Genomic DNA, 86,637 nt, shown 5'->3' with positions numbered 1-86,637 from the left:
AGCTGCTTATTCTGTACTGCGCTTGAATGCACAGGCAGTCATTGAATAGGCCGCCGCCTTCTTTAAAAGCACTTATCATTTAGTTGATAGGTGCTTTTTGTTTTTATACCTTTATTATTTAAATGTACCAGGTATGCTTAAAATTTTCTTCGCACTTAATTTTACTATACAAAACAAATTATTGTACAAAAAAAGGGTTTTAGTTAAGTGCTTGGAAAACATAATGGATTATGAAAATTGACTATCACAAAGAAGAAAAATTAAACGCCATATCGCACGCCATTGGCATTATGCTCGGTATTTTAGGATTCTACCTCCTTCTTAAGTTTAATGCCAATAGAACAGAATACGCTACCATTTCAGTGATTATTTATAGCACTTCAATAATCCTATTATTCTCCGCTTCAACACTCTATCATTATATTTCTACCCAATCAGTAAAGATGAAACTCAGGGTTTTGGATCATATATGTATCTATTACTTAATAGCAGGGACCTATACGCCCGTGGCCCTGATTACCTTAGAAGAAGGGAATGGGTGGTTAATTTTTTATACCGTTTGGGGGATTGCATTGGGAGGTACTATTCTTAAACTTTTTTTTACAGGGAAATTTGAGATATTTTCCTTGCTTTTGTACCTTTTTATGGGTTGGTTAATAGTTTTTGATCTTCAAAACCTGCTTTCAAATACATCAAAAACCGGACTGTATTTATTAATGCTGGGTGGAGCTTTTTATACAATTGGTATTTTTTTCTATGCTTTCAAAAGGATTCCACATAACCACCTTATTTGGCATTTCTTGGTATTAGCCGGTGCCATAAGTCATTGGCTGTATATCGCCTTTGCAGTAATCTAAAGAAAATATGCTATCGCTGTTCCAAGTACTATGGCCGATAATTTTCTAATATTGAATGTATGGCCTTCAGTGCTTTCAAAAAGTATAACAGTCGAAATATGGAGAAATACGCCTATAACTAGTGCTGTAATTGGAGCGCTGTAATCTGAGATAAAATCGAACTTTGAGGCTGCATAACTTCCTAGCGGAGTCATTATAGAAAAAAATACCATAAACAATGACCCATAGAAAATATTAATTTTGGAACCTACCAGGAAGATACTTAGAATAACGGATATTGGTATTTTGTGAACCAAAATGCCATATATTATATCATTGTTCTGGTTTATAGGAATACCTTCTAAGAATGCATGAACACAAAGACTTATAAAAAGTAACCAGGGAAAATTACTTTCCAGGCTATTAAGATGTACATGACCGTGTTCCGCACCTTTTGAAAAGAACTCTAAAAAAATCTGAAGGAGAATCCCAAGCATAATAAATATCCCAATTATCTTAGGATCAGCTTGTTTGTAGACTTCCGGCAGAAGTTCAAAAAGTGTAAGTGCTAGTAAAAATGAACCGCTGAATGCCAGCAACAAGCGAAGGCCTTCTTTTTTTTTAGGCTTTGTAAGGACCACAAAACCAAAGCTTAAAAGAACAGCAATGATCAGTAAAATATAAGTCATGCTTAATTTAAATGGTATTAGGTATACTGAAAAACAATGTGGATAAAATTAATGTATTTTTGTGGCATTCTTTAAATATACTATGGGTAATAATTTTAAAATGGTAGCCAAGACCATGTTTGGTTTTGAGGAAATACTGGCCAGGGAATTGCGTAACCTTGGAGCCGTAAATGTTAATGAAGGGGTAAGGATGGTTTCTTTTGAAGGCGATACCGGTTTTATGTATAAAGCCAATTTATGCCTTCGTACCGCTATAAAGGTTTTAAAGCCTATCCATTCGTTCTATGTTAAAGATGAAACAGACCTTTATAAGAAGATATATGCGATGGATTGGTCCAAATACCTAAACACGGAAAGAACTTTTGCCATAGATGCGACGGTTAATTCGGAAAATTTTACACATTCACTATATGTGTCTCAAAAGACAAAGGATGCCATTGTAGATAAATTTCGTGATACTGTTGGTAAACGACCTAATGTGGATATTAAGTTTCCGGAATTACGTATAAATATCCACATCCAAATGAACCAGTGTAATGTTTCCCTTGACACTTCCGGTCGCTCATTGCATCAAAGAGGTTACAGAACAGCAACCAACATTGCTCCAATTAATGAAGTTTTGGCAGCCGGACTTCTACTTTTAAGTGGCTGGGATGGACAATGTCAATTTTTAGACCCAATGTGTGGCAGCGGGACATTCTTAACGGAAGCGGCGATGATTGCATGCAACATACCGGCAAATATAAATCGCAAGGAATTTGCATTTGAAAAATGGCAAGATTTTGACAGTGAACTTTATGAGAAAATAGTTGAAAGTAGTCTTAATAAGACAAGGGAGTTTCATTATAAAATTACTGGTTATGATAAAGCACCCTCTGCAGTACAAAAAGCAATTGATAATGTAGAGAATGCCAATCTCTCAGAATACATTTCTGTTGAGCGTAAAAATTTCTTTGAATCGGAAAAATTCACAGAAAACCATTTACATATTGTATTTAATCCACCTTATGGAGAACGACTAGATATTGAAATGGAAGAATTTTATGGGAATATTGGGGATACTTTGAAACAAAATTATCCGGGAACAGATGCGTGGTTCATTACCTCTAACCTTGAAGCTTTAAAGTTTGTCGGGCTTCGTCCTTCGCGAAAAATAAAAGTATTTAACAGTCAATTGGAATCTCGCCTGGTAAAGTATGTAATGTACAAGGGTAGTAAAAAAGCTAAATACAACAAACAGGTCGAGTAAATAAATCCTTAGTTTAAAGCTTTTGTGCTTAAGTATTTTGATTTAAAAGAATTCAGGAAAATTTGAACTATTCTTCCGGAGGGCTTTCCTTCTTCTTTTTATTTGTCTTTTTTCTATATAATGGGATGAAATAAGAAATAGTATAATTATAGCCTACCCCAAATTTACTATTATCATTTACCTTATTGAAACCGGGAATCCATAGGTTAGGGAAGAAATCAGCTTCTTTATTTGTAAATAGATAAGAGAGTCTAACGCTGCCGCTAAGGTAAAAATTTGCAAAGAGCTCAACTTTTATTCCTACAAGAAACTCTAGCCAGGTAGCGGTTAAACCACTGAATTCTTCAGACGAACCAGAACCAGGAGCAAAATTATTGGGATTCCAATATCTGTTGCTATCATAAATCGTATAATTATTTAATGTCTGGCTAAAGGAGCTACCCGCAAATCTAGCGCCGAAAATAATAGCATTAGTCATCCCGTACCAATTCTCATAGGTGTTAAAATCAACTCCAAGTTTTACATAACTTCCTGAGGTAGTATAGTTATACAACACGACTCTATCAATGTCATCTACATTTTCAAGAGATTCTGTACTCGTTTTTTTCTCATTGCCAAATTCTGCGGCCACGTAAAGTTTTTTGGTAATGCGATAGTCAGCTACGAATTCCAGGCCCGAATAATCACTATCAAATAATGCTCGTATAGGTTTGCTTAAATCAATACCAACCCTTAAGCCATATCGCTGACCAAAACTTGTGGAATCTCTGGCACCTAAATCCAGTGAATCATTTTGGGCTCTGGCTGTGAAGAAGCACAAAAGAAGTAAACAACTAGTGAAAAATCTTAACATGTATGCTGTCTTGCTTTTGTATTAAGGGTGAAACAATTTCAATGTTTTGAATCCAATTTTCACTATCAGTAGTAAGTTGTTCACCCAATTCGTCGTAATTGGCGATAAAACCACAGGCTCTGGATATAAAAACCTCTAATGTGTTATAATCAAAAGTGAGCGTGTCTTTATTTCCTGTTTCCACATCATCTTCATCGGCAGAATCAGAGATTAATACAAACCCTGTATTCACTTCATTTATTCTTAAAGGCAATGTAATGGAATCTAAAGATGTCCTATCAGCTATTGTATTTACGTTTGTGGTTTGGCCCAAACCAATTACTCTCAAACTAGGTACAGTTTTGAATTCACCCGGATTTTCATTATCATAAAATCCAATTATCAGCAAAGGTGTGTCGCCGTCTACACAGATATCATCTTTTTCACAAGCATTAAAGGAAATAATCACCAGTAAAATCAGAAAGAGAACCTTCTTTTTTCCCATACCCAGTTAGCAAATGTTTTAAGTATAAAAGATTATAATCAATGTATCTTTTTTTCCAAAAGTACAACATTTTCTACGTGATGTGTTTGTGGAAACATATCTACAGGTTGTATTTTTTTTATTTGATATGCTTCTTTCATAAGTTCCAGATCACGCGCCTGTGTTGCACTATTGCAACTAACATAAACAATTTTATCTGGCGCAATTTCAAGAATTTGCTTGACCACATCTTTGTGCATCCCATCTCGTGGCGGGTCTGTTATTATAAGGTCCGGTCTTCCGTTAAAGGCCACAAACTCATCATTCAATATATTCTTCATATCTCCTGAGAAAAAAGTTACATTGTTAATGTTATTCTCCTGAGCATTTGCCTTGGCAGCTAAAATAGCTTCTGGAATTGCCTCAATTCCTACGACTTTTTTAGCTTCCGCAGCAATGAATTGGGCTATGGTACCTATTCCGGTATAAAGGTCATAAACCAGTTCCGTTTTATTTAAACCTGCCAGGTCTCTGACTACTTTATAAAGTTCGTGGGCTTGTTGAGAATTGGTCTGATAAAAGGACTTTGCAGTGATCTTAAATTTAAGACCTTCCATTTGTTCGTAGATAAAATCTTTACCGTAATGGCAGTAAATTTCCTGATCATAAATTGTGTCATTACCCTTGCGGTTAATGACGTATAACAAAGAGTTAATTTGCGGAAAATTATTTTTCAGGTGATCTAGCAACCCGTTTCGTTTGTTCTCATCATCATCATAGAATTGGATTAGCACCATAATTTCTTTGGTAGACGAAGTTCTTATCATCAGTGTTCGCAAAAGCCCCTTTTGATTTCTTGGATTAAAAAAGCTAAGTTCTTTTTCCTGAGCATATTTCTTTATTTCCAGGCGTATGTCATTTGAAGGATCTGCTTGTAAATGACATTTTTTAATATCAAGTATCTTATCCCACATTCCCGGGATATGAAATCCAATTGCATTTTTATCTGTTATTTCATTTTTTGAATTGATTTCTTCCTGGGTTAGCCACCTGCTGTCAGAAAATGAAAATTCCATTTTATTCCGGTAAAAATACCTTTGATCGGATCCGATTATGGTTGAAATTTCCGGAATTTCCAGATGGCCTATTCGTCTTAAATTGTTTTCAACTTCTTTTTGTTTGTAGAACAATTGGTGCTGGTAATCCATATGTTGCCATTTGCACCCTCCACAAACCCCAAAATGTTCACATACAGGATCTGTGCGTTTATCAGACAAGGTGTGAAATTTAATCCCAACACCCTCAAAATAAGCCTTTCTTTTTTTTGTGGTCTGAACATCTATAACATCACCTGGTACAGCATTGGAGATGAATATAACTCTACCATCTGGTGCTTTACCAATGGTTTTTCCTTTGGCTCCTGCGTCTGTGACGGCTACATTCTCAAAAATTTCCCTGGTTCTGCTTTTCCTCATGCGGCAAAAATACCATTTACTGCGAATCTTTAATCTTATCTTTAAGAGGAATTGGATAAAAAAAAGTAAAAATTATTGAACCTTTTCCAAATTAATCTGTCTCTATTGTTAGAAAGGATATGGGAAACGCTAAAAAAATATTCGAAGGATTGTTGGTTTTACAATATCTATCAGGGAATAAGAAAGCAATTTCCTTATTAGTAAAGCGATATAATTCAAAAATGTGTACTCACGCCTATTGGCTCACTTATGATAAAGATTTAGCTAAAGATATTGTTCAGGACAGCTGGGGAATAATTATTAAAAAACTACCCTACTTAAAAAAACCTAACAGTTTTGGTAGTTGGGCATTGCAGATAGTTACTAGAAAATCTTTTGATCATTTAAAAAAAAATAGTAGAGTTAGGGAAAAATTAAAGGATTATTACAACGAGCCGAAAGTAGATAATGATTTAGACCACAAAGAATCTGATCTTATAAAAGTTTATGAGGCTATTAAAGGATTGCCTCAAGATCAACAAATTGTTCTACGGTTGTTTTATTTGGAAGAATATTCCCTTAAGGAAATCAGTGAGATTTTAGACAAATCTAAAGGGACGGTAAAATCAAGACTATTCCATGCCCGTGAAAAATTAAAAACAATTTTAAAAAACAGAATTCATGAATAAGAAGACAGAAAAAATTGACGAACTAATCAAAGAGACTTTATCTAAAGAAGAAGCTGCTTTCTACGATCAGTTGGAAGAACAAAATCTGATTGGGAAACTTGGGGAAGTTTATAGAGGAAAATTAGGATGGTTAGCTATCATTATGAATGTAGTGACCGTGCTGATGTTTATGGCATTCGTTTATTGTATAGTTCAGTTTTTTAATACAGATAACACTAATGAACTAATAAAATGGGCATCTGCCGGTTTTTTGAGTATGATAGCAATGGGAATGCTCAAGTTATTTGTTTGGATGCAAATGGATAAGAATGATATTCTCCGTGAATTCAAACGATTAGAACTACAAATAGCAACCCTTAGCAGGATTGAAAAATAAAAATGAGAAGCAAATAGCTTATTTCATTAATAGCGGCATAATTTGTATTTTAGCGCTTCCGCATAGGATGATTTCTCTCCCAAAGAAGGAATAGCTAAAGTTTTATTTAAATTGTCAGGAAAATGGCAGTATTAGAAAAGATATCTTCCCAAGATGCTATAGCATTGGAAGCTAAATACGGTGCGCAAAATTATCATCCCTTACCAGTAGTTCTGAACAGGGGTGAAGGAGTCTATGTATGGGATGTAGAAGGTAAGAAATATTATGATTTTCTATCAGCATACTCAGCTGTTAATCAAGGGCACTGCCACCCACATATTATTTCTGCCTTAAAAGAACAAGCCGAAAAATTAACTCTTACTTCCAGAGCGTTTCATAATGATATGCTTGGTAAATATGAAAAGTACATTACCGAATATTTTGGTTTTGACCGCGTATTACCTATGAATACGGGAGCTGAAGCGGTAGAAACTGCAATTAAACTGGCCAGAAAATGGGGGTATGAGAAAAAAGGGATTCATGCGAATCAGGCAAAAATAATTGTTTGTCAAAATAACTTTCATGGTCGCACTATTACCATTATTTCTGCCTCTAATGATCCAATAGCTACAGAGAATTTTGGTCCGTTTACTCCTGGGATTTTTTCAATCAGGTATAATGATATAAATGCGCTAGGGGAGGCTTTGGAGGACAATAAGGTTGCTGCATTTATGGTTGAACCTATTCAGGGAGAAGCAGGTGTTTATGTTCCGGACGACGACTACCTAAAAGAAGCGCATAATCTATGTAAGCAAAAGAATGTTTTATTCATTGCAGATGAAGTACAAACCGGCGTTGCAAGAACTGGCCGTTTGCTGGCCTCATGTGGTAATTGCTCCTGTGCTGATAAGATGTGTAGCGGAACCCCGCAAGTAAAACCCGATATTTTAATTTTAGGTAAAGCTCTATCTGGTGGCGTTTTCCCGGTTTCTGCTGTCCTTGCCAATAATGAAATAATGGATGTCATTCGACCCGGGAATCATGGTTCTACCTTTGGAGGAAACCCATTGGCCTGCGCAGTTGCCATTGCGGCTTTGGAAGTCGTCAAAAACGAGAATCTAGCTGAAAATGCTTATTATCTTGGGAAATTATTTCGGTCTGAAATGAGAAAGTTAATAGAAAAAAGCTCCCTTGTTAAGCTGGTAAGGGGTAAAGGACTTTTAAATGCGATTGTCATTAATGATACGGAAGACAGCTCAACAGCCTGGGAAATATGCCTTGCCTTAAAAGAAAATGGGTTACTGGCAAAACCGACTCACGGGAATATCATTCGTTTTGCACCACCATTGGTCATGACACAAGATCAACTCTTAGACTGTGTTTCTATTATTTCTAAAACAATATTGGATTTCGAGAAAAAAAGCAGCTAAAAAGTAGATTTAGTGCTGTTTTGGGTATAAAAAAACCCTGATTAACATATCAGGGTTTCTTTTTTGTTTTAAGTACTAAAATATTAGGACCTAACTTCTTTGATTCTTGCTTTTTTACCAGTAAGGCCTCTAAAGTAAAATATACGAGCTCTGCGTACTTTACCTTTTTTGTTAATTTCAATTTTTTGCAAAGCCGGCATGTTTACAGGAAATATTCTTTCTACACCTATTGTCCCTGACATTTTGCGGATTGTAAAAGTTTCTGTTGCACCAGAACCTCTTCTTTGTATTACCACACCTTTAAAAAACTGGGTACGTGTTTTTTCCCCTTCCTTTATTTCGTAATAAACGGTTATTGTATCACCAGGAGCGAATTGTGGAAATTCTTTTTTAGGGACAAATTCGTTTTCAACAAATGTTACTAAGGATTCCATTGATCTTTATTTTAATTAAGTCAAAACCAACATTCACGGACTTCGTCAGAGGTTGATTTCAAATCGAATGCAAAAATAGTCTTTAAATTATTACTTACAAGATTTTTTTCGCAAATTTTATGGGGAACCAAAAGTTTTACTCTTCCAATAAATCAGGTCTGCGCTTTAAAGTCCTTTCCATTGCTTGGTCTTCCCGCCATTTCTCAATTTCAGGAAAGTTACCGCTTAATAAAATATCAGGGACTTTTAGGCCTTTATATTCTCTGGGTCTAGTGTATACAGGTGGGGCCAATAAATTGTCCTGAAAGGTATCCGTCAGGGCAGAAGTTTCATCATTTAGCACCCCTGGAAGTAAACGAATAACAGAATCGCACAGCACAGCTGCCCCCAATTCACCTCCTGATAGTACATAGTCTCCAATAGATATTTCTCTCGTGATTAAAGTTTCTCTAACTCTTTGGTCAACTCCTTTATAATGACCACAGAGAATAATAATGTTTTTTAATAAGGACAGGCCATTTGAGGTTTTTTGATTTAAGGTCTCGCCATCAGGCGTCATATAAATAATTTCATCGTAATGTCGCTCTTTTTTAAGAGCACTTATACATTTATCAATAGGTTCAATCATTAAAACCATACCGGCCCCACCCCCAAATTGGTAATCATCTACTTGATTATAGCTTTTATCTGTATAATCCCTTAAGTTATGTAAGTGTATCTCTACCAGTTTCTTTTCTATTGCACGCTTCAATATAGAGGCCTCAAAAGGGCTTTTTAATATTTCTGGTAAGACAGTAATAATATCTATTCGCATAAGAGCTATTCTTGTTCTATTTTAATGGACCTATTTAGCTTCCCAAAAATAATAAAGAGAGGAAGTGTTTTTTTTCCAACCCAGGCGTTCATATAATTTTTGAGCAGGGTTGTTTATTGCAGTTCCCAGGGCCAATCCCTTATATTCTAACAATATGCAATAATCTTTGGCGCTGTTCAATAATACTTCGCCAATGCCTTTTTTTCGAAATTCATTATATACATACAAATCATTTAGAATAAATATGGGTTTAAGGCCTACTGTAGAAAAAGAAGAATACAATTGGGTAAAACCGGCTGGAGAACCGTCATAAAATGCGATAAAAATTATAGAATCTTTATTCTTTATTCTGGCTTCCAAAAATCTTTGGGCCTCCTGTTCATCTGAATTCTGGTTGTAGAATATTCTGTATTTATCCAAAAGAGGAATCAATGTTGGGATATGTTCTTCTTTTGCCCGAATAATATTAATCATGACCTATTATGCTAAAAAAAGCTCCCTTTAGGAGCTTTTTTTATTTTGATTTTTTGTATTTATTTATTTCGTCCTGGAGTTGCCTGCTTATCTTTTGCTCTCTTTCCAAAGCCCTGCGCCTGTGATCCTCGTATTCAGTTTCCAACTCGCTTAAATTGGACTTTGCTATCTGAGTTAGAATATTGCTTCTTCGAAACTTATAAACAAACATAAAGAATAACAGAAGTAAGCCAATAATTATGGTCCACAGAATGACATTATAAGTGCCCTTTGAAACCTGAGCACCCAATAAGGACATACTGTCTTTCTCATTGCTAACGGTTGTAAGGTTATCAGTGGTTTCTTTTAATTTACTATTTAGGGAGCTAATAGTGGCTTCGTGATTGCTTATCGTATTTTTTAATTCAATAGCCTTTTTATTTGAGGCATTAACAGAATCAAGAACATTTTTCTTAAGCTTATCGAGGTTGATAATACGCACCACCTCATATCTTTTTCCTTCTGCATTGTAGTTGCCAGATTTTTTGTATAAATATTGAAACTGACTTTCTATGGAACCACTATCTAAAGACAATTCTTCCTGCTGAGCACTCTGCTGTGCAAATTGTAGGTTACATGTCAGGAAGGCGATTACAATATAAAATTTGCTAAAACCTTTCATTAAAATAATTCTAAGTATTAATATATGATTTAGAGAAGTAACGAAAGTACTCTAATATTATTAATTAATAAAAAAAATTCGACGATCATAAATTATTCCTGAAAATTCTGACATCTGTCATAATTGTTGAAAAAATCCATTAATAATACGTGAATCGTCTCACTTTTGCTATATATTTTGCTAATCTGATTACCTGATGTGAATACCCAAACTCATTGTCGTACCAAACATAAAGCACAATATTTTTACCATCAGCGGATACTATAGTTGCGTTACTGTCATATATAGAAGGTGCAGCTGTCCCAACAATATCTGTTGAAACCAGTTCATTACTTAGTGAATATTTAATTTGCTCCACCAAATCACCCTCCAAAGCATACTTTTTTATTATGGTATTTAGGGCATCTGCTGATGTCCTACTTTTAATCTCCAGATTGAGTATAGCCAATGAACCATTCGGAACAGGTACTCTTATTGCATTTGATGTTAGTTTACCTTTCAGTGATGGCAGTGCTTTTTCCACTGCACTCCCTGCCCCTGTTTCCGTTATTACCATGTTTAGTGCAGCCGCTCTTCCCCTTCGGTATTTACCATGTAAATTGTCAACCAAATTTTGATCGTTTGTATAGGCATGAATGGTTTCCAAATGTCCTTTTTTTATCCCCAGTGAATCGTCAACAATCTTTAATATTGGTGTAATGGCGTTAGTTGTGCATGAGGCGGCGGAATAGATGTCAATAGTATCCGGATCAAAATCATATTGATTAACACCATGTACAATATTTGGTATTTCTTTACCGGGGGCAGTCAGAAGAACTTTGCTGACCCCAGATGCTTTCAAATGCCTTTCCAAAGATTTTTTATCTCTGAAGGCGCCCGTATTATCAATAATCAAGGCATTATTAATTCCATATTTGGTATAGTCTATTTTTTCAGGATTATCAGAACTAATAATATGCACCGTGGTCCCATTAATTACCAGGGCCTTCTTAGCAATATCATAATCTACGGTTCCTGTGAATTGACCATGAACGGAATCTGTTTTCAACAATGTAGCCCGTTTCTCCAGAATTTCTTCAGTTAATTCTCCTCTGGTAACTATGGCCCTAAGCCTTAGCTGATTGCCTTTGCCTGTCTTAGCCATGAGCTCTCTTGCTATTAGTCTTCCTATTCTTCCAAAACCGTAAAGCACCACATCCTTAGGCTTAATTTCTTTCGTATTATTGGCATCTTTTAATTTGTAAATAATAAATGTCTTAACTTCCTGATAAATGTTGTTATCTGAATGGTACTCGTATGTAAGCTTGCCTATATCTATCTTGGAAGGGGGTAAATTAATGTCATTAATTGCGCGCAATAATTCTACTGAATCAAAAATAGAAATAGGTTTTTGTACAAATTCACCTGCGTATTCGTGAAGATTTATTATATCACTGACATTTTTATCAATTACTTGATTCTTAAAAAGCACCACTTCGATGGCTTTATCGTACCATAGATCACTTATAATTTTGATGAATTCCGTTGTAGCTTTTCTTCTATCTGCCTGAAAAGCAAGCTCTTTTTCATAAGATTTGATTGGGCTCATCTATGTTACGTTGTTTTATTTAGACGCAAAATTATTGAATTCTAATGGGATCACATAAGGAAAAGATAAATAAAAAAGCACTCCAAACGGAGCGCTTTTTATAGGCTTAAAAATAACTTTTTATTGAAAAACAATTCGTTCTATCTCCCCATTTTTATCGACAAGTGTTATTACCGTTTTGTCATATCTAGAGATAGCGCCAAAGATGTTTTTTGCTTCATAAATATTATTTACCTTCTCATCATCAATTTCCAAAATCACCTTTCCATTTAGCCCATATCCCCTGTAGGTCTCTGGTACACCTGTAATCTTTACACCTACGCTCGTATTAAAGATTTTTTTGTCACTCTCTGTCAAGTTTTGAACTCGCAGTCCCATAACCGGAACAACCATGGATTGTCGTTCTTTTAATTCAACCGGTATTATAATATCTTCTCCATTTCGAGCAATTGTAACTTTAATTCTATCTCCAGGTCTCTTTGTGGATACATAGCCAGTTAGATCTGCAAATTTCCGCACTTTAATATTATCAACCATCTTTATTATATCTCCTGACCTTAAATTAGCGTCATCTGCACCTGAGTCCTCTTCTACACCATCAATATATACACCATCAATTTCATTTATGCCATTATTCACAGCATAGGGGGTACTAAGACGGGGAGAAGTTATACCGAGTATTCCTTTCTGAACGTTTCCATATTCCATAATGTCCTCAACTACCTTTTTCGCAATATTACTAGGCACTGCAAAGGAGTAACCAACATAGGAACCGGTTTGTGAAGTAATGGCAGTGTTTATACCTATTAGATCACCATTTGTATTTACCAATGCACCTCCGCTATTGCCCGGATTAACGGCAGCATCTGTTTGGATAAATGATTGATCTCTGCCTAAATCTCTGGCTTTGGCGCTAACTATTCCTGCCGTTACAGTCGATGTTAGATTAAACGGATTACCAACAGCTAACACCCATTGCCCAATTTTAGCTTCATCAGAATCACCAAAAGCAAGATAGGGGAGGATCTCATCCACATCAATTTTAAGTAGTGCAATATCGGTATTAGGATCCGAGCCGATAATTTCCGCCTCATAAGTTTTATTATTGTTTAACGTAATTCTAATCTCATTAGCCTTGGAAATCACATGATTATTAGTTACAATATACCCATCTGGGGAAATGATAACTCCGGAACCGGTGCCCACCTGTGGAATTTGACGACTTTCAGAGCCATAGAAAAAATCCAATAAGCTTCCCGGGCTGCTATTTAAAGTAAGGTTTTTAACATGTACAACCGCGTTAACGGTATTTTCCGCAGCAATGGTGAAATCAACTTCATTAATACCATTTCCTTTATACGATACTGCTTTGTTGCTAGTAGTTAATAATGGCATCTCTGAATTGTCTGTTATTACCGCATAATTTGTTTTTTCAAAAAACATCTTATAGGAAATAAGGGTGATTGCCCCGGCAAAAACAGCAACTATTAATAGGCTTCCAAATCTTTTCATAATTAAATGTACTTTTAAATTGTTAGTAAAATTAATTGATTTTTAATCTAATTATTTCCATTTAACGACTTTTTAACTCATTAAAATTCCCTAAATAAAGTCATATCTTTGTTACCTGAATTAGCTATGACAGTTACATTTTATAAATATCAGGGAACAGGCAACGATTTTATTATGATTGATAATCGGATTGGAGAATTTCCAATAGCTGATAACAATTTAATTGCATTTCTCTGTGCCAGACATTTAGGTATTGGTGCAGATGGATTAATCTTATTGGAAAATGATATTTCAACGGATTTTAAGATGATATATTATAATTCTGATGGAAATCTTGGTAGTATGTGCGGTAATGGCGGAAGATGCATTGTGGCTTTTGCCCAATTTCTTGGAATTATTGAGCAAAAAACAGAATTTAATGCCGTAGATGGGTTGCACCATGCCACAATTGACAACGGAATTATTAGCCTTCAGATGCAAAAGGTCACCGAAATTATGGCAAAACCTAATTGTCTTTTTTTAAATACCGGTTCTCCCCATCATGTTCAGATGGTTTCTAATTTAGATACTTATAAGGTAGTGGAGGAAGGGGCAAAACTGCGATATGGAATTTATGGAGAAGGTGGGAGCAATATAAATTTTGTTGAACAAGTTTCACACAACGATTTTTCTGTACGCACTTATGAAAGGGGTGTGGAAAACGAAACCTTGTCCTGTGGAACAGGGGTCACCGCAGTGGCGCTGGGAATGCATTATTGGGGAAAGACAAATAGTGAAGAGGTTAATATTTTTACTATAGGCGGAAATTTATCAGTTAAGTTTAACAAAGGCCCAGAAGGATATGAAAATATAAGGCTGGATGGTCCGGCTAAACAAGTATATAAAGGAATAATAGAGATTTGATTTTAAAGGGAAAACAAACCAAATTACGGGCACTGGAACAGTCAGATTTGGAATTTTTATACGAACTGGAAAATAATTCCAATATCTGGGAAATTAGCGGTACTATAACACCTTATTCCAGACAAGTACTCAAATTGTATCTGGATAATGCGCACAGAGATATTTATGAAGTAAAACAGTTACGCCTTGCCATCTGCAATGAACTGAACAAAGTAATTGGTTTTATCGATCTATTTGACTTTGACCCCAAAAACAGAAGAGCGGGAATTGGGATCGTAATTCTGGATAAGGCGGATAGAAATAATGGTCACGGTTCCGAAGCTTTGTCTTTGCTATGTAATTATGCTTTTACTGTGCTAAATTTGAACCAGGTATACGCCAATGTGGGCGAAGAGAATCAGGTTAGCATACAACTATTCAAAAAGATGGGGTTTGAACTCGCGGGAGTTAAAAAAGATTGGATCCTTTTTGGAGGAAAGTTTAAAAATGAATTACTTTTTCAAATGTTTGGAAAATAATGTATATCAAGAAAATTTTATTGCTCATAGTACTTCTTGGCTTGATTGCGGGAGGGGCCTTTTCATATTTAATATATAACGCTCTTTTTTCACCCAATACTGCCTTTAATAATAAGGAAGCTTATATTTATATTCCAACAGGCAGTTCATATGATGATTTTAAAAATCTGGTTGCACCGCTTTTATCTGATATGGAAACTTTTGAGGCGGTAGCAAAACGGAAAAAATATATTGACAATATAAAGCCCGGAAAATATCTTCTAGAGAAAGGAATGAACAACAATGAGATTGTTAATACTTTAAGAAGTAAGAATATTCCGGTCAATGTTTCCTTCAATAATCAGGAAACTTTGGGAAAATTGGCGGGAAGAGTTTCAAGTCAAATTGAGGCAGATAGTATTTCTTTATTAAAAGCTTTCACCGATCCTGAATTTCTGCAAGAAAATGGCTTTACGGGAGATACTGGCCTTTCACTTTTTATTCCCAACAGTTATGAATTTTTTTGGAATACGTCTGCAACAGGTTTTCGCGATAGAATGCTGAAGGAATATCTTCGTTTTTGGAATGACGATAGACTAAAGAATGCAGAAGTGTTAGATTTGACACAAATCCAAGTAATATCCCTGGCTTCAATTGTTCAAAAGGAAACAGCCAAGGTTAATGAGAGGCCAAGGGTTGCGGGATTATATCTTAACAGGCTGAAAAAGAATATGTTACTTCAGGCAGATCCCACTGTAATTTACGCCTTAAAACGAGAACTTGGAAACTTTGATACGGTTATCAAACGAGTGTTATATAAAGATTTGGAGCTTAATTCACCATATAATACTTATAAATATGCAGGAGTTCCTCCAGGACCTATTACCATGCCGGATATTTCAGCCATTGATGCCGTTCTTAATCCGGAAAAACATGACTACTATTATATGGTAGCGAACGTTGAAGACTTTGGCTACCATAAGTTTGCTACAAACCTAGCACAGCATAACCGGAATAAAGTGCAATACATCCGATGGATAAATGAGCAGAATATAAACCGGTAGACTGTTAATCCAGAATATTGAACCGCTCATCAAATAATGATCCCATTTAAGGTTTTCTAAAGAATATTCGTACAAATCTGCTATATCTTTGTATTTGTAATTTAAGCGTATCATCTTTTTTGGTAGTAAGTCTTAAGAAAACACATATATGAAAAAGTGGTCATGTATTATTTGTCCGCTTATCATGATTTTAGTTTTAGTTAATTTTGGGTTTACAACAAAGTCTGAAGTTAAGGTCCCGGAAAAACTAAAAGTTAAAGAACCTACTTTAGTTCTGTTTCCCAAAAACAGGACAATTTTTACCCCATCTTTTGTAACACCTCCCTTTTTGGGAAGTTGTTATATAGGGTTTAAAGAGGCACTCGCATATAAAGAGTCTCAGGGAGATTATTTTATAATAAATACACTCGGCTATCTGGGTAAGTATCAATTTGGAATAGGAACTCTTCAATTAATGGGTGTTTATAATGCCACCAAATTTCTAAATGACCCAAGTTTGCAGGAGAAAGTATTTTATACAAATATTTCCCGGAACAAATGGATATTACGTAAATACATCAAATATTTTGTTGGTAGAAAAGTTAAGGGTGTTGAAGTAACCGAATCCGGAATATTAGCAGCTGCGCATTTAGCAGGCCCGGGTAACGTAATGAAGTATTTATACTCCAATGGCAGGAAGGATGTCCATGATGCCTATGGGACCAGTCTTGCAGATTACTTAAAAAAGTTTTCAGGATACGATATTTCCGATGTTTCAGCAATTAGGAACCCTAAAGTATAATTGAATAAGACTACAGAGATATTAAAAGCCTTGATGTTAAAGTCAGGGCTTTTTTAGGCCTGAATTATAAAAATTGTGGGTCTTTTATGGAGTTCAATGGATTCGGATATCCAACTACCAGTTAATTTGGTTAATATAAATTCTGAGGGTAACGTAATATCAGTTGCTACACAAAGCAAGGTATCTTTTGAAAGTGTTTTGACAAACTCCTCAAGTAGATTATTATTCCTATATGGAGTTTCAATAAATAGTTGGCTTTGATTATTTTCCCTGGAAATTTTTTCAAATCTTTTAATAGCTTTTTTACGCTCTGCAGTTTCAATAGGCAGATAACCGTTAAAAGCAAAATTTTGACCGTTAAGACCGCTTGCCATAAGAGCTAATATTATAGATGAAGGTCCAACCAGCGGCACTACTGCTATTCCTTTCTGGTGTGCAATTCGGACCACTTCAGATCCAGGATCAGCAATTCCCGGGCATCCGGCTTCAGATAAAACACCCACATTCTGGCCTTCTAAACAGGGATTGAGGAAAGAGGGAATGATTTCTGTGTCAGTGAATTTATTGAGAAGAGAAATGTTTAAATTGGGTTGTGATTTTCTGGGATTGATTTTTTTAATGAACCTTCTTGCAGATTTTTCATTCTCTACAATATAATAATCAATTTCTTCTATTATTCTCTTAATAGAAATCGGCAATACTTCTAGTGGTTCAGTTTCACCCAGAGTAGTGGGGATCATATATAACTTACCCTGTGAAGTATTTTTATTTTTCATTTTATAAACTCCGTTTTGAATTTAATTTTTTAGCAATCATATTACAAGCTTGATTTATAAGTTTATAAACCTCTTCAAAACCATCAGCTCCGCCATAATATGGATCCGGGACTTCACTTACGGATGCATTTCCCTCCTCCAATAAAAGTTTTACCTTTTCAATTTCATTTTTATCATCAGTCAAAGCTATGATGTCATGGTAATTACTTAAGTCCATGGCATAAATAACGTCAAACTGAGCAAAATCGATGGTGCTGAATTTTCTGCATCTTTGACCAGAAATATCTATACCATATTTTTTGGCAACAGCCACTGACCTCATATCAGGATTATTTCCAATATGATATCCTGCAGTACCGGCAGAATCAACAAAAACAACCTGCGAGTCGGTTTTTGCCTTTAGTATGCCTTCGGCCAATGGCGACCTGCAGATATTGCCCAGGCATACCATAAGAACCTTTGTTTGCATAACTTGTTCAGGAAAATTTCTTTGTTAAATCTTCGATGTATTTTCTAAACTGCTTATCTGTTTCCGCCAGATTATCCACTGTTTTGCATGCGTGAAGTACAGTCGCATGATCTCTTTTGCCTATCTGTGAACCGATACTCGCCAACGAAGCTTTAGTAAACTTTTTGGCAAAAAACATGGCTAGTTGTCTAGCTTGAACTATATGTCGTTTCCTTGTTTTGGATTGTAAGGTGGCAACATCCATTTCAAAGTAATCAGAAACAACTTTTTGTATGTAGTCTATAGATACTTCCCTTTTTGTGTTTTTTACAAATTTTTCAACCACCTGTTGTGCCAATTCAAGGGTAACTTCTTTCTTATTGAAGGAAGATTGAGCAATAAGGGAAATTATGGCACCTTCCAATTCTCTAATATTTGTCTTAATATGTTTGGCAACATATTCAACTATATCATCAGGCATTTCAACACCATCCCTGTATAGTTTGTTCCTTAAAATGGATATACGAGTTTCATAATCAGGATTTTGAAGCTCCGCTGATAATCCCCATTTAAATCGGGAAAGTAAACGTTGTTCAATATCCTGCATGTCTACAGGCGCCTTGTCTGAAGTTAGAATAACCTGCTTTCCATTTTGGTGTAAATGATTGAAAATATGAAAGAAAACATCTTGAGTGCCCGATTTTCCAGATAAGAATTGTACATCATCAATTATGAGGACATCGATTAACTGATAAAAATGAATAAAATCATTTCTGGTATTTTTCTTAACTGATTCAATGTACTGCTGTGTGAATTTTTCAGCAGATATATAAAGTACAGTGCGTTCGGGATATTTATCTTTAATTTCAACGCCTATTGCATGAGCCAGATGCGTTTTACCTAGTCCTACACCTCCAAATATCAAAAGAGGATTAAAAGAAGTTCCACCAGGCTTATTGGCAACAGCCAAACCAGCAGACCTTGCCAGCCTGTTGGAATCACCTTCCAGGAAATTATCAAAATTGTAATTAGGATTAAGCTGAGATTCTATCTTTATATTTCGAATTCCGGGTATTACAAAAGGATTCTTTAATTCAGGATTTTTAGATTTTATGGGAACATCCATTTCCTGAGGATTAACACTGCCTCGGTTTGAACTTGGAATTTGCTCTGTAAATGGTTCTCTGTTTCCATAAGTATTCTCCATCTTAATGACATACACAAGCTTGGCATTTTCTCCAAGTTCTTTGGTGAGCGCAACCTTAAGTAACTTTACATAGTGTTCTTCCAGCCATTCATAAAAGAACTTACTGGGAACCTGAATACTTAATGCATTATCAGATAACTTTACTGGTTTGATAGGCTCAAACCATGTTTTGAATGCCTGCGGTTGGATATTATCTTGGATAAAAGCCAAGCAATTGTTCCATACAGAATTAGCAGTAACACTCATTTTAAGGAATATCTTATTTAGTTGGTTAGAAATTTATCTTAATTGGTCAAAGAAAATGCCTATTTTGGCATTCTTTAGTGCGAGACAAATATGTGAACAAATATTCTAATAAAAAAATCATTTTGGGTTGATTTTTTTCTTTTTTTTTTGCATGTTCAGACCCCGCTTTAGGTTACTTAATAAATATATACCTTTTAGCTGATAAATTATGCTTTTTTATCGATTTTCTTTTAGGGTTCGTTACGGAGAAACTGATCAAATGGGAGTGGTGTATCATGGTAATTATGCACAATACCTGGAGATGGGAAGGGTTGAATGGCTAAGGGCTTTGGGTATTTCTTACAAAAGCATGGAAGAAAACGGCATAATCTTACCCGTAATTTCCTTACATCTAAAATTTATAAAATCTGCTGTTTATGATGATCTTATAACGGTTGTGACAAAACTTAAAAAAACACCCTCTGTTAGAATAGAATTTGACTACGAAATTTACAATGAAGCAGCTGAACTTTTAGTGGAGGCAAACACCGTTTTGGCCTTTATAAATGTTAAGACTAACAGACCTGTTAAATGCCCTGATTATCTGATAAATAAACTGCAAAATAATGATAATGATTCAAAAAGCGATTTGACTTAGTCCGGATGCAAAATTCTGTTGAATTACTAGTCATCTAATTTTGATATGGAGACTCCGTGAATACCCTTAAAGATGTATTCTGTCTGTAACGCGTTACTTAGTTTTACAGATATTTCAATAGTACAGTCCGTTGACATGTCCTGCTTAACGATATCAATTGCATTTTGTTTAATTACCCGCATTACTCTGCTAAGTAGTGGATAGCTAAAACAAAGATTATAATTGACTTTAACCGCCTTTTCAATGATTGAAGAAGATTCCAGAGCGAATTGAGCTGCTGTCCGATAAGCAGATATAAGTCCACCAACACCTAATTTGGTGCCTCCAAAAATACGTGCTACGGCTATCAGAACATTAGTTAATCCGAAAGATTTAATTTGACCATATATTGGCATTCCGGCAGAGTTGTTTGGTTCCCCATCGTCATTTGCTCTATACCTTTGTTTTTCAACACCAATTCTCCATGCATAACAAACATGATTCGCCGTTGGATGCTTTTTACGAATACGTTCTATAATTGGCTTTATATCATTCTCATTGGTTATTGGAAATGTATATGCATAAAATTTACTCTTGCGGTCTTTATAAAGTATACCTTCTGATGCCTTGGAAACTGTTTTATATAAACCAACTTTATTTTCCATCAGAAGAATGCCACTAGAATGATACTTATAACTGCCAACAAGATACCACCCCAGTTTTTGGAGCTGATCTTTTCTTTGAATAATATAATACCAAGTAAGGTGGAAAACATTACAATGGCAACATTATTTAGTGTAAAAATCGAAGCACTATTGAGCGTTTCATTTTGAAGCGCTCTTAATAAAAAGAAAATAGAGAAGAAATTAGGAATCCCGAGTGCAATACCCCCCAAAACATTTTTGAAATTGAGTTTTAAGGGTTTTTTAAAAGATCTTAAAAGAATAAACAAGATTCCGGTGCATGCTGCAGCACCAAATACAGTTGCTGAAAATATTGGAAATTCACTTGTTTCAATATAATTTTCTTCCATGAATTTTATGCTCGCGTCAATAATACCGGAACCTAAAAACACCATCACAGGCAACAAAAGAGATCTTTTTTGAATAGCTCTGGGTGTATCTTTCACAGATGCAAAATATACCGCAGCCAGTGCCAATACAATACCCGTTGTTTTAAAGAAGCTGAGTTTTTCGTTATACAATATAAGTCCCAGTATCACAGGGATCACGAAGGACATTTTGGTGGCAACAGATGCTACCGATACTCCCAGACGCTGCGAAGTCTTTGCCATAAGATTAAAGACCAAGATGAACAATACACCTAAAAACAAGGTACCATAAAACCAATCATTTTTTGGAATTTCATACAACTGTATGGGCTTGTTGTAAAATAGAACTCCTACAAAACATGCGGTAAAATAATTTGTAATTATCGCATAAATAGTTTGGACCTTGTGTGTGTCAAATAATTTAAAAATTACAAATATCAGACTTGAAAAAAGGATACTTAATAAAAGGTCTAACATTTTAATATTTTAGTATTTAGGTCTAAAATATCCTCTTCACCAACCTTAAGGCACCAGCATGTAATCCCTAATTCTGCAGCTGCAGAGGTATGTTCCTTACTGTCGTCTACGAAGAACGTTTTTTCTGCCCTGAGATTATTTGAATTCAGCACATATTCAAAAATGGCAGGTTCGGGTTTTCTCAAATTAAGCTCATGAGATAAATAGAACTTTTCAAAGCAGTTTTTAAACCGTACAAACCTTTCTTCACCCATTCTCTTCTTTGCAATTTCTATGTGTAATTCATTTGTATTGCTTAATAGAAAAAGACGATATTCTTTCTCTTTAGCCAATTTTTCTATAAACTTTAATCGCTGTTCTGGGAAATCAAGAATTATAGAATTCCACGCGTGAATTAAATCCAATCTACTTGCTTTGGGAAACATATGATTAGTTTGATTAAGAAAATGTTTAGTGGTAATCAATCCTTTTTCATAATCTATAAACAACCCTTCCAGATCAGGTGTAAGATTTTTAAAGCCATATACCTGCATTTCCCTCGCAGTTGCTTGTTTGTCCAGGTTTATGAAGACATCTCCAAAATCAAAGATGATATTCTCAATCATGTAAGAGTGTCTTTATGATATTATTACCTATCATTTCACTATCAACCGGTTTACCTTCAATATGTGGTGCTTTTGTGCCTGCGCCAAAAATTATATCTCCGGTAATTATTCTAGCTTCATCCCATAGTCCGGCATTGATAAAAGTGGCTAAGGTAAAAGCACCTCCTTCAATTAGAACACTGGCTATATTTTTTTGATACAGTATCCTGCAGGTTTCTTCGGCCAGATTCTTCTCAAAATCAACGATTTCATATTGCAAACCTTCCTGAAACTTAGTTTCATCCTCAATCTGAGTTAGGATTATGGTTTGGGCAGAATTGTCATAAATATGAAGATCTATTGGTAGTTTTAGCATTTTGTCAATAATTATTCGAACAGGCGAGGTTCCTTTCCAACAACGAACATCTAATCTGGGATTATCTTCTAAAGCGGTATTTGTCCCAACTAATATTGCCTGTTGTTCACTCCGCCATTGATGCACGCGTTGTTTCGCATAGGAATTACTAATCCAATAAGGTTGTGGGTTAGATTTGCGCATGTTCGCTTTGGGGGCAATAAATCCATCTTTAGTCTCTGCCCATTTTAAAATAATATAGGGCCTGTGTTTTTCATGAAAAGTCAAAAAACGCTTGTGATGCTCCCTGCACTCATCTTCTAATACTCCTGGTAACACTTCACATCCGGCTTCCTTAAGCTTTTTGATACCACGGCCAGATACCTTTTTATTAGGATCCTGAATGCCTATAATCACTTTTTGCAAGTTATTTTTTATTATTAGATCTGCACAGGGTGGGGTTTTTCCAAAATGGGAGCAGGGCTCCAGGGTAACATAAAGTGTAGCTTCTTTTAAAAGTGATTTATCCGCAACAGAATTTATTGCATTCACTTCAGCGTGTGGTCCGCCATATTGACTGGTGAATCCTTCCCCGATTATTTTATCTTGATGCGTTATTAGACTTCCAACCATTGGATTTGGAGATGAAGAGCCCAGGGCTTTTTTGCCTAATTCAATGCAACGACGCATATATTTTTCATGTATCTTCACCTTGCAAAAGTAGGATTTTCCTGAAGAATAGTGATGCAATTGGAATTCAGAAAACAGCTGATTTTCAAAGTGTCATTTTTGGAAGTACATAGCATTTAAGAAATGTTGTTAAAAGAGATCAAGGACATATATCACAAGGAATTGGATTATAACTATTCCAAGGAGGAAGTGGACAGTATGTTTTATTTAATGATAGAACACTTTTTAGGTTTGGAGCAATTTATCCTGGCAATAGATCCGCGAATTGTTATCACTAAGGAGGAAGAACAGTATATGTTTGAAGGTTTATCAAAATTAAAGAATGAACATCCTATTCAATATGTTTTGGGGGAAACCACTTTTATGGACCTGAAAATTATGGTAAATGAGTCTGTTCTTATACCAAGACCGGAAACTGAAGAATTGGTAAACTGGGTGCTTGAAGATATTGAAAATTTGGATGATAATCTTAAGATTATTGATATTGGAACTGGAAGTGGATGCATTGCAATTTCTCTAGCCAAACTAAAATCAAATCTAAGGGCCACTGCAATGGATATTTCCAAATCTGCACTGGAAGTAGCTACAAAAAATGCGTTAAAGAATGATGTGGATATTGAATTTATTCAGGCCGATATTTTAAAGATTACCTCCTTAAAGGAAAACTATGACATTATAGTTTCTAATCCTCCTTATGTTAGGGAAATGGAGAAAGATAAAATGCATAATAATGTCCTTAAAAATGAGCCTTATTTGGCATTGTTTGTTCCAGACGGGGACCCCTTACTCTTCTATAGACCTATTGTTAAACTGGCAAAAAAGAGCTTAACTCCCAAAGGTGTTCTTTATATGGAAATAAATCAATATTTAGGTGAAGCAGTAAAAGAGCTTTTAGAAGAATTTGGTTATTCTGAAATTGAGCTTAGAAAAGATATCTTTGGAAATGACAGAATGATTAAAGCTAAGCAACCCGGATAAACTCAAAATGTGTTTAAATTGTCTTTTTTAATATTTTTAAAGTCCCGAGAACATATAGGAAATGAATAGTATTGTTGTCTTTTGTGGTAGTAGTGAAGGAAAAGACCCTCTTATATTGGATAAAGCTTATTCCCTTGGGAAGGTAATGGCAGAACGATCTATTGAACTCGTTTATGGGGCAGCCAGAATTGGTGTAATGGGTAAGTTGGCGCAGGGAGCACTGGACCATTCAGGAAACGTTGTTGGAATTATTCCGGATTTCCTTAAGCTTAAAGAAGTATTTCATACTGGTCTGACAAAATTGGTCGTAACAGAAAATATGCATGAACGTAAACTCAAAATGCATGAAATGTCTGAAGGAGTAATAATGCTGCCAGGAGGCTATGGTACTTTGGAGGAATTTTTTGAAATGATAACTTGGGCTCAATTGGGATTGCATCACAAACCTATAGGCATTCTAAATATTAACGGATTTTACAACAGTTTAATAGGGATGCTAAAAACGATGGTTGATCAGGGATTTGTCAAACAGGAAAACTATGATATGATACTTATAGACCATTCAATTAACGGTTTATTGGATAAGATGATGCATTATCGCCCTCAACATGTGCCTAAATGGATAAATAAAGATCAGGTTTAATGACTATCAAGGAAAAAATAGAAGCCTTACGCCGGGAATTGCGTGAACACAACCATAAGTATTATGTACTCGCCAGTCCAACTATATCAGATTATGAGTTTGACATGAAATTAAAGGAGTTACAGGCATTAGAGGAACAGAATCCTGAATTTATGGATGAAACTTCTCCTACCATGCGGGTAGGAGGCACGGTCACTAAGAATTTTGAGACGGTAGTTCATGAACACAGGATGTATTCACTGGACAACTCTTATTCCAGAGAAGAGTTATTGGATTGGGAAAAGCGGGTATTGCGCATTTTGGGAGGTTTCACGGTTAACTTTACTTGTGAACTTAAATATGATGGTGCCTCAATTAGCCTAACCTACGAAAATGGGGAACTTGTCAGAGGGGTTACAAGAGGTGATGGATTTCAGGGCGATGACGTAACTGCAAACATAAGAACCATTAAATCTGTTCCCCTTAGATTGAAGGGAGATTTTCCATCGAAATTTGATATTCGGGGTGAAATTGTACTGCCAATAGATGGTTTCGCTAAAATGAATGAAGAGCGAATCAATAATGGGGAGGATCCTTATATGAATCCTCGGAATACTGCAGCCGGAAGCCTAAAATTGCAAGACAGTTCGCTGGTCGCGGAAAGGCCTTTGGAATGCCTTCTTTACGGAATTACCGGAAGCAAACTAAATTTTTCATCCCAATTTGATATGCTTCTTAAAGCCCGTGAATGGGGTTTTAAAGTTCCTGCTGCCGCTAAGCTTTGTGAAACTACTGCAGAAGTAATGCAGTTTTTGGAGTATTGGGACATTGAGCGCCATAATCTTCCTTATGAAACCGATGGTGTTGTGGTAAAAGTTAACAGCCTTCAACAACAGGAAGAACTGGGTTATACAGCAAAGTCGCCCAGGTGGGCTCTTGCCTATAAATTTAAGGCAGAACAAGCGGTTACAATTCTTAATGAAATTAGCTATCAGGTTGGAAGAACCGGAGCCATAACACCAGTAGCAAATTTACAAGCGGTGCTCTTAGCAGGAACCACAGTTAAAAGAGCTTCATTACACAACGCTGATCAAATAGCCAAGCTTGATATCCGTGAAGGGGATACGGTACATGTTGAGAAAGGTGGTGAGATTATCCCTAAGATTGTGAGTGTCGATTTGTCAAAACGTCCAGCCAACTCTATACCCACACGGTATATTACAAACTGTCCTGAATGTGGCACAAAGTTGAGAAGAAAAGTAGGGGAGGCCCAGCATTTTTGCCCTAATGAAAGCGGTTGTCCGCCTCAGATAACCGGGAAAATTCAACATTTCATTTCCAGAAAAGCCCTGGATATTGAAGGTTTGGGAAGTGAAACAGTAGAATTGCTTTATAAAGAGGGCTTGATAAATAATTATGCTGATTTGTTTATACTTACAAAAGATCAGCTCATGCCTTTGGAGCGTATGGCAGAAAAGTCTGCCGAAAATTTGATTAATGGAGTAGCAGCATCTGTTAATATTCCTTTTGAACGGGTGTTATTTGGACTTGGCATACGATATGTTGGGGAAACTGTGGCAAAGAAATTAGCCAAGGCTTATAAGAATATAGATGCATTAATGGTAGCCACCGCGAATGAGCTGGAAATGGTGGATGAAATTGGAGAAAGAATTGCCGAAAGTGTTGTGAATTTCTTTGAAGAGGAAAAGAACAGGGACATTATAAACCAGCTTAAGGAGTATGGTCTTCAGTTTTCACTTACCGATAAGCAACTGGATGGGCAAACTGATAAACTTAAGGGTCAGACCTTTGTGGTCTCCGGCGTATTTGAAAAAGTAAGTCGAACGGAACTGAAAAAGAATATTGAAGACAATGGGGGTAAAGTTAGTTCTTCCATTTCCTCAAAGACTTCTTTTGTGGTGGCGGGCGCCAATATGGGCCCCAGTAAAAAAGAGAAGGCAGATAAATTAGGTATTCCAATTATTTCAGAAGACGAATTTTTAGCACTAATCAATTAAACCCCCTTTTTAATGGAAAAAAGAGGGTTTTATTATTTTGTTTTAACAAGTATTAATCTCCGCTAAGCTCTTTATCGTATACCCATATTTCGTCCCAGCTATTATCCAATACCTGGTCCATGTTACGGACAAAGTCGTCCCAGGATTCCTCTCCATGAACTTTAAAAAAGGTTTTCTTAAATGTAGGTGCTTCATCAAACTCTGCCCAATTCTTATAAAATCCTACAGAAGCAATATGCCGGCCAATTTTAGAACCTTGTCTAAATTCATTGTAATAAACACCCCATGCATTGTTACCGTCCATAGCTTTAACGGTTTTGCTAATAAGTTCTAACATTGCTTTAACGTTATGTGAATGTTCAGCATTAACTTCCCAATACCTGATGAATTGAATAGGGTAGAGTGAAGGATCATCCGTTAGCATATCTGTGTTTGACAGTTTAACATCGCCTTTCCAATATTCCCCATGTTCCATTTTCTTTACATAGGCCATGACGTTATCTCTCCAGTCTTCATCATGTCCGCCTTCAGATGGTCTGGAATCGAGGTGTGCATATTTTAATGGCCCCATCATCCATACAATTTTTCCAATATCCGGACCGGTGGAAATACTGTAAACTGTAGCTTTATATGCACCTTCATTATGGTATTTTAGGTTGTGCGCCCTCATATTTTCACCAAGAACTTTTAATTTAGTATTATCGGGAGTCAATACAATAGTTTCCCACATGGGGGCTTCTGCCTCTTGTGCAGTAACCATAACTATTGAACCCAAAAAGAGCGAAAAGATTAATAAATAAGCAAGTGATGTTTTTTTCATAATCATTGTGTTTAATTTTAAGTGATTTTTTTATCTGTACCAATAAAAGATTATTTGTTTTTTAATTCAAATCAAAAAGGACCAACTAAGTGAAAATATGTCCGAAATGATGATATTATTTATCAAGGCTTAAGATGAAAGAGTCATTCAACTACGAAGATTTTTTAAATTCCTTAAAAAATGAGCATCCACCGGAGCTTTGGCCGAAGGTGTTGCAGGCACTCTGGTATGACGCAAATGGGAATTGGAATGCGTCTCATGATCTTACACAGGATATACACTCAAATCTTGGTTTTTGGATGCATGCTTATCTCCATCGCAAAGAGGGCGATAAATTCAATGCCGATTATTGGTACGGAAGGGCGAACAGGCCTTATCCGAATAATACCTTACAGGAAGAATTCAGAATTTTAGTAGACTATGTTGTAAACAACTAAGTACTAAATAGTTCATGATGACATATAATCCGGATGATAATAGATTTCTATAATTTAAAGAATTGTAGTTGTTCATCTGCTACTTCAATACCAACCTTCATCCCATATGAGAGCCCGGAAATTCTTGGCAGAATTAATTCTAGTATTGATAGTTCCTGAATATGATCAACCTTGGTAATTGGGTCAGGCATATAAATTAATCCTTTGTTTTTTTTATCTCTGAAAAAGAAAATAACATCAAAAAAATAAAAATTTTCTGGTGGGATATAATCAGACCATGGTATAGCCACAAAAGAATATTTTGGTTTTTCTATTTTAAAGAGGTAGGGTGTAATATTTAAATTGATAGTACCTAAAAAGTAAGCGGAAAGATCCAATCCTCTTTCCTTAAAATATGGCAGTTGTTGATATAAAGTACCCTTTGGATATCTTTGAGTATCAGATTTACCCGAAGCTACCCCATGACCTTCGCATATAAAGCCGTTTACTTTCATGGTATTTTAAAAAAACTACGGTTTAATAAGAATCAGACAGAAATGGAAATCCCCTCTGACTTAATATTCTTTTCAGAATCAAAATAAAAATCGATTCTACCGAGATTTATTCCATAGCAACCAACCTGATTCACCAAAACTGATTTATCTAAACGATTTTGTCTAATAACAGGTTTATCTAAAAATGTATGTGTATGTCCGCCAATAATAAGATCAATATTATCTGTATTTGCAGCTAGTGTTAGATCACTTGGTTTTTCAGCATCCTGGTAGGAGTAACCTAAATGTGATAAACAAATAACCAGATCACATTCTTCTTCTTTTTTTAATAAAATACTAATATCCTGTGCAACTTCAATAGGATTATGATAAGCGGTCTCTTTAAAAAGGTCCTTGACAACAAGGCCAGCAAGTTTTATTCCCAATCCAAATACGCCAATCTTGATGCCATTGAGCAAAAATGTATTGTAGGGTTCTACAAAACCATTCATCACAGTATTGGTAAAATCATAATTTGCCGAGAGTAATTTAAACTTAGCAAATGGCATCTGGGCTAAAAGGCCTTCAATACCATTATCAAAGTCATGGTTACCTATTGTAGCAGCGTCATATTTAAGCATGCTCATCAATTTAAATTCCAATTCGCCTCCATAAAAATTAAAATAGGGTGTACCCTGAAAAATATCTCCGGCATCCAATAAAAGGGTATATGGATTTTCCTTTCTTATTTTTTGAATCAATGTAGCCCTTCTGGCAATGCCACCCATATTCGGAAATGAATTATGTGTTTTGGGAAAAGGATCTATATGACTGTGCACATCATTGGTATGCAGTATGGTAATGCATTCTGAATTCTGAAAATTACAACTATTCAAGCTAAGTCCACCCATACTTATGTAGGAGCCGCCGGCAAATGAATTTGTTACAAAGTCCCGTCTCTTCATTTCTATTCAATTTTAATAAAGCGGTCGTCCACTTTGGCAGTAAGGGTATCTACTTTTTTAAAATAATCAATCATTGCATTTCTAATCAAATAATTTAGATCAACAGTGTTGAGACTGTCTTTAAAAAATCCCATGTCGTCACCTCCATCTGCCAGGTAATTTGATGTAGCTACATAATAAGTTCTATTTTCATCAAAAGGCAGCCCCTGAATATTCACATCCTTAATGGTTTCATTATTATTCAAAACAATCTGAATTCCCGCTATAGGATGCGGATTATCTGCGTTTATTAGAAAAGAAACCAGATCTCTTACGGACTTGCCTTTAATAGCAACAATCACTATAGAATTATCAAATGGCATTACTTCATAAGCTGTTCTGGCACTTACCTTTCCTTCAGATATTATACTACGAATACCGCCATAATTTGAAATTACAAAATCTATTTCATGTCCAGTTCTCGATTTAAAAATGGGGTTAGCTTCGCTAAGGATTATATCAGCCATTAAGTTACCTTCTGACGTATTGTATTTACCGTCTTTTTTGGTGATTTTAATTGGCGCATATGCCAAGGCACTATCTAAAACCTCATTTACGCGCTTTCTATAGGGTGCTACGTAGATATCTATGGAATCTGTAACGTTTATAGAATCAGTAATTGGCAGCTGCTTACCAGATATTTTACTAAGCTTTTTCGGAGTTTCATTGCAGGCACAAATACAAGTAATTGTTACAAAAATAACAAAATGTTGTATTTTTAAATTCATTATCCTTTTTATCTTAGCATAATAGTTGCTTGGATATTAATTACATTTGCCTAAAGGTAAAGGTACATGTTTTTAAAGGCACTTAGAGATAAATTTAAATACAAATCAGGGTTAAAATATTTAAACGAACAATTTAAAAATCCGCCAGATGAGGTTGAACGTAAAAAGGGTATTACATCAATTGCCATTATTGTAGATCTCGATAAATTTGATAAAACGGAATTGTTCTATGAATTTTTAGAAGATTTTAAATTAAGGCCCAATGCGGTTAAAATAATTGGTTACAAAAATTATTACGATAAGAATTCACCTTATGCAACCCCTGTTTTTTCAGATAAAGACCTTGGTTGGCATGGGGACATTGAAAACAGTTATGTCCTGGAGTTTTTGAGTAGGGAATACGACATGTTGGTAAATTATTATAATCAAGAGAATTTAATGCTCCAGTTAATGACCATAAAGACCAGAGCAAGAATTAATGTTGGTTTTGCCGAGATAGACGAAAGACATAATGATTTAATTTTGGAGACATCGTTCACAGACTTTAATACTTTTAAGAAAGAGCTTAAAAAATATCTTAAAGTTCTGGGTGAAATCGATGCGTGATGTAAATAACTATGAAAAATTTATTAGGAACTGGGGTTGCATTGATTACTCCTTTTAACCTTGATTTATCTATTGATATTAACGCCTTAAAACGCGTCGTAAACTTTTGTATTGAAGGAAATATTGATTACCTCGTTGTATTAGGTACCACTGGAGAATCTGTGACACTTACCAGCTCTGAAAAGCAATTGGTAATTGATGTGGTTGTTGAAGAAAACGCCGGAAGGCTTCCTCTCGTTGTTGGAATAGGAGGAAACAATACACAACTTTTAACTGAGGAATTACTTCAAACCAATCTTAAGGATTTTGCGGCGGTGCTATCCGTATCTCCTTACTACAATAAACCTACTCAGGAAGGAATTTATCGCCATTATAAAACTTTAGCAGAAGCTTCCGAGAAGCCTCTCATTTTATACAATGTGCCTGGAAGAACCGGAAGTAATATTGAACCGGATACGGTTCTCAGACTTGCAAATGAGTGTTCTAATATTGTTGGCATAAAAGAGGCTTCAGGAGATATGACTCAGTTGAAAAGTTTGATAAATATATTACCCTCAGATTTTTTGGTGATTTCAGGGGATGATTTTACAGCATTACCCACCGTTATAGAAGGAGGGGTAGGGGTTATTTCTGTTTTAGGACAAGGTCTGCCAAATGAATTTTCCAAAATGATAAGCTTGGGATTGCAAGGCAAAGCAGAAGAAGCTTATGCCTTGCACAATGCCATGACAGAGGGAATGAAATTAACTTTCCGGGAGGGAAATCCCGCAGGGATAAAATCGGTTTTGGAAATTCAAGGAATTTGTGGGCCAACAGTGCGTTTACCATTGGTTGAAGCATCCTCAAGACTTAAAGGACATATTAATGAATTTATGAGGACTTTTGCAAAAATCAGAGCTTAAGTTAATGATCAAATTTTCTCTGGAAACCGTATTTGCCGTATTATCGTAGAAATGAAAAAGCCAAAATTGGGTTAAAAGTTCATTAAAATCGCTTTTTAATAGCCTTACAGGTACTATCTTAGTATTTAATTAATGTTTTTTATTCCGCCAATTATCCCTAATTTTGCAAAATGTTTTTTAGAACCAAATATCTTTTTTTCTTACTCATAACCATTATTGCCTTAAATTCATGTGGTGAATACCAGAAGGTATTAAAAGACACTGATACCAGGGCAAAGTATGAACTTGCAGAAAAACTGTATAATGAGGGGGATTTTAAAAAGGCCAATCGCTTATTAGAACAAATTGCTCCTGGATATGTAGGTAAACCACAGGGGGAGAGAGTAATGTTCTTTTTTGCCAACAGTTATTTTCAAATTAAGGATTACAATTTTGCCGGTTATCAGTTTGAACGTTTTTTGAAGTCCTATCCTAAAAGTGATAAGGCCTCTGAAGCTGCATTCATTGGAGCGAAAAGTTATTATATGCTTTCACCCAAGTATTCTGTAGACCAGACTGATACGGATAAGGCCTTAACCAAATTGCAGTTGTTTATTAATCTTTACCCTGAATCTGAATACTTTGCCGAGGCAAATATTATGGCAAAGGAATTAACAACTAAGAAAGAACAGAAAACTTTTGAAGTTGCAAAACAATATACAAAACTTGGAAAGTCATATATTTTAGACTATAGTGTTTCCGCTATAGCAGCCTTAGATAATTTTATTTCAGATAACCCCGGATCAATTTATCGGGAGGAAGCGCTTTATCTGAAAATTGAGGCAACTACGAATATAGCTTTAAACAGTACAGAGAATCGCAAAAAAGAACGTCTTGAGGATGCTAAAATGGCATATAATAATTTATTCAAATACTTCCCCGAAACCATATATGCGGAAGTTGCCAATGATTTGATTGAAAAAGTAGATGAGCAATTAAACAGTTATTCTGAACAAAAAAACCTTTCAAAATGAATATGAACGATTTGAAGAATTCCAAAGCCCCGGTATCAACCATTACAATCAACAGAAATGAGTTTGATCAAAATACAGATAATATTTATGAGGCTATATCAATAACTGCCAAAAGAGCTATTCAGATTAATTCTGAAATTAAAAAGGAACTTCTGGAAAAACTTGAAGAATTTGCCACATATAGCGATAGCCTTGAGGAGGTATTTGAAAATAAGGAGCAAATTGAAGTTTCAAAATTTTATGAAAAACTTCCCAAACCGCATGCTTTGGCAGTAATGGAATGGTTGGAAGATAAAATTTACCATAGGAATACAGAGAAAGACGAGCAGTAATATGTTAGGCGGCAAAAAAATCCTTTTAGGTATTACTGGGGGTATCGCCGCTTACAAAACCACTTTTCTGGTTAGATTATTTATAAAAGCAGGCGCTGAGGTTAAGGTTATCTTAACTGAAAGCGCTCTTTCATTTGTTACCCCTCTTACTCTAGCTGCCTTATCAAAGAATCCTGTACTTACCAGTTTTATCAAAGAAGAAGAAGAGAGCGTGGATTGGAACAATCACGTAGATCTTGGCCTATGGGCTGATTTAATGCTCATTGCTCCGGCTACAGCCAATACCCTGAGCAAAATGGCAAGTGGTACTTGTGATAATTTATTGCTAGCGATCTACTTATCTGCTAAATGCCCGGTATTCTTTGCCCCGGCAATGGATCTTGATATGTATGAACATCCAACGACAAAAGCGAGTCTTAAAAAATTACAGACTTTTGGCAATATTATGATTCCAGCTGGCAAAGGTGAATTAGCAAGTGGATTATTTGGCGAAGGACGCATGGCAGAACCGGAAGATATCCTGCGGTTAATTCAGGAATATCTTTCCAGTAACTTGCCGTTAAAAGGAAAAAAAATATTGATTACAGCCGGGCCCACATACGAAGCCATAGATCCTGTACGTTTCGTAGGCAACCATTCCTCTGGTCTTATGGGATTTGAATTGGCAAATGCAGCTGCTAATCTTGGGGGAGAAATTGTATTAGTATCAGGACCTTCAAACTTAACAGCCAAAAATCCGTCTATAGAAATAGTTAGGGTAGTTTCTGCTCAGGAAATGTTTAATGCCGTTCATAAGTATTATGATGATTGCAACATTGTTATAGCTGCTGCTGCGGTATCTGATTACAGGCCCAGTAAGGTATACAAACAAAAAATAAAAAAAGAATCTGAAACCCTTCAAATAGATTTTGTAAAAAATAAAGATATTCTTTTATCAATGGGAGATAAGAAGAAGAATCAATATTTAGTGGGATTTGCATTGGAGACTGAAAATGAGGTGGAGAATGCAAAAAAGAAATTAAGGAAAAAGAATTTAGATGCAATTGTTCTGAATTCACTTAATGACAAAGATGCAGGGTTCGGGAAAACAACTAACAAAATAACATTTATAGATAAGAATTTAGAGATAAAAACGTTTGAAGTTAAGAATAAGGCTGAAGTAGCTTTAGACATATTGAACGAAATCATCAGTAGGGGCCATGCGTAATTTTTTAATTCTCTTATTTAGCTTTCTTTTTGTTAACTGTATTAATGCCCAGGAACTTAATTGTACCATAACAGTTAATGCAGATCAGGTAAACCAGACAAATAGACAAATATTTGGGACTTTAGAACGTGCATTGAACGATTTTGTCAATAAAAGTCAATGGACAAATAGGATTTACAAGGATAATGAGAAAGTAAATGCCAGGATGTTTATTACGGTAACGGACTATGCCTCTGACAGATTTAGTGCAAATATTCAGATTCAGTCTTCTCGTCCCGTATTTAATACCTCTTATGAAAGCCCCATTTTTAATTATAAGGACAATCAGTTTAATTTTCAGTATATAGAGTTTGAACCTTTGGTTTATAACCCGAATGTATTTGATTCTAACTTGGTTGGAGTTATTTCCTATTATGTATATATAATCCTGGGACTCGATGCAGATACTTTTGCTTTGGAAGGAGGGACAGAATTTTACAAAGAGGCTCAACAAATTGTAACTCAGGCTCAGGGTAGTAGTTTTTCGGGCTGGAGGCAAACGGCTTCAGATAATAGAACACGATTTGAATTCGTTGATAACCTTCTGTCGAATACTTTTAGAGAATATAGAATTGCCATGTACAATTATCACCGAAAGGGGTTGGATATTTTAGGGGATAACAATAGTACCGGCAAGCAAGTGATAGCAGGTTCTATGAGGTTGTTTGAGACTTTAACACAAAGAAGGCCTAATGCATTCTTAATACAAACTTTCTTTGATGCCAAATCTGATGAAATACAAGACATATTTTCTGATGGGCCAAAAGTAGATATTGTTGCACTGAAAGAGACATTAAATAAAGTAGCTCCATTTTATTCCACAACCTGGGATGAAATAACATATTAATCACTTCATTTTCATTCCAATAATAATTTATCTTTACAGACCATATTATATAATATTGTTGTGCTGATAAATCTGTCTATAAAAAATTATGCCTTAATCGATAATCTCAATGCTAACTTCACTGGTGGATTTACTACAATTACGGGTGAAACAGGAGCTGGCAAATCTATTCTTTTAGGAGGCCTTTCCCTGGTTTTAGGAAAACGCGCAGACATGTCTTCTCTAAAAGACAAAGACAGCAGATGTGTAATTGAAGCCGTTTTTGATATCAAAAATTATAATTTGGAATCATTTTTTAATAAACATTATTTAGAGTATGACTCCAATACTATTATACGCAGGGAAATTCATCCTGGTGGTAAATCGAGAGCATTTGTAAATGATTCTCCAGTTACACTGGATATATTAACGCAATTAGGCAAACGACTTGTTGATATTCATTCACAGCACCAGACATTGCAGTTGACAGAGCACGATTTTCAGTTAAAATTAATTGATGCTTTTGCAGATAATACAAGGATCCTGAATGCATACAATATTAAACTAGCAAAATACAAAACTACCTTACACGAATTTGATGAGCTCATAGAGTTTCAAAAAAATGCCATTAAAGAGCATGATTACAACACTTTTTTGTTAAATGAATTGGATGCTATATATCTTGAAGAAGGGCTTCAGGAAAAACTGGAAGATCAGTTCCAGCAATTAAATAATGTTGAGACTGTTCTTGAAAATTTATCCAAAGGAAATCACCTGTTGAGGGATGAACAAATGGGGATTGTAAGTTTGCTTCAGGAACTTAAACTGATATCAGGAAAGCTATCCGTTATAGGAAACAAGTTTGCAAATCTTAAGGAACGAATTGATTCAGTTTTTATTGAATTAAAAGATATAGCCGAAGAAATACAAACTCTTCAGGAATCTATTGAACCCGATCCGGGGAAACTTGAAGAAATTAATGCTAAATTACAGGTCCTATACGACCTGCAGAGAAAACATGATGTATCCAATGTTTCTCAATTAATGGTTATAAAAGAAACACTTACAAAAAATGTTAGTGCCACACAAAATCTTGAAGAAGAAATTAAAGATAAAAGGAATTTACTTGAGGTACTAAAGAATGAGTTGGATAAAGAAGCCAATTTGTTATCTGATCGCCGCAATGCTGTAATTCCGGACATTAAGGAAAAACTTGAACATTCTTTACATTCTCTGGGCTTGCCTAATGCTACTTTCAATATTGAAGTTATTCCAACTCAAGATTATAAAACTAACGGTGTTGATACGCTATTGTTTTTATTTTCGGCGAATAAAGGGTCAGATTATAATACTTTAAAAAAGGTTGCTTCCGGAGGGGAACTTTCTCGTATTATGCTTGTAATAAAATCGATACTTGCCCGATACGAACAATTACCGACCTTAATGTTTGATGAGATAGATAGTGGTGTTTCCGGTGAAATATCAAACAGAATGGGGGATATTATGCAAAAAATGAGTAGGAATATGCAGGTTTTTTCAATAACACATCTTCCTCAAATTGCTTCTAAAGGGGATCATCATTTTAAAGTATTTAAAATAGATAAGGGCGATAGTACTCAAACACAAATGAAAGAATTGCTGGAGGATGAAAGAGTTTTCGAATTAGCAGAAATGCTAGGAGGCAAGAGCCTTTCCGATTCCGCTCTGGCGCATGCCCGGGAGCTTTTAAATTAAAAAGGCAGAAAGATCTTTAATTTTATTTCTCCCCTTCTTAGTATGTTTCAATTATCCCAGAAGAGCGATTTAGTTTCTACTTTTTTAGATATCTTTGACTTCAAATTAATCCAAACCACTTAAAGATGGCATATAATTTATTAAAAGGGAAGAAGGGAATTATTTTTGGGGCACTTGATGAAAATTCAATTGCCTGGAAAACCGCTGAACGTGTACATGAAGAGGGTGGTACTTTTGTTCTTACAAATGCTCCCATTGCCATGCGGATGGGTCAGATTAATGCCCTGGCAGAGAAAACAGGTTCACAAATAGTCCCCGCTGATGCTACCAATGAAGATGACTTGAATAATTTGATTGCAAAATCCATGGAAATTCTGGGAGGAAAAATGGATTTTGTTTTACATTCAATTGGAATGTCCGTTAATGTCCGGAAGGGTCGTTTATATACGGATGAAAAATATGATTTTACAACTAAAGGATGGGATGTTTCTGCTCTTTCGTTCCATAAGGTTATGCAAAGTTTATACAAAGCAGATGCAATGAATTCATGGGGAAGTATAGTAGCATTGACGTATATGGCTGCCCAACGTACATTTCCAGATTATAATGATATGGCAGACAACAAAGCTTATCTTGAATCTGTAGCCAGAAGTTTTGGCTACTTTTTTGGCAAAGAGAAAAAGGTAAGAGTTAATACAATTTCTCAATCTCCAACACCAACTACTGCCGGGCAGGGTGTAAAAGGTTTTGATGGCTTTATTAATTATGCAGAAAAGATGTCTCCCTTAGGTAATGCAACAGCTCAGGATTGTGCAGATTATACCGTATCTCTCTTTTCAGATCTTACAAGAAAAGTTACGATGCAGAATTTGTTTCATGATGGTGGTTTTTCAAATACTGGTGTAAGCCATGAGGTAATTGAGCATTTTACTGAATAACAGTATCTAAAAAATTTTAAAGCCATCCCAGTACAGGATGGCTTTTTCATATGAAATAGTCATTGTTGAAGACGGCTCTGTTACCACATCTAAAACTGTAATTGATGATTATAAAGGAACATTAAATATTACTTATCTTTTCAAGGAGAATACAGGTCCTGGAAATTCCAGAAATTTCGGGATGCAGCGCGCTAAAGGGAATTATTTTATAATATTGGATTCAGATTGTGTAGTTCCTGTCAATTATCTCGAAAAGGTCTCGGATAGCTTAAACAACAAGTACGTAGATTGTTTTGGTGGCCCTGATGCCGCGCATCAGTCATTCTCAAATGTTCAAAAGGCGATAAATTATGCCATGACTTCTATTTTTACTACTGGAGGTATCAGGGGAAATAATAAAACTGTAGATAAATTTCAGCCCAGAAGTTTTAATATGGGGATTTCTAAAAAAGCTTTTGAAGACTCGGGAGGCTTTGGAAATATACATCCGGGAGAGGACCCTGACCTAATTATGCGTTTATGGGATAAAGGATATGAAACTAAATTAATTGGCGAGGCATTTGTTTACCATAAGCGAAGAGTAAGTTTCCATAAATTCTTTATACAGGTTAAAAAGTTTGGTATGGTACGTCCAATTCTCAATAACTGGCATCCAGGTTCTTCCAGAATATTCTATTGGTTTCCTACCCTTTTCTGTATGGGACTTATAATTTCTCTATTAATGTTATTCATTGGGCCGGGAAGATATCTATGGCCCATTATACTTTACGCCGCCTATTTTGCGTTTATTTTTTTAGATGCCTTAATAAAGAATAAAAACCTTGTAGTTGCCTTTTTGGCTACTATTGCTGTTATGATTCAGTTTCTTGGTTATGGATATGGTTTTTTAAAATCAGTAATCTTAGTTAATTTTAGCAAAAATAAACCACTGGAACTTTTTCCCGAATTGTTTTTTAAACAAATTTAATGGAGCAGAAAGAAGTCAAAAGGAGTAATGATAAAAGAAAGATAAATATATTTTTAATCTTCCTGTTGTGCTCTTTCCTTGCCTGGCTTGTAAGCAGATTATCTGAGACCTATGTTGACCGGACTACTTTTGACCTGGAGTATATCAACGTACCCGACAGTCTCCTTTTAGCTGATAACTCTTTAAAAAATGTTGATGTAAGACTTAGAGCCAGCGGGTTTCAATTTTTAGGATTTTATTATAATCGTAAAAAAATTGAGATAGATCTGTCTAATATGGCTAACGATCAATCAAAATTTTACGTTGCCCAACTTGATTTCAAGAAACAGATAGAGAGTCAATTATCCAGTTCTATAACCCTTTTAGAAGTAGATAGGGATACACTCTTTTTAGATTTCTACCAGGTTGAATTAAAAGATGTTCCCATCTCTCCAAATATTAGCTTAAACCCGGCCCAGAATTATCTTGTAGACGGCAAATTAAAGTTAGAGCCTTCACTAATTTCAATATCGGGACCAAAAAAGGAGTTGGATTTGGTAAATTCGGTTTCAACATCGGAGGTTGAACTCAATGAAATTTCTGAGGATTTTTCCATAGTAGTTGATTTGGTTTTACCGGAAGATTTCCAAAATATAGAACTTTCCGAAAAAAAGGTAAGAATCTCCGGGAAAGTTTTTCGATTTTCTGAAAAATTAATTGAAATTCCAGTGGAGGTCATTAATCTCCCGGAGGGAACACAGATAAAAACTTACCCCAACACAATTGCGGTACTTTGCAAGGCCAGAATTGATAGATTAAAGGATATTAGCCCTATAGACTTTAAGGTTGTGGCTAATTTTCAGGAACAAAGAGGTGAAAATCAAAATCTTCAAGTAATCCTTATCGAAAAACCCAACGATGTGTACAGTGTTCAACTAATGAAGAATGAAGTGGAATTTATCTTGAAACGTCAATGAAAATTATTGGATTAACCGGTGGGATTGGCAGTGGAAAAACAACAGTAGCCAAACTGTTTAAAGAATTGGGTGTCCCTGTTTATAATTCGGATTTGAGAGCTAAAAAACTAATGAATAATTCTAAGGGGATTAGAACAGCCGTAATCGATTTGTTAGGAAAAGATTCATACGAATTGGAAAGGTTAAACAAAAAATATATAGCAGATAAGGTTTTTAGTAATAAGGAATTACTTCAAAAGCTTAATTCAATAGTGCATCCAGCTGTTAGAAAGGACTTTAGTAGGTGGGTAAAAAAGAAAAAAACTTTATATGTGATCCAGGAGGCAGCAATACTTTTTGAAAACAACGCCTATAGTAATTTTGATAAAATAATACTTGTAAAGGCCCCAAAAGAGGTCCGTTTAGAAAGAATAATAGCAAGAGATAATGGTTCAAAGGAAGAAATCCTGGCACGAATGGAGAATCAATGGGACGATTCTAAAAAGATTCCTTTATCTGATTATATAATCGAAAATATAGACTTAGATAAGACCAAATTACAAGTTGAACAGATTCATCGCCAACTTATTAAAACAGCGGTTTAACAGCTTTTTTAACATTTTTGTTAAGGTTAGGTTAAACAGGTGATCCGCTAAATGTTAAATTTTTAAATTTACCAAATAGATGAATAAGAGATTATTTGTTAGCCTGGTCATTTTAATGAGCCTCTCTCTTATTGGGATTATCTCTGTACAACTGTATTGGATAAAAAGTTCTGTTGAAGATAAAGAAGAACAATTTTCAAATACAGTTTCTGAAGTTCTTAACAAAGTAACGGACAAAATTGAAATCCGTGAAATGGACGACTATTCTGAAAGATATTTAAATCTTAAGGATAGTGTAGGAGAACTTAAGAGTTCTCATTTGAGTAACATTTTTTTTATTGATCGCGATTTAAATTCTAACGAGGTTTTATTTTACTCGCATGGAATTTTGGAAGAGGATTATAATATTGCATCTACGTTCTTTGACAATAGCAATGGTAACGATACCACAACAATAAAAAATTATACTAGTAAACGCACCAAAACAGTTTACAAGGAGGATTTTGGATTGGATGGCAAAAGCTATAAACTAACTCCTATACAAAAATTAGAAAAAATAGGTGGCTTAAAATCCGTAGAAAAGGCATTTTTTGAGGACGTCTATAGGGAATATGCTGAAAGAGTTCCAATCCATAAACGAGTTTCAAAACAAGAGATAGAATTATTACTGGATCGGGAGTTGGAAAACCGGGGTATGGATATTGAATATGAATATGGAGTCTATAGCAAAGGTCTCCCTACTAAAGTAAAGTCTAAAAGATTCAAATTTGGAGGTACAACAGTTTATAGAGCTCCATTCTTTAAGAACAGTGAGGGAATGAGTAATTTTACGCTCATGTTGTCTTTTCCTAAAAAGAAAAAGTTCTTGCTTCAATCAATCCTTGGAATGGCGATTTTATCTTTAGTTTTTACTCTTATTATAGTTGTAGCATATTCGGGAGCAATTTATCAGTTAATAAAACAAAAGCAAATCTCAGAAATTAAGTCAGATTTTATAAATAATATGACACATGAGTTTAAAACACCCATTGCTACAATAAATTTGGCGGTTGAAGCTATCAAGAATCCAAAAATCATTGGAGATCAGGAAAAGGTACAACGATATTTGAAAATGATAAGGGAAGAGAATAAAAGAATGCATGCTCAGGTCGAAAATGTCCTAAGGATCTCTAAACTTGAAAAAAATCAATTGGATATTAATAAGGACAGGGTTGATGTTCACGAAATTATTAATAAAGCAATTACTCATGTTCAGCTTATTGTAACTGATAGGGGAGGATATATTCACACCAATTTAGATGCGATAAGATCGGAAGTGTTAGCTAATGAGATGCATTTTGGAAATGTGATTGTAAATATTTTGGATAATGCTGTGAAATACTCACCAGAGGCACCTAAAATTGATGTGTTTACAGAGATTGCCAATAATTATATTGTCATTAAAATACAGGATCATGGTGCTGGAATGAGTAAAGCGGTGTTGAAAAAAGTATTTGAAAAATTTTATAGAGAACACACCGGAGATATACATAATGTTAAAGGACATGGGCTAGGACTGGCTTATGTAAAAAAAATTGTAGAAGATCACCAAGGGGAAGTTTACGCTGAAAGTGAAAAAGATAAAGGAAGTAGCTTCTATATTAAGCTACCATTAATTTAAAAAATTATGGAAACTGTAAACAAAAAAATACTATTAGTCGAAGACGATCCTAATTTTGGAATTGTATTAAAGGACTATCTATCCATGAACGATTTTGATGTTATTTTGGCAAAAAACGGAATGGAAGGTTTTGAGAAATTTAAAAAAGACAATTATGACATCTGTATATTGGATGTGATGATGCCTTATAAGGATGGGTTTACCCTGGCTAGAGAAATTCGGGAGAAGAATGAGAATGTTCCAATCGTTTTTCTTACAGCCAAAACTATGAAAGAAGACGTTCTTAAAGGTTATAAAGCAGGTGCTGACGATTATTTGAACAAACCATTTGATTCTGAAGTTTTGCTAATGAAATTAAGGGCTATTCTTCAAAGAAAGGCTTCTAATACCCTGGCTGATAGCAAACAATTTGAGTTTAATATTGGAAACTTTCACTTAAATTCTAAGTTGAGGTTTCTTAAGTACAAGGATGAAGAGCCAATAAAACTCTCTCCAAAGGAAAATGAATTGTTAAGGTTATTGGCTTTACATGAGAATGACCTTATGCCCAGGGAGTTAGCTTTGACTAAGATATGGCGTGATGATAATTATTTTACCTCAAGAAGTATGGATGTTTATATTGCCAAATTGCGTAAGTATCTTAAAAGAGATGATGTGGTTGAGATTCTGAATATTCATGGCGAAGGATTCAGGCTTGTAGTAAAGACACAGTAAAATATAAAAACTATAGAGAATCAGGCATCCGATAATGGATGCCTTTTTCATTAAAACTATATTAACTCTAATATCCTGTTAACTATTTCCTCAGGAGGCATATTTATTGAAACCTCTATAGCTTTTTGAGGTACCTCCAGGGTTTCAAACTGGGACTTAAGAAGTTCTGCAGGCATATAATGATTTTTTCTTTGACGCAAGCGGTTCATTATGTCTTTAAAAGAACCACTTAGATAAATCCAACTTACATTTTCCTGAAGATCAGCATCCAATATTCGCCTGTAGGATTCTTTTAATGCAGAACAACCAATAATTGCACCTTCTTCACTATTAGAACGGGCTAGCTCATTTAATATTAATAACCAACCCATTCTATCTTTGTCGGTTAACGGTTGTCCGGAGGCCATTTTATTTACATTGGTTTTAGAATGATAGTCATCCCCATCATAGAAAGGTATTTTGAGTTCTTTTGCCAGTAAATTTCCAATAGTAGATTTGCCACAACCAGAAACACCCATAATAAAGTAAATTTTAGGAATCGTCTTTAACATTCTACATGACCTTTTTTAATTGCATAATTTTATTTAGTATCTCATCAAATGGAGTAGAGACGTCAAACCAAATAATATCTTTATTTTTCCCAAACCATGTCAATTGCCTTTTTGAAAATCGACGTGTATTCTTCTTTATTTCTGAAATCGCAAAATCCAGGTCCCATATACCATCAAAATAGTTAAAAAGTTCTGTGTAACCTACAGTTCGTAAGGCATTTAAATGCTTGTGTTTAGATAATGATCTGGCTTCCTCAATAAGTCCGCTTTCAATCATAGTATCCACTCGCTTATTTATTTTATCATAAAGTCTGCTTCTTTCTGTCGAAAGGCCTATCACAATTGAATTAAATGGACGAGGAGGCTTTTTTTTATTTATAAAGGAAGAATAGGTTTTACCAGTACCCAGGCATATTTCAAGAGCGCGAGTAATTCTATGGGGATTTTGAATATCTACTTTTGCATAATATTCTGCGTCTAGTTCTTTAAGTTGGTTTTGTATAACTTCAATTCCTTCCTGCTTAATAACGGTGTTTAATTTGGTTCTTATTTCCCTATCAACCTCAGGGAAAGAGTCTAAGCCAGAAATAACTGCATCAATAAACAAGCCACTACCGCCCACCATGATAGCAATATCATATTTCTCAAAAAGGTTATCGAGAACATTCAGGGCATCCTTTTCAAAATCCCCAACATTGTATTTTTCCTGAATACTCTTATGTTGAATAAAATGATGTGGTACTGATTCTAATTCATGTTTGGAAGGCACCGCAGTACCTATTGACATTTCTTTGTAAAACTGTCTGGAGTCCGCGGAGATGATCTCTGTATTGAAATAAGTTGCCAGGTCCATAGCTAATTTTGTTTTACCTATTGCAGTGGGCCCTACAATTGAAAGAAGGTATTTACCTGACATTATTCATCACCTAATTTATGACCACAACTCCTGCAATATTCTGCATCCCTGCGTAGAATTTCAGTGCCACAGGAAACACAACTCCTCCCCATATCAGCCTCCTTAGCATCCTTTTTCATTGTAGTATATTCGGATGACACAATACCTGTTGGAACAGCGATAATGCCATAACCTATAATCATAATAAATGTGGCTATAATCTGTCCTAGTCCGGTTTCCGGAGAAATATCACCGTAGCCAACTGTAGTTAAGGTAACAATGGTCCAATATACGCTATGTGGGATACTGTTGAATCCATGTTCTGGTCCTTCTACCAAGTACATGATCGTACCCAGTAATATGGAGATTACTAAAACAAAGAATACAAAAACAAAGATCTTGGTTTTGCTGGCCCGTAAAGCCCGCAATAGATTATTAGACTCCCCGACAAATCTAACCAGTTTAAGAATTCTAAAGACGCGCAATAAACGTAATGCCCTAAAAGCCGTAATATATTGGGAACCGCCTACGAAATAGGACAAGTATTTTGGAATTGTAGAAAGAAGGTCAATGATACCAAAAAAACTAAAAATATATTTTGTTGGTTTTTTTATACAAATAAGACGAAGTATGTACTCCAGAGTAAATAAAATAGTAACTACCCATTCCGAAATGTTAAGAAAAGAATGATACTTCGCATCTATTCTGGGAACGCTTTCCAACATAACTATAATAACACTATATACAATTACTATTAGCAGAACTATATCAAATAGCCTACCTGCCGGCGTATGTGTGCCATAAATTATTTCGTGAAGCTTATATTTCCAGCTTTTTTTTGGTTTAACTTTTGTCTGTGTATCTTTCACTGGTGGTTTTTCAATTCAATAATCTCAAGTACTTTTTTTTCTCCTAGGTACGATTCAATAATTTTCTTGGCATTCCGAGAGCTACTCATAGGGGTAATAATTGATTCTAAGATATGAATATTATTAATTTGATAATTAAGGTTATAGAAACCCAAACCATTAAACTCCCCATTCTTGATTAGTATGGCACTGCGCTCACCAATTTCCCGGCCCTTGTCAACAATGACTAGATTATCTGATAATATATCATATCCATTTATTTGTACAAGATGTTTTTTATTTGCGAATGTTATTTTTTTACGCTGTATATTATATTTGGGTTTGTTCTCAATGAGTTCTTCATTTTCCTTTAGCAATGCTACTAATTCATTGCCGGTTTTTTCATAGGTAACCTTTTTGGTCTCTTTTTGAATTTGTCTGGCCAATTCCCCGCTTTTTAAAAAATGACGGTTAACACGTTTTTTGATATTGTTACTTTTACCTAAGAAAATTATGTCACCATCTTTATTGTGCATGTAATATACTCCGACCTCTGTTGGCATACTTTCAACAATATCCAACTGCCTTTGTGAGAGTTCTCCGAGGGACTCTTCACGCACAATTTCTTTGATTATGGACTTATCACTGTCTTTAGTAAGTAAGAGTTTGAATAATTTTAACGTAGCCAGTGCGTCACCGTTGGCCCTATGTCGGTCACTTACTGGAATACCTAATGAGCGAACCAGTTTGCCCAGGCTGTGCGATTCCGCATCCGGGATCAACCTTTTGGACAAATCAACTGTACAAAGGGTTTTCCGTTCAAAATCAAATCCTAACCTTCGAAATTCTGTGCGCAAGATTCTATAATCAAATTGCGCATTGTGGGCCACAATGACGGTATCTTTTGTTATTTCGACAATGCGTTTTGCCACTTCATGAAATTTAGGAGCAGTACGCAACATTTTGTTATTAATTCCTGTGAGATTAACTACAAAGGGCTGAATTTCCTTTTCGGGATTTACAAGACTAATGAATTTGTCTACAACCTCATGTCCGTCAAATTTATGAATAGCAATTTCGGTAATCCCTTCTTCATTGTATTATTTCTAATACCAAAGATACTACTTCCTATGCGTACCATTGTGCTGCCTTGCTGAATTGCAATTCTATAATCTCCACTCATTCCCATTGATAGTACATTTACCTCAGGTATTCTATTTTTTAATTTTAAGTAGATTGAATTTAAATATGAAAATTCCTTTCGTATTTGTTCTTCGTTATCGGTAAAAGTAGCCATACCCATCAAACCCTTTACATTCACATTATTGAGATTTACAAACTCATCTGAACTTATTAATTCAAATAACTCTATTTCATTTAGCCCAAATTTTGTTTGTTCCTGAGCAATATGTATTTGAAGCAAGCAGTTAATCTTACGATTATGTTTAATGGCCTGTTTGTTAATCTCCTTTAGTAGTTTTAGACTATCCACACCCTGAATTAATGATACAAACTCACCCATGTATTTTACCTTATTAGTTTGTACATGTCCTATCATGTGCCATTCAATATCTTTGGGTAATTCACTCCATTTAAGAGCCATCTCCTGAATTTTGTTTTCCCCGAAAATACGCTGACCAGCTTCATAAGCTTCCATTATTTCTTCATTGGTTTTTGTTTTGGATACCGCAACAAGGCTTATCTCTTTAGGAAGATTATCAAGGATTTTAAGTAGATTTCTTTTTATGGACACTTATTTTTAATTTGAAATTTGTCAATTATATACTTGGCATGCCCGTTCTACGCTCTTCTGTATCTGTCATTAGTGATGGCATTAAGCTGCAGCTTTAACTTTCTGATGAACCTAAATCGTATATAGCGAGTGCACTTCTGAGTTTTGGTTCAATATATGTACTTTTTGGGGGCATAACCAATCCTGCATCAGCTATTGCCTTTATCTCTTCGACGTCTAATGGGACCAAACCAAAACCTACTGCAAAATTCCCTCTGTCAATTTCATCTTTCATCTTAAGGACATTGCGTTTTCCATAACCATATTGGATTCGTTTGTCATTTCTTAAATCTTTTATTTCCAGGATAGGTTCAAGAATGGTCTTGTATAAAATTTGCGTATCGAGCTTACTCAGGGCATCGGTAAATTTATAAACTCTTTTCCTTAGGTATAATGAATAAAATGAGCCCTTAAGATACATGCTAAAATGATGCTTTTTATTTGGTCTGTATAATTGATTACCATGATTCTTAATCCTAAAAAATTCATCGAGTTTTACCAGAAACTCTTCAGTCGTGAGACCGTTTAGATCTCGAACCATCCGGTTAAATTCGAAGATTTTAATTTCTGATTCGGGGATTAAATAACTCATTATAAAATTATAAGGTTCGTTACCAGTGTGATCAGGGTTTTTCTTTTTCGATAAAATCGATAAAAGATTGGAAGATGCACTTCTGTGATGGCCATCCGCTATATATAAAGTATTAACCTTGCTAAATTCATTCTGAAGTACTTTTAATGTACTTTTTCCTGAAATCTTCCAGAGCGTATGGGTTACATTGTCTGGTGTTGTAAAATGACATTCTGGATTATTTGATGTCTCCTTATCAACTATATTCGAAATTTCCCCCGAATCCGGGTAAATCATCAAAACCGGCTCTGCTTTGAACTTAACTAATTGCAGATAATTCGCAAATAATTTTTCCCGGTTTTCAAGTGTGTTTTCGTGTTTTTTAATTACAGAATTCCTGTAGTCCTCGGTACTCGTTGCACATATAATTCCACAGCAATTAAAATTATCTTTTTCTATTTTATAAATATAAAAGCTTTCCTCGTCATCCTTTAAAAGAATTTGGTCCTCTAAAAACTCCAAATAACGGTTATGTACAAGTTTAAAACGCTCTACGCCTGAGACTTTTTTATTAAACCTGTTTCCGGGATTAATTATATTTAAAAAGGAATATGGATTGTAGTTTAAGACGCAGTCTAATTCTTTTTTTGAATATTCTTCGTAAGAACGGGAGGCAACGAATGACACTTTATCCTTTGCGGGCCGTATTGCTTTAAATGGTTTAATAACTGCCATAGAATTATTGGGCGAATTGGGTGGCTATTTTTTCTGCTTTTCGTGATTCAGAATAGTCGTAAAATCCTTCTCCGGATTTAACTCCGGTTTTACCCGCCATTACCATATTAACAAGAAGTGGACATGGGGCGTATTTAGGATTTTTAAACCCGTTATGCATAACATTCAAAATTGAAAGGCATACGTCAAGTCCAATGAAGTCTGCTAATTGCAGTGGCCCCATAGGATGCGCCATACCTAATTTCATTACCGTATCAATTTCTGATACACCGGCCACATTGTTATAAAGGGTTTCGATTGCCTCATTTATCATGGGCATCAGAATTCTGTTTGCTACAAATCCTGGATAATCATTTACTTCCGTAGCTATTTTACCTAATTTTTCAGAAATTTCCATCACCGCAATGGTAACGGAATCACTTGTGTTATAACCTCTAATAATCTCTACTAATTTCATTATGGGTACGGGATTCATAAAGTGCATTCCAATTACCTTGTCTGCTCTTTGAGTAACTGCGGCAATTTGTGTTATTGAGATGGAAGATGTATTGGTCGCAAGAATTGTATTTTCGTCGCAATGGATGTCGAGTTCCTTAAAAATAGATAATTTTAATTCCACATTTTCGGTTGCAGCTTCAATTACCAGGCCCGCTCCATTTACCCCTTCCTTCAATGAGGTATATGTAGAAATATTCTCTAATGTCTTTATCTTTTCATTTTTTGTAATGACATTCTTTAACAGCAGCCTATCCAGATTATTGGCAATTGTTAAAGTCCCTTTGTCGAGAGATTCCTGCGAGATGTCAACCAAGTGAACTTTATAACCATTTTGTGCAAATACATGTGCAATTCCGTTACCCATTGTACCTGCTCCTATTACCGCAATTGTTGTTATCATTTTATGCTGATTAATAATTGAAAATTACTCAATGCATTTTTTAGGCTAAACCAATTAGTTTTTGAAGGACGAAATTACCTGTAAAGCTACATCCAACGCCTGAGCTCCCTGTTTTAATGTTACTACAGGAGTGCTATCATTATTTATGGCCATGGCAAAAGTTTCAAGTTCATCCTGGATTGCATTATTATTTAGAATTTCGGGGTTTTCAAAATAAATCTGTTTTTTATCTCCTTCTGCATTCTGAAGTACCATATCAAATTCTCCCGGTTTTTCAGGAGCGTCTTTCATTTTAACAACTTCCACTTGTTTTTCAAGGAAATCCACTGATATATATGCATCTCGCTGAAAAAACCTTGATTTTCTCATGTTTTTCAATGATATTCTACTGGCAGTAAGATTAGCAACGCATCCATTTTCGAACTCAATTCTGGCATTGGCAATATCTGGTGATTTACTAATTACGGATACGCCACTGGCATTAATTCTTTTTACTTTGGAGTTGACTACACTAAGAATTACATCTATATCGTGAATCATTAAATCTAAAACTACCGGTACATCAGTCCCTCTGGGGTTGAATTCTGCTAGCCGGTGAGTTTCAATAAACATAGGGTCCTTAATTTTATTTTTAACCGCTCCAAAAGCGGGGTTAAATCGTTCTACATGCCCCACTTGTCCTTTCACCCCATTCTCGTTCTCAATTATCAGAAGCTCCTCTGCTTCCTTCAAAGTGTTAGTAATGGGTTTTTCGATAAAAACATGTTTTCCTTTCTCCATGGCTTTCTTCGCACACTCGTAATGCGATAGAGTAGGAGTGACAATATCTACAACATCTACCTTGTCCATTAGGGAATCTATATTTTCAAAATAGGAATATCCAAATTCTGCCGCAACCTTTTCACCGTTCTCGGCATCAGGGTCAAAAAATCCAATTAGATCATATTCACTGGATTCACTAAGAAGGCGCAAATGAATTTTACCTAAATGTCCTGCACCTAATACGCCAACTTTGAGCATAAGTTTATGTTTTTTCAAAAATAAGGAGATTAATTCTAAATTATGCCAATGTATCACTTGTAAAATGCACCTATTTCCAATTTGATTTTCTAATTTTAGCAACACAAAACCAAACTATTGAAAGATACTTTCAAACATAAGGGAATGCGCAATAAACTTGTAGACATTATTGCTGCCAAGAATATAAAAAATAAAAATGTTTTAGACGCTATCAGATCGGTCCCAAGACATTTATTTATGGATAGTAGTTTTGAAGATCACGCTTACCAGGATAAAGCCTTTCCCATTGCTGCTGAACAAACCATATCGCAACCATACACTGTAGCCTTCCAAACGGAATTATTAGAATTAAATCCTGGGGATAAAATATTGGAAATTGGAACAGGAAGTGGTTATCAGACCGCCGTGCTTCTGAAATTGAAGGCCAGGGTATTCACCATTGAACGACAATTGGAATTATTCAAAAAGACCTCTTTATTTTTTAAGAAAATGGGATACAGACCCAAAAAAATTATTTTTGGAGATGGATATAAGGGTCTTCCCGGGGAGGCACCTTTTGAAGGAATTATAGTTACGGCAGGGGCTCCGGAAATTCCTAAGGCTTTGCTGTCTCAATTAAAAATTGGAGGTAAATTGGTAATCCCGGTTGGTCTGGAGGATCAGATTATGACTCGCATAATTAGAAAATCAGAGAAGGAATTTGAACGGCAGGAATTTGGTTCCTTTCGATTCGTTCCACTTCTAGAAGATAAAAATTGATCAATTCATATTCGACTTAACAAATAATAGGGCGTTTAGCTATTAAAACTCTTTTTAAGACGATCAAGATCTCTTTTATTGTCCCTATCCTTAATGCTTTCCCGTTTGTCATATAATTTTTTTCCTTTAGCCAAAACAATTTTAAGTTTAGCAAATCCCTTGTCATTAATAAAAAGATTTAAGGGAATAATAGTAAGTCCTGTATTTTTTACTTCTTTCTCCAGTTTTCTTAATTCTTGCTTTTTTAACAGAAGTTTGCGGGCAGCTTTGGGTCTGTGATTAAAATGCGTGGCGTGTGAATATTCATCAACTTGCATATTTATAGCGAAAAGTTCTCCCAGTTCATTAAACTCACAAAAACTTTCTGTGATTGAAGCTTTACCCAGTCGAATAGATTTTATTTCGGTTCCTGAAAGTACAATTCCTGCTATATAGGTATCCAGGAATTCATATTCAAAGCGGGCTTTTTTGTTCTTTATGTTTATCGCTTTCTGCATAAGTAGCAAAAGTAAGAACAAATACCAGAGTACTATATATTGGAAATCGAATTTATTTTTGTGAAAAGTGTAAAGAAAACAAGACTTTTACGATTACTGTAAAAACTTTACTATGTTGAGATTTACATTCATCATTATTTTCTTCACAATAATTGGCTGCAGGAATAAGAATTCAGATAATATGGCCGTTCAGGATATTGTAGACAAATCCATAGAGGTCTCTGGAGGTAACCTGAACTCATTGTGTAATATATCTTTCGCCTTGCGTGATGTTAGGTATGAATTGGAAAATAGTAAAGGAAAAAGGGTATTAAAACGAATTAGTAAGAAAGATTCAACTGTCTTTCTGGATGTTCTCAAACATAGCGGCTTTCAACGATACATTAATGGGATTCCCGTAAATGTTGCAGATTCCATGGCAACTAAATATTCAAATTCAATTAACTCGGTTCATTATTTCGCTTATCTTCCATATGGCTTAAATGACCCGGCAGTGAATAAAAAGCTTCTTGGTGAAACGCAAATAGGGGACAGGCAATACTATAAGGTGGAAGTTACTTTTGATGAAAAAGATGGAGGTGAGGATTTTGATGATGTTTATCTCTACTGGTTTGATAAAGAGACGTTTAAGCCAGATTACCTAGCCTATGAATTTCACGTCGATGGAGGGGGAACAAGATTTCGCGAAGCATTTAATGAAAGAATAATAAATGGTATTCGGTTTGTTGATTATAATAATTATAAAGCTGCAGACAATATTTCTGTGTATGAGCTCGAAGCACTTTTTAAAACCGAAGAATTAGAACTTCTATCAAGAATCCGTTTGGAAAATATTGAAGTTAATCCGGACAATTGCAATTGAAATGTAAACGATTGGAAGATACATTTGTCCCAGTTACCTGGACAATAAAAAGGCTACCATTGTCATAGTCATCCATGGCTGTATATTTATCTTCTCCCAATATCTTATTTACAAAATCTGGTGTTGAATTACTATGTCCGACTACTAGGACATTATTTCCTAAATTATCTAATTTAAATTGTTCGATATCAATATTCTCGGGATCGTAATATTGAACGGTTAATTCCTGTTTTACTGAAGTAGGTGCGGCTGTCATTGTTGTTCTCTCAAAATCGGTGGAATAAATTGCGTCCAGTTCCACATCATTCAATATTTCTGCCCAGTGCATGGCTCTTCCAAGTCCTTTTTGGCTTAGTTCAGGATCTATGTCTTCTGAATTACTTCTGATCTTTTCTGCATGTCTTATGAAATAATAAGTAGATACCGTGGACTCAACATAAGTATCTGATAATTTTTGATCATCTTTGCAAGAGATAATGCCTGTTAATAAAAAGGCAAAGATTAGAAGTTTAATTGTTTTCATGCTAGATTGTTTGTATAAGTTAAATGAGTGCTCTAATTTAACTGTATTTCATCAAAATTAGTATGTTAACCCTTTGTTTTTTCTATAGTTATGTTGAATAAAATCCTGTTTCTAGGCATGGTTTTGACCCTATTTACGGTGAAATCTCAGGAGCCGGAATTACCTTATGACTACAGGCAGCATAACCTTACGGAATTTAATAGTAGTTTATTAAGTCCGGTGTTTTTGTTGGATAGAAATAATCCACAATCCATAGCATTATGGACAAGATGGCAATGGCAGACCCTGGATAGCAACCCAACAACCTTATTTTTAAACTATTCTCGCAAGTTAAACAAGGAATCTGCTATTGGAGGCGGTTTCATTCAACACAATACAGGCGTTTTTGTAAATCGGGGAGGACTTTTAAATTATGCATATAACTTTGAGTTGAGTGCCAAAACCCAACTAACGCTGGGTATCAATGTTATTGGTTTCCAACGAAAACTGGCCAATGATTTTATTTTGAATCCCGATATAGGCTTACCAATATTTGAAGAAAAAAGTAACTTTATTCTTCAAGTTGCACCTGCTGTTAAACTTCAGTTGAATGCTTTTAGTTTTGGTATCGCCATGGAGAATTTGGTAGATCGAAACTTTACAACAAATGAAGGTAATGCCAGTGCTACTGGTTTAATTTATATGGGTCTGGCAAGCTATGATTTCCCTATAACCGTCTTTGGCGATTCCAATAGTTCTTTTATAAGGCCGAGTTTATACTATAAGCGGCTGCCGGATTTTGACGATCAGATAGGAATTAACACTTTTTTTTCTACACCTAAGTTCTGGGCACAGGCCGGATATAACAGTTTTTATGGGATTTCTACCGGAATAGGAGGGCGCTTCTTTAAAAAGTTATCTCTCGGTGCTTTGGTTGAGTTTGGGACCAGTTCTGCACTTAAAGGTGAAGATCCCAGTTTTGAAATTGTGACTGCCTTCGATTTTGGACGCCAGGTATTTGAAGACCCTGAAGAAGAACCTGAAGAAGAAACTCTTGAAGAGTCACCAGAAGAAGAAGTTCAAGAGGAAGAATTGGCTAAAGAGGAGGCTTTATTGGAAGCTCAAAGGAAACAAGACTCTCTTGATGCTTTAAAGGCAGCCGAATTATTGGCGCTGGAAGTATTACAGAAACAAAAGACAAAAGACTCTATTGCTGCCGTCAATCAGCGGATTGAATTAGAAAGAATTAAAGAAGAAGAAATGGCTGAAGAAGAGGCTTTATTGGAAGCTCAGAGAAAACAAGACTCTCTTGATGCAGTTGTAGCAGCTGAATTACTGGCTCTGGAAGAATTACAGAAACGAAAAACCAAAGATTCAATTGCTGCCGTCAATCAGCAGATTGAATTAGAAAAAATTAAAGGAGAAGAAGAAAAGAAAAGAAAAGACTCTTTGGATGCTATAAAACGTGCTGAAGCTCTGGCTGTGTTGAAAACAAATGAAGAAAAGAAAATACAGGATTCTATTAAGGCGATCGAAAAAGAAAAAGCTGCGACAGAAGTAGTAGTATTGAAAAAAGGTGAAGTATACGAGGAAGTGACTGGTGAGGATGGCTTAGAACCGGGCTATTATTTAATAGCTAATGTCTTTGGTACCAAAAAATACTTCGAAGCCTTTATGAAGAAGTTATCGGATGAGGGATTACAACCTAAATCATTCTATCGGGCGAAGAATAAATATAACTACGTGTATTTAAAAAGGTATGATTCAATGGAAGAAGGCAGAAAAGCCAGGGATTCTAAATTTGGAGGGCGGTATACCGGTAAAACCTGGATTTATAGAGTTGTAGGTAAGTAAGTAACTATTTTTTGATTTCTTTTTTAACCAGAACATCAAGGTACGCAATTGTATTAATAAGATATTTTCTGTCACCTGTAATTGTTGCCATGGCTATTGCTCCTTGAATCATAGTGTATAATTGCTTTGCAAATTGCAAAGGAGTAACAGGTAGTTTCAACTCATTGTTCCTTACCCCATTTTCCAGAATCAAAGCAATTTTACCTTCAATTGTGCGAATTGTTTCATTAGCTGCCGACTTTAGAAGCGCATTATTAAATTTGGCATCAACCCCCACATTTAGAACGGGACAACCTCCCATGCTTGCTGTGAAAGTGTCATAATTACGATAAAAATCAGTAAGGGAAAATAGTTTGTCCAGAGCTGTACCTTCGGTATTCAACTTATCATCAATTGCCGTAAGAAGTCTTTTGCTGTTATATTCAAAAGAGGCAAGGGCAAGGGCTTCCTTATTTTCAAAATTACCATATAATGCCCCCTTTGTAAGACCTGTTGCCTCAGTAAGGTCGTTCATGCTGGTTCCTACATAGCCATGTTTATTGAAGATAGGGGATACAGTTTCAATAATGTATGCAGTGGTTCTCTCAGCTTTGGTAGGCATAGATCTTCAATTTTATACGAAGATAAAAAATCTATATACTGTATGGTATTTTAATTCAAAAAAAAATGTACCCTTTGACGAAGTAAATCGCAAGGGTACATTTTTCAATTGGTAACGGGCTTAATTAACTAATTCATTTTGATTTCGAAACACCAAACCGTCATCAAAAGAGTCTATTAACACAATACTATCCGCTTTAACTTTACCTCCGAGTAATTCTTTTGAGAGGTTGTTTAACACCTCTTTCTGGATCACTCTTTTTATAGGTCTGGCCCCGTATTGGGGGTCATAACCACGATTGGCGAGGTAAGCAATGGCCTCATTAGTCGCATCAATGGTGATATGTTGTTTAGCGAGCATTTTTTTAAGTTGCTCTAGTTGCAGTTTAACAATCTGCGTAATATCCTCCTTATTAAGGGGGGTAAACATAATAATATCATCTATTCTGTTAAGGAATTCAGGGCGAATGGTCTTTCTAAGAAGCCCCATAACCTCAACTCGGGCAGACTCCATTGCGGAATAAATGTCATCTGTGACCTCAAATTTTTCCTGTATGATATGGCTGCCCATATTGCTGGTCATTATGATTATAGTATTTTTGAAATCAGCAATTCTTCCCTTGTTATCTGTAAGCCTTCCTTCATCAAGCACCTGCAATAGGATATTAAATGTATCCGGATGTGCTTTTTCTATCTCATCTAAAAGTATCACAGAATAGGGTTTACGGCGCACAGCTTCGGTGAGTTGACCACCTTCATCATAACCAATGTAGCCCGGAGGAGCCCCTATCAATCTACTTACTGAATGACGCTCCTGATATTCGCTCATATCAATTCTGGTAAGTGCGTTTTCATCATCAAACAGGTAAGCAGCTAAAGTTTTTGCCAGTTCGGTTTTTCCAACCCCGGTGGTTCCCAGGAATAAGAATGAGCCGATTGGGCGTTTGGTATCCTGCAAACCAGCTCTGCTTCTTCTGATAGCGTCAGATACCGCCTGAATGGCCTCATCCTGCCCAACGACGCGTTTGTGCAATACATCTTCCAGATTCAATAGCTTTTCACGTTCGCTTTGTAACATCTTAGTTACCGGAATGCCTGTCCATTTTGCGACAACTTCTGCAATATCTTCGGTAGTTACTTCTTCTTTGATAAGGGTTCCTTTTTTTTGCTCATTGCTAAGATCCTTTTGAAGTGATTCCAGTTTTGAATGGGCTTCCTTTATTTTTCCATATCGCAATTCAGCTACTTTACCGTAATCTCCATTTCGCTCTGCTCTTTCCGCCTCTTGTTTGAAATTTTCAATATCCAGTTTTGTTTTTTGAATATTATCAATTACTGTTTTTTCGCTTTCCCACTTAGCAAAAATTTCATTTCTTTCTTCTTTGATATTGGCCAGATCTACATTAAGTATTTTAAGTTTAGCTTTATCATCTTCTCTTTTGATTGCTTCAATTTCAATCTCCAATTGCATAACCTTTCTGTCCAGTACATCCAGTTCTTCTGGTTTGGAGTTTATTTCCATTCGCAGTTTAGCCGCAGCTTCATCCATTAAGTCAATAGCTTTATCTGGCAAAAATCTATTGGTAATATATCGTTGCGATAATTCTACTGCGGAAATAACAGCCTCGTCCATAATTCTTACTTTATGGTGTGCTTCATATTTTTCTTTGATACCGCGTAATATTGAAATAGCACTTTCCGTATCAGGTTCGTTTACTATAACTTTTTGAAACCTGCGCTCCAATGCTTTGTCTTTTTCGAAGTATTTTTGATATTCATCCAAAGTTGTGGCACCAATAGCTCGTAAATCTCCTCTTGCCAAAGCTGGTTTTAGAATGTTTGCAGCATCCATCGCCCCTTGTCCGCCACCTGCACCAACGAGAGTGTGTATTTCATCAATAAAGAGTACAATATTACCATCTGATTCTGTAACCTCTTTAATGACAGCTTTTAGACGTTCCTCAAACTCTCCTTTGTATTTTGCACCCGCTATAAGCGCCCCCATATCGAGGGAATAAATAACTTTATCTTTTAAATTTTCCGGGATATCTCCTTGAACAATTCTATGGGCAAGTCCTTCGGCTATTGCGGTTTTACCGGTACCTGGTTCCCCAACCAACATGGGGTTATTCTTGGTTCGCCTCGAAAGAATTTGAAGTATTCTTCTTATTTCCTCATCCCGACCAATAACAGGATCCAGTTTACCTTTATCGGCAAGATCATTCAGGTTTCTCGCATATTTATTCAATGAATTATAAGTTTCTTCGGCACTTTGCGAAGTAACTTTACCACCTTTTCGCAATTCTTCAATCGCAGCCAAAAGCCCTTTTTCCTGTATACCTTGGTCCTTTAATATTTTTGAAATTTTACTTTTAGATTTAAAAAGAGCTATTATCAGATGTTCTATGGAAACATATTCATCTTCCATCTTTCTCGCAATAACGTTAGCTTCATTCAATGTTTTACCTGCTTCTTTAGAAAAGAGTATTTCTCCTCCAGAGACTTTTGGTAAGCTTTCCAGATCTTTCTCAAGTATTTGGTTTACAAGAGATATATTGACATTTAATTTTTTTAAGATAAATGGGAGCACATTCTCATCAATCTCCGCGATTGCTTTGTAAATATGTTCATTTTCAATTTGCGGATTTTCCATACCCTGCGCAATTATTTGAGCATGTTGTATGGCCTCCTGGGATTTTATGGTAAAATTATTAATGTTCATTATATATATTTTTTCGAGTTATTGTTTAATTTTGAATTATAGAGGACAACAATCTTACCACGGAGGGTAAACGGACAAAATGTCGGAAAAATCACGCATTAGCAGGACATTTCGACAGCTTGTATGGTAATAAAAAAAGTCCGACTAATCAGCTTTAAAAGGAAAATGGGAATATTTAATAACTTATTTAGCAGTAAAAACACAAATCCTGAAGAACAGAAGAATCAATTGAAATGGATACCATTAACAACTCTGGATCAGCTTATTGAAATTGAAAAAAATTCTTCCAAAAGGCCTCAGATTATTTTTAAGCACTCCACTACATGTGGTATCAGCAGTATGGTTCTCAGATCATTCAGGAGTTCCTATTTGCTTGAAGAGAATCAGGCCGATATGTATTTTTTAGATTTGCACAGATACAGGGAAGTTTCCAATGAAGTTGCTAATAAATTTCAGGTATACCACCAATCACCTCAAGTGTTGATAATTAAAAATGGTATCGCGGTAGCCGATGAATCTCATGGGGGAATTACATCCCTCAATTTATCAGGTTATCTATAAAAAAAACCCCGAAAGTTCGGGGTTCTGAATTTAATTAAACTTGTGTCTCACGACGATGTCCTTCAATCTAGATTTTAAATCTTCACCTGCATCATAAACCATTTGCTCATTGGAAGGAAATGGTACGGCAACCCTATTTAAAAGTGGAACAAGATCATTGTCTAGCGCTCTTTTATCACCGTTGTAATTTGCATAGACATGCTCAAATACAAATTCGCTACTAATTGGGTATGAATTGAGTTGTTGTTTCTTTTGTAAATCTATATAGCTTACATTACCGGTAACTTGCGCCGATTTATGCTGTGTAAACTGATAGAAATTACAACTTACTGTCCTGAATCTGTCAACCTTTATTTCATTGCCCAAACTGTCTTTTACTACCCGGCCATCTGCATCAACAAGTACTTCAACTCCGTCTTTAATCTGCTTTTCCTTAATAATCTGTTTTTCCTGGATTTGTTCAGGAGAGATGTTAATGGCCCTGAAGGCTACTTCCATTTCATAATCATAGTCTACTTCAGCTAGCGGATTGGTATGATACTGTGTCCATTGGTCATTTAATCCGTAAGTGTTAAAATTCAACAGTTCTTCTTCTAAACGCTCAGGAACTATTTGCTCCGTATCATTAACCATGTTTACTTTAACATAGTCCAAGCCTTTTATATAAGCCTCGTCCATTTTTTCTCTGCCATCAGCAAATCCCGGACTTAATTCATTCAGATATTCAAAATCCCTATAGGCATTTCTATAGTCCTCCTTGTATTTCGCATTCTGTAGCAGTTCTGAAGCGTTATTGTATAAATAGTCAGATAAATTATCCTTTGCTACAAGTATCTCATTATCGTAATTGGTAAAAGAAAATCTGGCATTCCTATCTTCCTCATATACCTGTAGGGGCAAAAGTGGCTTAATTTGCTGCTGAATATTTTTCAGGCGGCTATACCCTTTAAATATCTGGTTGTAATTAGCAGGGTTACCTTCTTTTTTTAAATAGGCAATATTTTCTAATTCCCTTTGTGTATATTTTTTGAACGCTTCTTCAAGAAGTAACACATAGGGTTGGTTGCCTTTTTTAGTTTTATTATCGGCCAGATTTCTTATAGCCTTATTTATGGCTGCGGAATAATTGCCGGTATTTATGGCTTCCTGGGTTTTTTTAACACCTCCGCAGGCTATTAAAAGAACCAAAATTGTTGTGAAGAGTATCGTTTTTTTCATGATAATACATTTAAGGGTTTTAACAGCAGTTTTCAATAGCTGTGCCAAAACGCATATAGTTCATAACGAAAAACGATAATGTATCGTATAAATTCGGTAAAATGATCCTTTAGTGTACTGAATTTAAAGATTATCTTTTAGAGGAGGAAGCAATTTTGTCTCTACCATACCAAACCCGATGCGCACACCATCTTTTTCACAAAATCCTTTTAAAGTTACGGTATCGAAATCTTGAATTGACGTCCTTTTTTCATCATTCTGAAGGCTAACAGGCTTTGTTCCCTGCCACGCCAATTCCAGCATTGAACCATAAGAATCGGGGGTTGTACCAGAAATTGTACCACTTCCCATAAGATCACCACTAAGTACCTTACAACCATTTGAGGTATGATGAGCTAACTGTTGAGCCATAGTCCAATACATATATTTAAAGTTAGATTTTGTAATTGTCGTAGGAGCCTTACCCTCAGGAGCAATTGAAACTTCTAAATGAATATCAAAGCTATTTTTTCCTTGTTGTTGAAGATAGGGTAGTGGAATGGGGTCCTGTTTTGGACTTTCAACTCTAAAAGGTTCAAGGGCCTCCAATGTAACAATCCATGGAGAAATAGAAGAGGCAAAATTCTTTGCCATAAATGGCCCCAGGGGTACGTACTCCCATTTTTGTATATCCCTGGCACTCCAGTCATTTAATAAAACGAGTCCAAAAATATAATTTTCAGCCTCGTTAATGGGTATAGATTCTCCTAATTTATTCGCGTCTGTTGTAATAAAGGCCATTTCCAATTCAAAGTCAACCATTTTAGAAGGCCCAAACACAGGTTGGGTAGCCCCTTTGGGTAACGTCTGCCCCATAGGTCTTCGAATATTTCTTCCACTGGGAATTATAGTGGAGCTTCTGCCATGATACCCAATTGGAATATGCAACCAGTTAGGCAACAAGGCATTTTCAGGATCGCGGAACATAGTGCCGATATTAGTTGCATGCTCTTTACTTGAATAAAAATCCGTATAATCTCCAATGTGTACAGGCAGTTGCATTTCTATCTCATCCAAAGTGAATAAAACAATTTTGCGATGTTCCGGGTTTTCTTTTAGAATTGGATTCGTAATGTCAAAAATTTCACTTATCCTGTTACGCACTAAACGCCAGGTTTTTTGGCCATCTGAAATGAAATCGTTTAAAGTATCCTGAAGGAAAATATCATCTGTAAGAGGAATTCCATTAAAATAACCCAGTTGATGCAGTGCTCCAAGATCAATGGCATGATCCCCTATTCTTGTGCCAATTGTAATGACATCATCCCGTGTTAGGAAAACACCAAATGGAATATTCTGTATGGGAAAATCAGTATTAGGGGCCACGGGTAGCCAGGTTTTTTTGGATGGATCATTTGTTTTTGAGGACATGATATAATTGTTAATTTTTGTTTGATAAATTCCTAATCAAATATATTATTTTCTTCTTATTAACGTCTATCAATTTGTACTTTTACGCCTCATATAATATAAGGATAATTTTATGCAACGCGACCATCAAATATTTGACTTAATTGCCGAGGAAAAAGAACGACAATTAAATGGGATAGAACTTATTGCTTCAGAAAATTTTACAAGCCCACAGGTTATGGAAGCTGCGGGATCCGTTCTTACCAACAAATACGCTGAAGGATATCCCGGTAAGCGCTATTACGGGGGATGTGAAGTTGTTGATAAGGTTGAACAACTGGCTATAGACAGAGCAAAAGAATTGTTTGGGGCGGAATATGCAAATGTTCAACCGCATTCAGGATCACAGGCTAATGCGGCTGTATACCAGGCATGTTTAAAACCCGGGGATACAATTTTAGGCTTTGATCTTTCACATGGGGGTCATCTTACTCATGGTTCTCCGGTTAATTTTTCCGGAAAGCTTTATCGACCGGTGTTTTATGGTGTAGAAAAAGAAACCGGTGTAATAAACTACGATAAAATTGAGGAAATAGCCAAAAAGGAACGTCCGAAGTTGATTATCGCAGGGGCTTCTGCTTATTCACGAGATATGGATTTTAAAAGATTTCGGGAAATTGCTGATAGTGTAGATGCCCTTTTATTGGCAGATATTGCGCATCCTGCCGGTCTAATTGCTAAGGGAATATTGAACGATCCCATACCACACTGTCATTTTGTTACCACAACAACACACAAAACCCTGAGGGGCCCCAGGGGTGGTTTGATTTTAATGGGGCAGGATTTTGAAAATCCCTTTGGAATCAGACTAAAAAATGGAAATTTAAGAAAAATGTCTGCCCTAATTAATCTAGCCGTTTTTCCCGGAAATCAAGGAGGGCCTTTAGAGCATATAATTGCCGCCAAGGCAATAGCTTTTGGAGAAGCCCTTTCAGATGACTTTTTGCATTATATGTTACAAGTAAAGAAGAATGCTGAAGCCATGGCTGCGGCTTTTGTTGCTAAAGATTACAAGATAATTTCTGGAGGTACAGATAATCATATGATGCTTATAGATCTTCGCAATAAAAATATTACCGGAAAAGAGGCGGAAAATATACTGGTTAAAGCAGATATTACTGCAAATAAAAATATGGTTCCATTTGATGATAAATCACCATTTATAACCTCAGGAATTAGATTTGGCACAGCTGCGATAACTACCAGAGGTCTTAAAGAGCAGGATATGTCCGTAATTGTAGATTTAATAGACGAAGTTATTACACATACGGAGGATGGGGAAGTGGTTGAAGGTGTAAAAGTAAAGGTAAATAAATTAATGAAAAACCTTCCGTTATTTAATGGTGGACAGTAAAAACCGTTTAATGGAAAACCAATAGCCCTATTATTGGTTTTCCATTTTAATCAATGATTTAACATAAATAGATCACCATAAATGATGGATTTATTCTTCAAATCATAGATTACGGCATCTTTTTCTGAGTCGAAATAGAGACCCCAATATTCAAAATAGTCTTTCTTATTGTTATTTCCGTTTCTAATATTCTTTAGTTTGTTATCATTTTCAAAATGATCTTCTTCAAAGACGGGAATATATATTTCAAAGGGTGTTTCCGTAAGTCTTTTGGTATAATAGACATAATGTTCGGCAATGGTATGAAGAATCTTCCCAAATTGCTCTTCAATACTATTTTCATATATATGCTTAATGACAATTGAGGAATCTCTTAAAAAAATAGATAATTCTTCAACATCAATTCCGTTGTTGTTCAATTTATTTAAGGTTTTCAATGCGCTTGAAAAAGGGGAACTTTTAGACCAGTTATTCTGTGTGGGGTAAATTTGTCCCCAGGTCCCTTTTTGTAAATGAAATAGAATTTCAACCAATTTTAAATTGCAATCCATTTCAATCACCAAATTTTGCCGTGCGCTATCAGAAGAGCAATTACGTATGGCTACATTGGCAAAATATTCTTTTTCCAAACTCTTTCTAAATTCGACCAATCCCACGATTTGCGGGTTGTCGTCTAGCTTAAGCTTTAGATTATATCTAAAATTATCCTGTTTGTTTGGCATGATAACAGAAAATAATGTAGTTCAATTCAAAATTAATTTTAAATATTAACAGTTGACTATATAAAAACCATAGAATATATAAGGTTTCATTGCTATTTTGCGATTAATAGACTGCCTCGAAAAAGATAACGAGCTGGAGTTCTTAAGAAAAGTATGGTAAAATTAGATGAAACCCCTGTTTCTGGATTCGGTAATTAAGGCCTGATCATTCTGTTTTTCAACGCCAAAAACTGATTTCAGGTGCCGTTTTCTATTTTCAATACTGGGAAGTGATAAGGATACATGATTAACCATATCTTTGGTTTTGGTACCTATAGACAGGAAATGTAGTATTTTTTTATCTTTCTCATCCAGGACAATATCATCATTAGCCATTTTTTTCCGAATTGCCGCAAGGGCTTTCTGAGTATAATAGGGGGGATTGTTCAGAACAGTAAGTACCATTGCCTGTAATGACTTTTGATCTATTTCCGTTTTTACCATATACCCTTCCGGATCAACAGTCTTAAGAATACTGTTTATTCTGTAATTATCACTAAATGAAGACATAAATACAATTTTGGTCTTAGGAATCACCTTCCGTGCAAAAATCCCTATATCTTCCCCTGTTTTCGCAGGTCCTTCAACGGCCTGGGACAATTGTATATCCAATAAGAGAATGTCATACTGAAATGAATTGACAGAATTTTCTATTTTTTCGACGGCCGCATCAAAGGTTTTGGCGGTATCTACAAAAACCTTGAAATCATCAAATTCTGTATCTTCAAGGATAAATTTATATCCCATTGTGCTCATTTCATGATCATCTACCGCTAAAATCCGAATCGTTTTCATGGTGATGTTTTTTCAGCTATTTTATATTTTTCATTTCCGTTAAACCGACTTTCATTTTCAGCTAAAGTGTAAGGTACTTTAACGGTTACCACTGTTCCCTTTCCGGGTTCACTCTTAATTCTCCATTCACCGTTTAATTTATGTACCCGGGAAGTAATGTTTTTGTGTCCAATACCTTTTTTCTTTTTTTTATTATCAAAGCCTCGCCCGTCATCCTTTAGAGAAACTTTGAGCATATGATCAGTCGATTCTAATTTGAGATTAACCCTATTTGCAAATGCATGTTTAATACAATTCTGAAGACTCTCCTGAATAATCCTGTAGAGGTTAATTTTGATATTGCCACTTAAGTCATCCCAGTCAAGACCTTCATCATAGTCTAAATCATAATCAATATTCGCTGAATCGCAAATACTCTTTAGTAAATCTTCGATGGATATTATAAAGTTATGGAATTTTTGATAGGAAGCATCATTTAATTCATGAGAAATTGTCCGTATCTCCTCCTGCACACCCTGCAGTTTCTCAATTGCCTCTCCTCGCATACTTATGGCGTTCTCATCTACTTTTTTGTTTAAACCCAACAGCATCATGCGAATACCATTCATTTGACCTAGTATGCCATCGTGAAGTTCTTCAGAAATTCTTTTTTGTTCAGATTGTTTTCCCTCCTCCAATTTTTGGCTCTGGGCGAGCATCAGATTAAAAATTTCCTGGTTGGATTCCTGTTGTTGTTGCTGAAACCGCAGATTTCGGTTTTTGGCCCGTTGAGAAAGGATGACAAGGACTGAAATAGCCAATAAAAAAAATCCTATAGCAATGCCTATCCATAACTGTCTTTGCCTTGCCAAAAGTTCGTTTTCAGCTATAAACTCATCTGTTTCAAAACGAATCCGGGCAAACTTATTTCTAATCTTACGGTCTTCTTCCTGCAGGCTGTCATTTAAAACCAAATATTCCTTCAGATAGGATTTTGCATTTTCCGGGTCCAGTAAAGGATATAATTTTAAAGTTTCGAGGATTAGCTGATTGTCATTACTTTGTTTGGCCAATTCCAGCGCCTCCTGAGCATTTGCAATTGCTAATGAAGTATCCCGTTTAGCCAAATAAAGCTCTGCCAAATGATAACGGCTCATAGCAATTTGATCGACGGCATTTTCCCTGATGTTAATATCCAAAGCGTCTATTAAATTGGCTTCGGAAATTTTTGTTTTGCCGGTTTTAAATTGGCTGTAGGCCAAATTATCGAGAGCAAGGGCATAACTTTTCCGATTCTTAAACTGTAAACTGTCTGTGCTTACTATCTTGTCGAAGTAGGGAATGGCTTTAGAAAAATCTCCCTGTTCCTTATAGGAATTCCCAATATTATTGTTCAGTGAGATTTGATATTTGCCCTTCTTTTCCTTTGGCAATTTATTAAGGTATTCCACTGCCTTGGAAAAAAAGGTCCGCGATTGTTCATATTCCTGTAAACTTTTGGCAATAGTTCCCAATAAATTATAAGAGAGGAATAATTGTTCATTATTTTCAAGCTTTTGAAAGAGTTCAATGGCGCTTATTAGATTAATTTCAGCCCCGGTAAAGTCCTTTACATCTTTTTGTATTATTGACATCCTAAGTAACAACCGTCCACTATAATGGTCTTCTTTTAAGGTGGTATAAATTTTTTCTGCCTGCCCGTATTCGTAATAGGCGCTGTCTTTAATAAAATTATTTCTATAAAAATCACCAAGATCCCAATATAATCCTGCAAGGATTACAGAATCTTTAATTTCTTCTGAAAGAATCCGGGCACTTTTGTTGACATTTCTGAAATTTATAGAATCTTGTAGTTTTAAATATGCAAGGGAAAGTTTGGCATAATAACTTAGCCTTAAAGAATCATTAAATTCATCAGTAGTATTGTTATAGGCCTTTTGTAAAAATTCCTTCCGGGTCCTTAAAGGCAGATTTGCATCTGTTCCATTTTTGATCCAAACCTGAGTACTATCTGTTGTGAGAGCCGTACCATTTATATGGGTAGATTGATTTTCTTTTTTACAGGAAAAAAAAAGTAGTAATAGCAATATTAGGACTATTTGCTTTTTATATGCCATAACACTTAGAAACTAATTGTTTCTAATACAAGATAATTAAAAAGCCCTAAATACACTATTTAAGGCTTTTTAATTATTTATAAAAAATAAAAGGGTTGAATAAATGTAACTATATGGTGTCTTAGCCCTCTCTGCCTCCACCATCTGGAGTGTCATCCCCACCTGTACTATCACCTCTGTTGCCTCCATCTGGAATGTCATCTCCACCTGTTCCTACCTCATATATGGCCTGGTCTTCGGCGCTGTTATCTGCTTCACAGGAAAATAATCCAATACTAAATACTACTATTGCGAAAATGCTCAATACTTTTTTCATAATTTAATTTTTTAAGTGGTTAATTATTGTTGACCAGCCATTGTTGATTAGCTTGAGACTAAACTAGCCGAATACCTAAAAACTTATTGTGTAGAAAAAAAAGTATTAGTATGCGTACCTGTTCTAGGAGTATTCGACAGGATTTTGAGAGTATTCGTTTAATTGGAGGGTGATATCGTGTTTTTTGATAAAATCTTTTTTAACCCGTCTATATTCTCTATGTAGGATTTTGAGAATGGCAGCTGCGTTTTCCTAATCTTTAAGAAGCATTTAGATTTTCCATAATTAATTCCGGAGACATAGTGGGTGTTCAAGATATAACTTTGGTGAACACGTATAAAATTCGAAGGTAACTGATTTACAAAAGTCTTTAGGGTCTTATAAGCACTAATAGTGCTGCCGTCTTTCATTACAAAATCCGTCGCATTATTGTCTGCCCTTAAATAGAGTATCTCATTGGTATCCAGATATTGGTAATCTTTATACGATTTAAGACAAAGTGTATGTGAAACATCTTCTTTTGGTAATTGTTTTTTTAGGCGTAACAGTGTCTTGCGAATATCAAATTCATTATACGGCATAAGCCAGTAATCAAAGAAATTATTTTTAATAGCATTGTAGGCGAATTCTTTGCTTTTTGAAATCCCAATTAAAATCGGAATATTTTTGACATACTGATACAATTCAGTGACCATGTGAAAATATTCAAAAGCCTTGTCGTTCAGGTTAATAAAAACAATATCCGGAGTGTATTTTAGAATGGCATTTAAACCATCTTCACAGTTTCTAACCTGACTAATGCATTCAAAATCCCCATAGTCCTCCAAATAGTGCTGCAACTGCAAATTTGAGGTGGCGTCGGAATCGATTATGGTGTAAGAATACTCCATGCCAGGTTATTTGGGTACAAAGTAGTAAACCTATTCGAGAAGTCACCCTATTTTTACCATAGAATAATTAAGGTTTTTCTACATAAAGTGTTGAAAATCAATATTATTGAAAGAAAATTCTTTCAAATTTAACAACTGAAGCCTAATTCTGCTCTACAGCTATAAATTCGTAGGCCCCAATATCGGGTTCTGAAGTACGATCTGTCCCTATAATATCTAAGGGTATCTGCAATGCTGTTGCGGGGTCTGCTTTCCCAATTGCTGAAGAAGAATTACCCAGCCTGAAGTCGTTGTTTGCAGTATTCAAAAAATCAGTATCCTCATTCAGGAAAACATTGTTGTAGTACGTATCATTTTCAAAATCATAGAAGGGATCTGTATCAAATTGATTATTTGTATCCTTAAATTTAATCAGGCAATTGGTAAAAGAAAAGTCGAATGAATTTGTCTCATTAGAATTTAATGAAAGTTCAAGAAATGAATTTCCATCTACAATACAGTTTATAAAACTAGCAGTCAGGTCCTGTGCGCTTGCACTTGTATCTTCATCAGGATCATAATTACTGATTTGCAATGTGGCACCTGATCTGAAACCATTACTCCAATAATTGGCTATTGTACTATGCAGGAATGAATAATTACCACCATTCTCGCAAACTAACGAGCCGTTCCCCGCATTACCAAGAACCATATTTTCCCCGGTAATGGAGGAAGATCTTGCCCAAATATTTACGGCCAGGCTGTTATAAATCTGAGAATTACTAACGGAAAGTTTTGGTGGATTTAAAGCCGGATCGCCTTCAACCAGTAATCCCACAGAAGCATTTCTGATAGTAAGATGGTTTATGGTATTGTTAATACTTCCGGGAGCCAGCCAAATGGTTCCCCATTGCCCTGGTACCTCGGAGAACTCCGGTTCCAGGCGGTCACCCTCAAAAATTACTTCATTTTCCAAAAGAAGCGTATCCATGCTTAAATTGCCATTAACGCTAAGGGAAGCCCCTTCTCCTACGAATATTCCAGAATCTTTGTGAAAGTGGACTCTGCCGCCAGCAGCTATATTAAGCGTTTTCTCTGATTCCACCACTGCATATCCATAAATGACATAAGGTTTTTCATTGCTAAAGCTAAGTTGCTCATCGGAGAGCAGAAATCCTTCTATTCTAACTTCATTTCCTTCTTCATCCAGTCCTAAGAATAAAGTTTCCTTGGTTCCATCTGCATTTTCTGACGGATAAAGGAAAATGGCATCTTTTATCAAAGTCACCAATTGTACTTCTTGCTGTTTGGGTCCTTCATCAAAAAGGATGGCATCTGTATACAAAAATTCATTTTGGTTCAGTGTTGAAATATCAAATGTTGTTTCTATAAAAATGAATAAACTGTCTTTAGCCATCAAAGGAACATTTTCAAATTCTTTTCCGGCCACACCATCTACATTTAATCTGTAGCTGCTATTATTGCCTTGTGCCAGACGTACACTGGGGATTTGTATATCGTTATTAGATTGATTGTAGACTTTTAGAGAATACGTACTACTACCAATATTGGTAAAAACGGTATCTAAATAGACCGTATCCTTTGAAAACTCCAAATTACCACTGCTGGTATCGTATTGAAAATCTTTCCTGCAAGAGCACCAGAGAAGTGTTAAAAGTAGGATGGGTATAATAAATAACCTTTGGCGCATATCATTTTAACTAAGGATTCCTTGTCACATCTGCAAAAATAGAACGAATTTCCTCTGTAATTCGTATAGGTTTGAGTGTTTCGGGATTAAGAAGGCACCAAGTTGTTTTGGAATGGACCAAAAGAGTATTCGTGGCAGCGTTGTACATCTCAACAACCCTGGTAGAAATAGCTCCTTTTGAATTTTCAATATATGTTTTAAGAAGAATAATGTCACCTAAACCCGCGGCACTTTTATAGGTTATGTTGTGATTGAGTACTACCCAAATAAAACGTTCCTGAAGTTCTTTAGAAGTCAGGTATTGCCAATGCTCTTTGGAAATATCCTGAATCCATTGCACATAGCGGACATTGTTTACATGATTCAGGTCATCAAGATCATCAGGTTGTACAACTAAGGTTTTTTCAAAAGCCTCCATTTTATTTTTTCATGATCTTGATTTCAAAGAGTTTGTCCCAGTTTTTCCCGGTTACAAAGAACGTGCCTCTTCCCGGGTTGTAGGCCACTCCATTTAAAACATCAAGATTAGTATGTTTTTTAACTTTATTTTTCAATCCGGCCATATTAATTACTCCAACAATCGCCCCACTTTCAGCATCAATGATCATCATACTTTCCTTTTGCCAGACATTGGCATATATTTTTCCATCCACATATTCCAATTCATTAGCTTTATTGAAAATGGATTTATTGGTAACTGTTTCTATATAACTTACTTCGGTAAGTGTCTCCGGATCTAACAACCAAATTTTTTCCGTACCATCACTTTTATAAATCATTTTTCCGTCATTACAGAGTCCCCAACCTTCTTTGCTCTCCCCATATTGAAAACTATTAAGCTCTTTAAAATCCTGAAGGCGGTATACAAAACCCATTCTGCTTTGCCATGTTAGTTGGTAAAGCTTGTCATTTAAAATTGTAATTCCTTCTCCAAAATAATTTTTGGCCAGGTCCTTTTGTTGTAATATTTTACCGGTTTTAAAATCCAATTTCCTGATGAATGATTTAGCATTTCCACCACTACCGGTACTCTCATATAAAGTATCATTGTAAAATTCTAATCCCTGGGTAAATGCTTTCAAATCGTGCGGATATTCATTGACAATTTCATAAGTGTATATTTCAGGTGCTGTGCCGGAAAAAACCTTTATTTTTTTCGTTATTTCTGCCGTATTCCCTTCATATTCAATTACAGCTTTAAGCTCTTTCAGTCCTAGACGTGTTACATCGAGACTTAGTTTATCATTTTGTATTTGTAATTTTTTTCCATCGATTGAATAGCTTACGTTATCTATTGTTTTTCCTTTTTTATTCTTTATGGATACAGCTACTGGCTCATGATTTCTAAACTCATTTGTTTTACCGGCTAACTCAATTGAAAATAGCTGTTTGGGTTTTGGATCTCCTTCACAGGCCAAGAACAAAGTAGCTATTGCAAGAGGAATGAAAAACTTGATGAAATTCATAAGCGATTGTACTTCTCTGGGTTAAGATTAATGAGCCTGATATTGGAAGCTTCTCTGAGCAAAAGTATTATTTATTAAATGCTTTAGGGCTAAAATAAGAATGTAAAACGATTGTCCCAAATTTAAATTGGTCGTATATTTGCATGAGGCAAGTCCTACACGACCAGCTCCCTCTGAATCCCCCAGGGTGGGAACGCAGCAAGGGTACGAGGTTGTAGCGGTGCGATGTAGGTAGCTTGCCTTTTTTTATGCGGTTTATTTTGTGTTTTTGACACGCTCTTCCAGCTCATATAATTCTCTACTCAAGTTCTGAATATAGATTTCAGTATTTTCTTTCTCTTCTTTTTATTTGTTTATTTGCAAGGTATATGAGACAAAAAATTGTTTTGATTACCGGCGGTTCCTCAGGTATTGGCAGATCTATTGGTTTGCATCTTAAATCTAAAGGATATAAAGTGTATGGAACCACCCGTAACTTGGAGAACTATCCGGAATTTTCAGATTTTCAACTCATAGAATTAGACGTTAGAGATAATGCCAGTATTGAACTGGCTATAAATAATTTAATTGTCTCGGAAGGCTTTCTTGATGTACTTATAAATAATGCGGGAATTGGAATAACGGGGCCAATTGAGGAAACCCCGGAAGCTGAAATTAAAAAAACTTTTGACACCAATTTCCACGGACCAATTAATGTGGCCAGAGCTGTATTACCACAGATGCGAAAGCAAAATTCAGGCCTAATAATAAATATCACCTCAATAGCCGGATATATGGGATTGCCCTATAGGGGAATTTATTCTGCAAGCAAAGGAGCTTTAGAACTACTTACAGAAGCTCTGAGAATGGAGACCAAAGACTTTGGTATTAAAATTACGAACCTGGCACCCGGTGATTTTGCAACGAATATAGCAGCAGGCCGTTATCATACACCTGCAAATAGCGCTTCGCCATATTATAAATCCTATAGCAAATCATTGGCCATAATAGATGATCATGTAGAGGAAGGTCAGGATCCTATAAAGGTTGCGGAAATGGTGTTAAAAATTATTAATACAAAAAACCCAAAAGTTCATTATAAAGTAGGAAGTCCGATGCAGAAATTCTCATTGGTTTTAAAGAAAATATTGCCCGATAAAATTTATGAACGCCTGTTATTGAATCATTATAAATTGTAGTTTTGTACGCTGCATTATAAAGTAAAAACACAGCTCGCAAGAGTTGTATAAACAATAGAAAAACATGAAATTTTTTATAGATACCGCTAACTTGGATCAGATTAAAGACGCTCAGGAACTTGGCGTTTTGGATGGGGTTACTACAAATCCTTCATTAATGGCAAAGGAGGGGATCACCGGAAAAAATAATATCTTAAAACACTATGTGGATATATGCAACATTGTTGATGGTGATGTATCTGCCGAGGTAATTGCCACAGATTTGCAGGGAATGATTAAAGAAGGGGAGGCGCTGGCAGATTTACATGAACAAATTGTAGTTAAGGTTCCTATGATCCGAGATGGTGTAAAAGCACTTAAATACTTTGCAGACAAAGGCATTCGAACAAATTGCACTTTGGTTTTTTCGCCGGGACAAGCCCTTTTGGCAGCTAAGGCAGGGGCAACATATGTTTCACCGTTTATAGGAAGATTGGACGATATATCCACGGACGGATTAAACCTTATTTCAGAAATAAGGCATATTTATGACAACTATGGGTATGAAACAGAAATTTTAGCTGCCTCAATAAGACATACCATGCACATTATTGACTGTGCAAAACTAGGTGCTGATGTTATGACTGGTCCTTTATCTGCCATTGAAGGTCTGCTAAAACATCCGTTAACAGATATAGGATTAGAAAAGTTTTTAGCGGATTATAATAAGGGAAATTAATTCAAAAACTTCATTTCGGTCAAGTGCGATGAATATATATATACGTTTGTTCCTCGAAACAAACCGGCACTCTAGAAAGAGGTATAAACATTAGCAAAAGCATCTACAATTATGCCATCATTTGTAATGATACCTCTATTAGCGTCATAGATAATTAGGGTATTTGCAACTTTTTCAAAATTCTCGGTCCAAAATTGCTCGCTTTTATCTAGTTGGGCAACTTCGAGCATATTATTCCATCGACCATGTTCTGTTCTAACATTTAGACCAATAAAAGTATACTCCGGATATTTATCTTTCAATAGATCAATGCGTTTAATCATATTAGTAAAATGCCTTTTTTCTGGTGCTGACCAAAAGTAAAATACAACCTTTCTGTCCTTTCCCAGGTCCTTTATGGAAACCTTGTTACCTTCAGAATCAAATACCATGAGTTCCGGGATTTCTTTCTGAGGTTGTAAATTTCTTATTCCGTCATATAGTCCGTTAATTTCGTGTATGTGCCTATTATTACCAGATAGTTGATGAAATTCCTCAATGAAAATTTCAATATTTTCCTCCTTGTCATATTTAAGTAAATAATCCATGGCAACATTCCTGAACAAATTATCTCTAAGTTCATTTTGCTTTATTAGGCTATCTATCAACTTTAGTTTGTGTTGATTAATATGAAGTTGGTTTTTGACCATCTTTTTCTGTGTTCCACAGCCGTTTTTACAATCCATGTATGAAAGGTTGCCTAAATGATATTTCATGAAATTATAATAAGGCCGGTAATAACACAGGCCATTCTGATCATAATTTATATCGGCACGGTAGTCATAAAAATCTGGCGGAAGATCATGAATAGATTTCTCACCCTTTTTCTTTTTATGATAAAACGGATAGGCTTCTTTGAAGATGTACGAAGTATACATAATACCAGCTTTGGCTATTTCCATAGCACTATCTGAGAGCTCAGCCTCGATAGAAAGGCTGTTTAATAATTCAAGTTTTACATTTTTTAAGGAGTCTATTTTTAGTGCAAAAGCTTCAGGTTCAAGGCTATAGTACTCATAAATCAATTCTTCCTCCTCCTCATTGGACAGAAACATTTCCAAAAGAAAGTTATTTACCTGTTCATTTGTACCCGAAAAAACCAATGATTCATCAAAATCTACTGTATTTAGCCTTAATTGTAAACTATCACCTCGCTCTAATATCACGTACTGCTCTTCCGGAAAGTGGTAAAAATGATGAAGACCCTCATCTACTGAATCCAATTTAAAGGAAAATCTATTATTCTCATCAAGACGTGCTGTATCTAAAACCACACCACCTTTAAACAGAACAAGATACTCGCTGTTAGGATTTACAATTTCCCCGCCAAAATAAACCGTTGGAGATTTCTTTTCTTCGGTATTACAAGCTGCCAGTAAGAAAATAATAAAATATAGTAAAGTTTTATTCATATAATTTTCGCTTCCTACAGTATACAAAACTAGTCAAACCAATAGGCTGAAGCTGTTAAGGCACAGTTAAAAGTTCACAATCATTGTTAATTGGGAAAGCCTATTATTCGTATGGAGGATTATTGCTACTTAGGATTATTTTTCACTATTTTTGCAAAAATTTTAAAAATAGAAGTATGCTATCTGTTTCCAATTTATCAGTTCAATTTGGTAAAAGAATACTTTTTGATGAAGTAAATGTTAGTTTCACACAAGGCAACTGTTATGGTATCATTGGTGCCAATGGCGCAGGGAAATCTACTTTTTTAAAAATACTCTCAGGTGAAATTGACCCAACCTCAGGTAAGGTGAACCTTGAACCGGGCAGGCGTATGTCTGTTTTAGAACAAAACCATAATGCCTATGATGATATAGCAGTTCTTGAAACTGTAGTTATGGGTGACAAACCATTGTATAAAATTAAAAAAGAAATAGATGCTCTTTATGCCGACTATAGTGATGAAAATGCGGATAGAATTGGAGAGCTACAGGTAACCTTTGAAGAAATGAATGGCTGGAACGCTGATAGTGATGCAGCTACCTTGTTATCAAATTTAGGAATTCCGGAGATATTGCATTTTACCTTAATGTCTGAACTGGATTCAAAATTAAAAGTTCGTGTTCTCTTAGCACAGGCCTTATTTGGCAATCCTGATGTTTTAATTATGGATGAGCCCACTAATGATTTGGACTATGAAACCATTACATGGTTAGAAAATTTCCTGGCTTCCTATGATAATACGGTTATTGTAGTATCACATGACCGCCATTTTTTAGATGCCGTTTGTACTAATATTTCAGATATAGATTTTGGTAAAATGAATTCCTTTTCCGGAAATTACTCCTTTTGGTATGAGAGCAGTCAATTGGCAGCAAGGCAAAGGGCACAACAAAACAAAAAAGCAGAAGACAAGGCCAAAGAATTACAAGAGTTTATTTTAAGATTTAGTGCCAATGTCGCTAAAAGCAAGCAGGCAACCTCAAGAAAAAAAATGTTGTCGAAACTTAAGATTGAGGACATCAAACCGTCGAGTAGGAGATACCCCGCAATAATTTTTGAACAGGAACGGCAAGCCGGTGACCAAATTTTGAATATTGAAAATTTAGCTGCAAGTTCTGAGGATGGCGAATTATTGTTCCAAAATTTAAATCTGAATTTAGCTAAAGGAGATAAAGTGACCATTTTGTCCAGAGATTCCAGGGCGACAACTGCTTTTTATGAAATTATAAACGGCAAAAGAAAAGCCGATAGAGGTACATATCACTGGGGAATTACAACTGCGCAATCCTATTTGCCTGCTGATAATTCTGATTATTTCAACGAAAATTTGAATTTGGTGGATTGGTTGCGGCAATGGGCCAAAACCGAAGAGGAAAGAGAGGAAGTATATATTCGTGGTTTTTTGGGTAAAATGTTGTTTAGCGGGGAAGAAGCACTAAAAAAGTGTACAGTTCTTTCTGGTGGTGAAAAAGTGCGATGTATGCTTAGTAGAATGATGATGATCAGGGCTAATGTACTGATGTTAGACGAACCTACCAACCACCTTGATCTTGAAAGTATAACAGCCTTTAACAATTCGCTCAATAATTTTAAGGGTACAGTTATATTTACTACTCATGACCATCAATTCGCTCAAACCGTGGCAAATAGGATCGTAGAATTGACTCCAAAAGATACTATAGACAGATATTTAACGTTTGATGAATATATGTCCGACAAGGCTATAAGGGAACAACGTGATAAAATGTATGCAATACCCGTGTAGCTGAATAGGACCTCCCAAATCCTAATGCTATGCAAACCTTTAGAATTTACTTTCTATTGTTGGCCTTTTTTATGATGGGGTGCAGCGATGATACCGGGGAAGATCAGAATACAAATGAAGATTTTCCGAATGTTGATGCCGATTATTCACTATTGGTGAAATCTAATGAAGTCCTATCGCTTACTAGTTTAGATGCCGATGCCGAGACTATCTATTTAGATCCGGGGATAAGTGAATTTGAAGCTATTTCCTCCCTCGCAGTTACTTACAGAGAAGGAAATGAAATAAGTATTTTTAATTCTCAAACGGATTGTTCAGGCAGAATTTCTTTATATGATTTTAAAAATGACGCTTTACAAAAAACGGTTGTTTTTGATGATTTGGAAAATTGCGATCTTATTGTTCGGGCACTTGCGCATTCAGGAAATAACTTCTATGTTGGGTATGAGGTTCCCGGTGGAGGAGCCAAAGAGACGCTTTATTATATTCGAATAATTGATACTTCAATTTCAGAGCCGGAATTTGTTGATATTGAACTGGATAAAAGACCTTTACAGGCAGTTTTTTCAAATAATCAGGTATTTATTTTATCAGAGGATTTAGAAGATGATAATAAAAATTCCTTGATAGTTCTTGATGCCGGGATTGAAGAATTAGTAGCTGATATAAATCTCGGATTTGAGGTACAAAGAATTTTTAAATCCGATGATGGTAATATAACAGTCAGTTATGCTGATTTACATTCTTTTATTAGCAGTTCTACAATGGCAATAACTGCAACTATTCGTTATGAAGAAGGTAAGGAACCCAGATTCGGAGATGCTGAGTCTTCCTATTATGATGACTTAGGAAATCTGTATTATTCAATGCCTACGAATTTTTCCGGGACTTCATATCCAAATATTCCTGCTGTTTATGATTTTGAAAATAATACTGCAATTCTTTATTACTATGAGAATTTTTTATCAGAGCAGGAACAATTAATTGATTTCGAAATTGGTGATACCAGCATGGTATCTTATGATGCCAAAAACAACCTTATATTAATTGGATATCAGAAATCAGGAGATCCCGATAAAGGGGGACTATTGCGCATCAGACCTATTCCCAACCCTGCATTTATTGATAATATAGATCTGGATGGTGTTCCTTTTCAAATGTATACCAACTAATTTGCCACTATAGCAAAAAGTGAACACTTACATGATATGATTTTTGCCAGTATCTAGGTTCAGGCATTAAAATATTTACTATTCCAAATAGCGGGATTAAAATTCTTACCCAAAGCGAACCCATAGAAAATAACTACGGCTGCTATAGATTTAAACATAAAAAAGAATAGTATCATAAATTCCATTTGCGAATTTGATTTGGAAAAAAGGCCGTCAGGAATAAAGAGTGTAGCTAGCCAACTAATCAAAACTATAAGTAATGTAAGGTTGACAATATTCTTAAATGGCCAAACCAGAATTCTACGCAATGGATGCAAATCATTACCCCATTTATCAATTAAATAAAAATATCCATTGCCAATAGGGGCAAACAATAGGGGATCATCCTTATCTGCTAATTTGAAAAGTTTTGACGGGGCGACAATTTTAAAGCCTTCAATTTCAATATTATGCTTTTGTTCCAGCAGTTTTATCTTATCAATGGTTTTATCCGGAATCTGACCTTTAAAATATTTTGAGTCAAGAAAACGAAGTCTGTAATTAATGCAGATTTCTTTTATTTGATCAATGTGAAAAATCCGATCTGTTTCTAAAAGATCAAAATTGAAATTATTTTCTGCGCTTTTGGCGTTACCGGATATTTTTTTTAGAATTTTCCCTTCTTTTCCGGTAGATTTCTGCAAGAGCAAATAAACTTCGTTAATTAGTTGTTCTTCGGAGAACTGAAGTTTGGATTTATAGAGTTGCTCCCGAATATTTGTGGGTTTTAATAACATAATAGGTTCCTTTTTTTAGCAATTGACTCAAAAATAATGAATTGAACTTGTGAAACAAATTCTGTTTAAGATTTAGACGTAGTTAATATTTTGTTAAATTCTATCAAATGCATTTTCACTAATATGATTGTGTCCGCCATAATTGTATCTTGTCGACATTGCTGTACCGTTCATCGATAATAACGAATAATTTAAATTAGATACCCATGAAGTTTTTGGCAACCCCCCTAAGCCTACTTACCTTATTGACCTGTATTACGACTTTTTCTCAAACTTCCCTGGCTGTTGTAAATAATGATCTTTTAAACAAAACAATAATTCGGAGTACTGAGGAATCTCAAATTCACAAAATACTCCTTGCTGCCGTCAAAGCTGCAGATCTTGAGGAAACGCTCGCTGGTGACGGTCCATTTACTGTTTTTGCTCCTTCGGATAGAGCCTTTGAGAAAATGTCTTCGGATAAAATAGCTGCACTATTAAGACCAGAAAATAAAAGAGCCTTACAATCTTTTGTTACTTATCATATCGTTGCCGGTAACTTTACAGCTTCTAAAATTTTAAAGGAAATGTGCAGGGGTAAAGGTATTGCCAGTTTAACTACGGTTCAGGGTAATGAGCTATTAGCCACGATGGACGGTCTGGATATTATTTTAACCGATTGTTTTGGAAATATAGCCAGGATTACCTCTGCGGATGCCAATCAGAGTAATGGAGTTATCCACGTAATTGACAGTGTTATTTTACCAAATCAATTGTAAGCTAGCGTAACTCTGCACCTAACTCTTTTTCAAAGCGCAGCTGCAGTTTTTTCATAATCTTTTCGATCTGCTTGTCCGTTAATGTTTTACGGGTGTCCCCAATAGTAAATCCTACGGCGTATGATTTTTTTTCCGGAGGAATATTTTTTCCGGTATAAACGTCAAAAAGAGTAATATTTTTCAGTAGATTTCTTTCCGTATCATAGGCAATAGTTTTGATTTCATCGAATGTTATACCCTTGTCCAATAATAAAGCTAAATCTCTTTTAACCTCAGGAAATCTCGGAATCTTCTCAAATATTATTTCGTTCTTGTTTATGATTTCTGATAATGTGTCCCAATTAAAATCGGCGTAAAAGACTTCTTGTTTAATATCAAATTCTTTTAAAATAGTTTTTTGAACCATTCCAAAGGATACTAATTCGCTTTTACTTTTTTTCAGGCTGAGGCCTTCAATGAAAATGTCATTCTGCTCGGAAAAAGATTCGTAATTAGAAATACCAAGGCGATCTAAAATCAATTCAACAGCTGCTTTTAGAAAATAGAAATCTGTGGGCCTGGAAGATGAGATCCAGCTGTTTTCATTTCGGGTACCAGTGACAATTAACGATAAGTGCTTAGTTTCTATATAATCTGATTTCGAGTTCTGGTAAGTTTTCCCAAATTCGAAAAAATTCAGGTTCTGTTTTTTTCTGTTAATATTATAAGCCACTGTTTCTAATGCTGAAAATAGCATGGTTTGTCTTAAAACTGACAAATCTGTACTTAACGGATTTAACATGGCAACCCCGGATTCTTCAGAATTATTTCCCAGAAATTTGTCATAATTAGGACTGGTAAGACTATTCGTCAAAATTTCATAAAAACCTCTCGAAGCCAGCATGTCGCCAATTAGTTTTTCGAGTTTATGATCTTCAAATCTTGTACTGGAAGCAATAGAAGCATTCAGCTTTTCTTTGAAATCAATATTGTTATATCCGTAAACTCTTAAAATTTCTTCAATTACATCAACTTCTCTTTGTACATCTACCCTGTAAAATGGAATGAGAAGCCCTAATCCGGATTCGGTAGAATTTTTAACCTGGATATCCAGGGATGCCAAAATAGACTTAATAGTATCGGCGGGTATTTTTTGACCTATTAAGGTGTCAATTCTTTCGAAAGAAAGAAATACCTGATAGTCATCTTTCTTTCGGGGATAAAGATCTACGACGTCCGAAGTAATATCTCCTCCGGTGATCTCTCTTATCAACAAAGCTGCTCTGCGCAAGCAGTATTCGGTACTATTTATATCAACACCTCTTTCGAAACGAAAAGATGCGTCTGTATTTAATCCGTGCCGTTTGGCTGTTTTCCTAATTGAAACTGGATCAAAATAGGCACTTTCAAGAAATATTGATTTGGTATTTTCAGTTACGCCCGTATTAATTCCTCCAAAAACTCCGGCAATACACATTGGTTTCTCATCATCACATATCATCAAATCCTCTTCATGCAATATCCGTTCCTCACCGTCAAGGGTCATAAATTTAGTTCCGGATGTTAAAGTTTTTACGACAATCTTTTTTCCAGAAATCCTATCGGCATCAAATGCATGCAAGGGTTGACCCAATTCATGTAGTACGTAATTAGTGGCATCTACGACATTATTAATAGGGCTAATTCCAATTGCCCGTAATCTGTTTTTTAACCAGTCCGGTGAGGGCTGAACAATAAGATTACTAAGTGTTACGCCACAATACCTCGGTGCCAGGTCATTATTTTCAACCTCAACATCTATTTTTAACGATCTGTTTTCAACATTAAAATTACTTGCGGATGGAGTAATAAGTTCTGTTTGAATATCTCTCTGATTAAGCCCAGCTTTCAGATCCCTCGCCACTCCATGATGACTCATAGCGTCAGCCCTGTTTGGTGTTAAACCGATTTCAAAGACTTCATCTTCCTCTATTTCAAATACTTCAGAACAAGCCGTTCCCGGTTTGAGTGTTTCACTTAAAACCATTATGCCTTCATGGCTTTGGCCTAAACCTAACTCATCTTCTGCACAAATCATTCCATGACTCTCAACTCCCCGAATCTTTCCTTTCTTAATTACCAGGGTCTTTCCATCATTGGCATATAGGGTAGAACCTATCGTGGCCACTGGTACCATTTGCCCCTCCTCCACGTTTGGTGCGCCACAAACTATCTGAACAGGTTTTTCTAAACCAATATCAACTGTAGTGAGCTTTAACCTATCTGCATCAGGATGCTTTTCACAGCTCAGGACATGGCCTACTACCACACCCTTTAAAGAGCCGGGAATAGACTCGAATTGGGATATACCTTCTACTTCAAGTCCTAAGTTGGTTAGAAGTTCCCCTGTTTTTTCTGCTTCCCAGTCGAGCTTAAGAAACTGTTTTAACCAGTTATAGGAAATTTTCATTGGCTAGTTTTAGCCTTCAAAGATAAAACAAAGGTCTTATACATTCAATATACAAGAGGCCGAATAGCTTTATTTTTTAATAAAGGATTTTAATCGTTATTTCGCATCTAATATTAGAACCAATCCAATGAGAAGATTTTACTATTTTTCCCTTACATTTTTAACTTTATTTGCATGCAAAAACCAGGAAAGTGAACTGCCCAGAGAAGGTATGTGGTTAGCTCAATTGGAAGTGATGGATAAAGAGCGTCTTCCTTTTAATTTTAATTTAAAAAAGGGTGAATCAGGATATGTAATGGACGTTTATAATGCCGGAGAAACTATTCGGGTCGATGAGATTGAAATACATAATGACAGCATAAAAATTAAAATGCCCGCATTTGAAGGCTATATCTTGGGATCTTTTAATGATTCGGTTATAAACGGCAAATTTATAATAGAAAGCCTTGATAGAATTGTGCCATTTCATGCAGTATTTGGTGATAGCAATAGATTTCATAGTTCAGCAAATGCCAGGGTAAATGTTTCCGGGATATGGGAAACCAAATTTAGTCCGGATTCCGAAGATGAGTACCTGGCCAAGGGTATTTTCTCACAGCAAATCAACAAGGTTAGTGGTACTTTTAGAACAAACACGGGTGATTATAGATATTTAGAAGGGATAGTCGACGGGGATAGTTTGAAGCTCTCAACTTTTGATGGTGCTCACGCTTTTTTGTTTACAGCTAAGGCCACAGATAGTAGTTTAAGTGGTTCGTTTTATTCCGGAAATCATTTTAAAGAGCCTTTTATCGCCTACAGGAATGAAGAATTTCAATTAGCTGACGAAGAATCTCTAACTTTTTTGAATGAGGGATATGAAGAATTCCAGTTTTCGTTTCCAAATACCGATGACACCCTAATTTCACTCGAAGACCCCAGATTTAAGGAAAAAGTTGTAGTCGTTCAAATTATGGGAACCTGGTGTCCAAATTGTCTTGATGAAACAAAATTTTTATCAGATTACGTAAAAACCAAAAAACAAGATAATTTTGAAGTGGTTGCCCTGGCCTTTGAGTATGCGAAGACCAAAGACCTGGCTTTTGAGGGGATCGAAAGACTAAAAAATAGAGTAGGGGTGCCTTATCCAATTCTTCTGGCACAATATGCCAGTTCCAGCAAAAGCAAAGCAAACGAAAAACTTCCAATGTTAAATCATATTATTTCATACCCCACGACAATCTTTATTGATAATAAGGGAAAGGTAAGGAAGATTCATACTGGATTTAACGGTCCGGCCACAGGCCAAAAGTATATTGATTTTAAGAAAGATTTTGATCAATATATTGAGTTGCTGCTAAGCGAATAGTACAATCTTCAAATTTGAATGTCTGGGACCTGGATAAGGTTCTTTTAGATTATAGTAGATTTACCCAACCAAATATTCTCCCGGTTGATGGTAAGATGATCATCTGATTCCCTGATATTACTGGAAATAAAGTCGCCAACATAATTTGTCCCATACTTGCTGTTTTTATCCAAATCGGGAGTGACAATTTCATTTTTCATTGATTTCAGGACAGCTATCACAACTGCTCTGGACTCTTCATCCAGGTTAAAATGGTCTAGGAGCATTGCCGCTGATAAAATTGAGGCAATAGGGTTGGCAATATCTTTATCTTTCGCCAGGGGGTAAGACCCATGTATAGGCTCAAAAAGTGCATTGTCCTCTCCCACAGAAGCAGAAGGTAATAGTCCGATTGAACCACCAATTGCGCTACCCTCATCTGACAGGATATCGCCAAACATATTTCCGGTAAGAATTACATCAAACTGGCTGGGATTAAGTATAAGTTGCATTGCGGCATTATCAATAAACAAAAATTCCAGAGTAATTTCCGGATAACTTTCGCCGATTTTTGAAACTACTTTTCTCCAAAGCCTTGAGGATTCAAGAACATTTGCCTTGTCTACCAGTGTTAATTTCTTTTTTCTTGTTTTGGCTGCTTTGAATGCCAAATGAGCAATGCGACTAATTTCCGCTTCAGAATAAGTACATAGGTCAGAAGCGACAGTGCCATCTTTGCTCAAGTTCTTCTCACCAAAATAAATTCCTCCAATTAGCTCACGGTAAATTACAAAATCAGTACCACGTATATTTTTTTTCTTTAGTGGTGATTTATCAATAAGGGAGGGAAATACTTTTACAGGTCGAATATTGCAAAATAGCCCCAACTCTTTCCTTAGCTTTAATAGCCCTTGTTCGGGCCTGATTTGAGCATTGGGGTCATTGTCATACTTTGGGTCACCTATTGCCCCGAACAATACGGCATCTGAATCTTTGCATAATTGCAGGGTGGCATCAGGAAGTGGGTTTCCGGTATTAGCAATAGCCATGGCCCCAACTATTGCTTCGGTAAACTTAAATTGGTGGCCAAAAGTCTCCGCAACGGCTTGAAGGCACTTAACGGCTTGAGCAGTAACCTCTGGTCCTATGCCGTCACCGGGCAAAAGTGCAATTGTAAGATTCATTTATGCGATACTTTCAATATTTATGGGGCTTACTTCAATAATTTGATGGATATCATTATCGACGACTTCTTTTTTCTGGTCTGCAAATTTCAAAAATTCTATATAAACACTATCCAATTGTACTTTTGTGAGTTCATAACCAACTTTTTTAGCCCGATATGCCAATGCCGCTCTACCACTTCTTGCTGTAAGTACAATGGAGGATTCGTTAACACCAACATCCTCGGGATCCATAATTTCGTATGTTTCTCGTTTTTTTATCACTCCATCCTGATGGATACCTGAACTATGCGCAAAGGCATTTGAACCAACAATAGCCTTATTGGGTTGTACTACCATCCCCATTTTATGTGAAACCATTTGGCTGGTACTGTATAATAATTTAGTGTTTATATTCGTATCCAGATTAAGATCCGGGTGTTGTTTTAGTATCATCACAACTTCTTCAAGTGAAGTATTTCCTGCCCTCTCGCCAATACCATTAATTGTACATTCTATCTGTCTGGCTCCATTTATAACACCTGCAATTGAATTTGCTGTGGCCAGTCCCAAATCATTATGACAGTGACAAGAAAGCCTTGCTTTGTCAATTCCTTTGACATTTTCTCTTAGATATTTCATTTTTGCGCCATATTCCTCGGGAAGACAATATCCGGTAGTATCTGGTATATTTAGTACGGTAGCGCCAGCCTTAATAACAGCTTCGCATACGCGTGCCAGGTATTCATTATCCGTTCTTCCTGCATCCTCTGCGTAAAATTCAATATCTTCCACAAAAGTTTTTGCATACTTAACGGCATCAACTGCTCTTTCCAGTATTTTCTCCCTTGTTGAATTAAATTTGAATTTTATATGTGAATCAGAAGTGCCAATTCCGGTGTGAATTCTAGGTTTTCTTGCATGTTTCAGAGCTTCGGCAGCAACTTCGATATCTTTTCTAACAGATCTCGTCAAGCCACAGACCGTTGCTTCCTTCACAATTTTTGCAATTTCATTAACAGATTTGAAATCACCTGGACTCGAAATGGGAAATCCAGCCTCTATAATGTCAACCCCCAATATGTCGAGTCGCTCAGCAATAACAAGCTTCTGTTTGGAATCCAGTTTACAACCCGGAACCTGCTCACCATCCCTGAGTGTTGTATCAAAAATGTCTACCTTATCTTTAGTCATTATTTTTGCATAATTTTAGTCACTATACGAATATATAGTTAGCAATGCGAACAGCTTTGTTACCCTTGATTCATTTACAACGTTAATTTACTTTTTAGTAATCATAAAGTACTGAATAACAGCTATATAAATAATATATTTTACGATGACAAATGCCCATAAAGATGCATTGTTTGTTTTAGTCAAATCTCTTTCTAAATCTGAAAAGCGACAATTTAAGCTTTATGTGGGTCGCCTTGGAGTAAATACAGATGCCAAATTTCTTGCACTTTTTAATTTACTTGATAAACTTAAGACTTATGATGAAAGTGTAATTTTAGAGAGTGGGATCGTTAAAAAAACACAGCTATCTAATCTAAAAGCGCATTTGTACAAACAGATTTTGGTTAGTTTAAGATTAAATCCCGTAAACCAAAATATTAGAGTTCAGATAAGGGAACAATTAGACTTCGCCACTATCCTGTATCAAAAAGGTTTGTACAAGCAAAGTCTGAAAATATTGGATAAAGTTAAAGGTATAGCTATAGATAATGAAGAGAAAAATATCGCCTATGAAATAGTGGAATTAGAAAAAATTATAGAAACACAATATATTACCAGGAGTATTCCGGATAGAGCTGATGAACTGGTTAAACAGGCCAGGAAATTATCAGAGCAAAATGTTACGACCAGCAAACTTTCAAATCTATCCCTTCAGCTATATGGAATGATGTTAAAAGTAGGCTATGTAAGAAATGATGAAGACCTCGGCCGTGTAAGACATTATTTTGCAGAGCATTTACCTGAATATAAAATAGAAGATCTTGGTTTTAGAGAAAGATTATGGCTTTACAAGGCGCATTTATGGTATAGCTTTTTGATACAGGACTTCTTATCATGTTATAAATATTCAAGTAAATGGGTAGATCTGTTCTATGAGAATTCAAAAATGATTTACTTAAATCCTGTTTTCTTTTTGAAGGGAAATCATTATTTATTAGAATCGTTGTTTTTTGTAAAATACAGCTCTCAATTTAAAAAGACACTTGAAAAAATGGAGTCTATTGTTGGTGACAAGGACTTTTCTAAAAATGATAATATATCATCCTTGGCGTTCCTTTATATATATTCAAATAAGTTAAACCTTCATTTCCTGGAAGGCACCTTTGATAAGGGATTGTATCTGGTTAAAATAATTGAGTACGGTATTACGAAACACAGCGATCGCATTGACCCTCATCATATAATGATATTTTATTATAAAATTGCTTGTCTGTATTTTGGAATTGGAGATAACAAAACCTGCATAAAATATTTAAAGAAGATTATAGATAATAAAAACCTAAAGATGCGTGAAGATCTTATGTGTTTTGCACGAGTTTTAAGTTTGGTGGCGCATTATGAAGCAGGCATGGATTACCACCTTGAAATTCAGTTGAAGAGCACTTATAAATTTTTACTCAAGATGAATGATCTTGGAGCAGTCCAAAAAGAAATGATCAAGTTTTTACGGAAGTTAGGTGATATTTATCCCCATGAATTAAAGGCAGAATTTCAAAGTTTATATGATGAATTGAAAAAGTATGAGGATCATCCTTATGAAAAGCGCGCTTTTCTTTATTTAGATATTCTCTCCTGGCTGGAAAGTCATTTGCAAAACAAACCTGTTGGGCAAATTATCCGAGAGAAGGCGTTGAAGATTACTCGTTGACTTCCTCAGGGGGTAACATATTAAAATCTTGAACCAGTTTACCGGGTAATTCATTAAACTCGCTATTTTTTGCCATCTCACGTACTTTAACAGGGTCAAAATTACCATTAAAGTACAGGAAAGAACCACGTACGGTATTATTGTTATAAATCAGTATTTCCTTGACTGCGTTACGTTTCTCACGAATTGAAATCACATTTCTCTTTAACTCATCATTTTTGCGAAACACTTCAATAAATGAATTTCCGGTAATGGAATTCATTTGATTGTTTAAATATTGAGTTCGTTCCGGGGTAGTACTTGGGAATTGCATATAACGCAAATCTCTGGTGTTTCCAATAAGCGACTTCATTTCAGGAGAAATATTGGAGAGGAGTGTAAGCATAAATTGCGGCACGCGAATAGCAGTCACCTGACTGTCATCTTTATGGGCATTGTAGAAAGCATCAATGGAGTTATAGCTTCCGCAACCGGCAACGAGCAAAATTAAAATGAGAATACTAAGTTTCTTAAACATAACA

Annotated in this window: 88 protein-coding genes and 1 other RNA gene; 40 read left to right on the top strand and 49 right to left on the bottom strand. The window is 35.6% G+C overall.

Going from position 1 to position 86,637, the window contains the following annotated elements; genetic code table 11:
• The first annotated feature begins 230 nt into the window (after positions 1–230).
• Complete coding sequence (locus tag Q0X66_RS01350) at positions 231–857, top strand: hemolysin III family protein (RefSeq protein WP_297702676.1); 627 nt, start codon at positions 231–233, stop codon at positions 855–857.
• Here Q0X66_RS01350 and Q0X66_RS01345 read toward each other — a convergent pair.
• The gene (locus tag Q0X66_RS01345; protein WP_297702675.1) at positions 854–1,525 is read right to left on the bottom strand and encodes a ZIP family metal transporter; all 672 of its coding nucleotides are present in this window, start codon (positions 1,523–1,525) and stop codon (positions 854–856) included. The two genes, Q0X66_RS01350 and Q0X66_RS01345, sit on opposite strands and share 4 nt — an antisense overlap.
• An 82-nt stretch (positions 1,526–1,607) precedes the next feature.
• Between Q0X66_RS01345 and Q0X66_RS01340 the strand changes: the two genes are divergently transcribed.
• Positions 1,608–2,774, top strand: coding sequence for a THUMP domain-containing protein (locus tag Q0X66_RS01340; RefSeq protein WP_297702674.1), 1,167 nt, complete (start codon positions 1,608–1,610; stop codon positions 2,772–2,774).
• 67 nt (positions 2,775–2,841) lie between these two features.
• Here Q0X66_RS01340 and Q0X66_RS01335 read toward each other — a convergent pair whose 3' ends face one another.
• The 3 genes from Q0X66_RS01335 to rlmD are packed head-to-tail and all read right to left on the bottom strand — an operon-like array spanning position 2,842 to position 5,565.
• On the bottom strand, positions 2,842–3,627 hold the full coding sequence (locus Q0X66_RS01335) for a DUF6048 family protein (protein WP_297702673.1): 786 nt from the start codon (positions 3,625–3,627) through the stop codon (positions 2,842–2,844).
• On the bottom strand, positions 3,608–4,111 hold the full coding sequence (locus tag Q0X66_RS01330; protein WP_297702672.1) for a DUF6452 family protein: 504 nt from the start codon (positions 4,109–4,111) through the stop codon (positions 3,608–3,610). The genes Q0X66_RS01335 and Q0X66_RS01330 overlap by 20 nt, the downstream gene beginning before the upstream one ends.
• 38 nt (positions 4,112–4,149) lie before the next feature.
• A complete protein-coding gene (gene rlmD / locus Q0X66_RS01325) occupies positions 4,150–5,565 on the bottom strand; it encodes a 23S rRNA (uracil(1939)-C(5))-methyltransferase RlmD (RefSeq protein ID WP_297702671.1) in 1,416 nt (471 codons plus the stop codon).
• A gap of 119 nt (positions 5,566–5,684) precedes the next feature.
• On the opposite strand from rlmD, the gene Q0X66_RS01320 reads away from it, so the two are divergent.
• The 3 genes from Q0X66_RS01320 (at position 5,685) to rocD (ending at position 8,018) form a co-directional block, all read left to right on the top strand.
• Complete coding sequence (locus tag Q0X66_RS01320; protein WP_297702670.1) at positions 5,685–6,233, top strand: RNA polymerase sigma factor; 549 nt, start codon at positions 5,685–5,687, stop codon at positions 6,231–6,233.
• Positions 6,226–6,609, top strand: coding sequence for a DUF6768 family protein (locus Q0X66_RS01315; protein ID WP_297702669.1), 384 nt, complete (start codon positions 6,226–6,228; stop codon positions 6,607–6,609). The genes Q0X66_RS01320 and Q0X66_RS01315 overlap by 8 nt, the downstream gene beginning before the upstream one ends.
• 122 nt (positions 6,610–6,731) lie before the next feature.
• Positions 6,732–8,018, top strand: coding sequence for an ornithine--oxo-acid transaminase (gene rocD, locus Q0X66_RS01310; protein ID WP_297702668.1), 1,287 nt, complete (start codon positions 6,732–6,734; stop codon positions 8,016–8,018).
• A gap of 83 nt (positions 8,019–8,101) precedes the next feature.
• Here rocD and rplS read toward each other — a convergent pair whose 3' ends face one another.
• The 6 genes from rplS to Q0X66_RS01280 all read right to left on the bottom strand — a co-directional run bounded on the left by rplS (position 8,102) and on the right by Q0X66_RS01280 (position 13,501).
• A complete protein-coding gene (gene rplS / locus Q0X66_RS01305) occupies positions 8,102–8,452 on the bottom strand; it encodes a 50S ribosomal protein L19 (RefSeq protein WP_297702667.1) in 351 nt (116 codons plus the stop codon).
• A gap of 136 nt (positions 8,453–8,588) precedes the next feature.
• Positions 8,589–9,266 carry a tRNA (guanosine(37)-N1)-methyltransferase TrmD gene (gene trmD, locus Q0X66_RS01300; protein ID WP_297702666.1) on the bottom strand — a complete coding sequence of 226 codons (678 nt, stop codon included), beginning with the start codon at positions 9,264–9,266 and terminating at the stop codon, positions 8,589–8,591.
• 30 nt (positions 9,267–9,296) lie between these two features.
• The gene (locus Q0X66_RS01295; RefSeq protein ID WP_297702665.1) at positions 9,297–9,740 is read right to left on the bottom strand and encodes a GNAT family N-acetyltransferase; all 444 of its coding nucleotides are present in this window, start codon (positions 9,738–9,740) and stop codon (positions 9,297–9,299) included.
• 40 nt (positions 9,741–9,780) lie between these two features.
• Positions 9,781–10,401: a tRNA (guanine-N1)-methyltransferase gene (locus Q0X66_RS01290; RefSeq protein WP_297702664.1), complete on the bottom strand. Its 621-nt coding sequence runs from the start codon at positions 10,399–10,401 to the stop codon at positions 9,781–9,783.
• A 139-nt stretch (positions 10,402–10,540) separates the two neighbouring features.
• Positions 10,541–11,989: a glyceraldehyde-3-phosphate dehydrogenase gene (locus Q0X66_RS01285; protein ID WP_297702663.1), complete on the bottom strand. Its 1,449-nt coding sequence runs from the start codon at positions 11,987–11,989 to the stop codon at positions 10,541–10,543.
• Between the two features lie 120 nt (positions 11,990–12,109).
• Positions 12,110–13,501 (bottom strand): trypsin-like peptidase domain-containing protein, encoded by a 1,392-nt coding sequence (locus Q0X66_RS01280; RefSeq protein ID WP_297702662.1) that lies wholly within the window; start codon positions 13,499–13,501, stop codon positions 12,110–12,112.
• Between the two features lie 126 nt (positions 13,502–13,627).
• On the opposite strand from Q0X66_RS01280, the gene dapF reads away from it, so the two are divergent.
• From dapF to Q0X66_RS01260, 4 genes are all read left to right on the top strand, one after another.
• On the top strand, positions 13,628–14,404 hold the full coding sequence (dapF, locus tag Q0X66_RS01275; RefSeq protein ID WP_297702661.1) for a diaminopimelate epimerase: 777 nt from the start codon (positions 13,628–13,630) through the stop codon (positions 14,402–14,404).
• A complete protein-coding gene (locus Q0X66_RS01270; protein WP_297702660.1) occupies positions 14,401–14,922 on the top strand; it encodes a GNAT family protein in 522 nt (173 codons plus the stop codon). The genes dapF and Q0X66_RS01270 overlap by 4 nt, the downstream gene beginning before the upstream one ends.
• Entirely contained in the window at positions 14,922–15,965 is a 1,044-nt protein-coding gene (gene mltG, locus Q0X66_RS01265; RefSeq protein WP_297702659.1) for an endolytic transglycosylase MltG, read from the top strand. The genes Q0X66_RS01270 and mltG overlap by 1 nt, the downstream gene beginning before the upstream one ends.
• 148 nt (positions 15,966–16,113) lie before the next feature.
• Complete coding sequence (locus tag Q0X66_RS01260) at positions 16,114–16,746, top strand: hypothetical protein (protein ID WP_297702658.1); 633 nt, start codon at positions 16,114–16,116, stop codon at positions 16,744–16,746.
• Positions 16,747–16,799: 53 nt separating this feature from the next.
• Here the strand turns inward: Q0X66_RS01260 and Q0X66_RS01255 are convergent, their stop codons facing one another.
• From Q0X66_RS01255 to dnaA, 3 genes are read right to left on the bottom strand one after another with little or no spacing between them, the layout of a single operon-like run.
• A complete protein-coding gene (locus Q0X66_RS01255) occupies positions 16,800–17,522 on the bottom strand; it encodes an SAM-dependent methyltransferase (protein ID WP_297702657.1) in 723 nt (240 codons plus the stop codon).
• A 1-nt stretch (position 17,523) separates the two neighbouring features.
• Positions 17,524–17,991: a low molecular weight protein-tyrosine-phosphatase gene (locus Q0X66_RS01250; protein ID WP_297702656.1), complete on the bottom strand. Its 468-nt coding sequence runs from the start codon at positions 17,989–17,991 to the stop codon at positions 17,524–17,526.
• Positions 17,992–17,998: 7 nt separating this feature from the next.
• Entirely contained in the window at positions 17,999–19,423 is a 1,425-nt protein-coding gene (gene dnaA, locus Q0X66_RS01245; RefSeq protein ID WP_297702655.1) for a chromosomal replication initiator protein DnaA, read from the bottom strand.
• Positions 19,424–19,631: 208 nt separating this feature from the next.
• Here dnaA and Q0X66_RS01240 point away from each other — a divergent pair, with 208 nt between their 5' ends.
• Entirely contained in the window at positions 19,632–20,060 is a 429-nt protein-coding gene (locus tag Q0X66_RS01240) for a thioesterase family protein (protein WP_297702654.1), read from the top strand.
• 26 nt (positions 20,061–20,086) lie between these two features.
• Here the strand turns inward: Q0X66_RS01240 and Q0X66_RS01235 are convergent, their stop codons facing one another.
• From Q0X66_RS01235 to ribD, 4 genes are read right to left on the bottom strand one after another with little or no spacing between them, the layout of a single operon-like run.
• Positions 20,087–20,704: a YigZ family protein gene (locus Q0X66_RS01235; RefSeq protein ID WP_297702653.1), complete on the bottom strand. Its 618-nt coding sequence runs from the start codon at positions 20,702–20,704 to the stop codon at positions 20,087–20,089.
• Positions 20,704–21,567 carry an EamA family transporter gene (locus Q0X66_RS01230; protein WP_297702652.1) on the bottom strand — a complete coding sequence of 288 codons (864 nt, stop codon included), beginning with the start codon at positions 21,565–21,567 and terminating at the stop codon, positions 20,704–20,706. The genes Q0X66_RS01235 and Q0X66_RS01230 overlap by 1 nt, the downstream gene beginning before the upstream one ends.
• Positions 21,561–22,172, bottom strand: coding sequence for an HAD-IA family hydrolase (locus tag Q0X66_RS01225; protein WP_297702651.1), 612 nt, complete (start codon positions 22,170–22,172; stop codon positions 21,561–21,563). Before Q0X66_RS01225 ends, Q0X66_RS01230 begins: the two co-directional genes overlap by 7 nt.
• The gene (gene ribD / locus Q0X66_RS01220; RefSeq protein ID WP_297702650.1) at positions 22,165–23,217 is read right to left on the bottom strand and encodes a bifunctional diaminohydroxyphosphoribosylaminopyrimidine deaminase/5-amino-6-(5-phosphoribosylamino)uracil reductase RibD; all 1,053 of its coding nucleotides are present in this window, start codon (positions 23,215–23,217) and stop codon (positions 22,165–22,167) included. Before ribD ends, Q0X66_RS01225 begins: the two co-directional genes overlap by 8 nt.
• 102 nt (positions 23,218–23,319) lie before the next feature.
• On the opposite strand from ribD, the gene prmC reads away from it, so the two are divergent.
• The 3 genes from prmC (at position 23,320) to ligA (ending at position 26,814) form a co-directional block, all read left to right on the top strand.
• Entirely contained in the window at positions 23,320–24,174 is an 855-nt protein-coding gene (prmC, locus tag Q0X66_RS01215; protein WP_297702649.1) for a peptide chain release factor N(5)-glutamine methyltransferase, read from the top strand.
• Between the two features lie 61 nt (positions 24,175–24,235).
• Positions 24,236–24,817, top strand: a complete 582-nt coding sequence (locus Q0X66_RS01210; RefSeq protein ID WP_297702648.1) for a TIGR00730 family Rossman fold protein — start codon at positions 24,236–24,238, stop codon at positions 24,815–24,817.
• Positions 24,817–26,814, top strand: coding sequence for an NAD-dependent DNA ligase LigA (gene ligA / locus Q0X66_RS01205; RefSeq protein WP_297702647.1), 1,998 nt, complete (start codon positions 24,817–24,819; stop codon positions 26,812–26,814). Before Q0X66_RS01210 ends, ligA begins: the two co-directional genes overlap by 1 nt.
• A gap of 52 nt (positions 26,815–26,866) precedes the next feature.
• Here ligA and Q0X66_RS01200 read toward each other — a convergent pair whose 3' ends face one another.
• Positions 26,867–27,634: a hypothetical protein gene (locus Q0X66_RS01200; protein WP_297702646.1), complete on the bottom strand. Its 768-nt coding sequence runs from the start codon at positions 27,632–27,634 to the stop codon at positions 26,867–26,869.
• A gap of 134 nt (positions 27,635–27,768) precedes the next feature.
• Between Q0X66_RS01200 and Q0X66_RS01195 the strand changes: the two genes are divergently transcribed.
• Entirely contained in the window at positions 27,769–28,071 is a 303-nt protein-coding gene (locus Q0X66_RS01195) for a hypothetical protein (RefSeq protein ID WP_297702645.1), read from the top strand.
• A gap of 47 nt (positions 28,072–28,118) precedes the next feature.
• On the opposite strand, the gene Q0X66_RS01190 is transcribed toward Q0X66_RS01195, so the two are convergent.
• Genes Q0X66_RS01190 through Q0X66_RS01180 form a run of 3 tightly spaced genes read right to left on the bottom strand, consistent with a single transcriptional unit; the run spans position 28,119 to position 30,276 of the window.
• Entirely contained in the window at positions 28,119–28,565 is a 447-nt protein-coding gene (locus Q0X66_RS01190) for a hypothetical protein (RefSeq protein WP_297702644.1), read from the bottom strand.
• A 32-nt stretch (positions 28,566–28,597) separates the two neighbouring features.
• Entirely contained in the window at positions 28,598–29,509 is a 912-nt protein-coding gene (locus tag Q0X66_RS01185) for a bifunctional UDP-sugar hydrolase/5'-nucleotidase (protein WP_297702643.1), read from the bottom strand.
• A gap of 2 nt (positions 29,510–29,511) precedes the next feature.
• A complete protein-coding gene (locus Q0X66_RS01180; protein ID WP_297702642.1) occupies positions 29,512–30,276 on the bottom strand; it encodes a 5'-nucleotidase C-terminal domain-containing protein in 765 nt (254 codons plus the stop codon).
• A 66-nt stretch (positions 30,277–30,342) separates the two neighbouring features.
• Here Q0X66_RS01180 and Q0X66_RS01175 point away from each other — a divergent pair, with 66 nt between their 5' ends.
• The 13 genes from Q0X66_RS01175 (at position 30,343) to Q0X66_RS01115 (ending at position 42,754) form a co-directional block, all read left to right on the top strand.
• A complete protein-coding gene (locus Q0X66_RS01175; protein WP_297702641.1) occupies positions 30,343–30,882 on the top strand; it encodes a hypothetical protein in 540 nt (179 codons plus the stop codon).
• Positions 30,883–30,893: 11 nt separating this feature from the next.
• The gene (gene dapA / locus Q0X66_RS01170; RefSeq protein WP_297702640.1) at positions 30,894–31,784 is read left to right on the top strand and encodes a 4-hydroxy-tetrahydrodipicolinate synthase; all 891 of its coding nucleotides are present in this window, start codon (positions 30,894–30,896) and stop codon (positions 31,782–31,784) included.
• Between the two features lie 170 nt (positions 31,785–31,954).
• Positions 31,955–32,797 (top strand): outer membrane protein assembly factor BamD, encoded by an 843-nt coding sequence (gene bamD, locus Q0X66_RS01165; protein ID WP_297702639.1) that lies wholly within the window; start codon positions 31,955–31,957, stop codon positions 32,795–32,797.
• Complete coding sequence (locus Q0X66_RS01160; protein WP_297702638.1) at positions 32,794–33,129, top strand: DNA-directed RNA polymerase subunit omega; 336 nt, start codon at positions 32,794–32,796, stop codon at positions 33,127–33,129. Before bamD ends, Q0X66_RS01160 begins: the two co-directional genes overlap by 4 nt.
• A gap of 1 nt (position 33,130) precedes the next feature.
• Positions 33,131–34,336, top strand: coding sequence for a bifunctional phosphopantothenoylcysteine decarboxylase/phosphopantothenate--cysteine ligase CoaBC (gene coaBC / locus Q0X66_RS01155; RefSeq protein ID WP_297702637.1), 1,206 nt, complete (start codon positions 33,131–33,133; stop codon positions 34,334–34,336).
• On the top strand, positions 34,329–35,222 hold the full coding sequence (locus Q0X66_RS01150; RefSeq protein ID WP_297702636.1) for a DUF4835 family protein: 894 nt from the start codon (positions 34,329–34,331) through the stop codon (positions 35,220–35,222). Before coaBC ends, Q0X66_RS01150 begins: the two co-directional genes overlap by 8 nt.
• A gap of 60 nt (positions 35,223–35,282) precedes the next feature.
• Positions 35,283–36,935, top strand: a complete 1,653-nt coding sequence (gene recN / locus Q0X66_RS01145; protein WP_297702635.1) for a DNA repair protein RecN — start codon at positions 35,283–35,285, stop codon at positions 36,933–36,935.
• A gap of 125 nt (positions 36,936–37,060) precedes the next feature.
• Positions 37,061–37,873: an SDR family oxidoreductase gene (locus tag Q0X66_RS01140; RefSeq protein ID WP_297702634.1), complete on the top strand. Its 813-nt coding sequence runs from the start codon at positions 37,061–37,063 to the stop codon at positions 37,871–37,873.
• A gap of 37 nt (positions 37,874–37,910) precedes the next feature.
• Complete coding sequence (locus tag Q0X66_RS01135; RefSeq protein WP_297702633.1) at positions 37,911–38,840, top strand: glycosyltransferase; 930 nt, start codon at positions 37,911–37,913, stop codon at positions 38,838–38,840.
• Entirely contained in the window at positions 38,840–39,796 is a 957-nt protein-coding gene (locus tag Q0X66_RS01130; RefSeq protein ID WP_297702632.1) for a YbbR-like domain-containing protein, read from the top strand. The genes Q0X66_RS01135 and Q0X66_RS01130 overlap by 1 nt, the downstream gene beginning before the upstream one ends.
• The gene (gene coaE, locus Q0X66_RS01125; protein ID WP_297702631.1) at positions 39,793–40,380 is read left to right on the top strand and encodes a dephospho-CoA kinase; all 588 of its coding nucleotides are present in this window, start codon (positions 39,793–39,795) and stop codon (positions 40,378–40,380) included. Before Q0X66_RS01130 ends, coaE begins: the two co-directional genes overlap by 4 nt.
• A gap of 79 nt (positions 40,381–40,459) precedes the next feature.
• Entirely contained in the window at positions 40,460–42,040 is a 1,581-nt protein-coding gene (locus Q0X66_RS01120) for a HAMP domain-containing sensor histidine kinase (RefSeq protein ID WP_297702630.1), read from the top strand.
• 6 nt (positions 42,041–42,046) lie between these two features.
• Positions 42,047–42,754: a response regulator transcription factor gene (locus Q0X66_RS01115; RefSeq protein WP_297702629.1), complete on the top strand. Its 708-nt coding sequence runs from the start codon at positions 42,047–42,049 to the stop codon at positions 42,752–42,754.
• Between the two features lie 56 nt (positions 42,755–42,810).
• Here Q0X66_RS01115 and Q0X66_RS01110 read toward each other — a convergent pair whose 3' ends face one another.
• The 8 genes from Q0X66_RS01110 to Q0X66_RS01075 all read right to left on the bottom strand — a co-directional run bounded on the left by Q0X66_RS01110 (position 42,811) and on the right by Q0X66_RS01075 (position 50,064).
• Positions 42,811–43,305 carry a gluconokinase gene (locus tag Q0X66_RS01110; RefSeq protein WP_297702628.1) on the bottom strand — a complete coding sequence of 165 codons (495 nt, stop codon included), beginning with the start codon at positions 43,303–43,305 and terminating at the stop codon, positions 42,811–42,813.
• A 1-nt stretch (position 43,306) separates the two neighbouring features.
• Entirely contained in the window at positions 43,307–44,221 is a 915-nt protein-coding gene (gene miaA / locus Q0X66_RS01105; RefSeq protein ID WP_297702627.1) for a tRNA (adenosine(37)-N6)-dimethylallyltransferase MiaA, read from the bottom strand.
• On the bottom strand, positions 44,221–45,069 hold the full coding sequence (locus Q0X66_RS01100; RefSeq protein WP_297702626.1) for an ion transporter: 849 nt from the start codon (positions 45,067–45,069) through the stop codon (positions 44,221–44,223). Before Q0X66_RS01100 ends, miaA begins: the two co-directional genes overlap by 1 nt.
• Positions 45,066–46,133 (bottom strand): exonuclease domain-containing protein, encoded by a 1,068-nt coding sequence (locus tag Q0X66_RS01095; RefSeq protein ID WP_297702683.1) that lies wholly within the window; start codon positions 46,131–46,133, stop codon positions 45,066–45,068. The genes Q0X66_RS01100 and Q0X66_RS01095 overlap by 4 nt, the downstream gene beginning before the upstream one ends.
• Positions 46,088–46,801 (bottom strand): YggS family pyridoxal phosphate-dependent enzyme, encoded by a 714-nt coding sequence (locus tag Q0X66_RS01090; protein WP_297702625.1) that lies wholly within the window; start codon positions 46,799–46,801, stop codon positions 46,088–46,090. Before Q0X66_RS01090 ends, Q0X66_RS01095 begins: the two co-directional genes overlap by 46 nt.
• Before the next feature lie 94 nt (positions 46,802–46,895).
• Positions 46,896–48,146, bottom strand: a complete 1,251-nt coding sequence (locus Q0X66_RS01085; RefSeq protein ID WP_297702624.1) for a DUF1015 domain-containing protein — start codon at positions 48,144–48,146, stop codon at positions 46,896–46,898.
• A 4-nt stretch (positions 48,147–48,150) separates the two neighbouring features.
• Positions 48,151–49,041 carry a 3-hydroxyacyl-CoA dehydrogenase NAD-binding domain-containing protein gene (locus Q0X66_RS01080; RefSeq protein WP_297702682.1) on the bottom strand — a complete coding sequence of 297 codons (891 nt, stop codon included), beginning with the start codon at positions 49,039–49,041 and terminating at the stop codon, positions 48,151–48,153.
• A gap of 57 nt (positions 49,042–49,098) precedes the next feature.
• Positions 49,099–50,064, bottom strand: coding sequence for a Gfo/Idh/MocA family oxidoreductase (locus Q0X66_RS01075; protein WP_297702623.1), 966 nt, complete (start codon positions 50,062–50,064; stop codon positions 49,099–49,101).
• Positions 50,065–50,181: 117 nt separating this feature from the next.
• On the opposite strand from Q0X66_RS01075, the gene Q0X66_RS01070 reads away from it, so the two are divergent.
• Positions 50,182–50,823 carry a protein-L-isoaspartate(D-aspartate) O-methyltransferase gene (locus tag Q0X66_RS01070; RefSeq protein ID WP_297702622.1) on the top strand — a complete coding sequence of 214 codons (642 nt, stop codon included), beginning with the start codon at positions 50,182–50,184 and terminating at the stop codon, positions 50,821–50,823.
• 35 nt (positions 50,824–50,858) lie between these two features.
• Here Q0X66_RS01070 and smpB read toward each other — a convergent pair whose 3' ends face one another.
• Positions 50,859–51,320 carry an SsrA-binding protein SmpB gene (smpB, locus tag Q0X66_RS01065; RefSeq protein WP_297702621.1) on the bottom strand — a complete coding sequence of 154 codons (462 nt, stop codon included), beginning with the start codon at positions 51,318–51,320 and terminating at the stop codon, positions 50,859–50,861.
• A 112-nt stretch (positions 51,321–51,432) separates the two neighbouring features.
• Here smpB and Q0X66_RS01060 point away from each other — a divergent pair, with 112 nt between their 5' ends.
• A complete protein-coding gene (locus Q0X66_RS01060; RefSeq protein WP_297702620.1) occupies positions 51,433–52,182 on the top strand; it encodes a DUF6503 family protein in 750 nt (249 codons plus the stop codon).
• On the opposite strand, the gene Q0X66_RS01055 is transcribed toward Q0X66_RS01060, so the two are convergent.
• Entirely contained in the window at positions 52,160–52,705 is a 546-nt protein-coding gene (locus tag Q0X66_RS01055) for a histidine phosphatase family protein (protein WP_297702619.1), read from the bottom strand. The two genes, Q0X66_RS01060 and Q0X66_RS01055, sit on opposite strands and share 23 nt — an antisense overlap.
• Before the next feature lie 90 nt (positions 52,706–52,795).
• On the opposite strand from Q0X66_RS01055, the gene Q0X66_RS01050 reads away from it, so the two are divergent.
• Positions 52,796–54,538, top strand: coding sequence for a PorP/SprF family type IX secretion system membrane protein (locus Q0X66_RS01050; protein ID WP_297702618.1), 1,743 nt, complete (start codon positions 52,796–52,798; stop codon positions 54,536–54,538).
• A 4-nt stretch (positions 54,539–54,542) separates the two neighbouring features.
• On the opposite strand, the gene Q0X66_RS01045 is transcribed toward Q0X66_RS01050, so the two are convergent.
• Together Q0X66_RS01045 and clpB are read right to left on the bottom strand one after the other, a co-directional pair.
• On the bottom strand, positions 54,543–55,139 hold the full coding sequence (locus Q0X66_RS01045; protein WP_297702617.1) for a TetR/AcrR family transcriptional regulator: 597 nt from the start codon (positions 55,137–55,139) through the stop codon (positions 54,543–54,545).
• A gap of 120 nt (positions 55,140–55,259) precedes the next feature.
• The gene (gene clpB, locus Q0X66_RS01040; RefSeq protein WP_297702616.1) at positions 55,260–57,860 is read right to left on the bottom strand and encodes an ATP-dependent chaperone ClpB; all 2,601 of its coding nucleotides are present in this window, start codon (positions 57,858–57,860) and stop codon (positions 55,260–55,262) included.
• A gap of 165 nt (positions 57,861–58,025) precedes the next feature.
• Here clpB and ytxJ point away from each other — a divergent pair, with 165 nt between their 5' ends.
• The gene (gene ytxJ, locus Q0X66_RS01035) at positions 58,026–58,421 is read left to right on the top strand and encodes a bacillithiol system redox-active protein YtxJ (RefSeq protein ID WP_297702615.1); all 396 of its coding nucleotides are present in this window, start codon (positions 58,026–58,028) and stop codon (positions 58,419–58,421) included.
• A 30-nt stretch (positions 58,422–58,451) separates the two neighbouring features.
• Here ytxJ and Q0X66_RS01030 read toward each other — a convergent pair whose 3' ends face one another.
• Together Q0X66_RS01030 and fahA are read right to left on the bottom strand one after the other, a co-directional pair.
• Positions 58,452–59,639, bottom strand: coding sequence for a hypothetical protein (locus Q0X66_RS01030; protein ID WP_297702614.1), 1,188 nt, complete (start codon positions 59,637–59,639; stop codon positions 58,452–58,454).
• A 123-nt stretch (positions 59,640–59,762) separates the two neighbouring features.
• Positions 59,763–61,049 carry a fumarylacetoacetase gene (gene fahA / locus Q0X66_RS01025; protein WP_297702613.1) on the bottom strand — a complete coding sequence of 429 codons (1,287 nt, stop codon included), beginning with the start codon at positions 61,047–61,049 and terminating at the stop codon, positions 59,763–59,765.
• A gap of 112 nt (positions 61,050–61,161) precedes the next feature.
• Between fahA and glyA the strand changes: the two genes are divergently transcribed.
• Positions 61,162–62,442: a serine hydroxymethyltransferase gene (gene glyA / locus Q0X66_RS01020; protein WP_297702612.1), complete on the top strand. Its 1,281-nt coding sequence runs from the start codon at positions 61,162–61,164 to the stop codon at positions 62,440–62,442.
• 50 nt (positions 62,443–62,492) lie between these two features.
• On the opposite strand, the gene Q0X66_RS01015 is transcribed toward glyA, so the two are convergent.
• From Q0X66_RS01015 to Q0X66_RS00980, 8 genes are all read right to left on the bottom strand, one after another.
• Positions 62,493–63,164: a hypothetical protein gene (locus Q0X66_RS01015; RefSeq protein ID WP_297702611.1), complete on the bottom strand. Its 672-nt coding sequence runs from the start codon at positions 63,162–63,164 to the stop codon at positions 62,493–62,495.
• Positions 63,165–63,326: 162 nt separating this feature from the next.
• Positions 63,327–63,998: a response regulator gene (locus tag Q0X66_RS01010; protein ID WP_297702610.1), complete on the bottom strand. Its 672-nt coding sequence runs from the start codon at positions 63,996–63,998 to the stop codon at positions 63,327–63,329.
• Positions 63,995–66,094 carry an ATP-binding protein gene (locus Q0X66_RS01005; RefSeq protein ID WP_297702609.1) on the bottom strand — a complete coding sequence of 700 codons (2,100 nt, stop codon included), beginning with the start codon at positions 66,092–66,094 and terminating at the stop codon, positions 63,995–63,997. The genes Q0X66_RS01010 and Q0X66_RS01005 overlap by 4 nt, the downstream gene beginning before the upstream one ends.
• Positions 66,095–66,215: 121 nt before the next feature.
• Positions 66,216–66,410, bottom strand: a complete 195-nt coding sequence (locus tag Q0X66_RS01000; RefSeq protein ID WP_297702608.1) for a hypothetical protein — start codon at positions 66,408–66,410, stop codon at positions 66,216–66,218.
• Positions 66,411–66,568: 158 nt separating this feature from the next.
• Positions 66,569–67,300, bottom strand: a complete 732-nt coding sequence (locus Q0X66_RS00995; protein WP_297702607.1) for a LytTR family DNA-binding domain-containing protein — start codon at positions 67,298–67,300, stop codon at positions 66,569–66,571.
• Between the two features lie 142 nt (positions 67,301–67,442).
• The gene (locus Q0X66_RS00990; RefSeq protein ID WP_297702606.1) at positions 67,443–68,990 is read right to left on the bottom strand and encodes a hypothetical protein; all 1,548 of its coding nucleotides are present in this window, start codon (positions 68,988–68,990) and stop codon (positions 67,443–67,445) included.
• Positions 68,991–69,000: 10 nt separating this feature from the next.
• Positions 69,001–69,408: an acyl-ACP thioesterase domain-containing protein gene (locus Q0X66_RS00985; RefSeq protein ID WP_297702605.1), complete on the bottom strand. Its 408-nt coding sequence runs from the start codon at positions 69,406–69,408 to the stop codon at positions 69,001–69,003.
• Between the two features lies 1 nt (position 69,409).
• Complete coding sequence (locus tag Q0X66_RS00980) at positions 69,410–70,456, bottom strand: glutaminyl-peptide cyclotransferase (RefSeq protein WP_297702604.1); 1,047 nt, start codon at positions 70,454–70,456, stop codon at positions 69,410–69,412.
• A gap of 146 nt (positions 70,457–70,602) precedes the next feature.
• On the opposite strand from Q0X66_RS00980, the gene ffs reads away from it, so the two are divergent.
• The 3 genes from ffs to fsa all read left to right on the top strand — a co-directional run bounded on the left by ffs (position 70,603) and on the right by fsa (position 72,352).
• An RNA gene (ffs, locus tag Q0X66_RS00975) (signal recognition particle sRNA small type) lies at positions 70,603–70,701 on the top strand.
• Positions 70,702–70,824: 123 nt separating this feature from the next.
• Positions 70,825–71,634, top strand: a complete 810-nt coding sequence (locus Q0X66_RS00970) for an SDR family oxidoreductase (RefSeq protein ID WP_297702603.1) — start codon at positions 70,825–70,827, stop codon at positions 71,632–71,634.
• A gap of 64 nt (positions 71,635–71,698) precedes the next feature.
• Complete coding sequence (gene fsa, locus Q0X66_RS00965) at positions 71,699–72,352, top strand: fructose-6-phosphate aldolase (RefSeq protein WP_297702602.1); 654 nt, start codon at positions 71,699–71,701, stop codon at positions 72,350–72,352.
• 71 nt (positions 72,353–72,423) lie between these two features.
• Here the strand turns inward: fsa and Q0X66_RS00960 are convergent, their stop codons facing one another.
• Positions 72,424–73,803: a transaldolase gene (locus tag Q0X66_RS00960; protein ID WP_297702601.1), complete on the bottom strand. Its 1,380-nt coding sequence runs from the start codon at positions 73,801–73,803 to the stop codon at positions 72,424–72,426.
• 176 nt (positions 73,804–73,979) lie between these two features.
• Here Q0X66_RS00960 and Q0X66_RS00955 point away from each other — a divergent pair, with 176 nt between their 5' ends.
• Positions 73,980–75,608 carry an ATP-binding cassette domain-containing protein gene (locus Q0X66_RS00955; protein ID WP_297702600.1) on the top strand — a complete coding sequence of 543 codons (1,629 nt, stop codon included), beginning with the start codon at positions 73,980–73,982 and terminating at the stop codon, positions 75,606–75,608.
• Positions 75,609–75,637: 29 nt separating this feature from the next.
• A complete protein-coding gene (locus Q0X66_RS00950; protein ID WP_297702599.1) occupies positions 75,638–76,780 on the top strand; it encodes a hypothetical protein in 1,143 nt (380 codons plus the stop codon).
• Between the two features lie 59 nt (positions 76,781–76,839).
• Here the strand turns inward: Q0X66_RS00950 and Q0X66_RS00945 are convergent, their stop codons facing one another.
• Entirely contained in the window at positions 76,840–77,556 is a 717-nt protein-coding gene (locus Q0X66_RS00945; RefSeq protein WP_297702598.1) for a hypothetical protein, read from the bottom strand.
• 206 nt (positions 77,557–77,762) lie between these two features.
• Here Q0X66_RS00945 and Q0X66_RS00940 point away from each other — a divergent pair, with 206 nt between their 5' ends.
• On the top strand, positions 77,763–78,314 hold the full coding sequence (locus Q0X66_RS00940; protein WP_297702597.1) for a fasciclin domain-containing protein: 552 nt from the start codon (positions 77,763–77,765) through the stop codon (positions 78,312–78,314).
• Between the two features lies 1 nt (position 78,315).
• On the opposite strand, the gene pheT is transcribed toward Q0X66_RS00940, so the two are convergent.
• Positions 78,316–80,742, bottom strand: a complete 2,427-nt coding sequence (pheT, locus tag Q0X66_RS00935; RefSeq protein ID WP_297702596.1) for a phenylalanine--tRNA ligase subunit beta — start codon at positions 80,740–80,742, stop codon at positions 78,316–78,318.
• 127 nt (positions 80,743–80,869) lie between these two features.
• Between pheT and Q0X66_RS00930 the strand changes: the two genes are divergently transcribed.
• Positions 80,870–82,090, top strand: coding sequence for a peroxiredoxin (locus tag Q0X66_RS00930; protein WP_297702595.1), 1,221 nt, complete (start codon positions 80,870–80,872; stop codon positions 82,088–82,090).
• Between the two features lie 44 nt (positions 82,091–82,134).
• On the opposite strand, the gene leuB is transcribed toward Q0X66_RS00930, so the two are convergent.
• Together leuB and Q0X66_RS00920 are read right to left on the bottom strand one after the other, a co-directional pair.
• Positions 82,135–83,253 (bottom strand): 3-isopropylmalate dehydrogenase, encoded by a 1,119-nt coding sequence (gene leuB / locus Q0X66_RS00925; protein ID WP_297702594.1) that lies wholly within the window; start codon positions 83,251–83,253, stop codon positions 82,135–82,137.
• Positions 83,254–84,426 carry a 2-isopropylmalate synthase gene (locus tag Q0X66_RS00920; RefSeq protein WP_297702593.1) on the bottom strand — a complete coding sequence of 391 codons (1,173 nt, stop codon included), beginning with the start codon at positions 84,424–84,426 and terminating at the stop codon, positions 83,254–83,256.
• A gap of 145 nt (positions 84,427–84,571) precedes the next feature.
• Here Q0X66_RS00920 and Q0X66_RS00915 point away from each other — a divergent pair, with 145 nt between their 5' ends.
• Positions 84,572–86,116: a hypothetical protein gene (locus tag Q0X66_RS00915; RefSeq protein WP_297702592.1), complete on the top strand. Its 1,545-nt coding sequence runs from the start codon at positions 84,572–84,574 to the stop codon at positions 86,114–86,116.
• On the opposite strand, the gene Q0X66_RS00910 is transcribed toward Q0X66_RS00915, so the two are convergent.
• The gene (locus Q0X66_RS00910) at positions 86,106–86,633 is read right to left on the bottom strand and encodes a DUF4252 domain-containing protein (RefSeq protein WP_297702591.1); all 528 of its coding nucleotides are present in this window, start codon (positions 86,631–86,633) and stop codon (positions 86,106–86,108) included. The genes Q0X66_RS00915 and Q0X66_RS00910 overlap by 11 nt on opposite strands.
• Positions 86,634–86,637 lie beyond the last annotated feature (4 nt).

The organism is uncultured Eudoraea sp. (genome assembly GCF_947260015.1).
Lineage (GTDB): Bacteria > Bacteroidota > Bacteroidia > Flavobacteriales > Flavobacteriaceae > Eudoraea.
Note: the sequence above shows the minus strand (reverse complement) of the source record. Positions and strands in the feature narration are given on the sequence as shown.

Bases quoted from the DNA above. Each gene is read 5' to 3' on its own strand.
- Q0X66_RS01350 (WP_297702676.1), top strand. From the start codon at position 231: ATGAAAATTGACTATCACAAAGAAGAAAAATTAAACGCCATATCGCAC.
- Q0X66_RS01345 (WP_297702675.1), bottom strand. From the start codon at position 1,525: ATGACTTATATTTTACTGATCATTGCTGTTCTTTTAAGCTTTGGTTTT.
- Q0X66_RS01340 (WP_297702674.1), top strand. From the start codon at position 1,608: ATGGGTAATAATTTTAAAATGGTAGCCAAGACCATGTTTGGTTTTGAG.
- Q0X66_RS01335 (WP_297702673.1), bottom strand. From the start codon at position 3,627: ATGTTAAGATTTTTCACTAGTTGTTTACTTCTTTTGTGCTTCTTCACA.
- Q0X66_RS01330 (WP_297702672.1), bottom strand. From the start codon at position 4,111: ATGGGAAAAAAGAAGGTTCTCTTTCTGATTTTACTGGTGATTATTTCC.
- rlmD (WP_297702671.1), bottom strand. From the start codon at position 5,565: ATGAGGAAAAGCAGAACCAGGGAAATTTTTGAGAATGTAGCCGTCACA.
- Q0X66_RS01320 (WP_297702670.1), top strand. From the start codon at position 5,685: ATGGGAAACGCTAAAAAAATATTCGAAGGATTGTTGGTTTTACAATAT.
- Q0X66_RS01315 (WP_297702669.1), top strand. From the start codon at position 6,226: ATGAATAAGAAGACAGAAAAAATTGACGAACTAATCAAAGAGACTTTA.
- rocD (WP_297702668.1), top strand. From the start codon at position 6,732: ATGGCAGTATTAGAAAAGATATCTTCCCAAGATGCTATAGCATTGGAA.
- rplS (WP_297702667.1), bottom strand. From the start codon at position 8,452: ATGGAATCCTTAGTAACATTTGTTGAAAACGAATTTGTCCCTAAAAAA.
- trmD (WP_297702666.1), bottom strand. From the start codon at position 9,266: ATGCGAATAGATATTATTACTGTCTTACCAGAAATATTAAAAAGCCCT.
- Q0X66_RS01295 (WP_297702665.1), bottom strand. From the start codon at position 9,740: ATGATTAATATTATTCGGGCAAAAGAAGAACATATCCCAACATTGATT.
- Q0X66_RS01290 (WP_297702664.1), bottom strand. From the start codon at position 10,401: ATGAAAGGTTTTAGCAAATTTTATATTGTAATCGCCTTCCTGACATGT.
- Q0X66_RS01285 (WP_297702663.1), bottom strand. From the start codon at position 11,989: ATGAGCCCAATCAAATCTTATGAAAAAGAGCTTGCTTTTCAGGCAGAT.
- Q0X66_RS01280 (WP_297702662.1), bottom strand. From the start codon at position 13,501: ATGAAAAGATTTGGAAGCCTATTAATAGTTGCTGTTTTTGCCGGGGCA.
- dapF (WP_297702661.1), top strand. From the start codon at position 13,628: ATGACAGTTACATTTTATAAATATCAGGGAACAGGCAACGATTTTATT.
- mltG (WP_297702659.1), top strand. From the start codon at position 14,922: ATGTATATCAAGAAAATTTTATTGCTCATAGTACTTCTTGGCTTGATT.
- Q0X66_RS01260 (WP_297702658.1), top strand. From the start codon at position 16,114: ATGAAAAAGTGGTCATGTATTATTTGTCCGCTTATCATGATTTTAGTT.
- Q0X66_RS01255 (WP_297702657.1), bottom strand. From the start codon at position 17,522: ATGAAAAATAAAAATACTTCACAGGGTAAGTTATATATGATCCCCACT.
- Q0X66_RS01250 (WP_297702656.1), bottom strand. From the start codon at position 17,991: ATGCAAACAAAGGTTCTTATGGTATGCCTGGGCAATATCTGCAGGTCG.
- dnaA (WP_297702655.1), bottom strand. From the start codon at position 19,423: ATGAGTGTTACTGCTAATTCTGTATGGAACAATTGCTTGGCTTTTATC.
- Q0X66_RS01240 (WP_297702654.1), top strand. From the start codon at position 19,632: ATGCTTTTTTATCGATTTTCTTTTAGGGTTCGTTACGGAGAAACTGAT.
- Q0X66_RS01235 (WP_297702653.1), bottom strand. From the start codon at position 20,704: ATGGAAAATAAAGTTGGTTTATATAAAACAGTTTCCAAGGCATCAGAA.
- Q0X66_RS01230 (WP_297702652.1), bottom strand. From the start codon at position 21,567: ATGTTAGACCTTTTATTAAGTATCCTTTTTTCAAGTCTGATATTTGTA.
- Q0X66_RS01225 (WP_297702651.1), bottom strand. From the start codon at position 22,172: ATGATTGAGAATATCATCTTTGATTTTGGAGATGTCTTCATAAACCTG.
- prmC (WP_297702649.1), top strand. From the start codon at position 23,320: ATGTTGTTAAAAGAGATCAAGGACATATATCACAAGGAATTGGATTAT.
- Q0X66_RS01210 (WP_297702648.1), top strand. From the start codon at position 24,236: ATGAATAGTATTGTTGTCTTTTGTGGTAGTAGTGAAGGAAAAGACCCT.
- ligA (WP_297702647.1), top strand. From the start codon at position 24,817: ATGACTATCAAGGAAAAAATAGAAGCCTTACGCCGGGAATTGCGTGAA.
- Q0X66_RS01200 (WP_297702646.1), bottom strand. From the start codon at position 27,634: ATGAAAAAAACATCACTTGCTTATTTATTAATCTTTTCGCTCTTTTTG.
- Q0X66_RS01195 (WP_297702645.1), top strand. From the start codon at position 27,769: ATGAAAGAGTCATTCAACTACGAAGATTTTTTAAATTCCTTAAAAAAT.
- Q0X66_RS01190 (WP_297702644.1), bottom strand. From the start codon at position 28,565: ATGAAAGTAAACGGCTTTATATGCGAAGGTCATGGGGTAGCTTCGGGT.
- Q0X66_RS01185 (WP_297702643.1), bottom strand. From the start codon at position 29,509: ATGAAGAGACGGGACTTTGTAACAAATTCATTTGCCGGCGGCTCCTAC.
- Q0X66_RS01180 (WP_297702642.1), bottom strand. From the start codon at position 30,276: ATGAATTTAAAAATACAACATTTTGTTATTTTTGTAACAATTACTTGT.
- Q0X66_RS01175 (WP_297702641.1), top strand. From the start codon at position 30,343: ATGTTTTTAAAGGCACTTAGAGATAAATTTAAATACAAATCAGGGTTA.
- dapA (WP_297702640.1), top strand. From the start codon at position 30,894: ATGAAAAATTTATTAGGAACTGGGGTTGCATTGATTACTCCTTTTAAC.
- bamD (WP_297702639.1), top strand. From the start codon at position 31,955: ATGTTTTTTAGAACCAAATATCTTTTTTTCTTACTCATAACCATTATT.
- Q0X66_RS01160 (WP_297702638.1), top strand. From the start codon at position 32,794: ATGAATATGAACGATTTGAAGAATTCCAAAGCCCCGGTATCAACCATT.
- coaBC (WP_297702637.1), top strand. From the start codon at position 33,131: ATGTTAGGCGGCAAAAAAATCCTTTTAGGTATTACTGGGGGTATCGCC.
- Q0X66_RS01150 (WP_297702636.1), top strand. From the start codon at position 34,329: ATGCGTAATTTTTTAATTCTCTTATTTAGCTTTCTTTTTGTTAACTGT.
- Q0X66_RS01140 (WP_297702634.1), top strand. From the start codon at position 37,061: ATGGCATATAATTTATTAAAAGGGAAGAAGGGAATTATTTTTGGGGCA.
- Q0X66_RS01135 (WP_297702633.1), top strand. From the start codon at position 37,911: ATGGCTTTTTCATATGAAATAGTCATTGTTGAAGACGGCTCTGTTACC.
- Q0X66_RS01130 (WP_297702632.1), top strand. From the start codon at position 38,840: ATGGAGCAGAAAGAAGTCAAAAGGAGTAATGATAAAAGAAAGATAAAT.
- coaE (WP_297702631.1), top strand. From the start codon at position 39,793: ATGAAAATTATTGGATTAACCGGTGGGATTGGCAGTGGAAAAACAACA.
- Q0X66_RS01120 (WP_297702630.1), top strand. From the start codon at position 40,460: ATGAATAAGAGATTATTTGTTAGCCTGGTCATTTTAATGAGCCTCTCT.
- Q0X66_RS01115 (WP_297702629.1), top strand. From the start codon at position 42,047: ATGGAAACTGTAAACAAAAAAATACTATTAGTCGAAGACGATCCTAAT.
- Q0X66_RS01110 (WP_297702628.1), bottom strand. From the start codon at position 43,305: ATGTTAAAGACGATTCCTAAAATTTACTTTATTATGGGTGTTTCTGGT.
- miaA (WP_297702627.1), bottom strand. From the start codon at position 44,221: ATGTCAGGTAAATACCTTCTTTCAATTGTAGGGCCCACTGCAATAGGT.
- Q0X66_RS01085 (WP_297702624.1), bottom strand. From the start codon at position 48,146: ATGGCAGTTATTAAACCATTTAAAGCAATACGGCCCGCAAAGGATAAA.
- Q0X66_RS01075 (WP_297702623.1), bottom strand. From the start codon at position 50,064: ATGCTCAAAGTTGGCGTATTAGGTGCAGGACATTTAGGTAAAATTCAT.
- smpB (WP_297702621.1), bottom strand. From the start codon at position 51,320: ATGCAGAAAGCGATAAACATAAAGAACAAAAAAGCCCGCTTTGAATAT.
- Q0X66_RS01060 (WP_297702620.1), top strand. From the start codon at position 51,433: ATGTTGAGATTTACATTCATCATTATTTTCTTCACAATAATTGGCTGC.
- Q0X66_RS01055 (WP_297702619.1), bottom strand. From the start codon at position 52,705: ATGAAAACAATTAAACTTCTAATCTTTGCCTTTTTATTAACAGGCATT.
- Q0X66_RS01050 (WP_297702618.1), top strand. From the start codon at position 52,796: ATGTTGAATAAAATCCTGTTTCTAGGCATGGTTTTGACCCTATTTACG.
- Q0X66_RS01045 (WP_297702617.1), bottom strand. From the start codon at position 55,139: ATGCCTACCAAAGCTGAGAGAACCACTGCATACATTATTGAAACTGTA.
- clpB (WP_297702616.1), bottom strand. From the start codon at position 57,860: ATGAACATTAATAATTTTACCATAAAATCCCAGGAGGCCATACAACAT.
- ytxJ (WP_297702615.1), top strand. From the start codon at position 58,026: ATGGGAATATTTAATAACTTATTTAGCAGTAAAAACACAAATCCTGAA.
- Q0X66_RS01030 (WP_297702614.1), bottom strand. From the start codon at position 59,639: ATGAAAAAAACGATACTCTTCACAACAATTTTGGTTCTTTTAATAGCC.
- fahA (WP_297702613.1), bottom strand. From the start codon at position 61,049: ATGTCCTCAAAAACAAATGATCCATCCAAAAAAACCTGGCTACCCGTG.
- glyA (WP_297702612.1), top strand. From the start codon at position 61,162: ATGCAACGCGACCATCAAATATTTGACTTAATTGCCGAGGAAAAAGAA.
- Q0X66_RS01015 (WP_297702611.1), bottom strand. From the start codon at position 63,164: ATGCCAAACAAACAGGATAATTTTAGATATAATCTAAAGCTTAAGCTA.
- Q0X66_RS01010 (WP_297702610.1), bottom strand. From the start codon at position 63,998: ATGAAAACGATTCGGATTTTAGCGGTAGATGATCATGAAATGAGCACA.
- Q0X66_RS01005 (WP_297702609.1), bottom strand. From the start codon at position 66,094: ATGGCATATAAAAAGCAAATAGTCCTAATATTGCTATTACTACTTTTT.
- Q0X66_RS01000 (WP_297702608.1), bottom strand. From the start codon at position 66,410: ATGAAAAAAGTATTGAGCATTTTCGCAATAGTAGTATTTAGTATTGGA.
- Q0X66_RS00995 (WP_297702607.1), bottom strand. From the start codon at position 67,300: ATGGAGTATTCTTACACCATAATCGATTCCGACGCCACCTCAAATTTG.
- Q0X66_RS00990 (WP_297702606.1), bottom strand. From the start codon at position 68,990: ATGCGCCAAAGGTTATTTATTATACCCATCCTACTTTTAACACTTCTC.
- Q0X66_RS00985 (WP_297702605.1), bottom strand. From the start codon at position 69,408: ATGGAGGCTTTTGAAAAAACCTTAGTTGTACAACCTGATGATCTTGAT.
- Q0X66_RS00980 (WP_297702604.1), bottom strand. From the start codon at position 70,456: ATGAATTTCATCAAGTTTTTCATTCCTCTTGCAATAGCTACTTTGTTC.
- Q0X66_RS00970 (WP_297702603.1), top strand. From the start codon at position 70,825: ATGAGACAAAAAATTGTTTTGATTACCGGCGGTTCCTCAGGTATTGGC.
- fsa (WP_297702602.1), top strand. From the start codon at position 71,699: ATGAAATTTTTTATAGATACCGCTAACTTGGATCAGATTAAAGACGCT.
- Q0X66_RS00960 (WP_297702601.1), bottom strand. From the start codon at position 73,803: ATGAATAAAACTTTACTATATTTTATTATTTTCTTACTGGCAGCTTGT.
- Q0X66_RS00955 (WP_297702600.1), top strand. From the start codon at position 73,980: ATGCTATCTGTTTCCAATTTATCAGTTCAATTTGGTAAAAGAATACTT.
- Q0X66_RS00950 (WP_297702599.1), top strand. From the start codon at position 75,638: ATGCAAACCTTTAGAATTTACTTTCTATTGTTGGCCTTTTTTATGATG.
- Q0X66_RS00945 (WP_297702598.1), bottom strand. From the start codon at position 77,556: ATGTTATTAAAACCCACAAATATTCGGGAGCAACTCTATAAATCCAAA.
- Q0X66_RS00940 (WP_297702597.1), top strand. From the start codon at position 77,763: ATGAAGTTTTTGGCAACCCCCCTAAGCCTACTTACCTTATTGACCTGT.
- pheT (WP_297702596.1), bottom strand. From the start codon at position 80,742: ATGAAAATTTCCTATAACTGGTTAAAACAGTTTCTTAAGCTCGACTGG.
- Q0X66_RS00930 (WP_297702595.1), top strand. From the start codon at position 80,870: ATGAGAAGATTTTACTATTTTTCCCTTACATTTTTAACTTTATTTGCA.
- leuB (WP_297702594.1), bottom strand. From the start codon at position 83,253: ATGAATCTTACAATTGCACTTTTGCCCGGTGACGGCATAGGACCAGAG.
- Q0X66_RS00920 (WP_297702593.1), bottom strand. From the start codon at position 84,426: ATGACTAAAGATAAGGTAGACATTTTTGATACAACACTCAGGGATGGT.
- Q0X66_RS00915 (WP_297702592.1), top strand. From the start codon at position 84,572: ATGACAAATGCCCATAAAGATGCATTGTTTGTTTTAGTCAAATCTCTT.
- Q0X66_RS00910 (WP_297702591.1), bottom strand. From the start codon at position 86,633: ATGTTTAAGAAACTTAGTATTCTCATTTTAATTTTGCTCGTTGCCGGT.